Below are 115,343 nucleotides of genomic sequence, written 5' to 3' on the forward strand. Positions count from 1 at the left end.
TCGTCAATTTGGAAACCTTCGCAGGCACTTATTCGATTAATGATACGAAAGGCAATCCGAACCTGCAGGCTGATCTATTCGGAGACTGGCGCGAAGAGGTGGTGCTGCGGACAGAAGACAGCAGCGCGCTGCGCATTTATACAACGACAGCTGTCACCGAGCATCGGATTCATACGCTCATGCATGATCCTGTCTACAGACTTGGCATCGCATGGCAAAATACGGGCTACAATCAGCCGCCGCATACGAGCTTCTATTTAGGCACAGATATGGAGATGCCGGATCGGCCAAATATTCGTACCAATGCCATTGCAGCGACAAGCCTTAGCATTTCCGCTCCTTCGCAAGAGGTGACGGCAGGAAAACAGTTGCAGCTGAACCCGGTATTTTTGCCAGCTGCGGCAACCAACAAAGCCGTAACTTGGACCGTTGCAGCTGAAGATGGCTCGGCAACAACGCTTGCAACGATTCATGCAAATGGTATGCTGTCAGCAGTAGCGGCAGGCAAAGTAAAAGTAGTAGCGAGAGCAAATGATGGCTCAGGTGTGAGCGGCGAGCTTGTCGTGACGATTTCTGCTGTTGGAACCGTGAATCCAGGAACAGGCTCGGGCTCAAGCGGAACGGATACGACGACTCCCCCGACGCAAGCTACCGCTCCCGCCAATGCAGTGCTTAAGCCGGCCGTTACAGTAGACGGTGGCGGCAAAGCATCGGCAGAGGTGACTCCGGCTGAGCTCTCGAAGGGACTCGACGATGCAGCTGGCAACAAGCTTGCGATCAATGCGGTGCCAACGGGTGCAGCAAGCTCCGTTCAAGTAACGCTTCCAGCGCAGGCGCTGAAAGCGGCGTCCGGCAAGCAGATAAGCCAAGTAGAAGTGAATTTGGGGCTGGCGAGCATAACGCTAGATACGGCCTGGCTTTCGAAGCAAATAGAGGCAGGAGCTGGTAAGCTGGAAATTTCCGCCGCTGAGGCTGATATAAGCAAGCTTTCCGCCGAGGCGAAAGCACAGCTAGGGAGCGCAAAAGCTTATGATTTGACATTGACGCTTGATGGCAAAGCAATTACTTCTTTTGCAGGCGGTGTTACCGTTGTATTGGATTACAATTTGCAAGCAGGAGAGAGCCCGAATAAAGTGGTCGTCTACTACATTGATGATCATGGCGAAACGCAAATTGTGAAAAATGGGAAGTATGCGGCGGCGGGGCACGTCACCTTTAAACCAGAGCATTTCAGCCAATATGCAGCAGCTCACGTCAACATTCAATTCAATGATATTGAGCGTGTAGCATGGGCAAGGGACAGCATTGAATCGCTCGCTGCCAGAGGCATTATTAATGGCATGGGCAATCAAGCCTTTAAGCCGGATCAGCAAGTTACGCGTGCTCAGTTTCTGAAAATGCTGCTGCAAGCGTTCGATTTGGAGCAGGCGGATGCGGCAAGCACGTTTAGCGATGTGCAGCCAGGCAGCTGGTATTACAGCTCCGTGGCAAGCGCGCAGGAGCTAGGCATTGTTGAAGGCAACGCAAATGGCACCTTTGGCTTCAATGATGAAATTACGCGTGAGGATATGGCCGTTATGGCCCATCGCGTTATTCAGAAGCTTGAGCTGAAGCTGAATGCTCAGGGACAGCCAGGTGATTTCAAAGACAGCTCGGCGATTTCCAGCTACGCGAAGCAGGCAGTAGATGCGATGCAAAGTGCAGGCATCATTAAGGGGACGGGCAATGGCAGCTTTGAGCCGAAGAGCCATGCAACGCGGGCACAAGCGGCCGTTGTCATTAACCAGCTGCTTGGGACGAATAATTAAGCAGGCTGAAATCAAGGAATATAGTAAAAAGGATATGGACTGTACAATAGTGGAGGAGGCTGCGCAGCGATGCGCAGCCTCTTTACTTTTTTTGAAAACTAGCCTAATTCGGTTGAAGGAGTGGGGATTGGGCGATGAACGCAGTCTGGGGAAGCGAGCTGATGCTGTTCCTCATGCTATAGTTCGTTGTGCTGACAAGAAGGCTAACGTTCGAGCTGCTCCGCCGTCATCGGCAGCTGCCAGTCAATGGCCTCGCTGCCGATGCTGTGAAGGAAGGCGTTGGCGCGGGAAAAGGGCTTGCTCCCGAAAAATCCGCGCTCCGCTGAATAAGGGCTTGGATGGGGAGAAGCGATCAGATGGTGCCGCGTGCGGTCTATGCGGGATGCCTTGTCTTGAGCGTGCTTGCCCCACAGTATAAATACGATGGGCTGCTCCCGTTCGTTCAGCGCCTCAATGATCCGGTCGGTAAACCGCTCCCAGCCGATGCCTTGATGCGAGCCCGCGCTGCCCGCTCTTACGGTAAGCACGGCATTGAGCAGCAGCACGCCCTGCTTGGCCCAAGAAGCAAGACAGCCGTGAGCGGGAGGCGTGCAGCCAAGATCATTGGCAAGCTCCTGATATATATTTTGCAGCGATGGAGGAATGCGCACGCCCGGCTGAACAGAGAAGCTAAGGCCATGAGCCTGGTTAGCGCCATGATAAGGGTCCTGTCCCAAAATGACGACCCGTGTATTTTTAAACGATGTATAATGAAGGGCGTTATAAATATGATGCATATTGGGATAAACGGTCGTCGTACGATATTGCTGGGCGAGATGAGAGCGCATTTCCCGGTAATAGGGCTCCGCAAGCTCGGCGTTCAACAGCTCCGCCCAATCATTATGAAAAATAGTCGCCAAGGTAAAATCCTCCTCATTTGCTTATAATTTTTATTTTAGCATAAATCAAAAGATGCATAAAAATAGCCCGGACTACGGAAGCTCAGCATGTGATTGTGGCTGCCTCTTGCTGGAGCGATGCTTGTTGTTGAAACGAAGTGTATATAGCTGCTAGTAAAATATTTGGGAAAGGGGCATTACCTTTTTGATGATTTAGATTACTATAGTTAATTCTTTGTTGCGGGTAAATCGTCTACAATAGGTTTTGTAAGCACTTACAAAAAAGAATGGTTACAGGAGGTCAAGCATGATTAAAAACAAAATTGGTATCGTAACGGTTCTTTCCCTGTCGCTTATCTTTGGGGGATGCTCGGCGCAAGGAAGCAATGATCAGCCCGCGGCTCAAGCTAGCACAGATAGCAGCGGCGGCAGCAACAAAAAGGTTGAACTAAGAATGACATGGTGGGGCTCGCAAACCCGTCATGATCTAACTATTAAAGCGCTTGAGCTGTTCCAGCAAAAACATCCTGATATTGTAATAAAGCCGGAATATTCCGGATGGGATGGTTATTTCGATAAGCTGTCCACACAGGTAGCTGGAGCAAACGCGCCTGACCTCATCCAAATGGATTACGCCTTCCTGACTGACTATGCAAACCGCGATGCGCTGCTTGATTTGGATACGTATACGCAAAGCGGCGACCTGAAAATTGATAAGCATGATCCAAGCATGATCAAAGCGGGCACCGTAAATGACAAGCTTTATGCGATCACGCTTGGGGTGAATGCACCTGGCATTGTATACAGCTCGAAGGTGTTCAAGGAGCTGAATATTGCTGACCCGGACACAAGCTGGACTTGGGAGGATTTCGCAAAAATCGCTAAACAGATTAGAGAAGCGAAGGGCGATGCCTTTGTCGGATCGGCAGATAATTCCGGAACGTTTAACATTTTTGAAATTATGGTTCGTCAAAGCGGCCGCAGCTTGTTCAAGGATGGGCAGCTAGGCGCGACGAAAGAGGACTTTACAAACTGGTTCACGCTGTGGCAGGAAATGCGCGACAGCGGCAGCATTACTTCGCCAGAAGCAACGGCTGCGATGACGAATGCACTTGAAACACGCCCGCTCGCTTTGGGAACAGCAGCGATGGACTTTATTTGGTCGAACCAAATTATTGCTTTCCAAAAAGCACTGAAGGATTCAACCGACCAGCTTAAAATTCAAGTGCTGCCGCATTTGCCGGGTGAAGTGAAAAGCGGAGAGTACCTCAAGCCAGGTCAATTTCTGTCCGGTTATTCCAAGACGGAGCATCCGAAGGAGGTCGCAATGGTTATCGACTTCCTCGTCAATGATCCAGAAGCGACAGCGATTCTCGGCTCGGAGCGCGGGGTGCCGGTTAACTCAGATATTCGGGAGAAAATGGCAACGACGCTATCCGATACTGACAAAATGATTTTCAACTTTGTAGACACGGTATCCAAAGACAAAAGCGACATTGATCCGCCGTATCCGCAAGGCTACTCGGAAGTGGACAAAAGCTTCAAAACGCTCAGTGAGCAAATCGCGTTCGCTCAAGGCGAGCTTGGCAGCAACATCGACCAGTTTATGACTAGCGCTAATGCGTCGCTCAGCAAAAGCAAGTAATAGAAAATAGGAATAAGAGCCAGCGGTGCTGCCTGCAATAAGCGGCGGCTCCGCTGGAATAATGGGAAGAGGGGAATCCGCGATGACAGCACCATCTATGACGAAGCCGCCAAAAAGCAGCAAACGGGCAAAACGATCGGCAGCCAGCCAGCATAACCGCGCTGCCTTGCTTTTTCTAGCGCCATGGCTCATCGGCCTGATTTGCCTGACGCTCGGCCCGGTGCTCGCGTCGCTCTATTTTTCACTTACGGATTACAGCATTCTGGCAAGCCCCAATTGGGTGGGACTCAGCAATTACACGGAAATGTTCACAACGGATAAGCTGTTCGGAACGTCGCTTAAGGTCACTTTCACTTATGTATTCGCATCGGTGCCGCTCAAGCTGATTTTCGCTCTTGGCGTTGCGCTGCTGCTTAACAAAGGAATCAAGGGTCTAGGCATTTATCGGACCATCTACTATATCCCCTCCTTGCTCGGGGGCAGCATTGCGATATCCATGTTATGGCGGAAAATGCTCGGCGGCGACGGCCTGCTCAATCAGGTGCTGCTGAAGGTAGGCATTCAAGCGCCAGATTGGGTAGCGAATCCTAAATATGCGCTGTATTCAATCGTATTGCTCTCAGTATGGCAATTCGGCTCATCCATGATTATTTTCCTATCGGGACTTAAGCAAATTCCGTCCGATTATTACGAGGCTTCATCCGTAGATGGAGCAGGGAAAATTCGCCAGTTTTTTAATATTACGCTGCCGATTTTGACGCCGGTCATTTTCTTTAATCTCGTCATGCAAATTATTACGTCGTTCCAATCGTTTACACAGGCCTTCGTCATCAGCAACGGAACTGGCGGCCCGCTGAATTCAACGCTTATGTATTCGCTTTATTTGTACAAAAAAGGCTTTGCTTTTTTCCAAATGGGCTACGCTTCGGCGATGGCTTGGGTGCTGCTGCTCATTATCGGCTGCTTTACCTTCATTATATTCCGCTCCAGCAGAGGCTGGGTGCATTACGAGGACGGGGGGAAATAGACGATGGTGGATACGCTTCGTAGAACAGCTTGGCTCAGACATTTGGCGATTTTGCTCATCGCCTTCGTCATGCTTTATCCGGTGCTGTGGTTGGTCGGAAGCTCCTTCAAGCCGAACAATGTTATTTTTTCAGAAATTGGCATTTGGCCGCAGGAATGGGTTTGGGGCAATTATTTTGCGGGGTGGAACGGGATTCAAGGTAATCCGTTCTCGCATTTTCTCGGTAATTCAATGATTGTGTCCATCGGAGCGGTAATCGGCAATGTACTGTCTTGCTCGATGGCGGCTTATGCCTTCGCTCGTCTCGGCTTTCGCTTCAAGGCGCTTGCCTTCGGACTGATGCTGCTGACGATTATGCTGCCGCATCATGTGACGCTCATTCCGCAATATATTTTGTTTAATCAGCTAGGCTGGGTCAACAGCTTCCTTCCGCTGATCGCGCCAAAGTGGCTCGCGACCGATGGCTTCTTTATTTTTCTAACGGTGCAGTTTATTCGCGGCTTGCCCAGAGAACTGGATGAAGCAGCGACGATTGACGGCTGCGGGCTCATTCAAATTTACTGGCGCATCATTTTGCCGCTCGCGGTGCCAGCACTCATTACGACGACGATTTTCACCTTCCTTTGGACGTGGGATGACTTTTTCAGCCAATTGATTTATTTGAGCGATGTATCGAAGTTTACGGTTCCGCTTGGGTTACGGCTATTCCTTGATTCCAGCTCGCAATCGGACTGGGGTCCAATGTTCGCGATGTCGGTGCTTTCGCTGCTGCCTTGTTTTATTATTTTCATCATCTGTCAAAAATACTTTGTAGAAGGTATTGCGACCTCCGGCATTAAAGGGTAAGCTTCACTTACTCCATACGGTAGGGTGATGACATACGATGCGTACGATTGATTTTTCTTTAAGGCAATCCATATTGCGTAGAAGCAAGCTGTCCACTTTGATGGTCGCTTGCTTCGTGCTGTTAAACCTGTTGTTTTTGCTGGTAATTATTTGGCTGTCCTATCGCTCCTTCTCGAATGTGACCTTTAGCGAAATTAGCAAGGCACGGCTGGCGCTGCTGAATGAAAGCACGAATCGCGGCTTTGATTTTATGACGAATATGACAAATACAGCGTATACGGTCGTCAGCAACAAAGAGGTAAAGGACAAGCTGGAGGCGGAAGCTAAATCCAAATATGACATGCTCATTAAACGGCGGGAAATTTCCGACTTGCTGCATCATACGCTCGTCGTTAATTCCGGCATCAGCTCGATTGAAATTTATAGCGATAAATTTAATGATGTGCCTTATAATTCTACAGATCTTGTATTTCCGGTGAGCAAGCTCGCTGATCAAAAATGGTTTTCCGCCTTGGAGAAGGCCGATGCCATTTGGATTCCGGAAGAAGAAAACGCTTCCTCGAAGTCGCTCATCGGATATGCCCAGCATATGTTCGACAGCAAGGGGCGGACGATGGGCTATTTGGTCATCAGCATGTCGCAGCAGGATGTATTGCGAAATTTTGCCGATGTGCCGATGGTGCTGGAGGGACAGGTGCTTGTCGTGGATACGGCGGGCAACATTATTGTGAAGGTGAATGACTCGCAGGTGCAGGGCGAGGAGGTCATCCTTGATGCGCAGTGGCTTGGTGAACGCTCGAAAACGCTTAGTGACGGATATGAGCTGCTGCGCAGGGACGATCAGTCGTATTTGGTCGTGTTCTCCAAGCCGAGCTCGGTGCAGTGGCGACTCGTACAGACGATTCCGACCAGAACGCTGCTAAAGGCCACCTATGAGGCGGGCTGGTATGTGCTGGGCATTGGTATATTAAGCCTGCTGCTTTCGGCTATATTGACCTATTGGTTTGTAAAAAGCATTATCAAGCCGCTGCGCCGATTGATGGCTGAGATGAAGCGGCTGGAGCGCGGCGACTTTCAGGCGAAAGCGACAAGCGCCTTCACCGAGGAATATGCGCAGCTTTCCTATAGCTTCAACCATATGGTATCGCGCCTGAAAGAGTCGATGGACGATGTGAAGAAGGAGAGCAAGGCGAAGCGCGATGCCCAGACGAGCTTGCTGGAGGCGCAGATTAAGCCGCATTTTCTGTATAATACGCTCGATATGATCCACTGGCGAGCGCTCGATTATAAAGCGGATGATATTAGCTTTATGATTACGCAGCTCGGCAAGCTGCTGCGTATTGGCCTGAGCGGGGGCAAGCTGTTCATCCACGTGCGCGATGAGCTGGAGCATGCCCGCTGTTATCTCAGCATCCAGCAGGAGCGGATGACGTTCCCGATCGCTTATACCGAGCGGGTATTGGACCCGCAAATTCGCGGCTATTATATCCCCAAAATTATTTTGCAGCCGCTTATTGAGAATGCAGTTATTCATGGCTGTCCTGCGGACAACGCGTCGGAGCTGGCGCTCTCTCTAGTTATTCGCGAGCAGCAGGTGCCAGGGCAAGCGCCTTATTTGGAAATGAGCCTGACTGATAATGGACGAGGCTTGCCCGATGATTGGCATATGGATAAGGCGACAGGCATCGGCATTCGCAATGTGCATACGCGCTTGCAGCTTTACTGCGGACCTTTATATGGCTTGCAGCTCGCAAATAGTGAGCAGGGGGGCGTGAAGGTGACAGTGAAGCTGCCGATCATTGAAACGGAAGATCAATTAAAACGGTTGCTGGACGGTGTATAAGGATGAAATCAGTGCTTCTTGTAGATGATGAGCCGCATATTATTGCGGCGCTGACGCGGCATGTAGGCTGGGAGAAGCTGGGGCTGCGAATCGCGGGCACGGCTGCGAATGGCTTGCAGGCGCTGGAGAGCTACCGCGAGCTGAAGCCGGATCTCGTTATTACGGATGTGAATATGCCGCAGATGAACGGGCTTGCGCTTGTTGAAGCGCTGCGGCAGGAGGATGCGGGCTTGCCGATTGTGATTTTGAGCGGCTTCGATGAGTTTGAAAATGCGCGGCAGGCGATGCGCTGGGGCGTGCATCATTTTTTGCTGAAGCCTGCTGCTGTTACGGAAATCGAAGGCGTACTCGCTGAAATTATGTGCGAGCTGGACTTGCAGGCGGAGAAGCTGCGGCTGGAGGAGCATTACAAGCTGGAGCTTGACCGGCTGCTGCCGTATTTGCGCGAGCGCTTGTTCACTGAGCTGCTGACGACTCGGTATCAGCCGCATGAGCTGCACGAGGAGCGGCTTGCTTATTTAAACATACCTTCGCCAAAGCAGGCGGCGGTCGTGAGCTTGCAGTTGACGCGCCCCGCGCTGCTTACAAAGCTGAAGGAGCGGGACTGGCAGCTGCTCAAATTCGGCGCGAACAACATCATTCGTGAAATGCTGGCAGGTAAAATGGCTGACACTCCAATTTACGGCTATGCGATTGATTACTCCGATCGGCTGTTCGTACTTATTCTGATGTCCGAGCAGGCGCAGGCGGAGGAGCTGTACCTGGTATGTGAGGAGCTCGCCTACAGCTTGACGGAGAAAATAACGGCGCTGCTTAAGCTGGAGGCTACCGCAGGCATTGGTTCGGTGCGAAGCAGCCTGCATGAGCTGATTGATTCGTATTTGGAAAGCCGCGTGGCACTGGAGGCGGCGGAATTTCAGGGTACAAGCCAGGTGTATCCTTATGCAGAATGGGCACAGCTGGATACGACGTATGACCAATATGCGCCTCTGCTTAAGCAGTGGAATGAGGCGCTGACAGGCAAGGATTTGGAGCGGGCAGCCCACCAGTGGGAAGCGATTTATAATCAGCTACAAAAGGAAGCGAGCGGCTCGCTTACGGATATTCAGACAATATGTGTCGGCTTGTTCAGCTCGCTGACTTTTTTCTGGAATGAGGCGTTCGCCCAGCATCAGCCGCCCCGCACGCTGTCGCAATTTTTGCAGGGCATCCAGCAGCATTTGACGCTTGGCAGCCTAGTGCGCTGGATGAATGAGCTGGTGGAGGAATGGCTGCAAAGCGCGGCGCAGGAAATTTCCGGCCGAAAAAGCAATCGGCTTGTCGATAGCGTGAAGCAGTATGTTGCGGCGAATTTCAGCCAGGAAATTAGCTTTGCAGCCATCGCCAAGGAGCTGTTCGTGCACCCGAAATATTTAAGCCAGCTGTTCAAGCGGGTAACAGGGCAAAACTTTGTGCATTATTTGAATGATTACCGTATTCATAAAGCGATCGACTATTTGCAGTCGGGCCATCATATGGTGTACGAGGTCAGCGAAATGGTCGGCTTCAATAATCCAACCTATTTCAGCCAAGTGTTCAAAATGAGCACGGGGAAAAGCCCCTCGGATTATTTTAGAGTGTGAAATTATAGAATCACAGATATTCCTCAGCAATGGCATGGGTTAATCTATGAAGCAATTAAAATAAAGCGCCTTCGTCCTGACCGTTGTTATGATTCAAATGAAAAGCGATTAGCTGACTTAGTGGCATTGCTTCGTTATGTTCACCTAGAAGCTAATCGATCTTTTGATGATTCGCTTGATTTGTTGAACGAATAGATAGCGGTACAAGGCATAAAGAGAAGCTTGGCGGACACAGTAGCCGCTATTTCAACCGAATTATGGGTTAAGGGAGAGGTGGCGGATACAGTAGCCGCTAATACGCTGCCAAATGCTATTTTGACGGGATGAGGAGGACCATAACGGCTTTCCTGTCCACTTACGGTCCAAAATCGGGTTAAAAGCTGGAATAGCGGAATCTCAGTCCTCGAAAAATGGAGTGAACATCCCGAGCTCCGGCTTCCCGGCCGAAGTGGTCTGTCTCGACAAAAAGCACATGATGATAGAGAGTGGGCTTCTACTCATAACGATAAAAAGCCCTCTACAATGAACAGAAGTAGTCCGTAATGTTCCCCACGAGTGCATACCCCTTTTTTTATGAGGTTCCAAGCACTTTTCCCCCCGAAAAAAAGCTCATCATATTTCTTCTTTTCCCTGTTAATGCTAAACTAAGGTCTGATTAGCGGCAAGCAGGGCGCAGGTGTTGCAAAGGCCGCTCTCAACTTACTTACGACATAGCAAAGGCGGTCTACTCATGCGCAATATTTGGAATATTTATAAAACAGATTGGCTCCATATTTTACGGGTGCCTACCGGCATTTTTCTTATTTTAGCAATCATATTGCTCCCTGGCTTGTACGATTGGGTCAATATTAAGTCGGTGTGGGACCCTTACAGCAACACGCAAGGTATAAAAATTGCCGTCACGAGCCTCGATGCGGGAGCGGATGTTCAAGGCAAGACCGTTAATATCGGTCAGGAGCTAGTGGCAAGCTTGCAAAAAAACGAGAAGCTGGGCTGGACGTTCGTAGGTGAGGAGGAAGCGATGGCTGGTGTTGAAAAAGGCATCTATTATGCCAGCCTGCTTATACCAGCCGACTTCTCAGCCAAAATAACGGGCATTATCGAAGGTAAAATCGAGCGGCCGGAAGTCATTTATACGGTCAATGAAAAGGTGAACGCCATTGCGCCGAAAATTACCGGCTCCGGCGTTTCCGCAATTACGAAGCAAATTAACGAAGGCTTCACAGAAGCTGTCAGCGAAGCCGTACTGACGAAATTGAAAGAGGCGGGCGTAGAAATTGAAGCGGAGCTGCCGACCATTCGCAAAGTCGAGAACGGTATTTTCAGTCTGGAAAGCCATTTGCCTGAAATTGAAGCGGCTGGACAGAAGGTACTGGATATCGAGGGCAAGCTGCCAGAAATCAACGAGAAGGCGCAAAAAATAATTGAGCTTCAGCAGAAGCTGCCGGAAATAAATGCTGCTGCGCAATATGTGTTAAAGCTCCAGCAATATTGGCCGAAAATCAGCGATGCCGCATCAGAGGTGCTCGTCATTCAGGAGAAGCTTCCTGAAATTCAGAAGGCGGCACAGCGCATTCAGGAGGTCGATGCCCATTTCGACCGCGTGAGCGAGGTGGTCGACACGGCGCTGGATAAAACGAATACAGCGCTCGGCATTGTGACGACGGCTGAGGAGCAGCTGCCGAAGCTTGAAGCGCTGGGTGGAGACGCGATCGCTTTTGCAGATGGACTGAACGATTTTTTAGCGTCGAGCCAGGATGCCTTTCAAACCATTAGCCCGACCTTGAAGCAAAATTTGCTGCTGATCAAGCAAATTGCTGATGCTGCCGAGCTGCTGACAGCAAGGCTGCAGGAGGCGGATCTTAGCAAGCTGCCGACTTCGGCGGAGGTGCAGGCGCTCTCGGATCGGCTCAGTACGGCAGCAGGTGTAATCGGCAACATAACTAATGTGCTGTCGACGATTATCAGCCATTTGCCGGACGGGCAGCTAGGCGGAACTATTGGACGGCTGAGCAGTCTTGAAGATAAGCTGAATACGCAAGCTCAGCTGCTTGGCATCATTAAGGAAGCGATGGACCGGGGAACCGCGCCGCCAGAGGAAATTGTAGCGCGGCTCCACGCGGTAACGGAGCAGGTGAGCAGCGATCTTGGCTACGTGCTGGAGCATTACGACAGCGAAATCGTGCCCGCGATTACCGAAGGCTTGAGCAAATTGCAGCAGCTTGGAGCGGCAGCGTCCGATGTGCTGCAAACGGCGAAGAGCAAGCTGCCGGATATCGCGGAGCTGCTCAAGGCTGCGCGTGAAGGGCTGACGTTCGGGCAGCAGGAGCTGCTCCGCATTCAAGCAGAGCTGCCGGAAATCCGCACGAAGGTGCATGAAATAGCGACGACTTTGCAAAGCAAGACGGATGCCTTCGTAAATGCGATCAACACAGCAGCGCCGTTTATCCGCAATGATTTGCCTGCTATCGGCAAAAAAATCGACGCAGCCGCAGCTTTTGTTCAGAACGATTTGCCTGAGGCGGAAAAAGAGCTGGCTAAGCTCGCCGATTTTGTCAAATACCAGCTTCCGGAGCTTACGGCCAGCGTGAAGCGCGTTGCCGGACTTGTCCGCGACGATCTGCCGCAGCTGGAGGAAGCGATTCGTAAAGCGGCGGACAAACTGCGCGAAGTAAAGGCTGACAATAGCTTTGCTGAGCTTGCGAAGCTGCTGCGCGGAGATATTAAGAAGGAAAGCGAGTTTTTAGCAAGTCCTGTGCTGATTAAGGAAAATCAGCTGTATGCGATTCCTAACTACGGCTCGGCGATGTCGCCCTTTTACGGCGTGCTGTCGCTTTGGGTAGGAGCCACGCTGCTTATCTCGCTGCTCCGCTCGGAGGCAGACAATCCCAGTGGAAGCTATCGCGGCTACCAGCTGTATTTGGGGCGCCTTGGCACCTTTTTAACGATTGGACTATTGCAGGCATTATGCGTAACGCTGGGAGACTTTTTTATTTTAGGCGCATACGTTGCAGATAAGCTGTGGTTTGTATTATTCGCGATGCTCGTCAGCGTCGTATTTGTCACCATTACGTATACGCTGCTGTCAGTGTTCGGCAATGCGGGCAAGGGAATTGCGATTATTTTTATGGTGTTTCAATTTTCCAGCTCAGGCGGGACGTTTCCGATCAGCATGACGTCGCCTTTTTTCCAGGCGCTGAATCCGTTTATGCCATTTACGTATGCGATTAGCTTGCTGCGCGAAGCGGTGGGCGGCATTTTGCGGGAAACGGTGCTGAAGGATGTACTGTTCCTGCTCGGCTTTATCGCCATTAGCCTTTTCATTGCCCTCGTGCTCAAGCGCCCGCTTAGCAGCATCATTAAGCGCTCGTCCGACAATGCGAAGAAGACTAAAATTATAGCCTAGAGATTAAGGGGAAACGTATGAAAACGTATGAACAGTTTGTGGGAGAAATCCTTGCGGCGGCGCAGACTGCGGGACTGCAAATTTATCAAAATAAAAACCGGCTGGAAACAAGGTCGCTGGATCGCGAGTTTTCGTTTTTTTGCACGCCAAGGGCACACCAGCAACCGTATCAGACGAGCGCCTCTATGTCTTTTGAATGGAGCAGCGTGCTGACGGCGGAATCACTGCGTGAGCGGGAGGAGGAGGCAATGCAGCCTCCAATCCTCAGTGTGCTTCGCAGCGCCGCCGACGATGCTATGAAGGATGAGCCTTGTACACAGCTGCATATTCAATATGAGTTCGAGGTAGCGGAAAATTTTCAAACGATGACGGATGAAATCAATCAGCAGCTGCTGACGATTTTTCGCCAGTCTATGGGCCACACCAACGTTCCGGTTATAAAATGGGAGCTGATTATTCAAGCCAGCGGTGAAAATCATATTTCTAAAATATCAGCGCAGCAGCACTGGAGCATTCCTCTGCTGTCGGATTCAGGCCTTGGCCCGATTATGGCTGAGGTTAGCGATGTTTTAATCGCGATAAGCGAGCTGCCTTTTATCAAAAAAGGGATGCAATAGCCCCATTTAAATAGAGCGTAGAAACGAGACTTCAGTTGTTCAACTGACGATCTCGTTTTTTTATTCTTGACAGCAGCAACCACCTTACATACAATAAGAGCGTATCGAATGAAACCCCTTACATAAAGCGCGGGGTTGTTTTTATTCTTTTTATGAAACCCGTTACATGAAATGGATTTCATAATTGCTGGCGTGGGGGAGACATATTAGGATATGGAACGAGGGGAACTGAAGGACTGGCGTTTATTCCTAACAATGATGGGAGATGAAGGATTTGAAAAAGCCGAATAAAGTTATTCCACTGACACTTGCACTATGCTTAGCAGGTTCAATGGGCAGCTGGACGACAGGGAAGTCGAATGCCGCAACAACGGTTTCCGTAGATCCAAGTACGCAATATCAGACGTTGGACGGCTGGGGCACCTCGCTCGCTTGGTGGGGTAATGTTGTTGGGGGCTGGAACAATACGATGGAGGATGAAATTGTCGATAAAATATTTGATCCGGTCAATGGTCTAGGCTTTAATATTGTCAGATACAATATCGGCGGCGGGGAAAATCCTGCTCACAACCATATGGATGCCAGACCAGGCGCAGAGATGCCGGGGTTCAAGGAAACGGAAGCGAGTGCCTACAACTGGCTGGCGGATGAAAATCAGATCAGCGTATTGAGAGCAGCGAAGGCGAATGGCGCCAATACGTTCGAGGCATTTGCCAATGCTGCTCCCTACTGGATGACGATTAACCTTTGTGCTTCAGGCAGCGCGGATGGCGGCAATAATTTGAAGACGGATTATTATGATGATTTTGCTGCGTATTTAACCGATGTCGTCAAGCATTTCAGAACGTCTGAAAATATTACCTTTAACACGGTTACTCCGCTCAATGAGCCGAGCTCGACTTGGTGGAAGGGCGTTCAGGCGAATGGGGCTGGCGGAAACAATCAGGAGGGCCTGCATTTTGATGTGGCGAACCAGCAGCAGATCATTAGTGAGCTGTACAATAAGCTGTCCACAGAAGGAGAGCTGAACTACACGAAGATCAGCGGGCCAGAGGAATACAATATCGACAGCACCTTCAGCACTTATAATCAATACGATGCCGCAACGAAAGAAAAAATTTCCCGCATTAATACGCATAGCTACGGAACGAGAGCGCAGGAGCTGGGCCTGAAAAATCTCGCTGCGCAGCAGGGGAAAAAGGTGTGGATTTCCGAGCTTGGCAATAACGGTACTGGGGATCGCTACAATATTGATGCCAGCATGGTTCTTTCCAATACGATTTTGAAGGATTTAAAGGATTTGAAGGCGACGGGCTGGAACTACTGGCAAGCGATTGAGGATTCTGCGGGCGACAACAACTACGGCCTAATTAAGGCCAATTTCGTTGGAGAGAACGGCTATATTGTAACGAAAAAGTATTATGCGATGGGCAACTACAGCAAATATATTAAACAAGGCTACAAAATGATCGGCATTAATAATGGGAAGTCGCTTGCCGCTTATGATGAGGCATCTCAGAAGCTAGTCATCGTCACAACGAACGATACGACAACGGCGCAGGACTTTACGTATGATTTGTCGGGCTTTACTGCTGTAGGAAGCGGAGAAGCGGTACGGACATCGCAAACGGAAAATCTTGCTCCACTCAGCATCTCGGTTGCGAATAAACAATTTACGCATACGGCAGCGCCGAGGTCGGTCACGACCTATGTCATTTCTGGCGCCGTATATACAACGCCTGCACAGCTCACCTTTGATCCAAACGCTGATTACAAAATTGTAAACCGCAATAGTGGAAAAGTGTTGTCGATAGCCGGTACGGATAAAAACGCGGATGGAGCAAATATTCAGCAGTTCACGGATACGGGAGCAGCGTATCAAAGATGGCAAATCGTCAACGTAGGTGGTGGCTCCTTCATAATCGTTAATCGTCAAAGCGGTGATTTTATGGATATTAATGGTTCCTCAGTCGCTGACGGAGCTTTAAATATTCAGTGGCCGAACAATGGCGGAGTTAATCAGCAATGGAAAATTACGAGCACTGGCAATGGATATTATAAAATAAGCAATCAAAACAGCGGCAAATTTTTAGATATTAATAGCAGCTCGCTGCTTGATGGTGCGCAAAGCATCCAATGGCCGTCCAATAATGGAAACAACCAGCAATGGCAAATCATTTCATAGTTTAGGCTTAAACCTTGTTCATAAACCGCTTTTATGTAATCCGTTTCATAAAGGCTGTTCATCTGTTATTATGGATTTAATAACAGCTGAGACAAGGAAGGAAGCCCATGAAGGACATAACCATATACGATATAGCAAGGGAGACGAATGTGTCTGTTGCAACCGTTTCGCGCGTCATTAATGATACAGCTCCAGTTAAAGCGAGCACGAGAGAGAAAATTATGAAGGTCATTGAAAAATATCAGTTTCAACCCAATGCTTTAGCCCGCAGTTTGCTAAAAAAAGAAACGGGCACGATAGCTATGATTTTGCCGGACATTACTAATCCCTTTTTTCCTGAAGTTTTCTGGGGGGCGGAAAATGCAGCGAGGGAAAAAGGGTACACTTTTTTTCTCTGCAATACAGCCGGAGAATACAGCCGGGAATCCGAATATTTGAGCATTCTTAGGGAGAAGCGTGTGGATGGCATTATTTTTCTGGGCGGCCGGATTAATTTGACCCATTGTCCCCCTGCTTTATATCAGGAAGTGATTGAGCTGGCAAAGCTTGTGCCTATCGTACTGGTGAATGGCCATTTGCCGAAAAGCGGTCTGCACCGCATATATACCGATGAAGAGGCGGGAGCGGCATTAGCCACGCAGCATCTGATTGATCTCGGGCACCGAGATATCGGTTTTATTGGTGGAATGGCAAATACGTCAACGGCACAATCCAAAATTAAAGCGGTCAAAAAGAAGCTGAGGGAGCATGAGCTGACGCTGAACAAGGATTGGATGAAAACCGGAGAGTTTTCCTTGCAGGGCGGCCGGAAATTAATGAGCGAAATGCTGGATCAGTCGCAGCGGCCGACTGCTGTTTTGTGCGTGAACGATTTCGCAGCGATCGGTGCGATTAAGGCAGCTTTAGAGTATGGCCTGCGTATTCCTGAGGATATATCCATCGTCGGCTTCGATGATTCTCCGTTGTCCACGGCGGTTATACCGGAATTGACGACGGTTTCGCAAAATGCGAAAGAGCTTGGGGAGCTTGCAGTAGAGACGCTGAATTTAATATTGAATCATAAAAATCCGAAAAAACAAACGATTTTACAGCCAAGGCTGGTCGTGCGAAGCAGTACAGGGAAGTGGCAGGGCTAGGAGAAGGTGTGACAATAGGAAACGCTCGATAAGCTATCGAGCCTTTTATTTTCATTAAAATGAAACCCATTACATGAAACGCATTTCATTATTATAAGGAGGCGGCAGCAATGAGACAAAGATTAGTGATGGCGTTTGTATTTATTTTTGTAGTTGCATGCATTTTATCAGGGTGCAGCGGTGGCAATGAAGGTGCGTCCGGGAAGAGGAGCGGCGAAGGCAGCAGCGGTCATTCAGATCAGAAGGTAGATTTGACATTAACGATGTGGGGCTCCGAAAGCGACAAGCAGGTGATGGAGAAACGACTTGCGATTATGAATAAAACGTATCCAAACTATAATGTCAATGTGCTGCTTGTAGCAGGCGAGTATGACCAGAAGGTACAGACGATGATAGCGGGCGGCACGCCTCCCGACATTATGATGATTGCGGAAAACTATCAGGTGTATGCAAGCAAAAATCAAATTATTCCGCTCGATGATTTAATGACAGCGAATCAATTTCATCTAAATGAAACATACAGCGAAGATGTTGCCAGCCTCATGAGCTACGATGGCAAGCATTACGGCATGGTGGATCGTGCAGGCGCGATGGTCGTTTTTTATAATAAGGACTTGTTCGACAAAGCGGGTGTCGCGTACCCGTCGAAGGATTGGACGCAGAAGGAGATGCTGGAGGCTGCTAAGAAGCTGACTGTAAAAGAAGCAGGCAAGACGGTGCAATGGGGCTACTACCCGGGCTCGTGGTGGCCGCAGTGGATGCAGCTGGTTTATCAGAACGGCGGGTCATTGTTTGACGATAATAATAAGCCGACCTTTGATACGCCGCAGGTTCGGGAGGCGCTCCAGCTGCTGAATGATATGAATTACAAATATGGCACGTCGCCAACTCCGGTTGAAATTGCAGATATGGGCAATATTGGCGCAGATCCATTGTTCGCTCAAGGCAAAATCGCGATGGAAACGACGGGCTTCTGGAATATGGGCTCCTTGTCCAAGGTTGAAGGCATTAATTGGGATATTTCACCGGTTTGGGGCGAAACGAATGCCTTCTTCAACGGCTTGACGATTACGAAGGATTCCGCGCATCAGGAGGAAGCGTTCAAGGTCATCGCTGCCTTGACGACTCTGGAGGCGCAAATGCCAATTATTGAGAGCGGGCAAGATGCTCCTGCTACGAAAGCAGCGCTGGCTAGCGACGCTTTTCTGAATGCCGAATATGGCGGTCAGAAAATAAATATGAACGCCTTTGGCGAATCCAAGCTGTATAAGCAGCCTTTGAATCCAAAATGGAATGAAATGATGAAAATTATTGACGATAAGCTGGCACCATTTTTCTTCAATAAAACGAGCCTCGACGATACCGTGCAGCAAATCCAGCAGGGACTAGATAAGCTTTATAAATAAGCGGGCTGAATAGCCAGCAGCGGACTAGGTTTCCAGACGGCAGGCTTGACGGCAGCGGATGGGCTGTTATTAGGTCAGTCCCTGCCTCATAAAAGCGCGGTGTAAACGTGGAGGTGTATGTAATGAGGAAAAAGGACGGGCAATGGTTTTATATTTTTATTTCACCTTGGTTAATTGGTTTTCTCGGCCTGACATTTGGCCCGATTTTATTCTCGATCTATATGAGCTTTACGGACTGGGACCTGTTTCAGTCCCCGCATTTTATTGGACTGGAAAATTATGTGACGTTATTGACGGATGATCCGATTTTCTGGAAAGCCGTAGGCAACACCTTTTTTTATGCCTGTATCGCCGTACCGGCGGGGTTGATCCTTTCACTTTGGATCGCTTATTATTTGAACAAAAAGCTGAGGGGCATTACTTTTTTTCGGGTGCTTTATTATTTGCCTTCAGTTGTGCCGGTTGTAGCAGCTTCCTTGCTGTTTAAGCAGTTGTTTGCCCCGACAGAAGGATTGATTAATCGCTTTCTGGCTTGGTTTGGCTTAGAGGGGCCGCAGTGGCTGCTAGATGCGAGCTGGGTAAAGCCGGCGCTTGTCGTGATGTCGCTCTGGGGAGTGGGCGGCGGAATCGTACTGCTGCTGGCGGGCATGAAGGGCATACCGCAGGAGCTGTATGAGGCGTCGTCGATTGACGGAGCGAGCAGCGGACAAAGCTTTTTCGCGATTACGTTTCCGATGCTTACGCCGATTATTTTCTTCAATCTGGTCACGGGCATTATTGGTGCTCTGCAAACCTTTGCGCAGGTTTTCATTGTGACGCAAGGCGGGCCGGATAATGCAAGCCAGATGATCGTGCCTTATTTGTTCCAGAACGCCTTCAAATTTTACAAAATGGGCTATGCCTCCTCAATCGCCTGGATGCTGTTCCTCATTATTTTAGTGCTGACATTGTTTGTTTTCCGATCATCCGCGCTGTGGGTGCATTATGAGGAGGGGAAAGGAAATGGATAAACGCTCCAGGCTGGAAAAAAGTATTTCTTACTTGATCTTAGCGGTTTTCGGCTTTCTGCTGTTTGCTCCGTTCGTCTATATGCTGTCTGCCGCTTTTGCCAGTGACGCAACGACGGTAAAGGGAGCGTTCACCTTCCTTCCACAGGAGCTTGAGCTCAGCAATTTTGAGAAGGTTTTTACAGATTATCATTTGGGCACTTATTTGAAAAATAGTACGATTTTAGTGCTGTGGACTGTCATCGGCTCCGTCTTTTCCGCTTCTTTCGTATCGTACGGCTTTGCTCGTATTCGAGCGAAGGGCAGCACGCTATTGTTTATTGTGCTTCTTAGTACGATGATGCTTCCAAGTGAGGTAACGATGGTGCCTCAGTTTATTATTTTCAAGGAGCTGGGCTGGGTGAATACCTTTTTACCGCTCATCGTACCGAGCTTTTTCGCAGGTGCTTACAATGTGTTTCTCATTCGTCAGTTTGTAATGGCGCTTCCGAAGTCGCTCGATGAAGCGGCGATGATTGATGGTTTAGGTCATTTCGGTATATATTCGAAAATCATTTTGCCGATGACGACGCCCATATTAGCAGCAATCGCGATTTTCTCTTTTACGTACAACTGGGGAAGCTTTATGGGGCCGCTCATTTATATTAATGATCCTGAGAAGACGCCGCTAGCGCTAGGTGTGCAGCTTATCAGTACAGCAACGGGCGGACAAATGCCGCCTTGGAATATGGTGATGGTTGCTTCGCTGTTTTTAACGATTCCGATGATCCTTGTGTATATGCTCGGCCAACGGTTTGTTTATGAAGCGAATATTAGCGGCGGCAGCAGCGCGATTAAATAAAGAAGCAAGAAGAAATGGGGGAATATAAATGAACAGAGTGCAAGATAAGTGGGGGACAGCTCCAATCGGCATTGATCCACAGCAAGGATATGACGGCTTTGAAGGCTGGGGTACTTCGCTCGTTTGGTGGGGGCATATACTCGGTCAGTGGTCTGACCGTGCCAAGCTGGATGAAGTGCTGGATTTAATATTTCATGCGAAGCGGGGACTTGGGCTGAATATTGTCCGCTATAATATCGGCGGCGGGGAAAATCCGCATATTAAGCCGAATTCGCTGCGCCCGGGCGGAGATGTTCCCGGGTTTCAGCCCGAAGAGGGTGTGTGGGATTGGGAGGCGGATGAGGGACAGCGAACCGTACTGTTAGGCGCCTTGCAGCGCGGAGTGACGATTGCGGAAGCATTTTCCAACTCGCCGCCTTATTGGATGACGCAGAGCGGTTCGGTAACAGGAGCCGCCGATGGGAAAAATAATTTGAAAGACGATTATTATGAGGCGTTTGCCCATTATTTGACGGAGGTTGTAAAGCAATATAAGGAGCGCTGGGGTGTGACGTTCCGGACGCTGAATCCGCTGAATGAACCGATCTCCGCCTGGTGGAAAACGGGCAATATACAGGAGGGCTGCCATTTTAGCATAGACAAGCAGATTGAGATCATAAAGAAGGTACGTGACGCCTTGCAGGCGAAAGGGATGACGGATACGGGAATCAGCGGGCCCGATGAGAACAGTCTGGATGAGATGATGGAGGTGCTCGAAGGGTATGACGAGGAGACGCTCGGCTGCCTTGTCCAAATCAATGCCCATACGTATAACGGAAACCAGATGGAGCAGCTGCGCGAGCTGGCGCAGAAGGCGGGAAAGCGGCTATGGATGTCCGAATATGGCACAGGCGGTGATGGCTCGCACAACCATCAGGATATGAGCAGTGTTATGGAGCTAGCTGAGCGGGTAATCCATGATTTGTCGATTTTGCAGCCAGCAGCATGGGTGTATTGGCAGGCGGTTGAGGATGAAGGAGCGAACAATAATTGGGGTTTTATCCATGCCGATTTCCGAGGGGATGAGAGCTATGAGCTGACGAAGCAATATTATGCGATGGCGAACTTCAGCCGGTTTATTTTGCCCGGCTCGCGGATTATTCCGACTGCTGACGCGCGCACGGTTGCTGCTTATCATGCTGAGCACGGGCAGCTTGCGATTGTTGTCTGCAATGAACAGTCGGAGCAGCAGCTGGTATATGATTTGTCGGCCTTCGAGCTGAGGGATGCTTCTGTTAAAGTGTACCGAACGTCAGCCGAGCATAATTTGGAGGAGTCGAAAGCCGAGCTAGGTGCAAGCCACATCGAGCTGAAAGTCAGGGAGCAGTCGGTGACGACGATTGTCATTACAGGAGCAGGTATCAAATCGTGGGCTTAAGCTTGATTTTGGGCTGGCAGTATAGCTATAAATGGCTGTTTATTCATTGCGTTTCATAAAAAAGGACTAAAGTGGCTAGGGCGTGTCTGAGAACGCTGAGGGCAGCCAATTTTGCCGAATTTTCGTTCCATGCAAGGCGCGTTTGTGAAGGCGTACCGGGGGTACGGCAAGCAAACGGAACGAAGCAGGGGGCGGAAAGGCGGTGAAAAGGGCCACTGAACGGGTTTTCAGACATGCCCTACGTTTCGGCCTAGTCACTTGCTTCTTATATTGGAAATATCTCGGGTCAAGTTCAAAAAGGCTTCAATCGCTGGCGAAATCCACTTTTCTTCATGCCAAAACATTTGGATTGCAAACGATGTGGCGGTCAAATCCCAAGGTAATGGAACCAGTTCTCCACGATTCACTTCTGCGATCACGGCCATTGCAGGCAATATGGCGATACCCATTCCTATTTTCGCACATTGTTTAATGGCTTCCGCGCTGTTGAACTCCAATTCGGTAATGCCTCCCATGCCCTTCTGTGAAAGGCTTCGCTCAAAAAAAGTACGATAGGAGCAGCCCTTCTCCGTCAACAAAAAGGTTTCGCCATGAAAATCTTCAATGGCTAGTGCTGTATGTGCAGCCAAAGGGTGGTCAGGTGCTGCCAGTAAATAAAAGGGCTCGTCCAGCATTTTTTCTCCGCAAAACCCGGTCGCTTCCTTGCTCTCATCCAGCATGAAAATAATGTCAGCGTCCCCTTCCCGCAAGCTCTGTTTGAGGTTTGAATTAGCCAGCGGTCTGAAAATCAGCCGAACTCCTGGATAACTCAAGCGAAATCGGCGAAGTATGGCCGGCAGCCAATATGTACACAACGTTTCATCGGCACTTATGACCACCGTACCCGTCACCTCTCCAGATTGCTTAAGGGCATGCTGCGCTTCTTCAAGTGTGCTCAATATGTTATCTACATAACGCAAAAAATTTCTCCCCGAATCGGTCAGAGTCACTCTTTTATTCAAGCGATCGACGAGCTTGACACCCAGCTCATCCTCCAAGGACTTAATCTGCATCGTGACCGTTGAAGGAACATAGTTTTGTACTTCTGCAGTGCGGCTAAAGTTGAGCGTGGAAGCCAGCATATGAAAGGTTTTCAGTTGGCGCAATTCCATCGTTTCACCCCTTGATTCAAAAAAAATGAACGTTCTATTCGGAAACGTTTCTTTGACTTAACAATAGCATCGTCGTAGAGTGATGACAAGAAAGATAGACAATCTTAGCTAACAAAAGGAGATTTTGAAATGAGAGATTATGAAATTTATGAACTGGGGGATGTTCTGCTGCAAGCTGGCGACACTTTGCCAGATGCCATTCTCGCCTACAAAACCTATGGCACGCTAAATGCGGAAAAAAATAATGTAATTGTATATCCCACCTGGTTTGCAGGTCTACATACCGATAATGAATGGCTAATAGGACATGGCAAGGCACTGGACCCAGAAAAGTATTTTATCATCGTTCCGAATATGTTAGGTAATGGACTATCCTCCTCGCCAAGCAATACGCCAGCGCCTTATCATCAGGCTCATTTTCCACTGATTTCGATTTATGATAATGTGCGGCTGCAGCATCAGCTGGTTACTCAACATTTTGGCATTACAAAAATTGCCCTTGTTGTAGGCTGGTCACTAGGAGCGGTACAGACGTTTCAGTGGGGAGCAAGCTATCCCGATATGGTGGAACGAATCGCTCCCTTCGGAGGCACTGCCATGACTCGGCCGCATGCAAAGGTTGTATTTGAAGGAATGATTGCTGGCCTTCAGGCTGATTCTGCTTGGAGCAATGGTTTTTATATGCAGAAGCCTACAGCGGGATTGGCAGCCATGGGTCGAATCTATGCAGCCTGGGGCTTCTCTCAGGCTTATTATCGAGAACAGCTCTATAAGCAGGAGGGATACGATACACTGGAGGAATATCTTGTCGATTATTGGGATCAGGTGTTTTTGGACTTTGATGCAAATGATCTAATCACCATGTTACGTACGGGCATCGCCGGTGACATTAGTGCTAATCCGACGTATAACGGCGATTTTAAACGTGCATTAAGCGGGATTACAGCGCGGGCTCTGGTTATGCCGGGAAGTACGGACCTTTTCTTCCCTCCCCAGGATAACGAATATGAAGCACGGCATATGCCGAATGCGCTTTTCTTGCCAATCGAGTCAAAGTGGGGGCATTGCGCAGGCATTGGACAGCATAAACCAGATTCCGAATTTATAGATAAAAGTCTAAAAGATTTTTTGCTTCAATAAAGCCTTTCAATTTTCGTCCCCTTGACCTTCCCCTGCACGGGAAACTGTATACTCCTATTATGCAATTGATTGGAGGTGATATTTTGTTTAAGATCAGCGAGTTTTCTAGGCTAAGCAAGGTATCCTTAAAAACTTTGCGCTATTACGATCAGATAGGCATATTAAAGCCAAGACAAGTGGATCACGGCACGGGCTACCGTTATTATTCGGCAGAGCAGCTTCTGGAGCTCAACCGGATTTTTATTTATAAGGAGCTGGGGTTCACATTGCCACAAATTATGCAGCTGCTCCACGAAGATATTACGTTGGAAAATATTCAAGGGATGTTTAAGCTGAAAAAAGGTGAAATCCAGCATATTATCGTTAGGGAGCAAGCGAAGCTTGCCCGGATTGAAGAGCGTATGCAGCTTATCGAAAGAGAGGGGCAAGTCGAAACAGGACAAGAAGTCAGAATTAAAGAGGAAGGGGCCCGGCTGTTTCTTTTTCTGAAAGCGTGCGGGAGAGAAGAGGACATACCAGAGCTGCATCGTAATAGCGATCTATTATTAACGAAGGAAATTCGCCGATTGGCTCAAGGCCCTCAGGTTGTTTTGTGGAAGGAAATAGACGGAAAAGAGGAAGAGTTTGAATTTGAAGCCGGTTATTATTTAACCTGTGAGCCTCTATTATTGCCAGAGCCCTTTCAACTAAGGCATCTTCCTCCTGAGCCGATGATGGCCACAATGGCCTTTCATTCGAATTCCAGCTTTGCTAGTAGAGCCTGTGTTGTTTTAGCCAAATGGATTGAGGAAAATAACTATCGGATCAAGGAGAACGAGCCTGGCAGCGTGGAGTATTTCCCCTGCCCAGCAGCTATATTTAGTTACTTTAGCGCCTCGAAATCCGGACATTGCCCTAAGCGTAAATACGTCGTTCATCCAATTTGGTTTTGCGCTGGGATCTGGTTTAGGCGGGCTTGTCATCAGCTGCACTTCCGTTCAATATTTACATTGGCTGGGCCTTGCAGCTGTATGCATAGCTATATTTCTTGCGATCTTGTTATTTAAAAAAAGGAACGCGGGGATTGGAACCTCTATGGCTAATAAATAAAAAAGGCAGCGGGCTGAAGCTCACAAATGCTGCAATGGCGCGCTTTCTGGCATTTCTAGAAACCGCGTCATTGCTTTTAAGTGGCGTTCGGCGTTACCTCTTCACTTTATAAAACTCATGATACAGCTTCATCAGCGCCCGTTTCTCAATTCTCGACACATAGCTGCGGCTAATTCCAAGCTCCTTTGCAATCTCCCTTTGCGTCCGTTCTTCCCCGCCATGCTCTAAGCCGAATCGGCCCATAATGACTTCCTTTTCACGTTCATCAAGTATGATTAAATTTTTATAAATTTTACTTTTTTCCATTTTAAGCTGGACAGTTTCGACGATTTCATTTGGGTCGCTCCCAAGTATATCTACGAGCGTGATTTCGTTTCCTTCTTTGTCCGTGCCGATTGGATCATGCAGCGACACGTCCTTGCGCGTTTTTTTCAAGGAGCGAAGATGCATGAGAATTTCGTTCTCAATACAACGGGCAGCAAAGGTTGCCAGCTTCGTACCTTTGCCGGTCTGAAAGCTTTCAATGGCTTTAATTAGACCAATGGTGCCGATGGAAATCAAATCCTCCAGGTCTTCTCCCGTGTTATCAAATTTTTTGACGATATGGGCGACCAAGCGCAAATTATGCTCGATAAGTAGATTGCGGGAATGCGTATTGCCTTGTGCCATTAGCGCAAGATGCTTTGCTTCCTCTTCTTCACGCAGCGGCTGCGGAAAAGCGTTATTTTTTACGTACGACACGAGCAGCGTTAGCTGTTTAATAAATAAAGCAATAGCAGCAAATAATCCCATCGTCAAGACACCCCCATGAAGTATTGCCGGGCCTCTTAATCAGCCTCAGCGTGCACGAACATCAATTTTACATTGTATGTAGGCAGGGGCCTATACGTGCATGTACATTCGAAAAGACGTCAGCGGACAAAAATGAGTATGCCTATCGTACGCTTAATATGAATATATTCGGTCGGCGATCAAGTGTGGAAAAATTACTTCGGCATTTACACCTCCGCAGGCTCGTTCCAGCCTTGGTAAATGCGCCGCACCAAGCGCTTCCGCAGGCTCTTGGAGCTTCCGAAGCATTTGCCGAAAGCAGCAAAAAGGATTGCCCCCTGTTAACGAATACGTTACAATTATAGGATAATTATTGCAAAATAGTATGCTTGAAGGGCGTTCTGTTGCAATTTTATTATCATCATGCGTCAATTTCATCTAGAGTTTCTCAGGAAATAATTGTGACAAGCACTCAATTATAATGAGAAAGGAAGGATCGTTTGACAAAAAAGATGCTGCCGGTAACGATACCAATAGTTGTGGGGTACAAAAGATATTCTCATTTTTTGGCTGTTATGAGTAATGATGAGAAGTCTCAGGCCTGGATATTGAACCATTTTATACAGCTGTATTCGGATAAGGCCTTTGATCAGGATATTCATTGGCTAAGCTTTTATTTAGGCGATCTCCTCATGTGGAGGCATAACAATAACCCGTGGCTCTATAACCAAGAAATGGAATTTAGTTTAATTAATCAATGGACGGACTTAGATAAATTTATTATAAGCTGCATTGACAAAAATCAATATGTTTACATAAATTGCGATTATTATTATGTGCCTTATTCAAATTTTTATGGGAAGGTTAATCGAAGAAGCCAATTACTCATTACCGGCTATGATTTGGAGAAAAATGAATTTACGCTAATGGATTATTTCAACGCGCAGTACAGGGCTGTCACAGTCTCTATTCCGGCGCTTGTCAATGCTGCGAAGCAAGGGAATTCTGGACGGGCGCTGAATCGCTCCAAAATCGTTCTTATTGAGCTGAATCAAGTCGAGCATTATGAATTTAATTTATCCTTAGCGAGCAAGCTGCTGAAGGACTATTTGTACGCTGGAAATACGTATGAGCGAATGCCGTTATTTAAAAAGCCAAGAGAACATGCAGCATTCGGCATGGCTATTTATGCGGATTTGCAGCAGTTTCTTGATCGAATCCAGCAGCAGAGCACCGTGCATTCGAGCCTACCTTTTCATATTTTGTATGAGCATAAGAAATGTATGCGCTTACTTTACGACCGTTTGATTCAGTCGGGCAGCATAGAGCCTTCAGCTGCTTTAGCGGATGAATTATCACTATTGATCGAGAAATCGCTTGTACTGCGCAATCTTTATTTCAAATTAGAAATAAGCGAGGATCTGCACCTCATCGGCAAGATGAAGCAAAGTGTGGAAACGATTAAAGCTTTGGAAATTTCAGCGCTTGAGAAGCTGATTGCGCTCATTGATGGAAGGGGCAGCAATGATTTGCAGCAGGATGTACGAGATGAAGCACCCTCGATGAATAGCTCTTAGTTAAGACTCTATACCGTCCCTTGATTTTCCTTATAAACCTGCATATTGTTGATGTGAAAAACGAAAGGCTGACGATGGACATCACGCCATCGCCAGTCTTTTATTTTCTATAAAAAATAGAGGGGATTTCTTGCTGCTGTAGAATGAACGCTTACTGCGCCCTATTGTTAACCTTGTTCATAAATAAGGGCTCGCCCATCCGCGGAAGTGCGGACTTTCGCCTTTTCGGCGGACTCCTCGCCCGATGCTGCGCGCGGTACTGCTTCCATCTGTTTTTTCACTTTATGAATGACATCATAGCTGTAGTAGCTGATATTTGTTTCTTCTATGTCGTAATCCGTCGTGTTTTTTTGAGCGTAAGTATAGGCTTTAATGAGCGCGACGTTGGAATCGAGCCACTGAACGACTTCTATCGCTGAACGGTCGCCCGATGCGGCTTGCAAGGAAGCAATAGGCAGTCCATCACGGTCATAAAAATAAATTTGCTCTGGGGCCAGTTTTAAGTAGTCAATGTCGATGCCTGTGATGCGATGCTGCTGCTCTGGGGCAGTGTCCATCCAAGCCACGGTACTTGCCGGGTTCCATTTCATCAACTCTGAGGGGACATAGCGTTTTTCCGGCAGCTTAACGCTTGATAGCCGTTGTCCGTCAGCTGTAAAAAAAGTAACCTCCCCGCTTTCATCGTTATGGACGAAACGCTCAAAGTCAGGTGACAGGAACAAGGAAGGCGCCCCGGTCGTCGAATGAGGAATGACGCGAAACGTATTTTCCGGCAGCCGATCTTGCTTGTCCTCGCCCAACAGGTCGAAAAACCACACATTGCCCAAATAGCTCTGCATAAACAGCTGCTGCTTGTCCTCGTTCCATTGATATTGATAAATATAGTCGTAGTCTTCAGTCAACGGCCAAAAATCCTCTCGAATCCTTGTCCTTTCGCCTGTCTTGGCATTTAAAACGGATAGGTGGTAGCGGCCTCCGTTATTAATTATTTCCGGCTCAAGAAAAACGAGCCGTTCTTCGTCGAGCTTTAACAGCTGCCGCTCCTTTCCCGAATGAAAAGAATTGTACCAGCGATTGTTGGAGTCGGTAATCGTCTCGCTCCATTCCACCTTTACCTCGTCCTGTCCCAGGCGATGCGAAAGAAGCGCATTTGTAACGATATCGTCGCCACGATACAGAGTGACCATGTGATATATGGCTCCTTGAAGCTCGACAGGAGAGCTGCTGCCCACTGTATAATGGCCGAAAGCATCGGATATTTCTGCGCGGATGCTGCCGTCGGGGTTGCGGCTCGTTGTGAAGCTTAGGCTGGTTAGCTTAACATCGGAATTGGAAGCCGCAGGCTGAGCAGTTGAAAGAGGCGTCTCATTTGCTGTCGCCGTCTCTACTTTGCTATCGTTAGAGCATCCTGCTATTAAGAGGCTGAATAAAATACAGCCTTGAACGGTTATATGCTTTGCTTTCATGCTTGCCCTCCTCTTAGTGAAATGAACGATTAATTTTTATCTGCATGCTCATTTCAGACGAATATGCGCGGAAATTGTTGCAGGCGGGGTCACGTTTAGAGCACCATAGCCTCCTTCAAAAAAGATTGCAAAGAGACCCATCAAATTATATGATGTGAATAAGTTAATTTACATATTTTCTAATTAACAAATGTATAAATTCATTGATGAATACGATTAAATTTAATGCAAGGGGCGTTTGTAATGGGCAAAAAGCAGCTGGGGCATATTCATTTTCGTGATCCGTTTATACTAGTGGACCAAGGCAGCAAAAAATATTATTTGTACGGCTCCATCGGGCAAAATGTGTGGAGCGGCAAAGCGATTGGCTTTGATGTTTATGAGAGCGAGGATCTTGCTGAGTGGAGCGGTCCGATTCCCTGCTTCCGCCCTGAGCCAGACTTCTGGTCGGATCATCATTACTGGGCGCCAGAGGTGTATGAGTGGGACGGCCGCTATTATATGTTCGCAAGCTTTAAAGCGGACGGCATTCCGCGGGTAACGGGCGTTCTGGCGGCAGACCAGCCGCAAGGGCCGTTCGAGCCATGGAGCAGGGCGCTGACTCCGCTGGCTTGGGAATGCCTCGATGGCACGCTGTTCGTCGACAACGCTGGCGAGCCGTGGATGGTGTTCTGCAAGGAGTGGGTGCAGGTGCAGGACGGCGAAATGTATGCGGTTCGGATTACGCGTGATATGAAGGAAGCGGTGGGCGAGCCGATTTTATTGTTCAAGGCGTCAGATGCTGTATGGTCTGTCGGCGGCGGCGATAATCAGCAAAACTATGTCACGGACGGCCCTTTCCTGCATCGGATGGCAAATGGCGAGCTGGTCATGATGTGGTCCACGAGCGGTCAGGAAGGTTATACGATGGGCATTGCCCGTTCAGCCTCCGGTACGATTACGGGACCGTGGATTCAGGATGCTGAGCCTTTGTTCGCAAAGGATGGGGGGCATGGCATGCTGTTTAAAACGTTTGAAGGCCAGCTGTGCCTGACCATTCATGCGCCTAACAAGCATCCGCAGGAGCGGCCGGTTATTTTCCGCTTGGAAGAAGCGGATGGCCAATTTATTTTGCTGGATCAAATGGATTAAGTGATGCTTCGACCCTCGAGACCTAAGCCGGGCAGGTAATCTTTTCTTTTACCCGCCAGCTTAGGTCTATTTTCATTGACTGATGGCACCGTAAATAAGAGCAGGACTGAGAGTTGTACAAAAGTAGTAGAAATACTAGAATAAGAAAAGGTTTAAAGCTGCTATTTTGCAGCTTATGAACGCGTCATGAGATGGAAGGAGCTTTATATAAAAGTCATGCTGAACACCAAAAATATATCAAGCGGGCTCGCAACCGCGATTATGGCCTGTACAGGAGGCGCGGTGCTCATTATTCAAGCAGCGGATGCGCTTGGACTCAGCCGGGCGGAGGCTTTATCGTGGCTGTTTGCGGTTTATGTCATTGGCGGTGCGCTAAATTTGTGGCTTATTGTTCGCTATAAAATGCCGTTTGCTGGTGCTCATTCGCTTACCGCTGTCGCTTTTCTCAGTGCGTCAGCGCTGCATTATCCGATCAAGGAGCTCGCGGGCAGCTTTATTATGGCTGGCGTGCTTATTGCTCTGCTTGGCGTTACCGGCTTATTCGGCAAGCTTCTGGGACTCATTCCAAAGCCGATGCTGGACGCGATGCTGGCGGGAATTGTGCTGCATTACGTCGTGGCGATTATTCCGGCTATTAAAGAGCTTCCGATTATCGGCTTATTATCCTTTCTGGGCTTTCTTATCGTACCTAAGCTGAATAAATCAATTCCGCCCTTGCTTGGAATGCTGGCATTTGGCGTCATCGGCCTGCTCATTTGGCATGAATTTCCTGCGGCTGAGGCAGCTGAATTTAGTATGCCGCACTGGATTAGTCCGTCCTTTACAACAGGCAGCTTCATCTCGATATCCATTCCAATTGCTATATTGATTTTGAGCAATGATATTGCAGTATCGCTGGCTGCCTTAAAGAAAAATGGCTATCATCCGCCTGTGAACAAGACGGTTGTTTTTTCAGGCCTCGGTACACTGCTCGTTGGTTTTTTCGGCGGACATGCGGTCAACGTTGGGGGGATGATGACTGCCTTATGCAGCAGCGACGAAGCTGGGGAAAGAAAGAGCCGCATCTGGGCGGGTATCGTTTGCAGCGTGCTGGTTATTATTTTCGGCGTATTTGCCGGAGCGATGCTTGTGCTGATTAATAGGCTGCCATCGGCGTTTATTGTGCTGCTGTCCGGCTTCTCGCTGGCTGGGGTGCTGATTGGCAATCTGCAAGCGGTCTTTTCAGAAACGTCCTACCGTTTTTCGACGTTGTTTGCTTTCATTATTGCGATTGCCAATGTTTCTTTTTTTGGCATTTCATCGCCTGTGTGGTCATTGCTCATAGGCTGTCTGATCGCCAAAGTGCTCAAGGAGGGCAAGCCGAAACCAGTGGAAGTGTCTGGTGTATAAAAGGAATGAGCATGCCGAGCATGGTTGCTGCTCTATAACAGCCGTACGTTAACTGGCCTCAATCTAAATAAACAGGTGATGGATGCAGTCAAGGTGTCGAAGGACGCTGGACGGTCCATCATTTTTTAATTTTCAATAAAGATGGATTTACATAATATGGGGTTTGTGCTATGTTTGCTGTGGAAGCGCATCCAATAGTTGATATTTTGATCTTGTATTTACCATTTTTAATGTGGGAGGAAAGGCAAGGATGAAAAATTTACTCAGTAAGGCAAGCGCAATGATGCTGGCATTAGCTCTGCTGCTTGGATTAATGACAGCACCGTCCGTTTATGCAGACAACGCACTTTTCACAATTGAAAGCGAAAACGCTCAGCTCACCTCCGATCTTCAAGTGACGACCCAAATTTATGGACAACAGAAGCCCGGATACTCTGGAAGTGGATTTGTTTGGATGCAAAATTCCGGCACTATTACCTTTACTGTGGCTGTCCCTGAAACCGGAATGTATACGATCTCTACCCGCTATATGCAGGAGCTCAGTCCTGACGGCAGGCAGCAAGCTTTAGTCGTTAATGGTGTTGCGAAGGGCTCGTATATGCTTCCCTACACGACCAATTGGTCGAATTTCGATTTTGGCTATCACAAGCTGAATCAAGGAAGCAATACCATTCAATTGAAGGCTGGCTGGGGCTTCGCTTATTTTGATACCTTTACTGTGGATTATGCCGCACTTGATCCTCTGAATGTGCAGCCTGTCCTCGTCGACTCTGAGGCCACACCGGAAACGCAGCTTCTGATGAATTATTTAACGGACGTTTACGGCAAACATATGCTCTCCGGCCAGCAGGAAATATACGGAGGCGGAAATGACGGCAATTACGAGCTGGAATTTGATTGGATTCATAACTTAACCGGAAAGTATCCAGCCATTCGCGGGTTTGACTTTCTGAACTATAATCCGCTTTACGGCTGGGAGGATGGGACAACCGCCAGGATGATCGACTGGGTGAATAATCGGGGCGGGATTGCAACAAGCAGCTGGCATATTACGGTTCCCCGAAATTTCACGGCCTATCAGCTCGGAGAGTTTGTGGATTGGAAAGAAGCGACCTACAAACCGACGGAAACTAATTTTAATACAGCGAATGCGGTCATTCCAGGCACGAAAGAATATCAATACGTAATGATGGCCATTGAGCATTTGGCAGAGCAGTTGGAGATTTTGCAAAATAACAATGTGCCTGTCATTTTCAGACCCTATCATGAGGCGGAGGGCAACGGCGGATTGAATGGGGAGGGTGCATGGTTCTGGTGGGCCTCAGCTGGCGCGGAGGTGTATAAGCAGCTATGGGATATGATTTATACCGAGCTTACAGAGACCTACGACCTGCACAACTTGATCTGGACCTACAACAGCTATGTGTACAGCACTTCTCCCGCATGGTATCCCGGCGGCGATCAGGTGGATATAATCGGCTACGATAAATACAATACCATTTACAACCGCTATGACGGCCTGTCCGGCGTCCCAAATGAAGATGCGATTACCTCCATTTTTTATCAGCTTGTTGATTTGACGGGCGGTACGAAAATGGTGGCCATGACGGAGAATGACACCGTCCCAAGCGTCACAAATCTGACAGAGGAGAAAGCAGGATGGCTCTACTTCTTGCCTTGGTATGGCGAGCATCTCATGAGCTCTGCCTTCAATTACCCTGCCACCTTAACAACACTGTACCAAAGCCAGTACGTCATTACGCTCGATGAGCTGCCAGATTTAAAGGTTGAAAATCCAATACCAAACGCGTCCATTACACCAGCAGCCATCGTATTTGACAAGTATGCAGCCAATCAAGCCGACCCTGCCGTAACGGTGGATTCAAAGGGCAATACGTTAATCGCCCTCCGGCTCGGCGCTAACGCCTTGTCAGCGGTTCAGGATTATACGTTGAGCGGAAATACGCTGCTGCTGAAAAAAGCATTTCTGTCAACGCTGCCGATTGGCGAGCATTCGATTGTTTTCGATTACAATCAAGGCCAAGATCCCGTATTAAAAGTCAAAATTGTAGATACGGCGCCGAGCGCATCCATTGCACCCGTAAGCGCTGTATTTGATAAAGCGGCAGCTCTAGCGCAAAATATTGCCGTGGCTCTTACCTTAAACGGACACCAGCTTGTAAGCATCTCGAATGGAAATGCTCCACTTTTATCGGGCCAAGATTATACGGCAACAAGTACGGGTATCGTTCTGAGCAAAGCTTATCTTTCCACGCTGCCGCTAGGTCAGAATGTAATAACCTTTCAATTTAGCGGAGGAAATAAAGCTGTATTAACGCTTAATGTTGTGGACAGCAGTGTTCCCGCACCGACGGGAAATCTGACGGTTCAGGCCTTTAACGGCAATACGAGTGCCGCAACCAACGGCATTTCACCCAAATTCAAAATTGTGAACACGGGTAATACAGCCATTCAGCTCAGTGATGTGCTGCTCCGTTATTATTATACGATTGACGGGGAGAGTAATCAGAGCTTCTGGATCGACTGGGCCAGCATCGGAGGTGCGAATGTAACCGGTAAATTCGTTAAGCTGGCGACTCCTGCTGAGGGTGCCGATTATGCTTTGGAATTAGGCTTCACGGCTTCCGCTGGAACGCTGAATCCCGGTCAGAGCGCAGAAATTCAAGCGCGCTTCTCCAAAGCCGACTGGTCCAATTATAACCAAACGGGAGATTACTCCTTCAAGGCATCCAGCAGTCAGTTCGTAAACAATGAGCAGGTTACCGGCTACATGAAAGGTCAGCTTGTATGGGGGATTGAGCCGTAAGCAGGCAACAAAAGGGTTGGAGCGGGGAAATTCCTGCTCCAGCCCTTTTTGCTGTGTTAGGGAAGGTGCTGCGCGCTACAACTACAACCCATTTATCGGATTGAAACGAGCTGCGCCGCCAAACGATGGCGACAACGGTTTCAGCTTATGAAAAATGGTTTTTCTTTATTTTGAACAGCTAATATTTAATTTATCTGCTTATGGAAAGGGCTTACATCGGTTATGGTTACATTGTAAATCGAATTGTGCGAGGAGAGATGGAACGATGCAAATAACAGGAGGAAAAAAAGCGGCTATTCGTAAATGGACAGCCGTTGCTTTAACCGCTTCTATGCTCGTCACCATGATGCCGCTTACAGCCTATGCCGGCGACACATGGCCATTCAAGGGGGAAAGCGCACACGGCAGCAATCAGCCAAGCGTCCACGGCTACACGAGTGGTCAAATTGCGAATTGGAGCCCGGCAACAGATCCGTATGCCGAGAAGCTGCGGTCGAAGGTGCCGCTGCAAAACCGGATTTTGCCATTTGCCGGCACACAAGCAAAGCCCACGCTGAATGCCAATGTCAAGATGATGAACGTTGCAGGCGATTATGGCAATGCTTTTATCGAAAATGCACCCTATACAAACAAGTTTGCCCAGAATCATTTCAACTTCTGGCAATACATCGACTATTATTCTTATTGGCACGGAACGGCGAGCGCTTACACGCCGCCCGAATATTATGATGATTTGGCCCAAGCGAACTGGCAGCAAAAATGGTTTGAATTCGGCATGCTGAATATTCCTAATCCAACGTACACCGATGCCGCGCACAAAAACGGCGTCCTCTCCCTCGCTGGCGTTTTTTTCTCCAACAATGACCGCGGCCAGCAAACCTACAAGCAAATGCTTGTCAAAGACAGCAACGGAAATTTCCCAGTCGCCCAAAAAATGATTGAAATGGCCGATTATTTTGGCTACGACGGCTATTTTATGAATCAGGAGGAGTTGTCTCCTAACGTAGCGACAGCGGACATTCCAGCGTATATCGCATTTCTGAAGGTGCTGCAAAGCGGCGGCCTTTATGTGCAATGGTATGACTCGCTAAATACCGCGACAGGGGCAAATACGTTTGCCCGGACGTTCAACAATAACAATATTTCAATGCTGCATGACAAGGTGAATCATAGAGCGGTCACCAATTCCTTTTTCTTTGACTACGGGGTTGGCAATACGCAAATTAACAGCGCGAACTCTTATTTGACCAGCTACAATGCTGCAAATGGTACAGCCTATTCGATTTTTGATATCGGCTTCGCCGGCTTGGAGGCAGGAAGGGACCGATTTGGGTCTGTTCAAGGAACGGCCCTTACGAGCAAGCTGAGCAGCGGCCTGCCGCGCCTAAGCCTTGCTACGCTTGGTGCGGACTTCGTCCATGCGGGTCTGGATGAGGATATGGGGCAAAGCTGGCCGGTTAGCCGCAGGTCGGAAAACAACTACCAATGGATGACGAATGTGCGTGATCAGCTATGGTGGTCAGGCCCCAATCTGAATCCGAAAAACACGACGGTATCCGCTGCGAACACGGCAGCCGACGTCTATGCCGACAACCGCTATTGGCCGGGAATCGCCTCGGTCATTGCAGAGCGCTCCGTTATTGGCAGCACAAACTTTTACACAAATTTCAACACGGGTCATGGCCTTTCCTATTACAAGGACGGTGCTATTTCCAATAACAGCGAGTGGTCCAATATGAGTTTGCAGGATGTGCCAGTCACTTGGCAGTGGTGGCAGGATACGGCGGGCAATCGTCTGACGGTGGACTATGACTACGGCGCAAAATATGATATCTCGGCTACGCCGCGTTATCAATATGCCCAGCTTGGCGGCTATAATGGCGGCAGCTCGCTCGTGCTGAACGGCAATCTCAACGCTGAAAATTTCTTGCGCCTGTTCAAAACCGATTTGAGCGTAAACGCAAGCTCCAAGCTGTCGATCACGTATAACAAGCCTTCGGCTAATGATGCATCGGCTGCTTATATCGGCCTTATTTTTAAAGATAATCCGAGTCAGGTCGTCAAGGTCGCCATTCCAAATGCCGGCAATAAGACGAATGGCTGGGTTACGCAGCAGCTTGGGCTGGGCGCCTATGCGGGTAAATCGCTCGCCGCTTTCGGGCTTGTCGTTGCTCCAGGGCCAAGCGCAATTGCGGATTACCAGCTCAATGTGGGGCAAATTCGCATTTTCGACGGCACTGCGCTTAAGCCTGCTGCGCCTTCCGGCCTTGCCATTACGGAAGCCTTTGTCGATACGGGCGAAATGAACATTAAGTGGAATATGGATACCGACTATTCGAAGGTAAAGCAATACGATATTTATATTAATGACGTTTATGTAGGCGGCAAATATGATGAGGTGTTCTATATCAAGTCTCTTCCGTCTACAGCAGGCACGCTGAAGGTCGTTCCTATTGGTGCGGACGGCTTGGAGGGCTTTGCAGCAACGCTTCCTTTTAATCTGAATGAGTCGGTAGCTGGCATTCATGTAGACTCTCAGCAGAATGGGCAGCTTTCAGTAAGCTGGGTGAATCCGCCGAATGCAGCGGGGAATACGACGGTAAGCGTGCGTTCGCTGAACTGGATTACGACGGCGCAGCCTATCCTTGAGCAGCAGACGGCGGCGGCAGGCGCAACTAGCGTGACCTTCAGCAATATGCCGATTAACGGCGATGATTTTATCGTAACGGTTACGACGGCGGCAGGAGGCTCCGTGAGCAAAAGCGGCCATTTTATCGACAAAATAGTGGAGCCTTATGGCGAGCAATGGTTATGGAGCGGCAATACGCTGAATTTGCCGATGCCAAATACGAGGGACTGGCGCTATATGTATGTGTATGAAAATGGCGTAGCCAAGTCATTTCCGGTCACTTATATTTCCGGCAGCGCGGGCAGCTTTGCGAAAATCATTCGCGGCAGAACGACGAAGGCAAGTCTGAGCCTCACGTCGACCGCCTCCACCGTCTACATTGTGATGGAGGACTACGCTGGAAATCAGTCGCAGCCGCTTTATGTACGCAGCTAAAAATAGATTCATTTGTCAAACTTTTCATCTTATACTAGTAAAAGCAGGAGGACAGGGCGATACCCTGTCTTCCTTTTCCTATTCATGTGGATGAAGAAATAAGCGACTAGGGGGAAGGGATGAAGAAGCTGTATATAGATGCGATTAAAAATAATTTATTTGTCAAAATCATGCTTGTTTTTGCTTTCATTATTGTATGCGCCACGGCGATTCTCGCTTATTTTACAGTCGATTATATGTCGCAGTCCGTAGCTGACAATGAGCTGGAGAAGCAGAAAATGTCCATGGAGCGTGTCCATCAGCAGCTCACTGGCAAGGCTCACATCGTCCAGCAGCAGGTGCAGGACATTTATCGTGATCCGTCCTTTTCCTATTCCTTATCCTATTTGCTGAAGCATTCCTTTTCCGAATATATGAATTTCAAAATGGACAGCTATTACAATAACTTGGGCAGCGGTGTAGATGATTTGGATTTTTTTAAAAAAATGCTTGAAAATGATGCAGATATTGCGAATATGCTGCTGTTTAGCTCCGAGAAGCAGTTTCTTTATATGTTCGGGCAAAGCAATTTGACAAAGCTGTATCAGACGCAGGCGTCAAAATCCTATGTTCCGGATGCGATGGCGCTGGAAAGCAGCGTCATAGCTACGCCAAACCTATGGGTTCGCAAAACGATTGGCCAATGGGATGACAAGCTTTTTTCCGTCAGAGTACATATCAATGAGGTTGGCACGCTGGGCAATGTCGGGCAACTGCTCGTTTTTTTTCAAGCGGATGCACTCAAAACGGCGCTGGCGAGTGAGAGTCATGACAGGCAGGGCTACATTTTGATTTTATCAGGAGATGAACAGGTCATTTTTGACTCCTCGGACCGTTATTACGGCAAGCTCTATCCGTATGCGGACAAAATAAAATCGGCGGACAGCCTAGCCTTTTTGGAGGAGGAATCCTATATTTCGATGCTCCCGTCCAGCAGTCTCGGCTACACCGTATTTGGCATTATGCCGAAGCGGGAGGTGGAAGCGATCTACGAGCCGATGAAAAATGTCGTATTCGCAGCGAGCCTTGCTTTTATTTTGATAACGATTTCGATTCCGTCGTTCGTCGTCTTTAATTTTTCACGCCGGACGAACCGAATGATCCGCTCGATGCGGCGGGTAGAAACGGGCGATATGACGATTCGAATTGTCGACGAGAAGGAGGATGAAATCGGGCAGCTCTCGCAAGGGTTCAACAAAATGCTCGATGAGCTTTCGCGCTATATCGACCGGGTGTATGTGGCTGAGCTGAAGCAAAAGCATACGGAGTTTGCTGCGTTGCAGGCGAGGATTAATCCGCATTTTCTCTACAATACGCTTGAGGTCATTCGGATGAGGGCTCTTTCCCATGGCGCCGCCGATGTCAGCGAGATGATCTATAGCCTAGCTCTGCTGTTCAAGAGCTTTGTCCAGCAGCAGACCGTCGTGACGATGAAGGAGGAGCTGGAAAATTGCCGCCTTTATTTGGAGCTGTTTCGCATTCGCTACAAGGATCGTTTTGCCTACGTCATTAGTTGTGACCCTGAGCTTGCGGATCGCATGATGATCAAAATGTCGCTGCAGCCGATAGTGGAAAATTATATTGTCCATGGCCTGCGCTCGGAGGAGGAAGACAACCTCATTAAAGTGAGCGCCGCGTTGGAAAACGAAAGGGTGACGATTGTAGCGGAGGATAACGGAGTTGGCATCAGCAAGGAGCGGCTGGAGCACATTAAACGCTCCCTTGGCAAGTATGCCGTTCAGGAGCCGAAGAATTCGCTTGGCCTGCGGAGTGTGAAAGAAAGGCTTGAATTGATTTATGGCAAAGACGGGAAATTCGACATCGAGAGCGTCCAAGGAAAAGGGACGAGGGTTACGTTCAGCTTCCCGGCTTTAAGGAAAGGAGAGCTTGCAAATGTACCGCGTATTTCTGGTAGATGATGAGCCCTTTATATTAGAGGGGCTATGCGATGCCGTAGATTGGGCGGCTCATGGTCTGGAGCTGACGGGGAAGGCGGAAAATGGGCGCAAGGCGCTGGAGCTGCTGCAGCAGGTTCCCGCTGATTTGCTCATTACCGATATTTCCATGCCTATTATGAATGGGCTGGAGCTGATTCGGGCTGCGCGAGCGATCAGGCCGGAGCTGAAGGTTATTATTTTGAGCGGCTTCAATGATTTTGAATATTTAAAAGAAGGCATGCAGCTGGGCATTGAAAACTATTTGCTGAAGCCGCTTAATTTCGCCGAGCTGACCGCGACGCTTGACCATACGGTGAAGAAGCTGGATGAGACGAGAAGGAGCAGCGCGCTTGAGGCTGAGAAGGTAGATATTTTGAAGGACACGATTCTTTATCGCTGGCTGACCGCTGCGATTGATGACGTTCAATTGCAGGAGCGGGCAGCGCTGCTGGATATTTCCTTCAGCGGCCGATATATTTCCACGATGCTGCTTAGAGGAGGCAGCGAGCCGGAGGATGGACTTCTGCAAGAGCTGCGGCAAACGGCAAATGCCAGCGGAGACAGGCTGTTTCTGCAAAATGTAGAGGGCGATGCGGTGCTTGTGTTTATGGCGGAGGAGGAGGAGGCTTGTGCGGCTAAAGCTATGCAATTTGCCTTGCAGCTTAGGCAGAGGGAGGAGGCGCGCCCTTATCGGATTTCAATCGGCTCCCCGCAGGCTAGAGGAGTGCAGGAGGCGCTCAGCTATGAGCATGCGCTGCGGGCTCAGGAATATTTTTTGCTGCTGCATAAGGAAGAAATTGCTTTGTATGAGGATTATGCAGCAAGAAGAGATGAGCTGCTTTCTGATGCACAATTAAACTGGGCCAGCTATAGGAAGAAGGTTTCCGACGGGGATACGGAGGCGCTTGTCGCTGAGCTGACAGACGATTTCCAGGCGATTCAAGCGTCTGGCGCAGCGACGCCTAGCGGACTTCGCATGTTGGTGATGCAAACGCTGCTCTGGCTGCATCAGGAGATGGGAGGAGCTAATGCGGTGAATGCCATTATTGCGGAGCATATGAATGCTTCCTTTAGCAAGGCGGCGAAGGCGTCCGAATGGGAGGAGCTGCTTGCCATTATGACTGGCACGATTTATAACATGTCCACGATGCTTATTAAAGAGGAGACGAATCCCACGGTCAAGCTGGTGCTGAACGACGTAGAGCAATTTTTTGCTACCGATCTGTCCCTCAAGCAGCTGGCACATAAATACCATATTCATCCAGTCTACTTGGGTAAGCTATTCCAGAAGGAACTGGGAGAAAGCTTTACCGAATACGTCAACAAGCACCGAATTGAGCAATCGAAGCTGCTGCTTCGCACAACCGCGCTGAAGGTTCATGAAATTTCCCGAAACGTCGGCTATTGGGACAGCGGTTATTTTCATAAACAGTTTAAAAAATATGTTGGCGTAACGCCATCCGAATATAAAAGCATGTTGTTTGCAGCAAACGGTGACGCGCATAGCCTGAATGACACGGAATGAATGGAATGACTCGCACGCATAAAGAACGGCTGGGCAGATGTTTATTTTGAACAGCGTTTGTTTAGTTTCTTCTCTTTTTGAAAGTGCTTACATCCAGTAATCTACAAGTAAGCGTTAAGCGATGGTCAAGGGGATGTAAAAAAAAGGGAGGTAACGATTGATGAGACAAAACAAAAGCTTGCTGCTGCTCGCGGTGCTGCTTTCATTCTCGCTGCTGCTTGGGGCATGCAGCTCAAACGGCGGGGCAAAAGAAACGAGTGCCACGGCGGGCAGCGGCAGCAGCGGAGGCAATACGGCAAAAGATGAAACGGTGGAGCTGAGCTGGTATACAATCGGAACCCCGCAAAAGGATGTCAACCGCGTTATGGAGGAGGTCAGCAAATATACAGCCGAGAAAATTGGCGTAACGATTAAAATGACCCAAATTGATTGGGGCGATTATACGCAAAAAATGCAAATCGCTACCTCCTCAGGAACGCCTATGGACATCATGTTTACTTCTTCATGGGCATTCGATTACGTGCAAAATGCCCGTAAAGGAGCCTTTTACGTAATGGATGATTTACTGAAGGAGCAGGGCAAAGGCATTATGGATACGCTTGATCCGGCCTTTCTTGAAGGCTCCAAGGTAGATGGCCACAACTACGGTATTCCAGCGAAAAAAGAGCTTCCGGCGCTTGAAGTTTGGCGCTTTAACAAAACCCTGCTGGATAAACACCATTTGAGCATGGAGGGCATCTATACGCTGGAAAGCATAGAGCCGCTGCTGAAAACGATTAAAGACAGCGAGCCGGATATTACGCCATTCGCCATCACGAAGGATTATATGCCCGTGCTGCCGTACGACTATTTGATCTCCAACCTGCCCATGGTCGTAAGCTTGGATAAAGGCGACTATAAAGTGGTAAACGTGCTGGAGACGCCGGAGCTTAAGGCAGCGCTGGATACGATGCACAGCTATTACAAGAAGGGCTACGTTTCGCCAGAGGCGGCAACGACCAATGGGCTGGACGATACGCAAAAATCCGGCAAATGGTTTCTTGACCGCGCAGCGACGACGCCTTTTGCCGACAATTTGTGGAGTGCAAGCTATGGATATCCTGTGGTGTCAACACCAGCCAGCGAATCAATGATTTTCAACTGGTCGGTTATGGGCTCGTTGCAGGCGATTTCGGCTAATTCAGAGCATCCAGAAAAGGCGATGGAGTTTCTGAACCTGTTGAATACCGATCCGGTATTGCGCAATATGATTGATTCCGGCATCGAAAACGTCCATTACAAGAAAACGGCTGACAATGCGATGGAAAACCTGGAAGAGTCGAAAAATTATGATATGCCGACCTTCTCGCTTGGCAATGTAACGCTGACGTATCTCAATACGGGCGATCCTGAGAACAAATGGGATGAATACAAGGTGTTCAATGAAGCGGGGAAAGTAGCTCCAACGCTTGGCTTCAACTTTGACTCCACAAGCGTCACGACCGAGCTTGCATCAATCCAGAACGTCAAAGGCGAGTTCTGGTCGGCGCTAATGACGGGCACGGTTGATCCGAATGAATATTTGCCGAAGGCGATTGAGAAGTTTAAAGCAGCAGGCTTGGATAAAGTTATTGCGGAGGCACAAGCTCAGCTTGATGCGTGGAGAGCGGCGAATCCTAAATAATCCGTGAACAAGGAGAGGCGAATTTTCGGATTTGCCTCTCTTTTTTATAACGAGAATGGTCATTGAGAAGTGGTCCGCTTAAGGAGATGAACGACATGAACGTCAAGAGCTTCAAGAACGTCAAGCTGAAAATGTTTTTACGGGATATCCTGCGCAATCGGGCGATGCTCCTCATGGTGCTGCCGGGCGCCCTCTGGTTTTTCATTTTTTCCTACCTGCCGATGGCGGGAACGATCATTTCCTTTAAGCAGTACAGATACAGCAAGGATGGCTTTTTTGCCAGCATTATGGACAGCAAGTGGGTGGGCCTGGACAACTTTAAATTTCTGTTTAGCACCTCGGATGCTTATATTATTACGCGCAATACGGTGCTGTATAATGCGGCATTTATTATTTTAGGACTTATCTTGGCTGTTGCGATGGCGATTATTTTGGTCGAGTTGAAAAATAGGCGGCTGAGCAAGCTTTTTCAAACCGCGATGTTTATGCCTTATTTTTTATCCTGGGTCATTGTCGGCTATTTTGTATTCAGCTTCCTCAGCTTTGATAAAGGGCTGATGAATAAAACGCTCGAATGGATGGGCATGGAGCGAATCAATTGGTATTCGGAGCCTTCCAAGTGGCCATTTATTCTCGTATTGGTCAACCTGTGGAAAGGCGTTGGCTATAGCAGCGTCGTGTATTTGGCGGCTATTATGGGAATTGACCGCTCGCTTTATGAGGCCGCGATGATTGACGGTGCAGGCAAATGGAAGCAGATTACGAATATTACGATTCCGCTGCTCGCTCCGGTCATTTCCATTATGACGCTGCTGGCTGTCGGAAAAATCTTTTATGCAGACTTTGGACTCTTTTATCAGGTGCCAAGGGATTCGGGGCTGCTGTATTCGATGACCAACGTCATTGATACGTATGTATTCCGGGGCTTGAAGGTGAACGGCGAAATCGGCATGAGCACGGCTGCCGGGCTTTATCAGTCCTTTGTCGGCTTTCTGCTTGTCATACTGTCGAACTACATCGTCAGAAGAAAAAATAAGGATAATGCCTTGTTTTAAACGAAGGAGGAGCTTGTCGTGCCCGTAAAAAAACCAAGGCGATTCGATCAAATTTCACCTGCTGCCAACTTTCTCCTGAGTCTGCTGACAGGTGTTATTGCGATGGCTTGTATCTTTCCCTTTCTATTCGTGGTCATCATTTCATTCACGAATGAAAAATCACTCGCCTCGAACGGCTACCGCATTATTCCGAAGGAATGGAGTTTGGAGGCGTACCATTATATATTTCGGACAGGCGAGGCGCTGCTGCGCTCGTATGGCGTTACGATTTTTGTAACGGTCGTCGGTACGCTATTGAGCCTTGTCATCATTACGCTTTATGCATACGCTATTTCCCAGAGAAGCTTTAAATATCGTCGTTTATTCAGCTTTTTTGCGATTTTTACGATGCTGTTCAACGGTGGCATGGTGCCTACCTTCATCGTCGTTACGCAGCTGCTGAATATGAAGGATACGATATGGGCGCTCATTATGCCGATGCTCGTCAATGCGTTTTATATTCTCATTATGCGAACGTTTTTCAGTACGATGGTGCCAACCGCCATTATTGAATCGGGAAAAATAGACGGGGCAAGCGAGCTGCAAACGTTTATTCGGCTTGTGCTGCCGCTGTCGCTTCCCGGCATTGCTACAATCGGCCTGTTTAATACGCTGGGCTATTGGAATGACTGGTTTAATGCCCTTTTGTATATTGATTCGCCCAATCTGGTGCCGCTGCAATCCATGCTGATGCGAATTGAAACGAGTATGCAGTTTATTATGCAAAATTCGACCAATGCGGCGATCAGCACCAGCATATTACAGAATATGCCGCAGGATACGTCGCGAATGGCAATGGTCGTGTTGGCGACGGGACCGATCGTGCTGGCTTATCCTTTTTTCCAGCGTTATTTCGTTCAAGGGCTGACGATTGGAGCAGTGAAGGAATAAAAGGCGGTGAAAAAAACGCAGCAATATGAAAAGGTTGAGCTGTAGAAGCGTCAGCATTCGCTTTTACTTAGGCTTGCAATGATTTTCACGTTCCGCTATACTGTCTATAATCTAATACATGTTATACGTTGATAGAGCGCAGTAGCAGCTTTGTCCCTGTTGCAGAAAGTCAGGGGTTGATGAGACCTGACACATACAAGGGCTGTGAATTACACTCTGGAGTATCTTGGGTAATGCCAAGCGGCAGGGCGAACGTTATTTCGCTTAAAAGCGGTATGATCAGTTGTTTGCAGACTGTTCGTGCAAGTTGGGTGGTACCACGGTTATTCAATCGTCCCTATGTCTCTAGTAGACAAGGGGCGATTTTTTGTTGCCCAAGGTGAAACGACCGACAGTCCTCTTGCGGCGCGGCGCGTTTCAGTCCGAGCTCATTAACGTACAACATGACCACTATTATTGAATGGAAAAGGGGTTGTTTGCTTTGAATATTATGGATGAGCTTGAATGGCGCGATGCCATTAACCAGCAGACGGATGCGGAGGGACTTCGCGAGCTGACGAATACGAAGGCTGTGTCGCTGTACTGCGGCGTTGACCCGACTGGCGACAGCATGCATATCGGCCACTTGATTCCGTTTATGATGCTGAAACGTTTTCAACTCGCGGGCCATCGTCCCGTTATTCTCATTGGCGGAGCGACCGGAACGATCGGCGATCCAAGCGGACGCCAGACCGAGCGCTCGCTGCAAACGCTGGAGCAGGTGCAGGCCAATGTTGATGCATTAAGTGCCCAGCTGAGAAAGCTTTTTATGACCGACGGCGACAATGAGGTGCGCATGGTCAACAACTACGACTGGACGCACAAAATCAATGTCATTGAATTTTTGCGCGACTTCGGTAAAAACTTCAGCATCAATACGATGCTGGCGAAGGACGTCGTATCGAGCAGACTCGATAGCGGCATTTCGTTCACCGAGTTTTCGTACCAAATTTTGCAGTCGCTCGACTACCTGCACCTGTTCCAGAACGAGGATGTGCAGCTGCAAATCGGCGGCTCCGATCAATGGGGCAACATTACGAGCGGCCTTGATCTGATTCGGAAAAAGGAAGGCGCGGAGGCGAAAGCGTTCGGCCTGACGATTCCGCTCATGCTGAAAGCCGACGGCACGAAATTCGGCAAAACGGCGGGCGGCGCGATTTGGCTTGATCCAAGCAAAACGACGCCATTCGAGTTTTACCAGTTCTGGGCGAATACCGATGACCGCGATGTCGTGAAATACTTGAAATTTTTCACATTCCTGAGCAAAGCGGAAATTGAAGCGCTTGAGGAGAAGGTGCAGACCGAGCCTCATAAACGTGAAGCGCAGAAGGCTCTGGCAGAGGAAATGACGAAATTTGTGCATAGCGAAGAGCTGCTGGAGCAGGCGAAGCGCATTACAGCGGCATTGTTCAGCGGCGACATTCGCTCGCTGACAGCGGACGAAATTGAGCAGGGCTTTAAAGAAATGCCGACCTTCACAGCGGACAGAGAGCCGAAAAACATCGTCGACTGGCTCGTCGAGCTCGGCATTGAGCCTTCCAAGCGTCAGGCGCGCGAGGATATTACGAAGGGTGCCATCTCCATGAACGGCGAGAAGGTGACGGAGCTCGAATTTACCGTTACAGCGGAGCATGCCATTGGCGGACGGTTCATCATTATCCGTAAAGGCAAAAAAAACTACAGCCTGGTAAAATTGGGCTAGAGCATTTAGCGTGAAGCAAGCAGCAAGCAGCATGACTTCTTTTGCGGACTGACGATCCGCTATTTTAAGCATATTGTTGATTTCGACGGTTGAGCGGACAGGAAAGCCGCTATCCATGCGATTTTTGTGCAAAAATGGGGCATTCGCAGCCAATAGCTGCTTCTGAGTCCGCGAAACTTTCCATCGAGCGTTGATTGCAGAGAATAGCGGCGTTTCAGTCCGCGAAAAGTTCGAATAGAGGCCGTTGCCCAGCTAAACAGAGTCGGTGTAAAAATAGCCAAACAGCATAAGGAAGCTGTTTGGCTATTTTTTTAACTATTTAATAGGAGTTCCATGCTGGAAGGCATTGGCCGCCAAGCTGGGCCTGCGATTATCCTCTTTACCCAAAAAGCTGCGCAAATCCTTGCCTGCCAGCGGCTCGTCGGCAAATCTCGGTATGATATGCAAATGAGAATGAAACAGATGCTGTCCTGCTGCGCCTTGCGTATTCCACTGCAAATTATAGCCATCTGGCTGATGCAGCTCATCTAAATGCGCCTTCACCTTATGTACAAGCTGATAAGTATCGGCCCACTCCTGCTCCGTCAGCTCAAAAACATTTTCACGGTGCTGCCGCGGTACAATCAAACCGGAGCCAATTAAAATGTCCTGAGGCATTTGGTAAAAGATGCAGCTTTCATTGCTTAATATAGCTCGCTGCCGCGCCTCTAGCTCTGGCCTGCAAAATACGCATGAATCGTGATTCATCAATGGAATCGCTCCTTTGGAGGATAGAATGATAAGGCGATGGCTGATCGTGCGAACAGCTCTATTTTACCAAAAGCTAGCCTATCTAGGTAATGAAATTGAAAGCTATAGGAGTTGTGATAGGCGGTAATAGATTTCAATATCTTGCTCTTTCATTCTCTTAGCCTCACAACTTTGGCCACTTGAGGTATAGTAAGGATAAGACGAGATGAATGGAATAGCGGGGGATAGAAATGGCACAAACGATACGGGAAGAGCTGTTATTGCGGGCAGAGGCAGACTATCAAAAGTTTGCTGCGTCATTGATACCGAATATTAGCAATGTAATGGGTGTTCGGCTGCCGGCGCTGCGTAAGCTTGCGGCAGAAATTGCGAAGGGGGACTGGCGCTCCTATTTGGCGGAGGCGGACGATGAATTTTTCGAGGAAGTCATGCTGCAAGGCATGGTTATTGGCCTCGTGAAGACGGATATGGAGGAGCTTCAGCGCTATATCGCCGATTTTGTGCCGAAAATTGATAATTGGTCGGTCTGCGATAGCTTTTGTGCGGGGCTGAAGGTGACCAAAAAACATTCGCAGGAAATATGGGATTTTATTCAGCCGTATTTTGCATCGGAGCAGGAATATGATTTGCGTTTTGCCGCGGTTATGCTGCTTCATTTTTATGTGAATGAGGAATATATTGAGCGGGTGCTTCAGCGGCTTGATCAGATTGATCATCCTGCCTATTATGTGAAAATGGCGGTGGCATGGGCGGTATCCATCTGCTACATCAAGCAACCGGAACCGACGATGGTCTATTTGAAAAATAATGCGCTCGATACGTTCACGTATAACAAAGCGCTGCAAAAAATAACCGAATCGTACCGCATCGATCCGGATACGAAAGCGATGATCCGCAGCATGAAGCGGAAAGTTGTGAAAAGCTAATCAGGCAAGGCTGATTGAAGCAGAATAAGTATAGCAGATGGCAAACAGCGCATGCCTATGTTGTGGAAAGCTGGAGGGGGCACGATGAAAAATGAGCTTTTATACAAGCAGCCGAAGACGCTGCTTAATAAAGGGACCGGCTTTCTGTCAGGCTACAGTCATTCGCTGAATCCTTATACGGGCTGCGCTTTTGCTTGCTCCTATTGCTATGTGCGCGGCATGCCGGTGTCCATCTTTCGTGGACAGGAGTGGGGAAGCTGGGTTGATGTCAAGCTTGGCGCCGCCGAGCTGCTTAAGAAGGAGCTGCGGAAAGCGAAGGCGAAGGGGCCTGTGACGATTTTTATGTCCTCCAGCACGGACCCGTATCAGCCAGCCGAATATAAGGAGCAGGTGACGCGCTCCTTGCTGGAGGCAATGGCGGAGGAGCCGCCGGATTTTTTGCTTGTTCAGACGAGAAGCCCCTTGGTTACTCGCGATATCGACTTGCTGCTGCGGCTGGGAAGCCGGGTGCGGGTCAGTATGACGGTGGAGACGGATTTGGAGGCAATCCGCAAGCATTTTTCACCGATGGCTCCGCCCATTCAAGCTCGATTGAAAGCTTTGCGGTTACTGAAAGTAGCGGGAGTGCCGACGCAGGCGGCGGTTGCGCCATTGCTGCCGAGCAGCGAGACGTTTGCGGGCAAGCTTGCCATGCTCGTGAATCGGGTGTGCATAGACGATTATTTTATGGGGGATGGAAGCGGCGGTAAACGGACTAAGCGACTTGGGCTGGAGGCACTATATGCGCAGCTAGGAGCTGAGAAATGGTATGAGCCTTCGGCTTACGAGATGGTTTATCGGCAGTTCCGTGAGGTTTTTGCGGAGGAGCAGCTGTTTATAAGTCAGGCGGGGTTTGAGCCTTGAGCGGACGACTAGATTTTTATAGGAAATGATTGTAAGTGGTGGGTTTGGATGCTAGGATAATAGAGAAGTGTCGCGCGAACGTTAAGCTCCCATGAAAACCTTGGGAGTTTCGCACATTGCGCCAGATAAGGGGAAACTCGGATTTTCATTTTCTTGAGTGCTAGGAAACGCAGTTGAATGTAGAGGTTCGCGGAAATGTTCCATTTCCCCCTTGCTGCGCAAGGCTTCACGAGATGGGATATGTCGCTGTCGCTCGCCGTGAGAGAGCGTGGATTGAAACACGAGATATGCTGTCGCTCTCCGTGCGAGAGTGTGAATTTTGATCAAAAGCTTTAGAGATATGGCGTTATTTAGATCCCTGTAATCAAAAACGGTTGTCGAGCACCCTCGACAGCCGTTTTCACATTTAGGCTTCAATATAGGAAGGAGTCGTTTCTCTGGTTTCGCCGTCGCTGATTCCGGCTATCAGGCGATGAAAGGGGCTCGGCTGTCGGAGCTGCGCAAGCTTGCAGCGGAAATGGCGAGGAGCGACTGGTTCGCTAATTTGGCAGCTGCAGACGATGTATTTTTCGAGGAGGTCATGCTGTAAGGCATTGTCTTTGGCCTCGTGAAGGCGGATATGGAGGAGCTTCAGCGCTGCATTGCCGATTTTGTGCCGAAAATCACCATATAGCCCATTCATAAGCCTACTGCTATAATGAAAATGCATTTGAGTGTACAACGAGATTTTATGAGCGGCGGTGGACAAGTGAAACGGTATCGAATGATTCCAATTAAGATGAAGATGATTGTATTTTTCCTGCTTCTCATTCTCGTTCCACTATCTACAATGTTCATCAATTCCTACTTATCCTCGCAGCAGCTGCTTGAACGAAAGTATACGGATCTTCTCATGGATGTCTCGCGCCAGTCGAATATTCGCATCGAGGAGTTTTTGAAGGATACGCAGCAAATTTCGCTTATTTCAAGCTATGGAATCAACAGCTATGTGTCGGCTATTTCGCAAGAAAACTATCCGATGCAGAACTATCTGCACAACCCTTCCAAAACAAATGAAGATCAGGCAACGCAGCTGTTAATGAACTATATCACGATGAAAGATAAGGCCTTCTCGATTTATATTTACAATTTGAACGGCGGAAAAGATTTATATGTCAGTTCCAATAAGCCGATTGATTATACGTATTATCCTGGCAATGAGAAATGGTTCAAGGAGTTTCTGGAATCGGATATTATAACTTTAGACGTTCCAACGCTGCTAGATCGGCAGACGAAAGGCGAGTACAATTGGTCCATATACAATGCCCGTAAAATTTTTGATATGGATGATGGCAAGCTGCTGGGTATTATAGTTATCAGCATAGACATTAATTTCATCAATAAGCTGAATAAGCGCCTGCAGGAAAGCAGCCGGTCGGCCTTTACGGTCGTGGACGCAAACGACAACGTTATTTTTAACAGCAAGTATGAGCTGCTCGGCAAGCCATTTAATAAAGTGTTCCCTATCGAAGCGGAGAAGCTACGACAGCTGGCGGATAGGCAGATCGTTCGTGTAGAGGGTAAGAATTATATTGTTATCCGTTCCGCCTTCGAGAAGCATGATTGGGCAACTTATCTTTATATGCCAGTCGATGAGCTCGCCGTCGAAGGCAATATTTTGAAACGTAATTTAATGATCATTGTTATTGTGCTTGTTATTTTCGCCATCATCAGTTCATTTTACTTTTCTAATCTCATAACGAGGCCGATTAAGCGGCTTATGAGCAATATGACGCTGGTCGAGCAAGGGAAATTCGAGAACCTGCCTGCGGTCAAGTCGAACGACGAAATCGGATTGCTGGCCATTCGCTTCGAGCATATGTCCACTGAGCTGAAACAGCTCGTCGAGCGGATTTATCAGGAGCAGCAGGAAAAAACAGATGCGGAAATTCGAGCGCTGCAAGCGCAAATTAATCCTCACTTCCTGTATAACACGCTGAACTCCGTTAAATGGATCGCATCCATGCAGCGCTCCGAGAAGATTGTTGAGATGACGGAAGCTCTCATTTCCTTGCTGCGCTATTCGGCGAAGACGGAGCACCGGCTTGTGACCATTCGGGAGGAACTGGATAATATCCACCATTACATAACGATTCAGAAGGTGCGTTATTTCAATCGAATCTCGGTTCAATATGATTTGGATGACACGCTGCTGGATTGCCAAATTTTGAAACTCAGCATTCAGCCTCTTGTCGAGAATGCTATTTTCCATGGTATTGCCGATACGGCGGGAGAGGGACTCATTACCATTTCCGTTCATGCAACCGGAATAAACGACATCGCGATAAAGGTTGAGGATAACGGGGAAGGAATGGATGATGAGACCGCTCAAAGGCTGCGTCAAAAAATGATCGGGCAAGAGCCTGTATCCGAAAACATAGGCGTTCGCAATGTACACAGTCGACTTGAGCGGGTATTTGGCTATAAATACGGCCTGCAATTTACGAGCAAGTCTGGCAGCGGCACTATATTTACGATTACGATTCCGAAAAAGTCTGGAGGCGAGCGAATATGCTGAATGTCATTATCGTCGATGACGAGCTGCTCATGCGCATCGGCTTGAAGTCGATGATCAACTGGGAAGAGTATGGATTTTATATCGCAGGCGAGGCGGCAAATGGAAAGGAAGCGCTGGAGCTGGCAGCGCAGCTTTCACCGGACCTAATCATTACCGATATCAAAATGCCGGTGATGGACGGCCTAGAGCTGATCAGGCAAGTATCGCAGCTTTTGCCAAGCTGTCAATTCGTAATTCTCAGCTGCTTGGACGAGTTTCAATATGCGAAGGAAGCGGTTCGACTTGGTGCAGTCGATTATTTAATTAAGAGCGATATGAAGCAGCAGCAGCTGCTCGATGTGCTGAGCGTAGCTAAGAAAAAAAGCGAGTGGCTGCTGCATAACAGCGGCGGCGCTGTTTTCAAGCAACATTATAAAGAGGGCATTGGATATATGAAGGAATCGGTGTTTAAAGAGCTGTTCAGCGGCTTTCGCAACGAAGAGGAAATTGTTAGCCGCAGCGAGGCGCTTGGCATATCTCTTGTTCAGGGCAGCATGGTGCTGATTAAGCTGAGAATTGACCGATTCGAGAGCATTAGGCAAAAATATGTCGAGCAGGATGAGAAGCTGCTGCGCTATGCGGTCGTCAATATGATGGAGGAGCTCATTCCTCGTAAGTGGCGCAAAGAAGTGATCGTGGAAAGCTCTTCCGAATATTTGCTGATTATGAACATGCCGGAGAAGGAGGGCATGCCTGAGAATCAATCTTTGCTTAGCCATGAAGAAGTTTTGCCGATAGAGCGGTTGAACAAGCTTTTTGCCAGCATTTCCGGTGCGATGAAGGACTATTTAAACATTTCACTGTCAATCGGCATTAGCGGTATCGCTGCTGGCTTTAACGGCTTGAGAAAAGCCTATCAGGAGGCGGATAAGGCCCTTCGTCTTCTTTTTTTCGAGAGCACAGGGAATGTCAGCTACTTTGAAGGCGGAAGCATACGTCAACGCAATAACGACAGCTTTGTTCTAGGTCGCGAGGAGGAAAGCCGTTTTCGCCGATTGATTGAGGAGGATGAAGCTGGAGCGCAAGCTTATTTGGAGCAGCTTAGGAAGAAGGTCGATGCGGAAGGCGTGACGGAGAATGCCATTCGCAAGCTGAATATCCGGCTGCTGACGCTGATTAACTCCTGTTTTCCTAGCATACCGGAAACGGGAATAAGAGGTTATACGCCTTATGAGTTATTATTTCAAGAGGAACGGCTTAATGGCCTGCATGAGCTGGTGCTTCATTATTTGCAGCAATGCTTGGCCCATAATCAGTCAACGGACAATAGGAATCAAAGCTATGCGGAGCAGGCCAGCGAGATCATTATGAATCATTATGCAGAGGAGTTGTCGCTGCAATCGGTGGCCAGTCAGATTAATGTGAATCCGTCTTATCTGAGCCGGATATTCAAGCAAGAGACCGGTTCGAACTTTGTCAGTTTTTTGACTCGGGTAAGAATGGATAGGGCGCTATATTTTTTAAGGGGGAAAAATATGAAGGTGTACGAGGTGGCGGGATTGGTCGGTTATCCGAATACCGCTTATTTCAGCAAGCTATTCAAAAAAGTTATCGGAGTTACCCCCGAAGAGTACCGGGCACAGTCGACAAAAAGCGAAAGTCAAAAATAGAATCAATTTAGTAAAAAAAGTGCATAGTCCGCTGTGCGCTTTTTTTTGTGTTTTTAAAAAGGGGTAAAAAAACGACGGAGTGCAGTAAAGAACGTTGATTTATTGAGGCGAAGGGGGCCTATATACTTAAAAAGTAAGCAGGGTGGCAATTTACAAACTTAATCTGGGGGTTAATGGAAATGAAAAGAAGATTACCGATTCTTCTCATCGTGATGATCATTATGGCTGTGCTTTCCGCTTGCGGACAGAGCAATAATTCGCCGACAAGCACGGGGGAAGCAACTAAAGCACCTGAAGCAACCGCGGAAGCGACCAAAGTGCCTGAAACGAGCACGGAACCCGTTACGTTGACGTATGCAATGTGGGATGCCAACCAAGCTAAGGGAATTCGTACGCTGGCAGACGAATTTGAAAAAGCAAACACTGGCATTAAAATCAATATCGAAGTAACAGGATGGTCGGAATATTGGACCATGCTTGAGGCAGGCGCCACAGGCGGGTCACTGCCGGACGTATTCTGGATGCATTCTAATGAAATTTATCGCTATGCATCGAACAACATGCTGCTCGATTTGACTGACCGTTTAAAAAACAGTACAAAAGCTGATTTGAGCAAATTTCCAGAAGGCCTAAACCAAATCTATAACTTCCAAGGCAAGCAATACGCTGTGCCGAAAGATTTTGACACCATCGGCCTTTGGTACAATAAAACGATGTTCGATGAGGCGAAGGTTGAATATCCGAACGAGAATTGGACTTGGGACGATTTGTACAAGGCAGCGAAAGCGCTAACGAAGGATGGCAAATATGGCATTCTGACTCCGTTCCATAACCAAGAGGGCTACTACAACTTCGTATACCAAAACGGAGGAACGATCATTACGGCAGACAAAAAGTCCGGCTATGACGATCCGAAAACGATTGAAGCACTGGAGTATTATGTTAAGTTCATTCGCGATGGCTTGTCACCGGAAATTTACGACGATGCCGCTCGCGCAGAAGCGTTGCAAAACGGCGTTGCCGCAATGGGCTTCTTCGGTTCATGGAATCTGTCAGGCTTTACAGCAAACGAGTATATGGCTAAAAATTTCGACGTGGCTCCGCTTCCGAAGGGAGAGAAGCAAGCTACAATTTTTAACGGTTTGGGCAACGCGATCGCATTTAATACAAAACATCCGGAAGAAGCTTGGAAGTTCGTTGAGTATTTAAGCTCCAAAGAGGGACAAGATCGTCAAGCTGAGCTTGGCATCGCGATTTCCGCATATGAAGGCGCAGCAGACCTGTGGATTTCGTCGAATACAACGTTTAATGTAAAAGCATTTGTAGATATGGTGAAATATGCAGTCATCCGTCCATACTCGAATACGACGGCTGTATGGGAGGACAAAGCATATGAAGCCTTGGGGCCTGCATTTTCCGGAAAGCAATCCGTTGAGGAGGCGGCTAAAAATGCAGCTGAAATTATGAATGACAGCCTTGCAACTGAAAAGTAAGCAATGACAGGGCATGCTTGAACCGATAGAAAAAATAGTAGCATACCTATCGCGGCAGTCAAGGCTGCCGCGATTCACCTTTGTGCGAGGGTAGGAGTGAATAGAGATGAGCAAAATGATTGCGCGCAAATTTTCCAAACGAACGCTGAATGAATGGTATTGGGGATGGTTTTTGATTGCGCCTACCGTGGTAGGTCTCATTATTTTGAATATTATACCGATTATTCAAACGATATATTTAAGCTTTTTTACGAGCGGAGATTTCGGAAAAGGCCATATTTTTGTCGGCTTCGATAATTATATAAAGCTGATTCACGACCCCCAAGTTTGGCATGCAACGGCGAATACGCTGATCTACACCGTATTGGTAGTGCCTTTAAGCGTTATTTTCGGCTTGGTGGCTGCTGTATTGCTGAATGGAAAGCTAAAGGGCAAATCGTTGTACCGAACGATCTATTTTATTCCGATGATAGCCGCTCCGGCGGCCGTAACGATGGTATGGAAATGGCTTTACAACAATCAATTTGGTTTGTTCAATTATGTGCTTTCCAAAGCTGGTCTGGCACCAGTCAATTGGACATCTGATCCGAATATCGCGCTCATCTCTATAGCGATTATCGGCATTTGGAGCGTCTTCGGCTATAATATGGTGCTTTTGCTTGCCGGATTGCAGGAAATCCCGAAGGATTATTACGAGGCTTCCGATATTGATGGAGCAAGCAAACTGAGGCAGTTTTTCGTTGTGACGCTGCCGCTTGTAACGCCGACGTTGTTTTTCGTACTCGTTACAGCCATTATACAAGGCATGCAGGTGTTCGACGTTATATACATGATGATTGACATTCAAAATCCGGCGTATGAAAAAACGGTATCGCTCGTTTATTTGTTTTACAACAACTCGTTTAAGTATTCGAATAAAGGGTACGGCTCGGCAATCGTCATGCTGCTGCTAGCCATCATTATGGTAATTACGTACGTTCAAATGAAAGCTCAGAAAAAATGGGTTAATTACTTGTAAGAATAGGAGCGTCAGAAACATGAAGACTAACAACCGAATGTCAGCCCTTGCAGTCCAAACCGTCTTAATCGCGGGCGCATGCCTTATGATTCTCCCTTTTATATGGATGCTTCTTACTTCGTTCAAAACGGTTGCGGAATCGACTTCTCTTAATCCGTTCGTACTGCTGCCTTCCGAGTGGAAATGGGGCAATTATGCCGAAGTAATTCGCCAGAACGACTTCGTCAATCTTTACTTCAATACGTTTGCCATGATGGCGCTGCGAATCCTTTGCTCCATTCTGTTCAGCGCGATGGCTGCCTATGCATTCGCGCGTCTTCATTTCCCCGGCAGAAATGTATTATTTGGTCTTGTTCTTTTTCAGATGATGGTGCCGACGCAAATTTTTATAATCCCGCAGTATTTGATGGTGGATGCGCTTGGCATGAGGAATACGATTTTTGCTTTGCTGTTTCCGGGGTTGGTCAGCGCATTCGGAACGTTTTTGCTTAGGCAGTTTTTCATGGGATTGCCCAAGGAACTGGAAGAGGCGGCGAGACTAGACGGCTGCAACATCGGACAAACGTTCATCAAGGTCATGCTGCCGCTTGCCAAGTCGGGCCTCATTGCGCTTGGTATCTTTACCGCATTGTTTGCGTTCAAGGATTTGATGTGGCCGATGATTGTAAATACAAGCTCGGATGCCGCTACACTGTCGTCTGCTTTGGCTAAAATCCAAAGCGCATATTCGGTTAACTACCCGGAATTGATGGCGGCGTCTGTCATTGCTATTTTCCCGATGCTGTTCATTTATATGGTTTTCCAAAAGCAGTTTATTCAAGGGATCGCCACTTCAGGCGGAAAACTGTAATCAATGGGCTGAAGGAGGTTTAAAGGTTTCCCAATGTACTGATTGTGCGGTGGCTTGCTTTCTCGTATCATTATGAAAGCGAGAACCATTCAAGGTCGGGAGGAAATCCAGTTATGATAGCGAAGGCGTCCTCAATATTAGCTATGGCTGTTTTACTGGTCATGGTCTTATCTGTATTATCTTGCAGTGATATGGAGCAATCGAAAATGGAAGGCGGAAATTCCGAGAAACAAGTGGAGCAAGTGACGCTTATCTATTCGAGCTATTTGCTGGATAAGGCTCAGGCAAGCAAAGTGTATTATGATGCCATCGCAGAATTCGAAGCGCAAAATCCGAACATTAAAATAGAAGCGGATTTTATTCAAAATGCAGGCTATATGGCCGGGGTGAAAATTCGATTATTAGGCGGCGTGCAGATGGATGTATTTGATACTTGGTCGCCAAGTCTTTTTGAAGAGTTTCGCAAGCTAAATAATAATATTTATTTGGATTTGTCTGGCTTGACCATATCAAATGATTTCGTGCCGAATTCGCTTAAACCAGTAACAATTGATGGAAAAGTGTACGGAGTGCCAGAGGTCATGCATAGCGACGGTCTATTGTACAATAAAACAATGTTTAAGGAGCTAGGCTTATCGGTTCCGCAAACTTGGGACGAGTTTCTTGAACTGTGTGATAAGGTAAAGCGAGCTGGTATTATACCGATTGCGATGGATTCGGATTGGTCGACCCCTCAATTTTTTTGGGGTTCCATCATGTCCAATAATGGAGCGGATGAAGAGTGGACTAGGAAGCTGGAACAGGGAGAAATTCAAATCAGCGATCCCATATTTGTCGATGCGATCCAAAAGCATAAAGAAATCATTGACCGCGGATTCGTTCCGACCGGATGGATGAGCATGAAGCATGAGCAGTCTAAGGATTTGCTAGGACAAGGCAAGGCGGCAATGATGATTACGGGAACGTGGGATATTCCAAGCATTATGGAACGCAATCCGAATATAGAAGTCGAGTTTATGATGGTGCCAGGAGAAAAACAGACCGTTCCAAACATTAATGTAGGCACATACCGCGTCATTAATGCGAAAACAGAGCATCCAGAGGAAGCGAAGAAGTTCGTCTCCTTCATGAATAGCAAAGCGACGCAACAAAAGCTTGCGGACGGCGCGTTAGCGGTGCCGTCTGTTATTTCTGCTGATAGTACCAATCCAGTCGTCGCCAATATCGCAGCACTTGTAACTCGTGAGGACGCTAAACTATATTGGCCGCATACGGTATCCACAGAATCATTGCAGGTGAAAATTCAAGAAGGCGTTAATAAATATTTGGCAGGTGAAAGCTTGGAATTGACGCTAGAGGAAATTCAACAGGCGATTGACAGCGTCAGGGAGTAACGTAGACTAGAAATCTGGAAGATTGTAAAGAAAGGAATAAATAAAGTAAAGAAACTTGATTTCATAACTCTATTCATTGTTTTAACATTTGATTAGCAAGGCAGAGCTTAGTTATAAGGGAGGTAGTAGAAGGGTATAGGCAAGATCCAGGCTAATAATTAAATAAAAGAGGTGAGCTGTTATGAGACGCAATCTTAAGCATTTAATTGTAGCTATGCTTGCATTGTTGATGATGTTGCCGCAGTCATTCGTAAGCGCTTCCACGAGCGAGGAGCCTGTTCAAGAGGCCATTCGGCAAGTATCGTCAGAGGTAACACCTATATTCAACTGGGCATTTGATCAGGGGCTGGTGGAGGAACGATCTGTTGTGAACAGTGTTTATTCGGAATCGGTTGAAGATTATGCTGAGCTTCAAGGAACGGCGGCTATTGTCAATGATGCGCAGCGAGGGAATGTGCTTTCCCTGTCAGGCGGGGCAAATGGTACCGGCTGGTTAAAGCTGCCGGATCATCTATATCGCGATATTGAAGATGAGCTGTCCATTTCTTTTTGGGCTAATGTTGATCCATCATCGAATGCTTATACCCGGCTATTATCCTCTACTATTGCCAAAAAAGGGCTAACATCAAGGGGGGTGGGTTGGTGGCAAGACTCGGAGTTTATAATCGTTGCTGGAGGAGGAACATTTAATAATCGGATTTATACCGGTACTAATCCCAATGCGATTGCCGACTACAGAGGGGACATGGATTGGAATGTAAATCCCGCGAGGGGCAAATGGCAGCATATTGTTATTACGATGAAAAATGATGGTGCTTATGAAGTGTATGTAGATGGCAAAGCGAGTGGAGCAAGCAGTTTGGTTCCAGGAAACAGTACGTCCAATGCGACAATGCTAACGGTTATGCAGCATTTCTTCACTCGTTCCTATCTGGATGCTTTGAAGTTCAATGACTTTGGCAGATCCCTTTATACATCTGATGGAGATATGAATGGCAGGTTTGATGATATTCGGCTGTATAAGGATGTTTTGAATGCAGAGCAAGTAAACGACTTGTATGAGAAGACAAGGCATGATGGAGCCGATGTGGTAAAGCCTGCAAAAATATCGGTTGATTTGGCAGATCGCTCATTAGGAGAAGTGTTCCATGGTGCCGCTGGTGCTCTATATGCGGTCAGTGAGCCAAACGTTCCGGATATCAATACGTTAATTTCTATTAAACCCTCTCATATTTCGCAAAAGCCTCCCAATGGCATTCAGCACCCGACAGGAGATGCTCTGAGAGTTGCAGACTATTTCTTTGACGCTGGGGGAGAAGCGGTTAACATCGTTATGCAGGACTATTATCAGCATTGGTACTATCCATCTAGAACAGCCGACGAGTATATTAACGAAGCTGTCATCCCGATTGCTACGGCAGTCAAAGCATATAAGAATAACTGGGCTTCCAAAAATCCAGGCGAGGATCCAGATCAGAAATTCATCTATATTCCATTTAATGAGCCTGAACAGAATGGAAATCGCTATCCACAGTTATTAGCTGACAATCCAACAGGCGTAAATTCAAGAGCTGTGTTTAATAGAGACTGGTTAGCGGTCACACAGAAAATTAAGGAAATTGACCCCGGCGCGGTCATTTCAGGGGTGAATTTAACGCAGTATGGAGCAAAAGTATTTGAAGCTTTCATTCCCTATTGTGTTGAAAATGATTGTTTGCCCGATATTATCAGTTGGCATATGCTGTGGGACAAAGCTTATAATGCTGCGGCATCAAATGTCGCTACCTTCAGAGGTGTGGAATCAAGGCACGAGCAAAGGTACAGAGAGCTGTATCCAGATCGTGAAGTGCCGTTCCCGATTAAAGTCGATATTAATGAATATGCCGCAACATCTGAAATTGCAGTAGGCGGGTCGCTTATTCATTACATCGCGCGTTATGACGAATTGAAGATGAATAGTATGCTGCCTTACTGGAACACGGCCAATTCATATGGTTCCTTACTTGCTGGGCAAAATGAACCGAATGGCGCATGGTGGTTATATAAATGGTATGCAGATATGATGGGTGGAGACATGGCTAAGGTCAGCGTCATTCATGCTCGAAATGATCAAGACCTGTTTGGGCCTGGATTGTATGGTCTATCGTCCATTCAAGATGATAAGGAACAAGTGAGTATAGCATTTGGCGGTACACAAGGGGATAGCACAATCGAGTTCAATCATGTGTCCGGCGATGCAAATAGTCCATCATTCCTTGAAGGGGCAGAGCAAGCTCGTGTCACGGTTTGGCATGCAGGATATACGGGTTTAACGGGCTTCCTTGTAGAGCCGACGCAAATTATTGATCGCAATTACCCGGTTGAAAATGGCACGATAACGTTGGATGTGAAATTGGATGATTATACTTCAGCCTATTTTGCTGTCATTACACCGGCAGTAAATAATAATTCGCACGAAATTTGGTTCGACCGTTTCGAGGCAGAGGATGCTGAGGTTCAGACAAATGTTATCACTACGGACCATTATCCGCGTAAAAGTACTGGCCGCTCGGCATCCAACGGGCGGTACATTGAAGGCATCAAATATTTAAACAGTGTGGTAAAGTGGACCAACATTACAGTTCCGGCAGACGGAAACTACCGATTAGATATGATTGGTGGAAGCGGCGCTGCTGCAAGCATGCGTAATCAAGCAAATACAGGGAACGCAAATCAACGTATCAATTCGGAATGGTTTGTCAAGATTGATGATCAGCCCTCCTTCAAGATTGTGCTTCGTGCGGATTATAGCATGCAGTTATTAGGAGGAAATACAAGTTTTGTTGATTTGGAGCAAGGGACGCATTCGCTTAGTATTAGTAAATACAATTTGGATACGGGAGAAGAAGGCCAAGGGGAATCCACGCTTGATGCAATTGAATTGACTTATAACGGCCAGCCTGAGGAGCTCCCAAATTATCGTGTACAGGCAGAATTTGCCGAGTATGATACTGCAAAGGGATTGTCGAGAGAAAGCAGTCTCGAAGGTTTTGAAGGCGCAGGGTATTTGACTGGTTATGGCCATGATTCCGACGCAAATACTCGTTTCGTCACGAGTGTGCTTCACGACGGCATGTATGATTTGAAGATTCGATATTCCTCATCCAATAATGGAGTCATTCATGTGGATCATGACCGCAAACCTGTTGTAAATATTTCTGTTGTAAAAACTAATGATCAATGGAAAGAAGCAACGTTGCGTATATTTTTACGCAAGGGTATAAATCTGATAGATATCCAATCAAATGCGGAGCTTAGTCTGGATTATATCGATGCAGCTTTTGTTGACAAAACGCCAGTCTTCTCAATTGAAGCTGAAAATGCTGTGATTAATGGAACACCGGCCGGCTCTGAATTGCCGTTCATTCGGAATGATGCCTTTGCGAAATATGCTTCAGGCGGGAAGTATGTAAACGGGATTACCTCTTACGACGGTGTGGTCCGAAATCTTGAAATTAAAGATATCGTTGTGCCGACAGCTGGGAAATATAAGCTGGTTGTCACATATGCGAATGGTGAAAGCGCGGGTACACATGCCTATAACAATGATGTTGTTGAGAGATATGCACAAATCAGCGTAAATGGTGCTGAGCCGCAAACGGTATACTTTAAAAATACGATTTCGTGGCAGCAATTCAACACACAAACGATAGATGTTGAACTGAAAGCAGGCAGTAATACAATACGATTCTCAAATAATAATACGTATGACGGTGGTTCTAATCCATATGGGGGAATTGGCGCTCAGGGCTTTACTCCCTACACCTCCGTACCGCATCAGTATACGCCAGCGTTCGATCGATTCGATATTTATCCGTGAATACCTGTCGATAACGATAACGGCGGCGGTCATAACGGCTGACAGTGACACGGACTGGCATCGGCTTGCAATCCTGTGACGCTCATCGCATTGTCGTATATGGCACGAAGTCGTCAATAAATGGCAGCGAGGCGGAGGTGCTTCAAGGCGAGAGAGGCAAGTATATCTCGTTAACGTTGAGTAAGGGGGCGGACGTTGCGATTGCATTTATTTTGGCCGATGTTTAGCCTGCATTAGCAAGGAGGAGAGGACTTCTGAGATCAATCAGGCGTCCTCTATTTTTTTATTACTGACCATCGTCATTTTCAGAGGACTATGAGGGCAATAGCGAATCTGCTGTCCGGTTAAGGCCTGAAATGGGAGCAAAAACCACAATAGCGGAACCACGATCCGCTATCCTCCGCAATTGTATTCTCGGTATCTGCGTTCCTAGCAACAAACGCATACCGTCATTCCTTCAGCCTAGTTTATTTTAATCGCTCGACATGTGAAAAATATCACATACCCGTCGTTTGTTGTTGTTTATACTAATGGTAAGAACATTGAAGGCTGTTCAGGGAGGCGTTTACAATGGGAGCAATACGGCAAAAGCTTGTACTGATTGGCAATGGGATGGCGGGTGTAAACACGCTGGAGCATATCCTCAAGCTGTCACCGGATCATTACGACATCACGGTATTCGGCAGCGAGCCGCATCCAAACTATAACCGGATTATGCTTTCTTATGTATTGGAGGGCAGCAAGACGATAGACGATATTATTTTGAACAGCTGGGCTTGGTACGAGGAGCATCATATTACGCTGCATACGGGAACGACGATAACGGCCATAGATACGCAGCAAAAAATCGTGCTTGCGGACAATGGGCTGACCGCAGCCTATGACCGTCTAATTATTGCTACAGGCTCGAATCCCATTATACTGCCCGTTCCCGGGCATGAGAAGCAGGGCGTCGTAGGCTTCCGCGACATTGCAGATTGCAGCGTCATGCTGGAGACAGCCAAGCAATATCGCAATGCAGCCGTTATAGGCGGCGGGCTGCTCGGTCTGGAAGCGGCCAAGGGCTTGCTCAATTTGGGCATGAATGTGACGGTCATCCATTTGATGGCGGATTTAATGGAGCGCCAGCTTGACCCAAGCGCTTCGGCGATGCTGAAGGCGGAGCTGGAGCGGCAGGGGCTGCATTTTCTCATGGAAAAGCAGACAGCGGGCATTTACGGCGGTGAGCGCGTAGAGGGGCTGACCTTCAGCGATGGAACGAAGCTGGAATCAGACTTTATCGTTATGGCAGCGGGCATACGGCCTAATACAGCATTGGCCAGCGCAAGCGGCATTGAAGTAAAGCGCGGCATCGTCGTCGATGATTATATGCAAACGTCGGCGGAAGGTGTGTACGCCGTTGGCGAATGCGCCGAGCACCGCGGCGTGTGCTATGGTCTTGTTGCTCCGCTGTTTGAGCAGGGAGCCGTGCTTGCGAAGCAGCTATGCGGCGTGCAAACGAAGCCTTACGAGGGAACGCAGCTGTCGACCAAGCTGAAGATTTCGGGCGTAGACGTTTTTTCGACGGGCGCCTTCCTGGATCAGCCAGAGCTGACGGTCATTCGCAAGCAGGACGACTGGAAGCAGCAGTACAAAAAGCTGCTGCTTAAGGGGGATACCATTGTTGGCGGCGTGCTTTATGGCGATGTCAGCGATTCGAGCCGGATTCAGCAATGGGTGCGCGAAGGGGCTGCCATGACAGAGGCTATATATGCGGAGCTGATGGGAGCGGCTGGCACCACGCTATCGGCTGCTGACCGCGTAGCGCAAATGGCTGATGATGAAATCGTATGCGGCTGCAATGGCGTATCGAAGGGGCATATCGTAAAGGCGATCAAGGACAATGCGCTTACTTCGGTTGATGAGGTGAAGGCGTGCACAGGGGCAGGTCGTTCGTGCGGTGGCTGTATACCGACCGTTAGCCACCTGCTGCAATATGTGCTGGGTGACGAATATGCCGGGCAGAAAACAAAGACGGGCATGTGCGGCTGTACAGATCTCAGCCGCGATGAAATCGTAGCTGCGATTAAAGAAAAGCATTTGACGACGGTGAAAGAGGTTATGCATGTACTGAATTGGCATAACCCGGAGGGCTGCTCGAAATGCCGTCCAGCAGTCAATTATTACTTGGGCATGCTATGGCCGCAGGAGCATGAGGACGAGAAGGATTCGCGCTTCGTTAATGAACGGATGAACGCCAACATTCAGAAGGATGGCACCTACACGGTCGTGCCGCGGATGTATGGCGGCGTGACGACGCCGGAGGATTTGAAGAAAATTGCCGATGTTGCCGTGAAATATGATGTGAAAATGGTCAAGGTGACCGGAGGCCAGCGGCTTGATTTGATCGGAGTTGCGAAGGAGGATTTGCCGCTCGTATGGGAAGAGCTGGATATGCCGTCGGGCTATGCCTATGCAAAGGCGCTGCGTACAGTGAAAACTTGCGTCGGCCAGCAATTTTGCCGCTTCGGTACACAGGATTCGATCGGTATGGGCATTCGACTGGAAAAAACATTTGAGCGGATCGATATGCCCGCCAAGTACAAAATGGCCGTGAATGGCTGTCCGCGCAACTGCGCCGAGTCGTGTACGAAGGATGTTGGTATCGTCGGCAATGACGGCGGCTGGGAGATGTTCGTTGGCGGCAATGGCGGAATCAAGCCGCGCATCGCCGACCTGCTGTGCAAAGTGAAGACGGATGAAGAGCTTGTGCAGATCGTGGGTGCTTTTACCCAATATTATCGTTTGACGGCGAATTATTTGGAGCGCACTTCGGAGTGGGTGGAGCGCATGGGGATAGAAGCGATCAAAGCGGAAGTTGTTGACAATATGGATCGACGCTGCGAGCTTTATCAGGATATTTTAGCCGTGCTAGCCGAGCTGAAGGAGCCTTGGAGCACAACGCTTGAGGAGGAGCGGAAAAGCCGCTATTTGTTCGATGCGATTCAAATGAAATAGGCGCGTGATTATAGCGTAAACAGGGCAATGACTAAAATTGAAAGGACAAAAAGGAGAGGAGCATCCAAATGACCACTCACATCAATCAAGATTTGACCTATATTAAAATCGGTACACTCGAGGATTTTCGCGAACGGATGGGGCGGGTCATTCGTTTGAAGCAGAAGGAGATTGTTGTGTTTCGTACCACTGACGGCAATTTGTATGCACTGGACAATCGCAGTCCCCATCGCAAGGGAGGGCCGCTGGCGGAAGGCATCGTATCGGGACATTTTGTACTGGACCCCTTATATGATTGGAAGATTGCGCTGGATAGCGGGCAGGTGCAGGCGCCTGATTCTGGTTTGGTGCAAACCTATCCACTGAAGGTGGAGGGCGAGAGCGTACAGATGGGACTGTCGCCTCAGCAAGCAAGGCAGCTCGGACTGGCACATTAAAGAAACGTATCTGATATGAACGAAGGAGGTTTATCTATTGAATACAGCGACGCTTAACAGAGAAGGTGGCCAAGGCAAGAAGGGCTTCGGAGAGTGCGCATGCTGCAGCGGCAACCACCTGCTGCATGCGCTTTTGGAGCAGAAGGAGCGGCAGGACATTGGCATTCAGCCGGAGAAGCTGAAAGTGGCAGATTGGAGCAAGCAGTCGATTGCCGGGATGGTGCGGCAGCTCATGTTTGGCTATCATCTGTTTCTCAGAGCCGAGCTGCCGTTGCTGCATGAATTGACGGTGCTCATTACGAGCGTGCATGGCAGCCGGCACCGCCAATTGATTGAGCTTCAGCAGCGCTTCCATGCTTTAAAGGCTTTGCTGGAGCAGCATTTGATTGACGAGGAAGAATGCTTTTTCCCGCTTATTCTGAAATATGAGCGGCATAATTCTGCTAATGCCTTCAGGCAGGCGAAGCAAATGGTCGAGAAGCTTGAAGGCGACCATAGGCGAATCGGTAATATGCTGCTGCATCTTAGACTGGCTTCGGCGCATTATATGCTGCCAGATGATGCGTGTGAAGCTTTCGCTTATACGTACAGCAGGCTAAGGCAGCTGGAAGCAAAGCTGCTGGAGCATATTCGGCTGGAAAATCATTATTTATTTTATAGATTGTGATAATTTTCACATTATAAAAAGGGATCTGGTTTTATACTGTAGCTATATAGGATATAGGAGGCGGAAAAGATGGCTGTCAATCATACCGATCGTATTAAAGTGGCAGAAACTGCAGGCGCTTGGCGGGGCTTTGCGGCAGGCAAATGGCAGGAACGCATTGATGTAAAGGATTTTCTGGATCATAATTTGCAGCCTTATACAGGCAATGAGTCCTTTTTGGCTGGAGCTACTGAGGCAACGGTCGAGCTTTGGCAAAAAATCCAGCAGCTCGTCAAGCAGGAGCGGGCAAACGGAGGTGTGCTGGATATTGACTTAAATACAGTTTCCAGCATTACCGCACATGCTCCCGGTTACATTGACCAGAAGAAGGAGCAGATTGTCGGGCTGCAAACCGACGCGCCGCTAAAGCGTTCGATTCAGCCATTCGGCGGCATCAAAATGGTCGTTGATGCCTGTGAGGCTTACGGCTTCGAGCTGCCCGCCGAAATGGTCAAAATGTTTACCGAGATTCGCAAAACCCATAACCAAGGCGTGTTTGATGCCTACACCACTGAAATGCGGGCAGCACGCAAAGCAGGCATCATTACGGGGCTGCCAGATGCTTATGGACGCGGCCGAATTATTGGCGATTACCGCCGAGTAGCCTTGTATGGGGTTGATCGTCTTATCGCGGGTAAAAAGCAGGAGCTGCTGCTGCTGGAAACAGGCACGATGACGGAGGAGACGATTCGCGACCGAGAGGAAATATCCGAGCAAATTCGTTCGCTGCAAGAGCTTAAGCAGATGAGCCTTACCTACGGCTGCAACATATCCAGGCCGGCAGCTACGGCGAAGGAAGCGTTCCAATGGCTGTATTTTGCTTATCTCGGGGCGATTAAGGAGCAGAACGGTGCGGCGATGAGCCTTGGGCGTGTTTCCAGCTTTCTCGATATTTATATCGAGCGCGATCGGCTGGAAGGAAGGCTGACGGAGGAGCAGGCGCAGGAGCTGATGGATCATTTTGTTATGAAGCTGCGGATTGTAAAGTTTTTGCGGACACCAGACTATAATGAGCTATTCAGCGGTGATCCGACTTGGGTGACAGAGTCGATTGGCGGCATGGCGGTCAATGGTCAGACGCGGGTAACGCGCAGCTCTTTCCGTATTCTTCATACGCTATACAATTTAGGTCCGGCGCCGGAGCCGAATTTGACCGTACTTTGGTCAGCGAGCCTGCCGGAAGCCTTCAAAAAATATTGCGCCAAGGTGTCGATTGAAACGAGCTCGATTCAATATGAAAATGATGACATTATGCGCCCGCAGTTCGGCGATGATTACGGCATTGCCTGCTGCGTCTCCGCGATGCGAATCGGCAAGCAAATGCAATTTTTTGGAGCTAGGGCGAATCTGGCTAAGGCGCTGCTCTATGCCATTAATGGTGGAGTAGATGAGGTATCCGGTGCGCAGGTTGGGCCGGCATTTGCTCCGATCACGAGCGATTTGCGCCTCGATTATAAAGAGGTGATGGGCAAATATGACGCTATGCTGGAATGGCTCGCCGGTCTATACATGAATACGCTGAACATCATCCATTACATGCATGATAAATACGCCTATGAGCGTCTGGAAATGGCGCTGCATGACCGCGAGATTTTGCGTACGATGGCATGCGGCATTGCGGGCTTGTCCGTTGTGGCAGACAGCTTGAGTGCCATCAAGCATGCGGTTGTTATTCCGATTCGCAATGAAAATGGCATCGTTGTCGATTTTGACATTCAGGGCGAATATCCGATGTACGGCAACAATGACGAGCGGGTAGACCGGATCGCTGTGCAGCTCACAGAAACGTTTATGAATAAGCTGCGCAAGCATCGCACCTACCGCGGCGCATTGCCAACGATGTCGGTGCTGACGATCACATCGAACGTCGTGTATGGCAAAAAAACGGGCAGCACGCCGGATGGCAGAAAAGCGGGAGAGCCTTTTGCACCGGGCGCTAATCCGATGCATGGCAGAGACCGCAAGGGTGCGCTTGCCTCGCTCGCATCCGTTGCCAAAATCCCGTACGAGGATTGTCTCGACGGTATTTCCAATACGTTCTCGATTATTCCGAAGGCGCTAGGCAAGGAGCCGCTGACGCGCATTAACAATCTCGTTTCGCTGCTTGACGGTTATGCGGATAGCTCCGGTCATCATTTAAACGTTAACGTGTTTGAACGGGAGCAGCTGCTGGATGCGATGGAGCATCCGGAAAACTACCCGCAGCTGACGATTCGCGTATCGGGCTATGCTGTTAATTTTATTAAGCTGACTCGCGAGCAGCAGCTTGATGTCATTAACCGCACGTTCCACGGCGCGGTATAGAAAGGAGGCCCTTCAGCATGTTAGGCAGAATCCATTCCTTTGATACGTTTGGAACCGTCGATGGGCCCGGCATTCGCTTCGTGCTTTTCATGCAGGGCTGCGCTTTGCAATGCCAGTTTTGCCACAACCCGGATACGTGGGATACTGGAGCTGGCAAGCAGGTAACAGTCGACGATATTTTGCGGGAAATCGAGCCCTATGTGCCGTATTACCGCCGCTCCGGCGGCGGCATTACGGTTACGGGAGGAGAGCCAACGCTGCAAGCGCCATTCGTAACCGAGCTGTTCAAAGCGTGCAAGCAGCGCTGGGGACTGCATACGACGCTTGATTCGTCGGGGTTTTGCGAACCGAATCATGCGGAGCCGCTTATGGCGGTTACTGATCTGGTGCTTCTTGATTTGAAAATAATTGATTCCGTTAAGCATGAGCTGCTAACCAGTCGTCCGAACGAGCGGATATTGCGTTTCGCAGCCGCTTTGAGCTCGTGGAAGCAGCCAATGTGGATTCGACATGTGCTCATTCCGCAGGTGACGGATGGCAGCGATGATTTGCGCGCGCTTGGCGCTTATATCAGCGAGCTTCAATCGGTGGAGAAGTTCGAGATTTTACCTTATCACCGCATGGGCGTTTACAAGTGGCAGCAGCTTGGCCGCGAATATCCGCTGGAAGGCATTCCGAGCCCAACGCAGCAGGAGGTTGCGCGGGCTTACCGGCTCGTGCAGGAGGGCGGAGTTCATGCGGTCTCACAAATGCAAGCGGCGGCCCATATAGAAAAGAAGCAGCCTATCAGCCGGGTAATCGGCTAGATAGGCTGTTTTTTTCATAATCGTTTTGTGTATTCAGCTAATAGATTTAATAGCAGCCAGCTCCTGTAAAAGCAGCTCGCTGCTTTTCTCCAGCTGCATAGGATATAAATGTACGTTGTTGCCAGGCGTAATTTGCTTCAAATGCTCGTACACGGCTGCTGAAGCGTACACGCGCTCAGTCTCGGTCAGCACTTTGCTTAGCAGCAGGGAATCCTCCGTTCCGGCTGCCGTGCAATGGGAGAGCTTAACGCCAGCCTCAAGCACGCGCTCAGCCATCCATTCACCACCGACTTTGCCCAAACAAACGAAAGCAAGTGATGTAGCGGTAGGCAGCTTTGCTATTTCCAAGAGGGAGGCCTGCTCTATGATCGCCCCGATAACGGTCAATTTTTTTCCGAATGGCTGAAGCATTTGCTTTACTTCCTCTGCATGATTGAGAGTAGTGACGACAGCATCCGCACGGCTGACCGCTTCATTAAGCGAGCCGCTCTCCGAACGTATATCCTCTAAAAAACAGCGTTCCACGTCCGCGCCTGTAAGGCGGCTAATCTCACGGCTATAAAATAAATGGTCATGGCCTTTGCACTCCACGAATAGAAGCCGCTGCGGTCTGGTCGAATCGGTTTCCAGCATGAGGGTATAAGCAAGGCCAGCCTGAAAATATTGTTTCAAGGAAACTTGATTTCGGACCGCTTCCTTTTGCGCATGAGTAAGCATTTTTTTCATAGGAATACGTTCTTGTTGCAGTCTGTCAACCTCTGGACCGGCAATAACCTGCGTTCCCCGACCCTTTTGAACAGAAACAAGCCCTTCTTCTTTTAACTGGCTGTACACCCAATTGATCGTATTGCGATTGAGTCCTAAAAATTCAGCTAACTCGCCGGCAGGCGGAAGCATGTCGCCCGCTTGCATGTCGCCGGTTCCAATGAGCCATTTAAACTGCTCTTTAATTTGAGTGTTCACATTAAAGGTGAGTGTCGGGTCGACGCGCAGAACGAGCCGTCTATGCTGCATAGCGTTTACCTCATTTCATAGTCAACTAGTTATATTATAGCGTGATCATAGAAGAGAACACAACTTTAAGTCGAGCTTAATACGAAAGAAACGTTGACAAGGTGGGAGAAATCATTTATATATAACTATATAACTAGTTAACTATTCATTTGGAGGAGTGGAACAATGGACACATTCTATGTACGATTCATAGCTAAGCTTAAGGATGCGGGAGGAAGCAGCGTGCGGAGTCCCTTAAAGGTTTCCTTGCCTAAAGCAGCATGGGGGGCTGGGGGAGGATTTATTGTCATTTTTCTGCTGACGATGCTGACTGAGAAGTCTGATCTTGTATGGATTATGGCTCCGTTCGGAGCTACCTGTGTACTGGTGTTCGGCATATGGGATTCCCCGTTATCGCAGCCGCGCAATGTGATCGGCGGGCATTTCATATCAACGGCTGTCGGCTTGCTGCTTTATCATTGGTTTGGACAAGGGAGCCTTGTGATGGCGGCTGGAGTAGGACTTGCTATTGGGCTAATGATGCTAACGAAGACGACTCATCCTCCTGCGGGAGCCGATCCGCTAGTTGTCATTATGGCTGGCAGCAGCTGGTCCTTTTTAATCAACCCCGTACTGCTTGGCGCGATTGTTATTGTGGGAATGGCTCTCGTCATCAACAATTTGGATAAGACCAAAAAATACCCAACCTTTTGGAGATGAGCTTAGGGACACGTTATGGCTAAACGGTTTAGTAGATTTTTATTTTCTGCTTGCAACATAGGACAGCCCGTAAGACGAGCACGAATGGCCAGTGCCTGTCTTACGGGCTGTCTTATGTGCTTTCATACGGTTATGCATCGCTATATTAATCTGCTTTATCCGCGTCTTGCTCCTCATTAAACCAAAGAGGATCCTCGCAATCGACTTCTCCGTTATAGTTAATCAGCAGCTCTTCGCCTGCCTTAATATCGGTAAAGGCAAAAAAGTCTACCGTCAAATTGTCAAAATTAAGCTCATAGAATGTGTTCGGCGTATACGAGTGATTAAACAACATCCCGTAGCCTAGCAAAAGAGCGGAATGGTTTGCTCCATATTCAAAAGCGTAGTCGGCAAAAATCGTTTTTTCAAGATGGACATGCTCCTCGTTCTCGTAAGGAAGGACCGGCGCTTCGTGAATAAGCGCGCCCTCGGCGATGTCCTGGGTGGCGAATACGCCTCGGTTCAGCTCACCATTGCTGAGCTGGGAAGTTCGAATTTCAATCATATTCATATCCTCTGTCCACTAAAGCATATAATGGCATTCTTTTTTCTAAACATTATAGCCTGCATTCGCCAAAAATAGCAATGCTGCTGCATTCAGCCACCTTAATGATGCTTTTTACGAAGGTACTATAAAAACATGGTACTATTGCAGTTCATTCTCCTCTTGTATAGTTGAGCTAGTGATATATGGCATACATACGATAAGGAACATTCGCCAGAGGCAGAAAGGTGACTTGACGCCATGAACAGAGCTTTCACAAGGCATGAGGAGCTGCAGTACAAAGCCGCTGTACTCAAACAATATGAAGTCTATGGTTATCAGGTCGCCTATTATGTGCTGGAGAATGAAGCGCTGGCGGCACAGGCAGTCATGCAGGCTCTTAAGCAATTATTTCAAGATGAGCAATTTTTCAAGCAGCCTCAGTCTGAACAAAAGCAGCAAACAAAACGTGCCGTCATGAAGCATTCCTTGCTTAGTAAACTCCCTGCTCGGCCATCCTCGCTCGGAATCATCTAAACTAGAAGCAGCTGTGCTATAACAGCTCGCTCCCCGCTTTTTTATTAACAACAGCGGCTTTGAACGCATAGCGCCACCCATGCCAGATTGCAATAAAATACCGTCCGAATTTTCCAAACAGGCGAATTTCGGACGGTATTTTGGTTCATTCGGCTTAAAGCGCTTAGCTAGCTGGAAGCGACTTTCAAGCGGATCATATTCCACGAAGCTTTGCCGAGTACGGCGCTAACTTGTCCGCCATCCACTTTGGCTGTGCCATTGTTATGCGGCAGCACCTGATTAGGATGAGCTTTCGTATTACTAGCCTTAAGATCGTCATGCTCCAGAACAACATGCTCGATGAGGCTAACGTTGCCGAAGCTGCGAATATCAACATCAAGGTCCAGCGATTCTTTCAAATGACGGTTGACAGCGAAAATCGTAATTTCTCCATGCTCCTCATTATGAACGCTAATGGCCTCCAGATAAGGAACATCTGTAAAATCCTTCGAATCGTATTTTGGCGATGAAGTAATCGGTTGAAGCACAGTGCCTCGTCCATAAAGCGATGCGTGCTTGTAAGGGAAATAAGTCGTTTGCAGCCACAGCGGTCCGCCATTTTCCGTCATAATCGGAGCGATAACGTTTATAAGCTGAGCCAGGCAAGCGATTTTCACCCGATCCGCGTGCTTAAGCAGTGTAATGACGAAGCAGCCGACAGCAAGCGCATCCTCAAGCGTATAGACATCCTCAAATTCTGGCGGCGCAATATGCCAGCGTTCCTCGGCCCGGCTTGTGCCAATGGAATTCCATACATTCCACTCATCGAGCGACAGCATGAGCTTCTTCTTGCTGCGCTTCTTCGCCTTCATGTAATCCGCAATCGCCGTTACGCTGTAGATGAATTGATCCATATCGAGCGATTTTGCAAGGAAATTTTCCGAGTTGTTCTCATTATTGTTGTAATACGTATGCAGCGACAGGTAGTCAACCTGATCATACGTCAAATCCAGAACGGTCGCTTCCCAATCGGCAAAGGTGCTCATGCCGCTCGATGAGCTGCCGCAAGCAACAAGCTCGATGGATGGATCAACCCAGCGCATCACTTTAGCCGTTTCATTTGCAAGCCTGCCGTATTCAACGGCTGTTTTGGCACCGATTTGCCAAGGACCGTCCATTTCATTGCCCAAACACCACGTTTTGAACTTATGAGGTTCTTTATAGCCGTGTGAAATGCGCAGATCGCTATAATAGGAGCCGGATGGATGATTGCAATATTCAACGAGATTGCGTGCCGCATCGACGCCGCGCGTGCCAAGATTGACCGCCATCATGACTTCGGAGCCTACGAGCTTAGCCCAATCGGCAAATTCGTTTGTGCCCACCTCATTCGTTTCGGTTGTCCACCAAGCCAGCTCAAGCAGACGCTTGCGTTCTTCCTTCGGGCCAACGCCATCCTCCCAATTGTAGCCAGAGACGAAATTTCCGCCTGGATAGCGTATAATAGGAACGTTGAGTGCTTTAATCGCTTCGAGCGCATCGCGGCGGAAGCCGTTCTCATCAGCCGTCGGATGGCCCGGCTCATAAATGCCTCCGTATACAGCGCGTCCCAGATGCTCAATGAATGATCCATATAGACGCGGGTCAACCTCGGCAATTTTAAAATGTTTATCAATGAGCATCGTTGATTTCAATGACATAATGGTAAACCTCCTATTGATTGAATTAGCCAAAAACTGAATTCATGTACTTGCTAACTACTTATATTTTTAACATAATGAATAAATACAAGCAATGATTAAGCGCTGTAATGAAGAAGGATAAGCTAAATTGCTAATCCTATAATTAGGATGTGACAGAATGTACTTAACGACGAATGCGGAGTCGCTTCGAGTTTACGAAGCGCTGGCAAGCGAGGTTCGCCTGCAAATTATTGATTTGCTGGATGAGCGTGAACGTCATATTAAAGAGCTGGCAGCGGAGCTTTATTTGAGCAGCGCGATTGTCAGCACCCATGTGAGCAAGCTTCAGCAGGCGGGTATTGTGACGAGCAAAATGAAGCGCGTAGGTGGCGGGACGTATAAATATTGCTCACTTTCGGCCGAATATTTGCAAATCAGGCTGTCAAAGCCTAATGACCAGAAGCGAAAAAATATGGAAACGATGCTGCCAGTCGGCCATTATACCGATGTAGCGGCCTTCCCAACCTGCGGCATTGCAACCGTGGAGAAGCTGATTGGCCAATATGATAATCCTAAATATTTTTTGGACCCGGAGCGGATGAATGCCGGCATTTTATGGTTTGCCAGAGGCTATGTCGAATATAAGGTGCCCAATCATCTATTTGTTGATCAGCGGGTGCAGGAATTGGAAATTTCACTGGAGATAGGATCTGAAGCGCCGCAAATTAATGAAAATTGGCCCTCGGATATTCGCTTTTTTATTAATGGCTTGTATTTGGGCGAATGGACGAGTCCGGGCGACTTTGGACGTGTGCGTGGACGGCTGTCACCGGATTGGTGGCAGGGCGATGTGAATCAGTATGGCTTGCTTAAGGTGCTGCGTCTCAATGCGAATGGAACCTTCATTGATGGCTTGCAAATATCCGAGCTGACGATTCATGATTTGGATTGGGAAACCCCGTTTCTGACGCTTCGCATCAGCGCCGAGGAAAGCGTTCCGGGCAGGGGAGGATTAACCTTGTACGGCAAAGGGTTTGGCAATTACAATCAAGATATAAGAATTCGTACCTATTATGATTAAACCCCAAACACTTCAATGGAAATAGCTGGATGAAAATGGAGGGATCGTAGTGGCGCCTTATTGTCGTGTGCTCATTGTAGATGATGAAATATTAGTCAGACAAGGCATTAAGCACTTATTGAATTGGGAAAAGGAAGGCTTTCAAATCGTCGGCGAAGCGGCGAGTGGAACGGAGGCGCTGGAGAAAATTCAGCAGCTGGAGCCGCATATCGTCATAACGGATATTGTAATGCCTGTCATGGATGGTGCCGAGCTGACCCGAATGGTCAAAGCGAGATACCCGGAAATTGAAGTGATTGTGCTTAGCAGCTTTGGGGAATTTGATTATGTAAGATCGACCTTTCAAAGCGGCGTTGCCGATTATATATTGAAGCCTAAGCTAGAGGCGACGCATCTGCTTGAGGTTTTAAAGCGTACTGCTCAGCGAATTCCTTCCTTGAAGCTGGAGCATGCACCAGCCGATAGAGACACAACGGTGCAGCTATTGCTGGATATGCTGATGGATGGCTTTGGCGTAGAGCTTGACGAGGAAGTGGGGGCGGAAGCATTTCCTTACAGCAGCTTTCGAATGCTTGGTGCAGAATACAAGTCGGCAGGAGACATAAAGGCTGTGGAAGCGGTGGCGGAGCTGCTGAAAAAAAGGATGGAGGCAGAGCTTGTCGTTTCCCTGGAGGAGTCGGTTTATTTTCCGCTAAGGGTGGAAAAGGGACGTGTCGTGCTGCTTATTAATTTGAATGAGCGGGAAAGCCAGCAGCTTGCTGCCGCCGCGCGCAGATTGGATGAGTGGACGGGCGAGCAGCAGCTTGAGGCAAGATGGACGCTGGGAGAGCCGTTTAGCGATTACACCGAGGTAGGCGATCATTTTAAGCTCAGCTTTCTGAAAATGAGTGAATACCGCTTTTTTCTGACGGAGCCGAACCGTCTGCTTGTTGCAGGGGAGCTGCCCTATATGCCGCCTGATGAAGAGAAATTTGATTTGCCAAGGTTTTCAGAGCAGCTGAGCAAGCAGCAGTTTGAGAGCGCTTTTAGCGATCTGCTCGCTCATGTGCAGGGCGCTCCGCATTTTTATAAGAAGGACGTATTCGAGTTTAAGTCCTTCCTTAGCAATATTATTTTTAATATAACGATTGTAGTGGGCCGTCTGGAGGTGGATGCCAAGCATTTGGAAGAGGCGAAATACCGCTATTTTAAGGACATAGGCGATGCCTTGCATATAAGTGAAGCGATTCAATTAATGGAGTCTTTCGTGAGCGAGGCGGAGACTGTACTGGCAACCCGCAAGCAGGCAGCAGGCAATCCGAATATGGCCATGCTGCTTGCCTATATAGGCGAGCATTTTGCGGAGCCTCTAAGCCTGACGGAGCTGGCGAAGCATTTTCATTTTAACCCGTCGTATTTGTCTACGTATTTCAGCTCGCATAATAATGAAGGCTTTAGTGAATATTTGAACAAAATTCGAGTGGAAAAGGCGGCAGAACTGCTGTTGGCGGATACGGCATCCATTTCGGAAATAAGCGGCATGGTGGGGTACTCGGATCATAGTTATTTTACAAAGGTGTTCAAAAAAATAACGGGTCTGTCGCCAAGTCATTATCGGAAACAATATGTCAACCAGAAAAGGGACTAGTGCATGAAGGCATTTTTGGCAAAATTTAAATACCACGGCTTGTTTATTAAAATGTTTACCGTCACCTTAGTCAGCATCATTTCGGTTTCGCTGCTTACTACGCTTGTAATGCTGCAAATGTCGCAGCGATTATTTATGGATACCTTCAGCATTACGAATGGAAAAATCATGAACCAGGTGCAGACGAATTTTGAATCGTTCAGCTATTCCATCGTGACGGCTACCAATACCGTTCAGCAGAGCGGAACGCTCAAATCGTTTCTGACTGATCCGGATGAGCGAACCATTCCGACGTTGCGAAGATATTATGAAGCAAACACACAAGTAAAACGGATTCAATCAGGAGTCGCTGCATATCCAGTGACAATTACGATTACAGGCATAAATGGTCGAAGTCATTCGACGGATGGCGCCTATTGGCCACGCTCTGCGGCGAAGCTTCGCAGCAGCGAGCTGACGGAGAATGCGCTGAAGGAGCCTCGCCGAATTTTATATGAGCTCGATCGAGACAGTCTGACAGACAAGGGTGCCCCAGATCCGGTTATTGTAGCTACCAAAGCGCTGCTGGAGCGGACAAGCGGCCAACTGTACGGCCAGCTTTATTTTGCAATTAGGGAGAAGGAGTTTCAAAAGTTTTACACAAGCTTCACCAGCAGTGGGAATAACGTAGTCATATTAAATCGAGCAGGCATGATCGTTTCAAGCAACAGCGAGCAGTTAATCGGCACAACAGCACCAGAGCTGCTCGCTGTTGCCAAGCAAATTGAGGAGCAGCAGCTAGATGTAATGGATACAAAGGCTATGGGAAAAAGCAGCCTTGTATTGTCCAAATATTTGCCGACCTATGATTTTTATTTGGTGAATTTAATTGATAAGCAGCAGGTTATGAGTCAAATGGTTGATTTCAAGAGGGTTGCCCTCATCTCCCTTGCCATCGTACTGCTGGCTCTCATTATCGTCTTTGTCATTTCAAGGCGCCTGACGAAATCGCTGACGCTGCTGGCGCGGCAAATTTCACGCGTGACGAAAAATGATTTCAATAATTACACTTCGGTAACGGGAAGCTACGAGATCAAGCAGCTCGGCAATGCCTACAACTATATGCTGGATGAGCTGAACGATTATGTTAAGCGGCTTATCCAGACACAGAAGGATCAGCGTAATGCGGAGCTGTCTGCGCTGCAAATGCAGATCAATCCACATTTTTTATATAATACGCTGGCGTCGATTAAAATTTTGGTTCAGCAGGGCAATAAGGATAAGGCCGCGGAAACGATAAACGCGCTGATCTCTTTGCTGCAAAATACCGTAAGCAATATAAGCGAGACGATTACGGTTTCACAGGAGCTCGTCAACCTCAAAAACTATGTATTTATTAACCATGTGCGGTATGGCGAGCAGATTCGGGTCAACTACTTTGCTGACAAGGATTGTATGGGTGCTCATTTACCGAAGCTCGTTATCCAGCCGTTTATGGAGAATGCTTTTTTCCATGCCTTCCATGAGCGCAGCGAGGGATATATATATGTACTTATTTCCCGTGAGGGCGAATCGCTCATTTGTGAGGTCGTGGACAATGGGGTCGGCATTAGCGGTCTGAGTAACGGTGAAGCTGGAGCCGAGACTAACGAAGCAGCTCAAAATAACGATGAGCGCGGGGTGCATTCGGCAAGTCATTTCTTCTCGGGCATTGGCATACGCAATGTGCATGACCGCTTGACCTTGCTTTATGGTGAAGGCTACGGGGTGACGATTGTCAGTGACCCAGGTCAAGGGACACGGGTGAAAATCAAGCTGCCTTTGTTATTTGAGTAATGATTTTTTAAAGTAGCGGCTCGCAGGATCAATCCTGCATGAGCCGCTGTTTTTTTACAATAGCGCCACTAAATTGATGAGGTCAGTATAATAGTAGCCGAACAAGCACAAAATTCAAATACATCTTTTACATGCGCAAGGAGGTTGATTATTGATAAAAATTGGAAATTGGCACTTGGCAATGAAAAAAGAGAAATGAGCCACATTGGAGCGCTCAATCCAGTACTTAGAAGATGAAGCCTGATCTTTCCAACTGCCGTCTAAATATATTACCAATAAGCAAATTAATTACTATTGGAAAAAAATAACTGCTGTTTATGTAATAAAAGAATGACAAATCCCTATAAAGATATTGCTATCGAACACAATAAACAGATTGTTATAATGAATGATGTTAGCCGGCAAACGCTTTCAGTTATGCAGACAATGATAAAGGGGTTGGGTTTCGTGAAAAAAATGCTTGCCATCCTTTTGGCCAGCTTCGTGCTGCTCACAGCATGTTCAGCTAAAACAGACAATGCTACAAATACAGGCAGCGGAAACGCAGCAGGAACAGGTACTAAAGAAATTACAGTTTGGGCATGGGACAAGACGTTTAACATCGGCGCTATGGAGCGTGCGGGTGCGGCTTATGCTGCTAAGCATCCTGATTCCGGCGTAAAACTTAACATTGTTGAAAATGCACAAGCTGACATTATTCAGAAGCTGAATGCAGGTCTTAACTCTGGTACTACAAAAGGTCTTCCAACGATCATTCTGATTGAAGACTACCGTGCGCAAAGCTTCCTGCAAGCTTACCCGGATGCTTTCTTTGATCTGTCTGACTACATCAAGCCAGCAGACTTTGCTGAATACAAAATTGGACCAACAAGCCTTGATGGTAAACAGTATGGCGTACCGTTTGACTCCGGCGTAGCGGGACTTTATGTAAGAACAGACTACTTGGAGCAAGCTGGCTACAAAGTAGCTGATTTGCAAAACCTGAACTGGGATCAAGTTATTGAGATCGGTAAAGCTGTAAAAGCAAAAACAGGCAAGCAATTGCTTTCCCTAGATCCTAATGACCTGGGTATTATCCGGATGATGATTCAGTCCGCTGGATCATGGTACCTGAAGGCTGATGGCGTAACACCTGATATTGCAGGCAACGTAGCACTGAAAGAAGCTTTCGAAACGTACAAAAAAATGATGGAAGCTGACATTGTAAAAGTGCATTCCGACTGGAGCCAGTTTGTTGCAGGCTTTAACAGCGGCGATGTAGCAAGCATTCCAACAGGAAACTGGATTACAGCTTCCGTGAAAGCAGAAGCTTCGCAATCCGGCAAATGGGCTGTAGTGCCATTCCCTAAACTGACGAACAACGCGGCTTCCGTTAACGCTTCGAACCTTGGCGGCAGCTCGTGGTATGTGATGAACGTTGATGGCAAAGAAGCGGCAGCAGAGTTTTTGAAAGAAACGTTTGGTTCTGACGTGGATCTGTATCAAACGCTCGCTAAAGATATCGGCGCTATCGGCACACTGAAAGCGGCAGCTGACGGCGAAGCTTATAAAGCGGCTGATGATTTCTTCGGCGGACAAAAAACAGTAGCTGATTTCGCAAAATGGACTGCAGAAATTCCAAGAGTTAACTACGGTATGCATACGTATGCAATCGAGGACATCCTTGTTGTAGAAATGCAAAACTACATGGGCGGCAAAGCAATCGACCAAGTATTGGCTGATGCTCAAGCTCAAGCTGAAACACAAGTTAAATAAATTCGACCATACGGCAGATGAATAAAATCTTGGGCAATCAAAGCCTCGTCAGTATCGTTCGCACTGTTACTGGCGAGAGCGGCGGATTGCCCCGAGATTTTATTTCCGTGAAGAAAGGGGTTAGGCTATCGTGAAAGCAGCGCAGCCTGGCATAAAAATTCGTAATCGAGCAAACTTGACAGGATGGCTGTTCGTCATCATTGCTGTCGTTCTAATAGCAGCATTTTATTTCTACCCAATGGTTCAGGCGCTCCTTCTATCGTTCAAATCCGGCAAAGGGATGAACCTCCACTATGTAGGCTTTGACAATTACATTCGTCTATTCAGTGATCAGACGTTCCGTGTCGCAGTAAAAAATACATTCGTTTATCTCATCATTCAAGTTCCGGTTATGATCGTGCTCGCGATGTTTATTTCCGTGCTGCTGAATGATAGCAAGCTGAAGTTTAAGGGCTTTTTCCGTACAGCGATTTTCCTGCCGGCGGTTACATCTCTTGTAGCTTATTCGGTTATTTTCAAATACTTATTTGCAGGCGACGGTCTTGTGAACGCATTGCTGCTCAAGCTGCATCTGATTGGCACGCCTATTCAATGGATTACAGATCCTTTCTGGGCTAAAATTACGGTTATTATTGCCATTACGTGGCGTTGGACAGGCTATAACATGATTTTCTACTTATCTGCTTTGCAAAATATTGACCATTCGATTTATGAGGCTGCCAAGATCGATGGCGCGTCCTCGACTAGACAATTTTTCGGCATTACAATGCCTTTGCTCAAGCCTATTATTTTATTTACATCCATTACATCGACAATCGGTACACTGCAGCTGTTCGACGAGGTTGTGAACATTACGAAGGGCGGACCAGGCAATGCGTCTATGTCTATCTCCCAGTACATTTACAATCTGTCCTTCAAATATTCCGCAGACTTCGGATATGCAGCAACGGTGTCTTATTCTATTGTAATTATGATTATTATTTTGGCATTTGTTCAGTTTAAAGCGGCAGGTGATAAAAATGGATAAGCTAAAACGGGTATCAATTTATATTTTTCTCAGCGTTGCAGCGTTCGTTTCCATTTTCCCGTTTCTGTGGATGGTCGTCAGCGCGACGAACAGCTCCTCGGATGTAACACAAGGCAGACTGCTTCCAGGCAGCAAGCTTATTGAAAATATTAATAACTTGTTTAGCTCGGTTGACATTGTGCCGGCGCTCACAAATTCTGCTAAAATTTCGATTTCGACGACGGTGCTGGCGATGCTGATTGCTTCGCTTGCAGGGTACGGCTTTGAAATTTATAAAAGCAAGGCAAAGGACATCGTCTTCACGATTTTGCTGCTGTCGATGATGATTCCGTTCGCGGCGATTATGGTTCCGCTGTATCAAATGTTTGCAGGAATTTCGAGCAGCATTCCATTTCTAGGCCTTGATACGCTTTCGGGCGTCGTGCTGCCAACGATGACGACAGCGTTTCTCATCTTCTTTTTCCGTCAAAACACAAAAATGTTTCCGAAAGAGCTGCTCGAGGCAGGTCGGATTGACGGCTTGAACGAGCTGGCCCTGTTCTTCCGCATTTATGTGCCGACGATGAAGACGACGTATGCCGCAGCGGGAATTATTACGTTCATGTCTAGCTGGAACAACTACTTGTGGCCGCTTATCGTGCTGCAATCGCCGGACAAACGTACCATTCCAATGCTCATCTCCAATCTCGGCTCCAGCTACACGCCGGATTACGGCATGATTATGATGGCAATCGTTATTTCAACCATTCCGACGGCGCTTGTGTTCTTCCTGATGCAAAGACACTTTGTAGCAGGTATGACGGGTTCGGTCAAATAATATTTATAGCAAGGGATAGGCGGCTGCATGCCGAGCATGCAGCCGCCTGACTTATCATCTACTTATCATCTACGTAATGGAGGATTTACTTTATGAATACTGCAAAGCCGAGCCTTGACTGGCTAACTGATGTAAGTGTATTTGCTGTTAACCGGGTTCCCGCTCATTCCGATCACCGTTATTATGAAACAGCAGCAGAGGCGGAAGTTGATGGCAGCATGAAGCTGCGTCACAGTCTGAATGGCAGCTGGAAGTTCAACTATGCCGTTAGACCTGCTGATCGTCCGGCCTCTTTTTATGAGCAAACTTTTAATAGCGATAGCTGGGAAGCGATTGAGGTGCCAGGCCATATTCAACTTCAAGGCTTCGGCAAGCCGCAATATGTGAATACGATGTATCCTTGGGATGGACATCATGACCTGCGTCCGCCAGCCATTCCTGAAAATGATAATCCGGTTGGAAGCTATGTAAAGCATTTTTCCGTGCCGCAAAACATGGTTGGCAAGCCGGTATATATTTCTTTCCAAGGCGTAGAATCAGCTTTTTATGTATGGCTGAATGGGGAGTTTGTCGGTTACAGCGAGGACAGCTTTACACCAGCTGAATTTGACTTGACCCCATATTTACAAGATGGAGACAATAGGCTGGCAGTTGAGGTTTATCAGCGCAGCACGGGCAGCTGGCTTGAGGATCAGGATTTCTGGCGTTTTTCCGGTATATTCCGCGATGTCTACTTGTACACGGTTCCGGCTATCCATGTTAACGATTTGTTTGTAAAAACGGAGCTTGATGCAGCTTATGAGCAAGGTACGCTGCAAGTAGATTTGAAGCTTAGCGGTGCGGCTGAAGGCGCAAGCTTGAAGCTGGCTTTGAAGGATGCAGACGGCCAGACCATTGCAGCTGGAGCCGCAGCGGCTAATGCTGCTGGAGTATGGACAGCTTCGCTTGACGCAGGTGCGGTGTCGCTATGGAATGCTGAAAATCCATATTTATACAAACTATATGTAGAGGTCTATAATGCCGCAGGCGAGCTTATTGAAGTCGTTCCGCAGCGCGTAGGCTTCCGAAAATTCGAAATGATTGATAAAGTTATGCATATCAATGGCAAAAGAATTGTTTTCAAAGGCGTTAATCGTCATGAATTTAACCCTCGCAGAGGACGGGCGATTACGGCAGACGATATGCTGTGGGACGTTAAGACGATGAAACAAAACAATCTAAATGCTGTTCGAACTTCCCATTACCCGAACCAATCGTTATGGTATGAGCTGTGTGATATTTACGGATTGTATGTCATTGATGAGATGAATTTGGAAACGCATGGCTCGTGGCAAAAAATGGGCGCGGTAGAGCCATCGTGGAACGTTCCTGCTAATAAGCCGGAGTGGGAGGCCATCGTCATGGATCGGGCGATCTCGATGGTTGAGCGCGACAAAAACCATCCGTCGATTCTTATCTGGTCTGTCGGTAATGAAGCTTACGCAGGTGAGGTATTGCTGAACGTGTCGAACTATTTCCGCAGCACGGACCCTAGCCGTCTCGTTCATTACGAAGGGGTATTCCATAACCGCGACTATGACGCAACGAGCGACATGGAAAGCCGTATGTATGCAAAGCCGGCTGATATCGAGCTTTATTTGAATGATAATCCGCAAAAGCCGTACATTAGCTGTGAGTATATGCATGCAATGGGCAACTCGGTTGGCGGCATGCACAAATATACAGAGCTTGAGCAAAAATATGCGTTGTACCAAGGCGGCTTTATTTGGGATTACATTGATCAGGTCATTGTGAAAAAAGATCGCTACGGCAAGGAGTTCCTCGCTTATGGCGGCGATTTTGACGACCGTGCAACCGATTATAATTTCTGTACGAACGGTATCGTGTATGCCGATCGCAAGGTTTCGCCCAAAATGCAGGAGGTGAAGTTCCTTTATCAGAATATCAAGCTGCTTCCTGACCGTGAAGGCGTGAAAATCGTCAATGAAAATCTGTTCGAAGGAACAGATGCTTATGAGCTTGTTATCAAGCTGCATCTGGAAGGGGCTGAGGTTTTCCGCAGCGTAAGCGAGGTTCAAGTCGCTGCGCAAAGCGAAGCCTACATTCCAGTTGTCCTTCCAGCAGCCGAGCAAGCGGGTGAGTATGTCATTCACGCAGCCTTGCAGCTTAAGGAAGCGACGCTGTGGGCAGAAGCAGGACATGAGCTATCGTTCGGCCAATTCGTATTTTTAGTGGAGCCAAAAGCAGCAGCGGCGCTTCCAGCAGGTGAGCTGCGCGTCGTAGAAGGTGATGTCAACATCGGTGTGCATGGCCGTGATTTTAGCATCATGTTCTCCAAGCAAGCCGGCACATTGACTTCGGTCAGCTATTCGGGTAAAGAGATGATTGCCCTGCCTCCGGCTCCGCTGTTCTGGCGGGCGACGACGGATAATGACAAAGGATTTTCCCTTGGCTTTGATTCCGGCATATGGTTTGCTGCGAGCTTGACACGCAAATGTATTAGCGTTGTTTTGACGCAAGAGACGGGAACCGCAACGGTAACGTTCCAATATCGTCTTAGCATCAGCGCTGATGTATTGGTGACAGTGGCCTATACTGTTCTGGGTGACGGAAGCGTGCAGGTGAAATCGCGTTATGAGGGAGCGGCGAATTTGCCGAAGCTGCCGATTTTCGCACTTTCGTTCAAGGTGCCTGCGGACTATCATAACCTGAACTGGTATGCGATGGGTCCAGATGAGAACTACATTGACCGTGCATTCGGAGCGCGTCTTGGCGAGTTCCAAAACGTTGCCGCAGATAATGTATCCGGTTATGTTGTACCGCAAGAATCGGGCAATCGTACTGGCGTCCGCCGCGTAAGCATTACGAATGATCTCGGACGAGGCCTGCGCATTACGGCACCAGCGACTCAGCCTGTGGAATGCAATATTGCGCCTTATACCGCATTTGAGCTGGAGAGCGCTCAGCATCACCATGAGCTTCCAAACGTTCATTATACGGTCGTAACGGTAGCTGGCAGACAAATGGGTGTTGGCGGTGACGACAGCTGGGGTGCGCCTGTCCATGATGAATATTTAATCCAAGCGGATCAGGAGCTGGCTTTTGAGTTTTTAATCAGTCGAGTATAAAAGTTGAAGCTAAGAGCAATTTGTGCATGAATTGCTGTATTACGACAATGAGAAGAAGAGGAGGGCATTTGCTCTCCTCTTCTTCTCATTATATTAAAAATTTTTAATTTTAATTTTAACGCTTCAGCTGCTCGAAATCCGCCCGTGTCATTCCGTAAAAAACCAAGTCCTCAAATTCGCCCCATTTGAAAATATGCTGCTTAAATTCACCTTCATATTTCATCCCGATTTTTTTCATGACGTTGGAGGAGGCGGGGTTTTTAGCCATAGCTGCTGCCATAATTTTATTCAACTCCAATTGCTCGAAGCCGAACTGGATAACACGCTTAGCGGCTTCCGTCGCATAGCCATGCCCCCAATAAGGCTTTCCAGACCAGTAGGACAACTCGCCGCGCTGATCCGGCTTGCTAAGGTTCAAGCTCATACAGCCAATTAAGGCATCATCTTTTTTGCGGGTCACTGCAAAAGGAAAGCCCTCTCCATTGCTTGCTCTCACTGTATTGTTGCTAATCCACTCTTCCGCTGCCCCATCCGGATAAGGATAAGGAATCGACAAGGTTGTGCTTGCTACTTCAATATTGCCAGCCAGCTTCTGGACTCTGCTTGCGTCGGCTAAGTTAAACGCTCTCAGGATCAACCGATCTGTTTCAAGTGTTGGCTGCATAAGGAAACACCTCGCAATCATTGATTTTTTTGAAATACAGGAAGGGATATATAACTCTTATCCTGCCTCTCTATTTCTCGGAATGAGACGGGCAGCATCGCCCAAGGATTGAGGGCAGCCGTTTCACCTTTCCCTTGTCTTATTTTATAGGCTGTCCCTTGAAAATAGCAATGAGCGAATCGTCACGGGCATAAGTTAAGCATGGTCTTGACAACGTTCACGAAATGACTGAGTTTGACCGTTTGTGAAAATAATAGATAAAGAAACCAATTGACATCGCATCAATGACTGAATATAATCGTTTTATAAACAAAACGTTCATAAACATTCATTTAGACGACTGGTCGATTTCATAAACGATCAAATAGGCGGTGAGGAACATTTTTGGCGAGGAACGCAAAAATTTAATTTTAGCTTTAGTGGAAGAACAGAGGCGTGTTGACCTACAGGCTCTATGTGAGAAATTTCAAGTGTCGGAGTCGACGATTCGCCGGGATTTGCGGGAGATGGAGGAAGCGGGACTGCTAAAGCGCACGCATGGCGGAGCAATCTCGGTTCGCAGCGTAAATTTTGAACCGAGCTTTTCTGAAAAGGAGATTACATCGACGCAGCAAAAGAAAGCGATTGCAGCGAAAGCGGTTCAATGGATTAGCAATGGAGATACGATTTTGCTTGACTCTGGCACGACCACTTTTTATTTAATGCAGCAATTGACAGCGTTTTCGAAGCTGACGGTTGTTACGAATTCGCTTATGCTGCCGCAGGATTTGGAGCTGCCGCCTGGCATTGATGTCATTGTACTGGGCGGGGCTTATCGGCCTGGCGTATTGTCATTGGTGGGCCCGATAACGGAGCGCAGTCTTGATTTCATTAAGGTGGATAAGGCGTTTATGGCAACGAACGGTATGGACTTAGAGGAAGGGCTAAGCACGCCGAACGTCGTGGAGGGAGACATCAAGCGCAAAATGATCAAGCGTGCTGACCTCATTATTTTACTCAGCGACAGCAGCAAGGTCAATCAGGTCAGCTTCTCGCGCTTTGCTGATTGGAGCGATATTGATATATGCATTACCGATTCGGAGATGCCGGAGGATTTTGCTCGGAAGCTGGAGGAGCGAGGCGTAGAGGTGTATCGCACTTCGGCAGGAAAGGAGGCGTAACAGAATGTCCAAGCAGCAAGTCATTACACTTACGTTGAATCCTTCTATGGACAAGACGATTATGCTTCAGGAGCTGAAGGTAGGAGGGCTCAATCGTGCCGAGGACATAAGGCTTGATCCTGGCGGCAAGGGCATCAATGTGGCGCGAATCGTTCACACCTTTGGCGCGAGCGTCACCGCCGCTGGCTTCATCGCCGGTGGCATCGGCAAACGAATTATAGGGGAGCTGGACCGTTCGGGTATTCAAACTGCGTTCGTAGAAGTACCTGGCGAGACGCGGACGAATTTGAAGCTTGTCGACCAGAAGCAACGAACGACGACCGAGGTCAATGAGCTAGGCTTTACGGTAAGTGAGAGTCAGCTTGACGAGCTTAACCAATTGCTGGATGAGCTGCTGCCCAAGGCGTCTGTCCTTGTACTTGGAGGCAGCTTGCCGAAGGGAGCACCGCCTGAGCTGTATCATCATTTTATTATAAAAGCGCGCAAGCTGGGCGTACGAACGATTCTGGATGCGGATGGCGAGGCGATGGTCACCGGCATTAAAGCGATTCCATTTGCTGTCAAGCCTAATCAGTATGAGCTGGAGCAGCTTGTTCAGCGCAAGCTGGACACGACGGAAGAAATCATTCGGGCTGGAAAACAGCTGCTTGCTCAGGGGATTACGCTCGTCATTATTTCGATGGGCGCAGATGGAGCCATCGTCATGAGCGGTGATGAAGCCTATATGGCCAAGCCGTTCCCGATTGAGGCGCTGAGCACAGTTGGTGCCGGCGATTCGATGGTAGCCGTGCTTGCGCAGGCGCTTTTGCAAAATAGCAGCCTTGAGGATGTAGCAAGGTGGAGTACAGCCGCAGGAACAATAACGGCTTCCAAAGCAGGCACCCAAGTATGCGAGTTCGAGGAAATTCGCAGCCGGGCAGGAGATATTGATATTCAAGCATTGTGATTATATTAAAGTGATTAGCGACATCATAAGGGAGGAATTGACATGAAGAAATTGCTGGCGGTAACTTCTTGCCCCACTGGCATTGCCCATACGTATATGGCCGCGGAATCATTGCTAAAGATGGCGGAGGAGAAGGGCGTTCCACTGAAGGTGGAGAAGCGCGGCGCGCTTGGGGTAGAGGATGAGCTTACATCGGAGGAAATTGCCGAGGCGCATGCGATTATTTTGGCAGCAGACACCGATGTTTTGGAATCCCGCTTTGCAGGCAAGCCAATTATTAAGGTTGGCGTCGCCGAAGGCATCCGTAATCCGGCAGGGCTGATCGAGCAGGCGCTTGCGAAGGAAGCGGCTCAAGCTGGGGCGGCTGCGCCAATGCAGGAGCAGACGAAGAAAGAGGGCGGCTCCGTTCGTACAGGTGCCTACAAGCACTTGATGACAGGCGTATCCAACATGCTGCCGCTCGTGGTGGCAGGCGGTATCATTATTGCGATTTCGTTTATTTTTGGCATTACAGCGTTTCAGGAGGAAGGTACGCTTCCGGCAGCACTTATGAGCATTGGCGGCGGGGCGGCATTTGCCTTAATGATTCCGATTTTGTCCGGCTTTATTGCTTTCTCTATCGCAGACCGGATTGGTCTAGCGCCCGGGCTTGTAGGGGGCATGCTCGCAAGCCAGCTGGGAGCCGGCTTCCTTGGCGGTATTATTTCAGGCTTTCTTGCAGGCTATTTGGCAAAATGGCTACGGCATGTAATTAAGCTGCCGAAATCGCTGGAAGGCATCAAGCCAATCTTGATTATTCCCGTGCTGTCGACACTCATCGTCGGGCTCATGATGGTTTATGTGGTCGGAACGCCAGTGAAGACGCTAATGGATATTTTGACCACATGGCTGACAGGGCTAAATTCAACGAATGCAATATTGCTTGGCTTGCTGCTTGGGGCAATGATGGCTTTTGATATGGGCGGTCCGCTAAATAAGGCAGCGTATACATTTGCGGTTGGCCTGCTCGCAAGTCAAGTCTATGGCCCAATGGCAGCGGTCATGGCAGCGGGAATGACGCCGCCGCTCGGCCTTTGGCTAGCTACAGTCATTCGCAGAAACAAATTTTCAAAAGAAGAGCGCGACGCAGGAAAGGTAGCTGGAGTCATGGGGCTGGCCTTCATTACTGAAGGTGCGATTCCATTCGCGGCTGCTGATCCGCTTCGTGTCATTCCAGGCACGGTGCTCGGTTCAGCTGTAGCAGGAGCGCTATCCATGGTGTTTGGCGCGACGCTTCAAGCACCGCATGGAGGGGCATTCGTACTCGCCATTCCTAATGCTGTGACTCATCTCGGCGCTTATGCGGCAGCTATTGTTATCGGTTCTGTTGTTACAGCTGTAACGGTATCCTTGCTCAAAAAAAATAAGCCGGCAGCGGCTTAAATCCCATCACATGGAGGTTATGACAATGTCATCCCAAACCTTATTAAACATAGAAACCATTATTCTTGATTCTACGGCTGGTAATCGTCAGGCTGTTATTAAAGAGCTCGCAGAGCGTCTGCAATCGGCTGGTTATTTGAACGATGAGGCTGCTTTTCTAGCCTCAGTTGAAGCGCGTGAGCAGCATGCCTCAACAGGCATCGGCTTTGGCGTAGCGATTCCGCATGGCAAATCGGCTGGAGTCATCAAGCCTGGCCTGGCATTTGCCCGTATGGCGCAGCCGATTGAGTGGGGTTCTCTTGACGGCAAGCCGGTCACTTCGATTATTTTGCTGGCGATTCCGGAATCGGATGCGGGCAAGGAGCATTTGCGGATTTTGGCCTCGGTATCGCGCAAGCTGATACACGAAAGCTTCCGTCAAGAGCTGCTGGATGGCCAAAGCGCCGCGGATATTTTGAGAACGTTGGAAAGCGCCCTGTAAGTACAGCGAGAATGAAGGAGGAGACAAAAGCGATGCAAACACGTATATTGACGATTATAAATGAAGAAGGGCTGCATTTGCGTCCGGCCCAGGTGCTGGCTAATGCAGCAGGACAATTCGCTGCCGATATTTACGTAGAGGTGGCTGGCGGCGAAGAGGCTAATGCGAAAAGCGTGCTCGGCATCATTGCGCTTGGATTGGAAAAAGGCGCTGAGGTTAAGCTGTCAGCGGATGGCGAGGACGAGGAGCAGGCTGTCGCCAAGCTTGCTGAGCTATTCGAGCAAGGTTTCGGCGAGCAATGAGCGAGCAGCGCATTAAAGGAATCGGCGTTTCGGAAGGGATCCGCTTCGGGAAAGCCTTTATCTATGGCGCACCTGCTATAGAGGCGGCTTATCCCGAGCGAATTGAGCCGGAGCAGGTGGAGGCCGAGCTTGAACGTCTGGAGCAGGCGAAGCGCCAGTCGGCAGCAGAGCTGAAAGCCATTATTGTCAAATCCGAGGCGACGCTAGGGAAGGACAAGGCAGCCATTATCGAGGGGCAGCTGAGCTTTCTGGATGATCCCGCCTTTTACGGCGATATTCGCGGTCAAATTAAGCGCAAGCAGGCGTCCGCCGAACAAGCGGTTCAAACCGTGCTGGCCCAGCTTTCCGCGTTATTTGAGAAGATGAATAATGCCTACGTAAAGGAACGCATTCATGATGTGAAGGATGTTGCAGATCGGCTCATGAGTCATTTGCAGCAAGTATTTTATCCAGATTTGGCGAGTATTACAGAGCCCGTTATACTAGTAGCGGAGGATTTAACGCCTTCCGTCACCGTACAGCTTGACCGCAGCATTGTGCTCGGCTTTGTGACACGGGTCGGCGGAGAAACGACGCATACGGCCATTTTATCCCGTTCGCTCGGCATTCCTGCCGTTGTTGGCACTGGCGCTGGCTTTGACCAGCTGAGCCACGGTGATGAGCTCATTTTGGATGGTACCGACGGCGTTATTGTGTTAAATGCCGATGCTGCTACCCGCTCAGATTATGAAGCAAGGCAGCAGGAGGAGCAATCAGAAGCAGGGAAGCTTGACCAATACAAGCTGCTTCCAGCAAAGACGGAGGATGGCAAGCTGATCGAGCTCGCGGTAAACGTTGGCATGCCGGAGGAAATGCGTGAAGGGCTTGTGGACGAGGCGCATGGAGTTGGCTTGTTCCGAACGGAATTTCTGTTCATGAATGCGGATCGCTTCCCGGATGAAGAAAAGCAATTTGCCGTGTATAAGCAGCTAGCCGAAGCATGGCAGGGCAAGCCTATCGTCATCCGAACGCTTGATATAGGCGGGGACAAGGAGCTTTCCTATTGGGATTTGCCGCATGAGGACAATCCATTTCTCGGAAATCGCGCCATACGCCTTTGCCTGAATGAGGAGGAGCTGTTTCGCACCCAACTGCGGGCGATTGTTCGCGCCAGTGCCTTCGGTACCGTGAAAATCATGTTCCCGATGATCTCCTCGATGCAGGAGCTCCGCGCTTCCAAGCAGCTGACGATTGAAGTCATGAACGAGCTGAAGGAGCAGGGTATCGCCTTTGATGAAAAGCTGGAAATCGGTATAATGGCCGAGGTTCCGTCTGTCATTCAACTGGCGGACCGTTTCGCCAAGGAGGTCGACTTTTTCAGCATTGGCACAAACGATCTCGTACAGTATACGCTTGCTGTTGACCGCATGAACGAGAAGGTCGCTCACTTATATGATTATTTCCATCCAGCGGTTATCCGTTCGATTCGCAGCCTTATACAAGCCGCGCACAAGGAAGGCAAATGGGTCGGCATGTGTGGTAAAATGGCAGGCGATCCACTCGCAGCGCCGCTGCTGCTCGGCATGGAGCTTGATGAATGGAGCATGGACGGAGCTTCCGTGTCGAAGCAAAAATTTACGCTCTCTAGGCTGAATGTGCAGGATAGCTCCAAGCTGCTCGATGATGTGCTTGACCTCGACACGGCTGAGGAAGTTCGGCAGCAGCTGACTGATTTTCATGCTGCTAGATTTAGCAAGCAGCACAAGTAGGAGTCCGTTCAGAAGGCAAGCAGACGGGCAACAAATGCAGCATTTCTTATTAATATGTCGCCTTTACATACCTTTGTGTATGAAGGCGGCTTATTTTTGCTCTTTAGGTTCCTGCTGCAGCAATCTAATGAGCGGAGACGCTTTCTATTTTTCAAAAGGGTTATTTACATTTGTTCAATATTTAATGAGTGAAAGACAGCTTAAATGGGTATAATCTTAGAAGCGTTGGCGAATTAAGGCGAAAAAGACAAAAAGGTAATCTGAAAAGTGAACATAAGTCCGAGTTGATATTTACATATGATCATTCCCGTGCTAAACTAAGCTTGTATTTGAGGAATTCGTATATGGGGAAGGGGAACAGGTCATGATAAATTTGTCTGGAATGATTGATCATACGCTGCTGCGTGCCGACGCGACGAAGGCAGAGATCGCTAAGCTGACGGAGGAAGCGAAACAATATGAATTTGCTTCGGTTTGTGTAAATCCGACTTGGGTCGCTTTTGCCGCTGAGCAGCTAGCCGGAAGCAAGTCCAAAGTTTGCACGGTTATCGGCTTTCCATTAGGAGCTTCGACGAGCGCTGTTAAAGCTTTTGAAACGAGCAATGCGATTGCAAATGGTGCAGATGAAATTGATATGGTCATTAACGTTGGCGCCTTGAAAGACGGCAACGTTGACTATGTAGAGCAGGATATTAAAGCGGTTGTTGATGCGGCTGCAGGCAAGGCGATTGTGAAGGTCATTATTGAGACAAGCCTGCTCACCGATGAAGAAAAGGTTCGTGCTTGCGAGCGTGCAATGAACGCCGGAGCTGACTTTGTAAAAACCTCGACAGGCTTCTCTACTGGCGGAGCGACAGCTGAAGATGTAGCGCTTATGAGCAAAACAGTCCAAGGCAAGCTCGGAGTGAAAGCATCGGGCGGCGTACGTGGACTTGAGGATATGAAAAAAATGATCGAAGCAGGCGCGACTCGCATTGGCGCTAGCTCTGGTGTGAAAATCATGCAGGGCGAGCAATCCAGCGCCGCTTATTAAATGAAGCAACGATAGAACACGGTGCTGCTCCTTTCCGAAGGGGCGGCCCGCTTTTCATGATAAATGCAAGAGCGTAGCCATCAACATAGCTTTGTAAGCGCTCTATTCAGATAATCAACTTCCATAATCATGAAAAAATAGGAGGCGGCAACTATGAAATACATCATCGCTTTATTAGGTCTGCTGGTTGTGCTAGGATTGTCCTATATCGTCAGCAATAATAAGAATAAAATTCGTTACAAGCCGATTGCCATCATGATCATTTTGCAGGTGCTGCTTGCCTTTGTCCTATTAAATACGATTGCGGGCGCGACCTTGATTAAAGGTTTTTCCGGCGTGTTTGAACAGCTGCTCTCTTATGCGCAGGAAGGGATCAACTTTGTATTTGGCGGCATTTTAAATGAAGGTCAATTTTCCTTCTTCCTGTCGGTACTGCTGCCCATCGTCTTCATATCCGCACTAATTGGCATTTTGCAATATTTGAAGATCCTTCCTTTTATCGTAAAGGGCATCGGATATGCGTTAAGCAAAGTGAATGGCATGGGCAAGCTGGAGTCCTATAATGCAGTTGCGTCAGCTATTTTAGGCCAATCGGAAGTATTCATTTCGGTTAAAAAGCAAATTGGCCTGCTGCCGAAGCATCGCCTCTATACGCTGTGCGCCTCGGCGATGTCCACCGTATCCATGTCGATCGTCGGCTCGTATATGCAAATTTTGGACCCGAAATATGTCGTGACCGCGCTCGTGCTCAACCTGTTCGGCGGCTTTATTATTGCTTCGATTCTTAATCCGTATACGGTAGAGGAAGGCGAAGACGTGCTGCAAGTGCAGGAGGAGGGGGAGAAGCAGACCTTCTTCGAAATGCTGGGTGAATATATTATGGACGGCTTCAAGGTTGCGATTATCGTCGCCGCGATGCTGATCGGTTTTATAGCCCTCATTGGTATGGTCAATGGCTTGTTTTTGGGTATTTTCGGCATTTCCTTTCAGCAAATCCTTGGATTTATTTTCGCTCCTTTCGCTTTTATTATGGGTGTGCCGTGGAAGGATGCCGTTGATGCGGGAAGCATTATGGCGACGAAAATGGTATCGAATGAATTTGTAGCGATGCTCGAAATTAGCAAATATCCTGAGCTTTCGGCCAAAGCAGTCGGCGTCGTATCGGTGTTTCTCGTTTCTTTTGCGAATTTCTCCTCCATTGGCATTATTGCAGGTGCGGTGAAAGGCTTGCATGAGAAGCAGGGCAATGTCGTTGCGCGCTTCGGCATGAAGCTGCTTTATGGGGCAACGCTTGTCAGCGTGCTGTCGGCGACAATTGCAGGGATTTTCATTTAAAATGTAGGATGGGATAAGCAGCGAAGTAACTATCTAATTAACAGAGCAGAGGAGATATTTCAATGAGTGTTCATATTAATGCACAGCAGGGCGACATCGCCGAAACGATTCTATTGCCGGGTGACCCGCTAAGAGCGAAATATATTGCGGATACGTATTTGGAAAATGTAACTTGCTATAACGAAGTGCGGGGTATGCTGGGCTTTACAGGAACTTACCAAGGCAAGCGTATTTCTGTGCAAGGAACAGGCATGGGCGTACCATCCATCAGCATTTATGTCAATGAGCTCATTCGTGAATATGGCGTGAAAAATCTCGTTCGTGTCGGCACATGCGGCGCTATGCAAAAAAGCGTAAATGTGCGCGAGGTAATTTTGGCGCAAGCGGCTTGCACAGATTCCAGCATGAATCGCCACGTATTCGGCGGCTATGACTTCTCGCCAATTGCCAGCTTCGAGCTGCTAAAGGCGGCTTACGAGCGCGGCGTAGCCAAAGGCCTCAAGCTGCATGTCGGCAATATATTTTGCTCGGACAGCTTCTATCGGGATGATAAGTCGATTGTCGAGAAGTTGATGGAGCACAATGTGCTTGGCGTGGAGATGGAGACGACGGCGCTTTATACGCTCGCTGCTAAATATGGCGTAAATGCACTGACGATTTTGACCGTAAGCGATCATCTGCTGACGGGCGAGGAAACGACTTCTGCTGAAAGACAAAGCACATTTAATGACATGATGGAAGTAGCGCTGGAAACGGTAACCTCCCTGTAATAGGCAAGGCAGCCTGGCTTATAGCTATTATTTAAAATCGTGAGGAGAATGCAGCATGAGAATGGTAGACTTAATTGAGAAAAAACGCGATGGTGAAGCGCTGAGCGCGGAAGAAATTAACTTTTTTATTCAAGGATATACGAAAGGCGAAATTCCTGATTATCAGGCCAGCGCAATGGCAATGGCGATTTTCTTCAAGGATATGACGGAGCAGGAGCGCGCTGATTTGACTATGGCGATGGTGAATTCCGGCGATACGATTGATCTGTCTGCGATTGAAGGCATCAAGGTAGACAAGCATTCGACTGGCGGTGTTGGCGATACGACGACGCTTGTACTGGCTCCACTCGTAGCGGCACTGGATATTCCGGTGGCGAAAATGTCGGGACGTGGCCTTGGCCACACGGGCGGAACGACGGACAAGCTTGAAGCGATTGCTGGCTTTCACGTGGAGCTTGAGAAGGAAGAATTCGTTCGCCTCGTGAATAAGGATAAAATCGCGGTCGTCGGCCAATCCGGCAACCTGACGCCAGCTGACAAAAAGCTGTATGCGCTGCGCGATGTTACAGCTACCGTCAACTCCATTCCGCTAATCGCAAGCTCGATCATGAGCAAAAAAATCGCTGCCGGCTCCGACGCTATCGTGCTTGACGTGAAAACAGGCGCAGGCGCCTTCATGAAGACGGTAGATGATGCGAAGGAGCTTGCTCACGCGATGGTAAGCATCGGCAACAACGTCGGACGCAAAACGATGGCGGTCATTTCCGACATGAGCCAGCCGCTGGGCTTTGCCATCGGCAACGCTTTGGAAGTAAAGGAAGCGATTGATACGCTGCAAGGCAAAGGTCCGAAGGATTTGGAGGAGCTTTGTCTGGCGTTAGGGCGTCAAATGGTCTATTTGGCAAACAAAGCAAGCTCGCTGGAAGAGGCGGAGGAAATGCTGAAGGAAGTTATCAGGAACGGCAAGGCACTGGAGAAATTCAAAGTGTTTATTGCCAATCAGGGCGGCGACCCTTCGGTTGTTGACCATCCGGAGAAGCTGCCGCAAGCGGCATATTTAATCGAGGTTCCAGCGAAGCAGGATGGTGTCGTAGCAGAAATTGTTGCGGACGAAATCGGCACGGCAGCGATGCTGCTGGGCGCAGGGCGCGCGACGAAGGAATCGGAAATCGACCTGGCAGTAGGTCTGATGCTGAATAAAAAAGTCGGCGACACCGTCAAAGCCGGTGAATCGCTCGTAACGATTCATGCCAATCGTGAAAAGGTGGACGATGTACTCGCGAAAATTTATGACAATATCCGTATTGGCGATAAAGTCGAAGCTCCTGTCTTGATCTACGGAACGGTAACCGAGTAGAAATAAAGGGTTTTAACTATAAAATGGAAGCCGCCATCCGGGTGCAAGTGCTGCCGGGATGGCGGTTTTTGTGCTGGAAGGAAACGGTGGGGCAGCCGTTCGGGAACGGTTTATATGGTCAAGAAGGTCAAGAATTTGAACTGCTTAACCTACAAATACTTAACAACTAAAATATTTGACAATAAGGTAAAATCCCCTTATTATATGTGAGGGACAGATGTCCATTGGGAAATGGGCATGTAAGTCATCTTGTGTTGATAGGCTGGAGGGGGAGAATAAAAATGTCGCAAACAGCATCGAAGGGCGGTGCAGAGCCTGAATTCCGCTTGGCAAGCATCCTCGTACCGATGATTGCTATTATTTCAGGCATATTTATGGTTATTTTGGATTCAACGGCGATGAATGTCGCGTTGTCCAGGCTCGTCATTGATTTTAATACTGATTTGCCAACGATTCAATGGACGGTAACGGGGTACATGCTGGCGACGGCGGCAGTCATACCGCTTTCGGGCTGGCTTTCGGATCGTTTTGGGGCCAAAAATATATTTTTAGGCTCGGTCATAGCGTTCACCCTGGCATCCTTGCTATGCGCATTGCCTAGCAGTGCCGAGTGGCTCATTGTATTTCGGATTATTCAAGGCCTCGGCGGCGGCTTCGTCATGCCGGTCGCTATGGCCTATGTCTTTCGTTTAAGCCCGCCGAATAAGGTGGGGCAAGTGATGGGGATGATGGGCGTGCCGATTTTGCTCGCGCCTGCGGTTGGTCCGATTTTGGCCGGCTGGCTCGTGGAATATCATTCCTGGCATTGGATTTTTCTAATTAACATCCCGGTCGGTATTTTTAGCTTCATATTTGGTTTTTGGAAGCTGCCGAAGACGGAGCGCAAGCAGGTCGCTGGCATTGATATTCCGGGCATGATTCTAGGACCGCTTGCTTTTGCTGCATTATCTTACGGAGTTACACAGGGCGCGGAAAGCTGGTCATCGGATAAAACGATTGGCGGGCTCGTTATCGGCTGCATCGCGCTTATCGCTTTCATTATTGTGGAGCTGCGGTCAAAAACGCCCTTGCTGGAGCTTCGCGTATTCCGCTCCGTGGACTTCTCGTTCAGCATTTTTGTGCAATGGCTGCTGCAATTTTCGCTATTCGGCGCGATTTTCCTGCTTCCGCAGTTTTTACAGCAGGCGCGCGGCTATGGCGCATTCGATACGGGACTGACCTTGTTCCCGCAGGCGCTCGCTTCCGCATTTATGATGCCGATTGGCGGCTATTTGTTTGATAAAATCGGAGTAAGATGGCTGGTCGTTATTGGCCTCAGCCTCGTATCTGGTGCGATTTTTCAATATACGCAGGTTGATTTGACGACTGAGGGCAGAGATTTATTGCTTCCGCTCATTATGGCGGGCATGGGCTCCGGCCTTATGATGATGCCGCTCAACTCGCATTTGCTGCAAAAAGCGCCGCGTGACCTCGTCAGCCGCGTGACCTCGCTGACAAGCGCCTTGCAGCAGGTTATTAGCTCCTTCGCGGTAGCTACGTTAGTTACGGTGCTCTCGTCGAGAGTGAAGACGCTAATTGTGGATCAGCAGCTTCCGATGTCCACATCTGCCGACGTGCAGAAGGCGACGCTTGCCGTTGCGCCAGAAGCATTTGGCTATACGTTTGGTATTATGCTAGTTATCGCAATCGTCGGTATTTTCCTCGGCCTGTTTCTACGCAGAGGGAAAGCGCAGGCGGGGGCCGAGGAGCAGAAGGGCAAGCAGGAATTGGGGCTTGAGGGACTGCATTAATTGAATTGAATTCAATCGAGCTTACGTCAGACGCCTGGCTTGCCAGCGGCGGTCTGGCGTATTTTTTTTAATATAAGAATGTATAAGCTTCACACTTATAAATGGGCTTATATTTCTAAGGCAAAGCGCTTCATCGCCATGGAAGGACGACGAAGTCGTTTTTGCTTGGTTCATATGAACCGCCTGTGACAATAGTAAGCGTTGCATTCGCGGGTCAAAATGGGATACGTTTTGTACTAATTACGTAGTCATGTTCCGCTGCCCACCTCACAAGGCCATTCCAGAAGTTTTCACAAGCAGAAATGATTTTTGAAGGTTCCGCTAACTCGCCACACATAACCATTCGCACAACATTGTCAAATCCTTCTGGACGACTAGGAAGCTCCAAGGCCTCTGGTAAAACCATTGAGCCAGTCGAGAAAAGCTTTTGGTTGTGCAACCCGACTAACATAGCTCCGTATTGGGCAAACTCCATTGCCAAGTATGGCAAGTAGGTGTAGAGGCCACTTATACTGGCATTTCTAAGCTTTCCAACAAATTCGTACATTTCTCCCACAAGGACTTCATTGATTGAACACCGGAAATCTTCCTTTGTTGGTAATTTGGCAGCTTCCTTCAATCTTGAGAAAAATCCTTTGGGATCATATAGGCTACGCTGAGAAAAGAATGGTCCATGCGTGAGTGGCCAACTTCCTTCAACGGTAGAGGCGGTTTTAAGGAGAACGTTCTCCGTACAAACGTTGACTTCTGCCTTCCAAGGCCCCGCCGACCATTCATAGCTAAAATCTACAGGTTCGCATAATTCACTTAGAACGCAAAACATCTCAATGTCTGAGAAAGGGCCGTCTGTGCCTCTGGAAACAGAACCGTAGACTCCAATGGCAACGATTTTTTCTCCGTATACCTCGTGCAATCTCGAAGCAATTTCGTGGCAGGTTTCAAGTCTTTCGTTTCGAGAAATATTTACAGGTCCATTCATGTGCATTAGCGTAGCTCTCCCTTTGATGTATTTGGGTGAATATTCACTAGCACATGGATGGTGGACCTCGGGCTTAGCGGGGGACTTTGTTTGGATGCATTTGAGTTCCTCCCACAATTTTTATGGTAATTGTACCCAATAAAATCTGTTTTCGCAAGGTGTGAAGGGGCTCTTGAGGTCATCAGCACCTTGTCGATCTCTACTATAGCTGCCTGGCAGGATATTGAATATGCTTCTAGAATTATAGCTGAGTAGGAAGGTAGCCCATTTTTTAGACTGAAAGGGTAGGTGGAGGATGGTTGAATACAGAATGGCAGCTCCGCAGGAGCGCGATGAATACATAGATTTAGCCAACTATGCTTTTAGCATGGATTTTGAAACTCTCATGCCCAAAGCGTATGAAAAGAGCGTAGATTCTTCTGCGATGCATATGGTTGCCGCCGATGAGAAGGGCAGGCTGCGCGCACAGGTGGCCGTTTTTCCAGAGCCTATGACGGTATGCGACTATACGCTGCGAGCCTGCTATTTGGGTACCGTATCGGTTCATCCTCGTGCACGTGGCGAGGGGCATATGAAGGTGCTCATGAGCATGTGGCTGGAAAAGCTGCGCGATACGTATGATTTGGTCGTATTATATGGCCAACGACAACGATATGAGTATTTTGGCTTCACTCTTGGCGGCGTAAAGTTCAAGTATTTCGTGGGAGAAGCCAACGTGCGCCATGCCTTAAGACAGGTCAGCGACACAGGAATATCCTTCTGCCCGTTATTCGACATTGAAGGAGCAGAAGCCTTTGCGCATAGCATGAACACCTCGCGGCTTGCATATGTTGAACGCAGCGTACAGCAATTACCACTTATTTTCAATACTCTTCATCAAAATGCGCTGGGCGTTCTGGATAATAGTAAGCTGATCGGGTATGTGATCGTAAACGAAGCAGGCGATGAAATATGTGAATTCGCGATGGAAAATAAGGACGATATTTCGCGGACTATCAAGGCTTACATGCAATATAGCGGAGCAGAGCGGATTTCTATTTTTGCGCCAGAATATGATATTTCTCTAAACACAACGCTTGGCAGCATGGCTGAGGACTATGTTATCGAGACATCGGATATGTATCATATTTTGGATTTTGCCAATGTGTTGAAGGCCTATCTGACTCTTAAGCTCAAGACCACCGGGCTTGCCGAGGGGGAATTCTCCGCAGTCATGGACGGTCAACCGATTACTGCGCGAGTGGATGCGAGCGGCTTGACTGTTGAGCGTTTTGCTAAGCAAGATGCAGCTGTCCTTACTAAGCAGCAGGCTCAGGCGCTTCTGCTTACACAACACAGTCGTTATATGGCAGTTACGGCTCCCGCAGGCTGGTTTCCACTACCGATATTCTGGTACAAGATTGATAAATACTGAGACCATTTGAATGGAAATCGGTTTGCTTTTGGTGGGGAATGTAAAAGGGAGCATTAAAAATATGTTAAATATCGAAAATCCAGAGTCTGGAATGAATTTTCAAAATTATAAAAAGGAATACCAAAAGCGCCTAGCCTGCATAACGCAGGGCAAGGCGCTTTTCCCGCTGGTGTCTCCCATTCAGCCTAACGGTTTTGCCCTCATTTCTGACATTACCTCATTGTTACTCAATTGGATGCTTGCGGAAAGCAAAGCAGCGACATGTGCACGCCATAGCTCCCGGATAAGCTCCATAAATGCAATCCCCCTTCTGCTTCGGATTATACATTCTATTAAAATGGCACGGAGATGTGCTAGTCTCTTAATCTATCAAGTGAAAGTTGATGAATATATCGGTTATGGTCAATGGACTATAGCGAGCTAGCCTTTCAGCTGCCTGCGGTAATCCGTAGGCGATACGCCGATAATTTTCTTAAACAGCCGGGAAAAATAATACGGGTCCTTAAAGCCGAGCGACAGGCTGACCGCCTTCACGCTTTGATCGGTAAGGTCAAAAAGCTGGCCGGCTCGTTGCATCTTCAGCCGCAAATAATAGTCGATGGGAGCATAGCCGGTGGATTGCTTAAATAAATGATTTAGATGCTGCTTGGAAATACGCGTTCTCGTAACCAAGTCCTCCAAGGTTAAGTGGCCTTCTAGTTGTTCCTTCATATATTGTATAGCCTGTTCAATATAGGCGAGCATTTTCTCATCCTGCTTGCGCCTTGGAATTAGCGAAATGAAGCTCAGCAAATAACGCACGGTTTGCGATATATGCAGCTGATGAATGACCGAATAGGATTTGGCCGACAGCAGCTCGTAGCATTGGTTAAATAGCTCGACGATTTTCTCCGCCTCCGGAAGCGACACGTGGAGCAGCGCGGACTCAAGGCTAAGGCTTTCCAGCAGCTGCACCAGCTCCTCGCCGCGAAAGTGAAACCAGTAGATGCTCCATGGGTTCGCCGTGTCGGCTCCGTAGCTATGAGGGATGAAGGCGGGAATGATGGAGACGGTTTTTTCCGTTACTTGAATCGTCTCCTCGCTGCCGAGCTTAATCCAGCCCTCCCCGTTCGTGCAATAGATGAAAATATAACAATCGCAGCCCTTGGGCCGCTCTCGATAATGATGCTTGGCACGGTGGAAGTAGCCGATATCCGTTACGTAAGCTTGGCGGATAATCGGGTGGCTGGTCATCTCCTCCAGCTGGTAGGAGGGCAAAACAATCAGCTTCTCTGTATCGAAGCCTTGTGTTTTTTTGTTGAGCATGGTGAAGCAAGCCTCCTCGTTCCTTATGGCTATATTGTAAGCGGTTGGAGCTTCCAGCCGCAAGCGCTGCATTCGCGCAAAATCAGAATATGCTCCATTAGGAACAGATAATTGTCAATGGAAAGACGGTCATAGGCGCGGTACATTGGAGGAAGATAAAGGAGGTAATAGCGTAATGAATCAACATCATATAGCTTTAAAACAAAATGAGTGCAATAAGGAAATGACGATGGGCATCTTGTCGAGCAATAAAGGAAGCAATCCGAAAGGGGAAAGCTTCGGTTTTACGAATTTTTACATGACGCGCAATGGTGAGCCGTTTATTCCGATTGTCGGCGAGTTTCATTTCTCCAGATTCTCTTATTTATATTGGGAGGAAGAGCTGCTCAAGATGAAGGCGGGCGGTGTGCACGTAATCGCAACCTATATATTTTGGAATTACCATGAGGAGAAGGAAGGGCGCTTCAATTGGAACGGCAACCGCAACCTCCGCCATTTTATTGATCTTTGCGCCAAGCTGGAGCTGCCGCTCGTGCTTCGAATCGGCCCTTTTTGCCACGGCGAGGTGCGCAATGGCGGCATTCCGGATTGGGTGTTCGACAAGCCGCTCGTCATTCGCTCGAATGATGAGCTGTATTTGAAATATGCAGCGCGGCTGTACCGCGAAATTGCAAGGCAGATGAAAGGCTCGCTGTTTCAAGAAGGCGGCCCCGTTATTGCGATTCAGCTTGAAAATGAATTTATGCACTGCGGCGCTCCGCTGGACTCCTGGGGCTATAAAAACGGTGTATTCATGTCTTCAGGCACGGGTGGCAATGAACATTTGGACAGGCTAAAAGCCATTGCGGCAGAAGCGGGCATTCGACCGCTGTTCTTTACGGCTACTGCATGGGGAGGAGCAGCGGTGCCACAGACGGATACGCTCCCGATGCTTGCAGGCTACGCGTATACGCCATGGATTCCTAATCAGCCGCCGAGCGGCGAATATATTTTCCGCGATCTGCATGAAGTGCCAATGGAGCAGGTCAATTATCCTTCTGCACAATATCCCGTGGCTTATTGCGAGATGGCAGGGGGGATGCAGGTCAGCTATACGGCCCGTCCGCATGTGAGCCCGGACAGTGTGGAGGCGATGACGCTTGTAAAGCTGGCTAGCGGCAGCAATCTGCTCGGTTATTACATGTATCATGGCGGCTCAAACCCACGCGGGGAAAATGGTTTTCTCAATGAATACGGCTTGCCGAAAATAACGTATGATTACCAGGCTCCGCTTGGCGAGTTTGGACGTATTGGTAAGTCCTATGATCGTATCCGCACGCTCAGCCTGTTCATGGAAGCTTACGGCGCAAGCTTGGCGCCAATGGGGACGGTGCTGCCTGAAGGTCAAGCGGAGCTGAAGCCTGAAAATACGGAGGTGCTGCGTTATTGCCTGCGGCAAAAGGATGGCTCAGGCTTCTTGTTTCTGAACAATTTTCAGGATCATGTGGACATGCCTGACCGAGAAGACGTAAGTGTGACGCTGGATACGTCCAAAGGGCAGGCGAGATTTCCTCATACGGGCAGCCTGCGATTGAAGCGAGGAATTAGCGTGGTGCTGCCGTTCCACTTGGAGGCCGCAGGCATTCATATCGTTTCCGCTACCGTTCAACCATTGACGAAGCTTACGAATACAGAGCACCCGCTGCTTGTTTTTTATGCGCATGAGGGCCTTAGCCCCGAGCTAGTTATTTCCGAGGAAATGGTCGCAGGCGTAACGAGCGATGGTGGCGGTATAGTGGAGCAGCAAATTGGGGTTTATATTGTACATCCGGCAGCAGGCAAGCAGCATTTAACGGAAGTAAGGTGCAAAGACGGAAATATCGTCCGTATCCTCGTCCTCACTAGAGAAGAGGCGCTGGGCACCTATCGCTTTCGCTTGTGGGGAGAGGAACGACTGCTGATTAGCGACAGCCACCTCTATGTATCGGGCGAGCAGCTCATTTGCACCTCGCCAGGCAAGGCGGAATGGCATGTTGCCATGTATCCGGCAGCAGCAGCGGATCTTCAATCAAGCCAAGGCAGTCTTTCTCCAGCAGCTGGAGGCTTGCTCCAAATTTATACGGTGAAGGTAGCGGCTTATGAGCCGCAGCTTATTATCAACAAGATGTCAAATCGTCATGCTACTGTGCAAATAGATGCGGCATGGCCAGACGAGGTAGCCGATCTGTTTCTTCATATTGCATATGATGGAGATGTAGCCGCTGCGTATTTGAATAATGAGCTGCTGACGGACCATATCCATTATGGCGAGGCTTGGCCAATCGGGCTGAAGGGCTTTCAAAATGAACTGCTGGAAAATGAGCTGCAGCTTGCTATTACTCCTATTCGAAAAGGTACGACGCATACGTTTGTAAATCAGGCGTTTGTGGAGCGTTTCGAAGGGGTGGAGATTGCAGCGTTTCATGAGATTAAGGCGGTGCCGCATTATGTGACGGCGTTGTCTCAAGTGTTCAAATAAGTACATATTCGAGGGCGATAAGCAGGCACGCCAGTCCCCCAGCAGGCAGCAAGCACGGGGAAACAGGCGTGTTTGCTGTCGTTTTTAAGCGTTTTTTGATGGGAAAGGTACTAATTTATACATGACTTTGTCCTTAATATTGAGGGTACTGCAAAGAAAGAGGTCTGGCTTATGATGAATATAGAAGCTTGGCGACGGAGTTGAAGCGCGGCGCTGCAAGAGCGGCGAGCAGGGTGTACATCTGAGATGTTGCCTTCTATAATAGAGGCGGGGCTTTCGAGAACGCCTTCTTAAATGTCCATTGCGATTTTATGCTGGAAATATATGAAGTAATTGAAGAAGGGGTATTTGCCAACGTGAGGAAACAACCCTTAATCGTTAGGAAAATGAATGATGTTCGAATTAAGCATAAGCTGATGATTTCATTTTTGCTCGTTGTCTGCATTCCAGTGCTGCTAGTCGGTATTATTTTAACGGCGGCCTTTCGCCAAAATGTGCTGAATCAGGCGACGCAGCAGACGCTGAACAACGTTGAGAAAATCAAGAAGCAGACGGATGACATCATTCGCATGCCGATTACGATTTCGGATAAAATGCTGTTTGATACCGCTCTGCGCAGCACAGTAAACACCAATTACGAATCTACGTTTGAGGCTGTAAGCGCCTTGTGGGAGTTTCGAGCGTTTAAAGATTATATGCAGCTGTATTCGGAAATTAATAATATTCGTTTTTATACGACAAACCAATCCATACTCGATAACTGGGAATTTATTAAAACAAGCAAAGCCACGGAAGAAGCACAATGGTACAAAAATGCTTTAGAAGAAGACGGCATTCACTGGATGTACATGAAGGATGAGACGAAGAAAAATAACAATTATCTCAGCCTCGTGCGAAAAATACCATTTCCTACCTATCGTACAAGCGGCGTGCTGGTCATTGGCATCAATCAAGGGAAGCTCAATGCGCTGCTTAGTCAGGAGCCCTTCGATACGATGATTTTTGATGATTCCGGCTACATTGTGGCGGCTAGCAATCCGAAGCAGGTGGGGCTGAATTTGTCCAAGCTCGATTTCTCCAGCCAATTGTCTGGGAAAGGGGCCGGCACATTTGAAATTTTGTATGAAGGCAAGCGTTCACGACTCGTCATGGAGGAGCTCACACCACAATCAAGCCGCAATGGTTTGCGTATCGTATCGGTCTTCTCGATTGATAGCATCGTCAGCGAAGCGAATCACATTAGTATGTTGGGGCTGACGATTATGGCTATTAGTCTGCTTATTGCGTTTGTGCTTATTTATTTTTTCTCGGGATTGCTTTCTGCGCGTATGCTGCTGCTGCACAAAAACCTTAACAAAGTAGCAATGGGCGACTTGACGACGGTATCTACAGTAGACGGCAATGATGAGATTGGGCTGCTCTCACGGCAGTTCAACAATATGGTCGTCAGCATCAGGGGACTGATGGACGAGGTTTCCGAGTCACAGCGGCAGCAGGATCAGCTGGAGCTTGCGCAGAAGGATATTAAGCTGAAAATGATGGCCAGCCAAATTAATCCCCATTTTTTATTTAATGCGTTGGAGTCTATTCGTATGAAAGCCCACGTAAACGGCGAGTCGGAAATTTCTTCGATTGTGCACATGCTGGGCAAGCTGATTCGCCGCAATTTGGAAATTGGCGCGGGTAAAATACGACTGAAGGATGAGCTGGAAATTGTTCGCTGCTATTTGGAAATTCAGAAGTTCCGCTACGGCAATGACCGCCTTACCTTTAATTTGGAGCTGGACCCGGGTGCGCAATCATTCGAAATTCCGCCCCTGATTATTCAGCCTTTGATTGAAAATGCGGTCATTCATGGCTTGGAAAACATTGATGAGGGCGGCTGTGTGACCGTGACGACGCTGCTTTTGAATCGGGTGCTGCATGTGCAAGTATCGGACAATGGCATCGGCATAGAAGAGAAGCGATTGGATGAAATTATGCTGGCGCTCGGGGATATGGATGAGGAGCAGGAATATCGCATAGGCCTGCGCAATGTTCATCAACGGTTGGTGCTGCTCTATGGACATGCTTCCGGTTTGCAGATTAAGAGCGGCGGGGAAGACGGCGGAACGACCATCTCGTTTGAAATCCCGCAAGCGCAAGGAGGGCAAGAGGATGTATAAGCTGCTTATCGTTGATGATGAGCCGATGATTCGGGCAGGGCTGCGCACTATTATTAATTGGGAAAGCCTTGGATTTATATGGGTGGGGGAAGCTGCTAGCGGCCCAGAGGCGCTGATAAAGCACGGCCAGCTGGCCCCCGATTTAATTTTAATGGATATACGCATGCCAAGGATGGATGGTCTGCAGGTGATTGAGGAAATTCGCAAAATCGACAGCTCCTGCCATTTTCTCGTTTTAAGCGGGTATGCTGATTTCAGCTATGCGCAGCGGGCTATTCAGTTCGGCATTGCTGCTTATATTTTGAAGCCGGTTGATGATGCAGAGCTGCACGAGAACGTTGTACGCATCGCGGGAGTACTCGATAAACGCTCTGAGCAGGCGGCAAGTCTCGAACACCGGGAGACGCTGCGCCGGGAGGAACTGCTGCAGCTCGCTGTTTCAGGCGATGCGGCCAGCTATCCGGAAATATGGAAGGAGCTGAAGCAGCTTACGGGCGATGCGGCCAAGAGCTATCAGCTGCTGCTGATTGAGTGGTCGCGAACGGAGGAGCATACGTCGGCGGCAAGCATTGCGGGGAGGCGCAGATTGACAAGTGTTGTCCAGAGCAATCGGATAGGCTGGACATTTAGTTCTGGTTCGTATACCGCTGTGCTGCTGAAAGATTACGTCGTGCAGGAAGGCACGGGCGAACTGCTGCGGCAGTGGATTCAACAGGCGGCACAGGAGCAGCGTTATATCGCCGTTGTGGGTGAGGCAGTGCCTGCGCTTGTACAGCTGCCAAGCAGCTATGAAGCCATGCTTGCGGTGATCAAGCATAGCTTTAGGCTGTCAAGCGGCGAGCTTCATCTTGTTAGTGGCGATGAGCAGGCTATGCTCGAAGAGGCGGATGAGGAGCAGCTCCAATTACGGCTGCAGGAGCTGGCCCAGAAGCTGTATTATATGCTCGACATCGGCAGCCAGGATGGCGTGCGGCTGATGCTGCGGGAAGCCGGGGAGCTGGCGAGCACGAGCAGGCTTTCCGAGCAGCGTATTAAAACCAGCTTCGCGCAAATGCTAACGATTGTGCTGAACAAGCTGACGGCGGTTCATGTGCAGCTGGCCATTCAGGACGAGCTCCGAATTGTAACGGATTTATACAAGCAGACCAACTATGACGAAATGATGCTGCTGCTGGAGGAGCGCCTGTCGCAGCTTGCGTTCCGTCTGGGAAATTCCAGCAATGTATCGGTCATTAAGCAAATTACTAGTTTTATTGAGCGCCATTATGCGGAAAATTTAAAGCTGGAAACGCTAGCCGAGCTGTTTAACTACAATAGCGGCTATTTGGGCAAAATGTTTAAAAATTTCACCGGAGAGCATTTCAACACCTATCTCGACCAGATTCGGCTGCGCCATGCGGTAGAGCTGCTTCAGCAGGGGCTCAAGGTCCATCAGGTATCCGAGCTGGTCGGCTATGCGAACGTCGATTATTTTCACGCTAAATTTAAAAAATATAAAGGGCTGTCGCCTTCCTCGTTCAAAGGCATAGTAAAATCAGATGCCCAGCGGCAGGAAGTGCTAGATGGTAAGCAAAGGGGGGAAACGGAATGAAAGTGATTGATTTGACGCATACCATTTTTGAACAGACGCCCGTTTATCCCGGCACACCGCAGCCAGCACTTGAAACGCTGAGCACGTATGAGAAGGATGGGTTTAGAGAAACGCTGCTGACGCTTGCTTCTCATACCGGTACCCATATGGATGCGCCTGCTCATATATTCGCGGATGGAATGACGCTGGAGCATATTCCTGCCCAGCAATTTGTCGGGACAGCGCTTGTCCTTTCATGCAGCGATTTACAGGCGGGCGAGCAAATTACGATGCGTTACATTGAACAGGCGCGTCCGCTGGCCGATAAGGTTGATTTTCTGCTTTTTAATACAGGCTGGTCCAAGCATTGGGGAACGGATGCGTATTTTGGCGATTATCCCTATATGACGGAGGAAGTAGCCGATTATTTAATCAACAGCGGTAAAAAAGGCGTTGGTCTCGACGTTATTGGCGTTGACCCGATTTCGGATGCAAATTTGACGATCCATAACAAAATTTTTTCCCAATCACAAATGGTTATCGTCGAAAATTTAATTCATCTGGATCAAATAGGAGAAGGGGTATTTACTTTTTGTGCGCTGCCGCTTAAATTTCGGAATGCTGATGGCGCGCCGGTGCGTGCGATTGCCATTGTAGAGTCATAACAAAGCAGGTGAATAAACTTCTAATTACCTATTATATTTTCCGAAAATGCCCTCTACTTGTTTCCAAGCGGAGGGTGTTTTTTTACGGAATCCCTCCTTTTTTACACAAAAATCATATCAAAATCACATAAAAAGCAGCCTGTACGTATTTTTATATGATTTTAGATGGAATTTGTCGGGTGCCAAGCCGAAATTGCTATCGGTTATGATGAATGCATATTAAAAAGAGAAATTCACGGATATGTGGTGTGAGAGTGAAGTTTATAGGAGGGGCAGAGATGAAGTCGTTACCAACCGTAGAACACCCGCTTCATGTGAACAAAAGCAAAGGAAATCGTTTCTGGGACCGAATGAAGCAGCAGAAATATTTGTATTTTATGTCCGTTCCGTTCGTCATCTGGGTTTTCGTATTCAGCTATGTACCGCTTTGGGGCTGGCTGATGGCTTTCCAGAACTATAAACCGGCCAAAGGATTTTTTGCACAAAAATGGGTCGGCCTCGACAACTTTATGATGTTGTTTGGAGATGAACGCTTTTATCTCGTCCTGCGCAATACGCTGGGCATGAGTATGATGGGACTAATCGTCTCCTTTACCGTTCCCGTTATTTTTGCCCTATTGCTTAATGAAATTCGCGGTCAATTTTTCAAGCGCTCGATCCAGACGATTTCATATTTGCCCCACTTTGTATCCTGGGTTGTCGTCGCTGGGCTAGTTAGCAAAATGCTGTCCACAGATAGCGGAGGTGTCAACGACCTGCTCATGTGGCTGAATGTAATAGACGAGCCGATTCAATTTATGGCAAAAGGCAGCTGGTTCTGGGGGATTGTAACGATGTCCGATATGTGGAAGGAAACCGGCTGGAACTCGATTATATTCCTAGCGGCTATGGCGGGCATTGATCCAGAGCAATACGAAGCGGCGACCGTTGATGGAGCAGGAAGATTTCGTAAAATGTGGAATATTACACTGCCCGGCATTCGCACCACCTTCATGGTATTGTTTATTTTGTCCATCGGTCATTTAATCAGCATTGGTTTTGAAAAGCAATTTCTCCTCGGCAACCCGCTCGTTGTCGATTATTCCGAGGTACTCGATTTATATGCGCTGAAGTATGGCATTCAAATGAGCCGCTTCTCTTACGGTACGGCGATCGGTATATTCAACTCCGTCGTCAGCATTATACTCGTGTTTAGCGCTAACGCCATCTACAAACGCATTACGAAAGAATCGGTTATTTAGGAGGAGACAAGCATGCAGGGAACGATTAGACCCAAGTCCGAAATGATCACAGACGTCATCATTTACATCGTAATGGGGCTTGCTGGATTAATAACGATTTACCCGTTTTTGAACGTACTTGCTATTTCATTCAATGAATCAATGGATACGGTGAAGGGCGGTATTACGGTGTTGCCTAGAAAATTCACCTTGCAAAACTATGTGACGATTTTTCAATATAAAACCTTGCTGACTGGCTTCCAAAATTCAGTGCTGCGTACCGTTATCGGTACAATCGTCGGCGTGTTGTCGGCTTCGATGATGGCGTTTGTGCTTAGCCGCCGCGAATTTCAGGCGCGCAAGCTGTTTTCACCGTTATTCGCGATGACGATGTATTTCTCCGGCGGGATGATTCCGATCTACATGCTGATTAAAAATCTTAATTTAATGAGCAGCTTCTGGGTATACATCATTCCGCTTATATTGAGCGTTTGGAACATTTTCGTCGTCCGCTCCTACATTGATGGGCTGCCATACGCCCTGCAAGAGTCGGCGAAAATCGATGGCGCCAATGACTTTACGATTTTCTGGCGGGTTATATTGCCGCTGTGCCAGCCTGTTCTGGCGACAATCGCTCTATTCATTGCCGTGCAGCACTGGAATTCCTGGTTTGATACTTATTTATACAACCAGCAGGCCGCCCAGTTTACAACGCTGCAATATGAACTGATGAAGGTGCTGCAATCGACCCAGTCGGGCGCTAATTATCGTGATGCCGGTGTGCAGCAGAACTTGGCTGCCGTATCGCCGGAGTCGATTCGGATGGCCATTACGATGGTCGTTACGCTCCCGATTTTAGCCGTTTATCCTTTTCTGCAAAAATATTTTGTCAAAGGGATGACACTCGGCTCCGTAAAGAGCTAGTGCGCGGGCCTTAGGTTAGGGCTTCCATGTGGTAATAGCAGGTTTCCTGTTAGATACAAATTATTGCTTTATAAATTTAATGCCGATTAAAAGGGAGGAAACACGAAGATGAAGATTAAGAAAACCGCACTAATAAGCTTGCTGCTTGCAATGGCTCTGACTTTCACAGCATGCGGCTCTGGCAGCAATAATGAAGCAGGTACAGGCAATACGGGTAATGCAGGCCATGCAGAACAAGGGGATTCCACAGAGCCTATTACAGTAAGACTGGTAGCTGGCGACCTTAACCCGGACTGGGATAACATGGAAAGCGACGTCGGCAAGTTCCTGAAGGAAAAAACAGGTATTACGCTCCAGCAGGAGTTTCCGGTTGGCGGATCAGATACCGACATGTTCGCTCTGATGGCAGCAAGCGGCGAATATCCGGATATGGTTATGGCGAAGGGCAGCGTGAAAAGCTTGGTTGACGCGGGCGCGCTTCTCGACCTGACGGATCTGATTGAACAGCACGCCCCTAATCTTAAAAAAGTATACGGCGAATATTTGAACCGTCTTCGTTACAGCAAGGAAGATCCAGCTATTTATGAGCTGCCGTCTTTTGGTGTAGGCCAAACTTATTTTGATGCCGAGGGCGGCTTCGAAATTCAGCATCAGGCGCTTGAGGCGCTGGGCTACCCTGAAATCAAAACCGTTAAAGATTACGAAAATGCCATTAAAGCGTATTTAGAGCAAAGCCCGACAACGGAGGATGGACAAAAAAGAATCGGCTTGTCGCTTAATGGCGGCGAATGGCAAATTCTGATTTCCGTAACAAACCCGGCATTTTATGCAACGGGCTTGCCAGATAATGGCGAATTTGCGATTGACGAGAAAACGTTTGAAACGAAGCTGCACTACCAACGCGAGGAGGAAAGAGAATACTTCCGCTGGCTGAACCATATGAACGATATCGGTCTTCTGGACAAAGAAAGCTTCGTTCAAAAATATGACCAGTACAAGGCTAAAATCGCAACAGGACGTGTAATCGGCATTATCGACCAGAAGTGGGACTATGCACAAGCGGAAAACTCGCTGAAATCAGAAGGCAAATTCGGCGCAACCTATGCCCGCTTCCCTGTAACCTTGGATGAAAGCTTTCAAGATCATTCTTACCAAGGCACAGGCTACATGGCAGGACACGGTATAGCGATAACCAAATCGGCTAAAGATCCTGTTCGTCTAATTAAGTTTCTGGATTACCTTGCTTCTGAAGAAGGTCAAATTCTCGTCAACTGGGGAATTGAAGGCAAGCATTATGAGGTTGTGGATGGCAAACGCGTATTCAAACCAGAAATTCAGAATCTCAAAGCAAATGACGGCAACCAATTCAAGAAAACGACAGGTATTGAAAATTACTTAATTTCAGCTCGTTACGGCGATGGCGTTAAGGATTCAACAGGCAACTACTATACAACGAAATTCCCTGAGCAGTTTAAAGCGGAATATTCGGAAGCGGACAAAAAGACGCTTGCTGCCTATAAAGTGGAAATGTACAAGGAATTTTGGCCTGCAGACGATGCGTTCCCTGAGCGTCCTTACGGCGCAGCGTGGAACCTGAATTTTGAAACAGGCTCAGAGGCGGATGTTATTTTCCAAAAAACACAAGATATAATGAAGAAGCGTGTTCCAGAAGCGATTTTGGCGAAGCCGGAAAACTTCGATAAAGTATGGGATGACTTCATGGCAGATCTCGACAAAGCAGGCGCCAGCAAGCTGAACGAGCAGTTCACGCAAATGGTTAAAGACCGCGTTGATTTCTGGGCGCAAAAGTAAGAGGAACTGGGTGGAGGGGGCTGTTTGGCATTGATTAATGAAAAATTGCCGAAAATTTGGTACGGTGGCGACTATAACCCGGAGCAGTGGGATGAGTCTGTTATGGAAGAGGATATCCGCATGTTTAAGCTGGCGGGCATTGATGTTGCGACTGTCAATGTATTTTCATGGGCGCGCATTCAGCCTGATGAGAACACCTATAATCTCGATTGGCTGGACCGCATTATTGATCGTCTGTACAAGGACGACATATATGTCTGTCTGGCGACGAGCACAGGCGCACATCCGGCATGGCTGGCGAAAAAGCACCCCGATGTGCTGCGTGTCGATTACGACGGACGCAAGCGCAAATTCGGCGGGCGCCACAATTCCTGTCCGAACAGTCCGGCTTACCGCAAGCTGTCCGAGCGTCTGGCTGGCACGATTGCCGAGCGCTATAAAGCTCACCCCGCTGTACTCGTATGGCATGTATCGAATGAATATGGCGGCTATTGCTATTGCGATAACTGTGAGGCGTCATTCCGCGTTTGGCTGGAGCAGCGTTATGGCACGCTTGAGAAGCTGAATAAGGTGTGGAATACGGCGTTCTGGGGCCATACGTTCTATGACTGGGATGAGATTGTTGCTCCTAACTCCCTTAGTGAGGAATGGGGACATAACCGCACCAACTTCCAGGGTATCTCCATCGACTACCGTCGTTTTCAGTCGGCTAGCATGCTAGCTTGCTATAGGCTGGAATATGAAGCGATTAAGCAGCATTCGCCTAATCTGCAGGTGACGACGAATTTAATGGGTACGTATTCCGAGCTGGATTATTTTGAGTGGGCAAAATATATGGATGTCGTCTCATGGGACAACTATCCATCCATGGATACGCCGTTCAGCTTGACGGCGATGACGCATGATCTGATGCGCGGTCTCAAAAGCGGCCAGCCATTCATGCTAATGGAGCAAACGCCGAGCCAGCAAAACTGGCAGCCGTACAACTCGCTTAAGCGTCCCGGCGTGATGAAGCTGTGGAGCTATCAGGCGGTGGCACGCGGCGCGGATACGGTACTGTTCTTCCAGCTGCGCCGCTCGGTTGGCGCTTGCGAGAAATATCATGGCGCTGTCATTGAGCATGTCGGCCATGAAAATACCCGCGTATTCCGCGAATGTGCCGAGCTGGGTGCTGAGCTGTTGCAGCTGTCTGACCGCATTCTCGATTCGCGTGTGAAGGCCAAGGCAGCGATCGTCTACGATTGGGAAAATCGCTGGGCGGTTGAGCTGTCAAGCGGACCGACGGTTGCGCTTAAATATGTGGATGAGGTGCATAAGTATTATGACGCCTTATTCCAAATGAACGTTCAGACGGATATGATCAGCGTCGAGGAGCAGCTTGAGCGTTACGAGCTGGTCATCGCTCCCGTGATGTATATGGTGAAGCCGGGTTTTGCGGAGAAGGTGGAAGCTTTCGTTGCGCGCGGCGGCACCTTCGTCACGACGTTTTTCAGCGGCATCGTTAATGAAAATGACATTGTGACGCTCGGCGGCTATCCGGGCAAGCTGCGCAGCGTGCTGGGCATTTGGGCGGAGGAAATCGATGCTCTGCTGCCGGGCCGGCAAAATGACATTGTGCTTAATAAACCACTTGGCGCGCTTGCAAGCGGAACCTATTCCGGCAGCATTTTGTGCGACCTGATTCATACGGAAGGTGCAGAGGTCGTAGCTGAATATGGGACGGACTTCTACAAAGGCATGCCTGCCGTAACGGTTAATTCGTTTGGCGAAGGCAAAGCTTGGTACGTGGCGACAAGTCCGGACAAAGCGTTTTTACAGGGCTTCATGGCTCATTTGTGCGAGTCAGCGGGCATTGAACCGATGCTTGAGACTCCAGACGGCGTTGAAGTGTCGCAGCGTGCCATTAACGGCAGCACCTTCACATTCATTTTGAATCACAATGCGGAAGCAGTTCAGCTTTCGGAGCTACCAGGCACGTTCACGAAAGAGCTGCTGAGCGGAGAAGCTGTAAGTGGCTCGCTTATAATAGGGGCGAAGGGCGTAGCGATTTTGGAAAGCTAGGCAGAGGCCAACATGGCAGCAGCGGACAAGCTCCGCATTTGCCCCTGCCCGCATATGCTGAATGTATAGAAGCATAGCTACAGGGAGGGCCGCCTATGAAGAAAGCAAATGCATTAAGCAGTCGCAAGCAGTTGGAGCTGATTTTGCTCGTGCTGGCGCTGTATGTGCTGCTCGTTCTGCTGTTGATTGCGCTATTATTTTAAGCTGGTTACCCGTGGTAGGCTGGCGGGATAGAATGAAGCAGGAGCATTCGACTGTTTTAGCTAAGGCTAAGGCGGGCGAATGCTCCTTTTTTAAATATAAGAATTTAAAAGTTTTCATTTATAAATAGGCATATATTTCCAAGGCAAAGCTTTTCGCACGTCCTAGAAGGACGATGAAGTCGTTTTTGCTTGAAAAAAGGCAAAACATATGGTGCATACATAATAGCCCCTTAGGTGGCAAATAATGAACAAGAACTGATGCGTTCGCGCATCTCGGGTTTAGCCTTTTGCAGCAGGGCATAATGGAAAAGGGGGAAAGCTATGACAGCAAGCAGCTCAGGCAAAGGAAAATATAAGAAGATGGCGATGTCATCAAAGGAATACCAGAATTTTGCCAAAACGCGGGAGCCATCCCGTTCCATAGGAACGAACTGTTTGAAAGCCTTTATTATTGGTGGCGGAATTTGTGTGCTGGGGCAAGGGATTCAGGAGCTGTTCATGCATTTGCTCCATATGAAGGCGGAGGATGCGAGCAATCCAACGGTTGCTGTGCTCATTATCATTTCGGTTATTTTGACGAGCATTGGCGTGTACGATAAAATCGCCCAGTGGGCAGGAGCCGGCACGGCTGTTCCCGTCACAGGCTTCGCCAATTCGATGTGCTCGGCGGCGCTGGAGCATCGTGCTGAAGGGCTCGTTCTTGGCGTCGGCGCGAATATGTTCAAGCTGGCAGGGTCCGTTATCGTGTTTGGCGTTGTGGCTGCCTTCTTCGTCGGCATCGTCCATCTCATTCTCGGCACAGGAGGGCAATAATATGCTGCGCGGCAAACAGACCTGGTGGTTCGAGAAGCGGCCCGTCATTATCGGCGCGGCAACGGTAGTGGGACCAGACGAAGGCGACGGCCCGCTGGCTGAGGATTTTGACCTTGTGCATCCCGAGCTGGATATGCAGCAGAAAAGCTGGGAGAAGGCCGAGCGGCTGCTGCTGGAGCAGGCTGCGGACTTTGC

The 115,343-nt window shown here is 48.4% G+C and carries 84 protein-coding genes, 2 pseudogenes and 1 other annotated feature (2 of these 87 cut by a window edge); of the genes and pseudogenes, 75 read left to right on the forward strand and 11 right to left on the reverse strand.

Annotation, left to right across the window (positions count from 1 at the left end):
* Window positions 1-1,808, forward strand: partial view of an S-layer homology domain-containing protein gene (locus tag V5J77_RS08850; RefSeq protein ID WP_338555404.1) — the final stretch only. The gene continues 2,785 nt to the left of window position 1, outside the view; 1,808 of the gene's 4,593 nt are visible here — the last part of the coding sequence; the start codon falls outside the window, past its left edge; it ends in the stop codon at window positions 1,806-1,808.
* A 203-nt stretch (window positions 1,809-2,011) separates the two neighbouring features.
* On the opposite strand, the gene V5J77_RS08855 is transcribed toward V5J77_RS08850, so the two are convergent.
* A complete protein-coding gene (locus V5J77_RS08855) occupies window positions 2,012-2,707 on the reverse strand; it encodes a uracil-DNA glycosylase (protein WP_338555405.1) in 696 nt (231 codons plus the stop codon).
* 286 nt (window positions 2,708-2,993) lie between these two features.
* On the opposite strand from V5J77_RS08855, the gene V5J77_RS08860 reads away from it, so the two are divergent.
* From V5J77_RS08860 to V5J77_RS08920, 13 genes are all read left to right on the forward strand, one after another.
* Complete coding sequence (locus tag V5J77_RS08860) at window positions 2,994-4,331, forward strand: extracellular solute-binding protein (RefSeq protein WP_338555407.1); 1,338 nt, start codon at window positions 2,994-2,996, stop codon at window positions 4,329-4,331.
* A 97-nt stretch (window positions 4,332-4,428) separates the two neighbouring features.
* Window positions 4,429-5,358: a sugar ABC transporter permease gene (locus V5J77_RS08865; protein WP_338556659.1), complete on the forward strand. Its 930-nt coding sequence runs from the start codon at window positions 4,429-4,431 to the stop codon at window positions 5,356-5,358.
* A gap of 3 nt (window positions 5,359-5,361) precedes the next feature.
* Window positions 5,362-6,204 carry a carbohydrate ABC transporter permease gene (locus tag V5J77_RS08870; RefSeq protein WP_338555409.1) on the forward strand — a complete coding sequence of 281 codons (843 nt, stop codon included), beginning with the start codon at window positions 5,362-5,364 and terminating at the stop codon, window positions 6,202-6,204.
* 37 nt (window positions 6,205-6,241) lie between these two features.
* Entirely contained in the window at window positions 6,242-8,047 is a 1,806-nt protein-coding gene (locus V5J77_RS08875; RefSeq protein WP_338555410.1) for a histidine kinase, read from the forward strand.
* Window positions 8,048-8,049: 2 nt separating this feature from the next.
* Window positions 8,050-9,669 (forward strand): response regulator, encoded by a 1,620-nt coding sequence (locus V5J77_RS08880; protein WP_338555411.1) that lies wholly within the window; start codon window positions 8,050-8,052, stop codon window positions 9,667-9,669.
* Window positions 9,670-10,399: 730 nt separating this feature from the next.
* On the forward strand, window positions 10,400-13,075 hold the full coding sequence (locus V5J77_RS08885) for a YhgE/Pip domain-containing protein (protein WP_338555412.1): 2,676 nt from the start codon (window positions 10,400-10,402) through the stop codon (window positions 13,073-13,075).
* A gap of 17 nt (window positions 13,076-13,092) precedes the next feature.
* The gene (locus V5J77_RS08890) at window positions 13,093-13,692 is read left to right on the forward strand and encodes a hypothetical protein (protein WP_338555413.1); all 600 of its coding nucleotides are present in this window, start codon (window positions 13,093-13,095) and stop codon (window positions 13,690-13,692) included.
* 274 nt (window positions 13,693-13,966) lie between these two features.
* Window positions 13,967-15,877 (forward strand): RICIN domain-containing protein, encoded by a 1,911-nt coding sequence (locus V5J77_RS08895; protein ID WP_338555414.1) that lies wholly within the window; start codon window positions 13,967-13,969, stop codon window positions 15,875-15,877.
* A gap of 107 nt (window positions 15,878-15,984) precedes the next feature.
* Window positions 15,985-17,013, forward strand: a complete 1,029-nt coding sequence (locus V5J77_RS08900) for a LacI family DNA-binding transcriptional regulator (protein ID WP_338555415.1) — start codon at window positions 15,985-15,987, stop codon at window positions 17,011-17,013.
* 110 nt (window positions 17,014-17,123) lie between these two features.
* Window positions 17,124-18,419 carry a sugar ABC transporter substrate-binding protein gene (locus V5J77_RS08905; RefSeq protein ID WP_338555416.1) on the forward strand — a complete coding sequence of 432 codons (1,296 nt, stop codon included), beginning with the start codon at window positions 17,124-17,126 and terminating at the stop codon, window positions 18,417-18,419.
* A 122-nt stretch (window positions 18,420-18,541) separates the two neighbouring features.
* Window positions 18,542-19,429 (forward strand): sugar ABC transporter permease, encoded by an 888-nt coding sequence (locus tag V5J77_RS08910; protein ID WP_338555417.1) that lies wholly within the window; start codon window positions 18,542-18,544, stop codon window positions 19,427-19,429.
* Window positions 19,422-20,267 (forward strand): carbohydrate ABC transporter permease, encoded by an 846-nt coding sequence (locus tag V5J77_RS08915; RefSeq protein WP_338555418.1) that lies wholly within the window; start codon window positions 19,422-19,424, stop codon window positions 20,265-20,267. Before V5J77_RS08910 ends, V5J77_RS08915 begins: the two co-directional genes overlap by 8 nt.
* 28 nt (window positions 20,268-20,295) lie before the next feature.
* Window positions 20,296-21,684 (forward strand): glycoside hydrolase, encoded by a 1,389-nt coding sequence (locus V5J77_RS08920; RefSeq protein WP_338555419.1) that lies wholly within the window; start codon window positions 20,296-20,298, stop codon window positions 21,682-21,684.
* Between the two features lie 254 nt (window positions 21,685-21,938).
* Here the strand turns inward: V5J77_RS08920 and V5J77_RS08925 are convergent, their stop codons facing one another.
* A complete protein-coding gene (locus tag V5J77_RS08925) occupies window positions 21,939-22,835 on the reverse strand; it encodes a LysR family transcriptional regulator (RefSeq protein ID WP_338555420.1) in 897 nt (298 codons plus the stop codon).
* A gap of 129 nt (window positions 22,836-22,964) precedes the next feature.
* On the opposite strand from V5J77_RS08925, the gene V5J77_RS08930 reads away from it, so the two are divergent.
* The 3 genes and pseudogenes from V5J77_RS08930 to V5J77_RS08940 all read left to right on the forward strand — a co-directional run.
* Entirely contained in the window at window positions 22,965-23,975 is a 1,011-nt protein-coding gene (locus V5J77_RS08930) for an alpha/beta fold hydrolase (protein WP_338555421.1), read from the forward strand.
* An 83-nt stretch (window positions 23,976-24,058) separates the two neighbouring features.
* A pseudogene (locus tag V5J77_RS08935) lies at window positions 24,059-24,799 on the forward strand (helix-turn-helix domain-containing protein); the annotation flags it as partial.
* Window positions 24,795-25,064 (forward strand): annotated as a pseudogene (locus V5J77_RS08940) (MFS transporter); the annotation flags it as partial. The pseudogenes V5J77_RS08935 and V5J77_RS08940, both read left to right, overlap by 5 nt.
* A 93-nt stretch (window positions 25,065-25,157) precedes the next feature.
* Here the strand turns inward: V5J77_RS08940 and sigK are convergent.
* On the reverse strand, window positions 25,158-25,856 hold the full coding sequence (gene sigK, locus V5J77_RS08945) for an RNA polymerase sporulation sigma factor SigK (protein ID WP_338555422.1): 699 nt from the start codon (window positions 25,854-25,856) through the stop codon (window positions 25,158-25,160).
* A gap of 479 nt (window positions 25,857-26,335) precedes the next feature.
* Between sigK and V5J77_RS08950 the strand changes: the two genes are divergently transcribed.
* Window positions 26,336-27,412, forward strand: coding sequence for a hypothetical protein (locus V5J77_RS08950; RefSeq protein WP_338555423.1), 1,077 nt, complete (start codon window positions 26,336-26,338; stop codon window positions 27,410-27,412).
* A gap of 167 nt (window positions 27,413-27,579) precedes the next feature.
* Here V5J77_RS08950 and V5J77_RS08955 read toward each other — a convergent pair whose 3' ends face one another.
* A complete protein-coding gene (locus V5J77_RS08955; RefSeq protein ID WP_338555424.1) occupies window positions 27,580-28,878 on the reverse strand; it encodes a hypothetical protein in 1,299 nt (432 codons plus the stop codon).
* 243 nt (window positions 28,879-29,121) lie between these two features.
* Here V5J77_RS08955 and V5J77_RS08960 point away from each other — a divergent pair, with 243 nt between their 5' ends.
* The 10 genes from V5J77_RS08960 (at window position 29,122) to tyrS (ending at window position 46,179) form a co-directional block, all read left to right on the forward strand.
* On the forward strand, window positions 29,122-30,009 hold the full coding sequence (locus tag V5J77_RS08960; RefSeq protein ID WP_338555427.1) for a glycoside hydrolase family 43 protein: 888 nt from the start codon (window positions 29,122-29,124) through the stop codon (window positions 30,007-30,009).
* A 216-nt stretch (window positions 30,010-30,225) separates the two neighbouring features.
* Window positions 30,226-31,398, forward strand: coding sequence for a benzoate/H(+) symporter BenE family transporter (locus V5J77_RS08965; protein ID WP_338555428.1), 1,173 nt, complete (start codon window positions 30,226-30,228; stop codon window positions 31,396-31,398).
* Window positions 31,399-31,648: 250 nt separating this feature from the next.
* Window positions 31,649-34,225, forward strand: coding sequence for a glycosyl hydrolase (locus V5J77_RS08970; protein WP_338555429.1), 2,577 nt, complete (start codon window positions 31,649-31,651; stop codon window positions 34,223-34,225).
* A gap of 265 nt (window positions 34,226-34,490) precedes the next feature.
* The gene (locus V5J77_RS08975) at window positions 34,491-37,289 is read left to right on the forward strand and encodes a hypothetical protein (protein ID WP_338555431.1); all 2,799 of its coding nucleotides are present in this window, start codon (window positions 34,491-34,493) and stop codon (window positions 37,287-37,289) included.
* A gap of 119 nt (window positions 37,290-37,408) precedes the next feature.
* Window positions 37,409-39,247, forward strand: coding sequence for a sensor histidine kinase (locus tag V5J77_RS08980; RefSeq protein ID WP_338555432.1), 1,839 nt, complete (start codon window positions 37,409-37,411; stop codon window positions 39,245-39,247).
* The gene (locus tag V5J77_RS08985) at window positions 39,222-40,790 is read left to right on the forward strand and encodes a response regulator transcription factor (protein ID WP_338555433.1); all 1,569 of its coding nucleotides are present in this window, start codon (window positions 39,222-39,224) and stop codon (window positions 40,788-40,790) included. Before V5J77_RS08980 ends, V5J77_RS08985 begins: the two co-directional genes overlap by 26 nt.
* Window positions 40,791-40,950: 160 nt before the next feature.
* A complete protein-coding gene (locus V5J77_RS08990; protein ID WP_338555434.1) occupies window positions 40,951-42,453 on the forward strand; it encodes an ABC transporter substrate-binding protein in 1,503 nt (500 codons plus the stop codon).
* Window positions 42,454-42,578: 125 nt separating this feature from the next.
* Complete coding sequence (locus tag V5J77_RS08995; RefSeq protein WP_338556662.1) at window positions 42,579-43,508, forward strand: ABC transporter permease subunit; 930 nt, start codon at window positions 42,579-42,581, stop codon at window positions 43,506-43,508.
* 18 nt (window positions 43,509-43,526) lie between these two features.
* Window positions 43,527-44,438, forward strand: a complete 912-nt coding sequence (locus V5J77_RS09000; protein ID WP_338555435.1) for a carbohydrate ABC transporter permease — start codon at window positions 43,527-43,529, stop codon at window positions 44,436-44,438.
* A gap of 119 nt (window positions 44,439-44,557) precedes the next feature.
* Window positions 44,558-44,780 (forward strand) — a binding site (T-box leader).
* 139 nt (window positions 44,781-44,919) lie between these two features.
* Window positions 44,920-46,179 carry a tyrosine--tRNA ligase gene (gene tyrS, locus V5J77_RS09005; RefSeq protein WP_338555436.1) on the forward strand — a complete coding sequence of 420 codons (1,260 nt, stop codon included), beginning with the start codon at window positions 44,920-44,922 and terminating at the stop codon, window positions 46,177-46,179.
* Between the two features lie 315 nt (window positions 46,180-46,494).
* Here the strand turns inward: tyrS and V5J77_RS09010 are convergent, their stop codons facing one another.
* Window positions 46,495-46,926, reverse strand: a complete 432-nt coding sequence (locus V5J77_RS09010; protein WP_338555437.1) for an HIT domain-containing protein — start codon at window positions 46,924-46,926, stop codon at window positions 46,495-46,497.
* Between the two features lie 233 nt (window positions 46,927-47,159).
* On the opposite strand from V5J77_RS09010, the gene V5J77_RS09015 reads away from it, so the two are divergent.
* From V5J77_RS09015 to pflA, 15 genes are all read left to right on the forward strand, one after another.
* Window positions 47,160-47,855 carry a DNA alkylation repair protein gene (locus tag V5J77_RS09015; protein WP_338555438.1) on the forward strand — a complete coding sequence of 232 codons (696 nt, stop codon included), beginning with the start codon at window positions 47,160-47,162 and terminating at the stop codon, window positions 47,853-47,855.
* Between the two features lie 84 nt (window positions 47,856-47,939).
* Window positions 47,940-48,758 (forward strand): radical SAM protein, encoded by an 819-nt coding sequence (locus V5J77_RS09020; RefSeq protein WP_338555439.1) that lies wholly within the window; start codon window positions 47,940-47,942, stop codon window positions 48,756-48,758.
* A 709-nt stretch (window positions 48,759-49,467) separates the two neighbouring features.
* Complete coding sequence (locus tag V5J77_RS09025; protein ID WP_338555440.1) at window positions 49,468-51,315, forward strand: sensor histidine kinase; 1,848 nt, start codon at window positions 49,468-49,470, stop codon at window positions 51,313-51,315.
* The gene (locus V5J77_RS09030; RefSeq protein WP_338555441.1) at window positions 51,309-52,964 is read left to right on the forward strand and encodes a response regulator; all 1,656 of its coding nucleotides are present in this window, start codon (window positions 51,309-51,311) and stop codon (window positions 52,962-52,964) included. The genes V5J77_RS09025 and V5J77_RS09030 overlap by 7 nt, the downstream gene beginning before the upstream one ends.
* 179 nt (window positions 52,965-53,143) lie before the next feature.
* Window positions 53,144-54,457: a sugar ABC transporter substrate-binding protein gene (locus V5J77_RS09035; RefSeq protein ID WP_338555442.1), complete on the forward strand. Its 1,314-nt coding sequence runs from the start codon at window positions 53,144-53,146 to the stop codon at window positions 54,455-54,457.
* A gap of 106 nt (window positions 54,458-54,563) precedes the next feature.
* Window positions 54,564-55,475 carry a sugar ABC transporter permease gene (locus V5J77_RS09040; RefSeq protein ID WP_338555443.1) on the forward strand — a complete coding sequence of 304 codons (912 nt, stop codon included), beginning with the start codon at window positions 54,564-54,566 and terminating at the stop codon, window positions 55,473-55,475.
* Between the two features lie 19 nt (window positions 55,476-55,494).
* Window positions 55,495-56,325, forward strand: a complete 831-nt coding sequence (locus V5J77_RS09045) for a carbohydrate ABC transporter permease (protein WP_338555444.1) — start codon at window positions 55,495-55,497, stop codon at window positions 56,323-56,325.
* 113 nt (window positions 56,326-56,438) lie between these two features.
* On the forward strand, window positions 56,439-57,719 hold the full coding sequence (locus V5J77_RS09050; RefSeq protein ID WP_338555445.1) for a sugar ABC transporter substrate-binding protein: 1,281 nt from the start codon (window positions 56,439-56,441) through the stop codon (window positions 57,717-57,719).
* Between the two features lie 181 nt (window positions 57,720-57,900).
* Entirely contained in the window at window positions 57,901-61,578 is a 3,678-nt protein-coding gene (locus V5J77_RS09055) for a LamG-like jellyroll fold domain-containing protein (protein ID WP_338555446.1), read from the forward strand.
* A 44-nt stretch (window positions 61,579-61,622) separates the two neighbouring features.
* On the forward strand, window positions 61,623-61,805 hold the full coding sequence (locus tag V5J77_RS09060; protein ID WP_338555447.1) for a hypothetical protein: 183 nt from the start codon (window positions 61,623-61,625) through the stop codon (window positions 61,803-61,805).
* A gap of 343 nt (window positions 61,806-62,148) precedes the next feature.
* Window positions 62,149-64,575: a nitrite reductase large subunit NirB gene (gene nirB / locus V5J77_RS09065; protein WP_338555448.1), complete on the forward strand. Its 2,427-nt coding sequence runs from the start codon at window positions 62,149-62,151 to the stop codon at window positions 64,573-64,575.
* A 68-nt stretch (window positions 64,576-64,643) separates the two neighbouring features.
* A complete protein-coding gene (nirD, locus tag V5J77_RS09070; RefSeq protein ID WP_338555449.1) occupies window positions 64,644-65,012 on the forward strand; it encodes a nitrite reductase small subunit NirD in 369 nt (122 codons plus the stop codon).
* 37 nt (window positions 65,013-65,049) lie between these two features.
* A complete protein-coding gene (locus V5J77_RS09075) occupies window positions 65,050-65,679 on the forward strand; it encodes a hemerythrin domain-containing protein (RefSeq protein ID WP_338555450.1) in 630 nt (209 codons plus the stop codon).
* Window positions 65,680-65,748: 69 nt separating this feature from the next.
* Window positions 65,749-68,022 carry a formate C-acetyltransferase gene (gene pflB / locus V5J77_RS09080; protein ID WP_338555451.1) on the forward strand — a complete coding sequence of 758 codons (2,274 nt, stop codon included), beginning with the start codon at window positions 65,749-65,751 and terminating at the stop codon, window positions 68,020-68,022.
* A 17-nt stretch (window positions 68,023-68,039) separates the two neighbouring features.
* On the forward strand, window positions 68,040-68,828 hold the full coding sequence (pflA, locus tag V5J77_RS09085) for a pyruvate formate-lyase-activating protein (RefSeq protein ID WP_338555452.1): 789 nt from the start codon (window positions 68,040-68,042) through the stop codon (window positions 68,826-68,828).
* 33 nt (window positions 68,829-68,861) lie between these two features.
* Here pflA and V5J77_RS09090 read toward each other — a convergent pair whose 3' ends face one another.
* Window positions 68,862-69,842, reverse strand: a complete 981-nt coding sequence (locus tag V5J77_RS09090) for a GntR family transcriptional regulator (protein ID WP_338555453.1) — start codon at window positions 69,840-69,842, stop codon at window positions 68,862-68,864.
* Window positions 69,843-70,007: 165 nt separating this feature from the next.
* Between V5J77_RS09090 and V5J77_RS09095 the strand changes: the two genes are divergently transcribed.
* Window positions 70,008-70,541 (forward strand): HPP family protein, encoded by a 534-nt coding sequence (locus tag V5J77_RS09095; RefSeq protein WP_338555454.1) that lies wholly within the window; start codon window positions 70,008-70,010, stop codon window positions 70,539-70,541.
* Between the two features lie 145 nt (window positions 70,542-70,686).
* Here V5J77_RS09095 and V5J77_RS09100 read toward each other — a convergent pair whose 3' ends face one another.
* Window positions 70,687-71,085 carry an SET domain-containing protein gene (locus V5J77_RS09100; protein WP_338555455.1) on the reverse strand — a complete coding sequence of 133 codons (399 nt, stop codon included), beginning with the start codon at window positions 71,083-71,085 and terminating at the stop codon, window positions 70,687-70,689.
* 240 nt (window positions 71,086-71,325) lie between these two features.
* Here V5J77_RS09100 and V5J77_RS09105 point away from each other — a divergent pair, with 240 nt between their 5' ends.
* Window positions 71,326-71,601 carry a hypothetical protein gene (locus V5J77_RS09105; protein ID WP_338555456.1) on the forward strand — a complete coding sequence of 92 codons (276 nt, stop codon included), beginning with the start codon at window positions 71,326-71,328 and terminating at the stop codon, window positions 71,599-71,601.
* Between the two features lie 167 nt (window positions 71,602-71,768).
* On the opposite strand, the gene V5J77_RS09110 is transcribed toward V5J77_RS09105, so the two are convergent.
* Window positions 71,769-73,280 (reverse strand): alpha-N-arabinofuranosidase, encoded by a 1,512-nt coding sequence (locus tag V5J77_RS09110; RefSeq protein ID WP_338555457.1) that lies wholly within the window; start codon window positions 73,278-73,280, stop codon window positions 71,769-71,771.
* A 160-nt stretch (window positions 73,281-73,440) separates the two neighbouring features.
* On the opposite strand from V5J77_RS09110, the gene V5J77_RS09115 reads away from it, so the two are divergent.
* From V5J77_RS09115 to V5J77_RS09145, 7 genes are all read left to right on the forward strand, one after another.
* Window positions 73,441-74,343, forward strand: coding sequence for an ArsR family transcriptional regulator (locus tag V5J77_RS09115; protein WP_338555458.1), 903 nt, complete (start codon window positions 73,441-73,443; stop codon window positions 74,341-74,343).
* Window positions 74,344-74,392: 49 nt separating this feature from the next.
* Window positions 74,393-75,970, forward strand: a complete 1,578-nt coding sequence (locus V5J77_RS09120; RefSeq protein ID WP_338555459.1) for a response regulator transcription factor — start codon at window positions 74,393-74,395, stop codon at window positions 75,968-75,970.
* Between the two features lie 3 nt (window positions 75,971-75,973).
* A complete protein-coding gene (locus V5J77_RS09125) occupies window positions 75,974-77,785 on the forward strand; it encodes a sensor histidine kinase (protein WP_338555460.1) in 1,812 nt (603 codons plus the stop codon).
* Between the two features lie 447 nt (window positions 77,786-78,232).
* Entirely contained in the window at window positions 78,233-79,540 is a 1,308-nt protein-coding gene (locus tag V5J77_RS09130) for an extracellular solute-binding protein (RefSeq protein ID WP_338556664.1), read from the forward strand.
* Between the two features lie 130 nt (window positions 79,541-79,670).
* Entirely contained in the window at window positions 79,671-80,567 is an 897-nt protein-coding gene (locus V5J77_RS09135) for a sugar ABC transporter permease (protein ID WP_338555461.1), read from the forward strand.
* Window positions 80,560-81,384, forward strand: coding sequence for a carbohydrate ABC transporter permease (locus V5J77_RS09140; RefSeq protein WP_338555463.1), 825 nt, complete (start codon window positions 80,560-80,562; stop codon window positions 81,382-81,384). The genes V5J77_RS09135 and V5J77_RS09140 overlap by 8 nt, the downstream gene beginning before the upstream one ends.
* A 92-nt stretch (window positions 81,385-81,476) precedes the next feature.
* Window positions 81,477-84,512, forward strand: a complete 3,036-nt coding sequence (locus V5J77_RS09145; protein WP_338555465.1) for a glycoside hydrolase family 2 TIM barrel-domain containing protein — start codon at window positions 81,477-81,479, stop codon at window positions 84,510-84,512.
* A 115-nt stretch (window positions 84,513-84,627) separates the two neighbouring features.
* Here V5J77_RS09145 and V5J77_RS09150 read toward each other — a convergent pair whose 3' ends face one another.
* Entirely contained in the window at window positions 84,628-85,176 is a 549-nt protein-coding gene (locus V5J77_RS09150; protein WP_338555467.1) for a GNAT family N-acetyltransferase, read from the reverse strand.
* 371 nt (window positions 85,177-85,547) lie between these two features.
* Between V5J77_RS09150 and V5J77_RS09155 the strand changes: the two genes are divergently transcribed.
* The 11 genes from V5J77_RS09155 (at window position 85,548) to V5J77_RS09205 (ending at window position 97,520) form a co-directional block, all read left to right on the forward strand.
* Window positions 85,548-86,336, forward strand: coding sequence for a DeoR/GlpR family DNA-binding transcription regulator (locus V5J77_RS09155; protein WP_338555468.1), 789 nt, complete (start codon window positions 85,548-85,550; stop codon window positions 86,334-86,336).
* A gap of 4 nt (window positions 86,337-86,340) precedes the next feature.
* Complete coding sequence (pfkB, locus tag V5J77_RS09160; protein ID WP_338555469.1) at window positions 86,341-87,282, forward strand: 1-phosphofructokinase; 942 nt, start codon at window positions 86,341-86,343, stop codon at window positions 87,280-87,282.
* A gap of 42 nt (window positions 87,283-87,324) precedes the next feature.
* Window positions 87,325-88,704, forward strand: a complete 1,380-nt coding sequence (locus V5J77_RS09165; RefSeq protein ID WP_338555470.1) for a fructose-specific PTS transporter subunit EIIC — start codon at window positions 87,325-87,327, stop codon at window positions 88,702-88,704.
* Between the two features lie 25 nt (window positions 88,705-88,729).
* Window positions 88,730-89,185, forward strand: a complete 456-nt coding sequence (locus V5J77_RS09170; RefSeq protein ID WP_338555471.1) for a fructose PTS transporter subunit IIA — start codon at window positions 88,730-88,732, stop codon at window positions 89,183-89,185.
* Window positions 89,186-89,217: 32 nt separating this feature from the next.
* A complete protein-coding gene (locus V5J77_RS09175) occupies window positions 89,218-89,487 on the forward strand; it encodes an HPr family phosphocarrier protein (protein ID WP_338555472.1) in 270 nt (89 codons plus the stop codon).
* The gene (gene ptsP, locus V5J77_RS09180) at window positions 89,484-91,235 is read left to right on the forward strand and encodes a phosphoenolpyruvate--protein phosphotransferase (protein WP_338555473.1); all 1,752 of its coding nucleotides are present in this window, start codon (window positions 89,484-89,486) and stop codon (window positions 91,233-91,235) included. The genes V5J77_RS09175 and ptsP overlap by 4 nt, the downstream gene beginning before the upstream one ends.
* Window positions 91,236-91,602: 367 nt before the next feature.
* The gene (gene deoC, locus V5J77_RS09185; RefSeq protein ID WP_338556666.1) at window positions 91,603-92,268 is read left to right on the forward strand and encodes a deoxyribose-phosphate aldolase; all 666 of its coding nucleotides are present in this window, start codon (window positions 91,603-91,605) and stop codon (window positions 92,266-92,268) included.
* A 153-nt stretch (window positions 92,269-92,421) separates the two neighbouring features.
* Complete coding sequence (locus V5J77_RS09190; RefSeq protein WP_338555474.1) at window positions 92,422-93,603, forward strand: nucleoside transporter C-terminal domain-containing protein; 1,182 nt, start codon at window positions 92,422-92,424, stop codon at window positions 93,601-93,603.
* A 62-nt stretch (window positions 93,604-93,665) separates the two neighbouring features.
* Window positions 93,666-94,373, forward strand: a complete 708-nt coding sequence (gene deoD / locus V5J77_RS09195; RefSeq protein WP_338555475.1) for a purine-nucleoside phosphorylase — start codon at window positions 93,666-93,668, stop codon at window positions 94,371-94,373.
* A gap of 55 nt (window positions 94,374-94,428) precedes the next feature.
* The gene (locus V5J77_RS09200; protein WP_338555476.1) at window positions 94,429-95,730 is read left to right on the forward strand and encodes a pyrimidine-nucleoside phosphorylase; all 1,302 of its coding nucleotides are present in this window, start codon (window positions 94,429-94,431) and stop codon (window positions 95,728-95,730) included.
* A 281-nt stretch (window positions 95,731-96,011) separates the two neighbouring features.
* A complete protein-coding gene (locus V5J77_RS09205) occupies window positions 96,012-97,520 on the forward strand; it encodes a DHA2 family efflux MFS transporter permease subunit (RefSeq protein ID WP_338555477.1) in 1,509 nt (502 codons plus the stop codon).
* A gap of 214 nt (window positions 97,521-97,734) precedes the next feature.
* Here V5J77_RS09205 and V5J77_RS09210 read toward each other — a convergent pair whose 3' ends face one another.
* Window positions 97,735-98,505: an ANT(4')-I family aminoglycoside nucleotidyltransferase gene (locus V5J77_RS09210; RefSeq protein WP_338555478.1), complete on the reverse strand. Its 771-nt coding sequence runs from the start codon at window positions 98,503-98,505 to the stop codon at window positions 97,735-97,737.
* Between the two features lie 289 nt (window positions 98,506-98,794).
* Between V5J77_RS09210 and V5J77_RS09215 the strand changes: the two genes are divergently transcribed.
* Complete coding sequence (locus V5J77_RS09215) at window positions 98,795-99,913, forward strand: GNAT family N-acetyltransferase (RefSeq protein ID WP_338555479.1); 1,119 nt, start codon at window positions 98,795-98,797, stop codon at window positions 99,911-99,913.
* Window positions 99,914-99,923: 10 nt separating this feature from the next.
* Window positions 99,924-100,337, forward strand: a complete 414-nt coding sequence (locus tag V5J77_RS09220; protein WP_338555480.1) for a hypothetical protein — start codon at window positions 99,924-99,926, stop codon at window positions 100,335-100,337.
* On the opposite strand, the gene V5J77_RS09225 is transcribed toward V5J77_RS09220, so the two are convergent.
* Entirely contained in the window at window positions 100,334-101,218 is an 885-nt protein-coding gene (locus tag V5J77_RS09225; RefSeq protein ID WP_338555481.1) for an AraC family transcriptional regulator, read from the reverse strand. The genes V5J77_RS09220 and V5J77_RS09225 overlap by 4 nt on opposite strands.
* 175 nt (window positions 101,219-101,393) lie before the next feature.
* Between V5J77_RS09225 and V5J77_RS09230 the strand changes: the two genes are divergently transcribed.
* The 10 genes from V5J77_RS09230 to spoVAD all read left to right on the forward strand — a co-directional run.
* Window positions 101,394-103,715 (forward strand): beta-galactosidase, encoded by a 2,322-nt coding sequence (locus V5J77_RS09230; RefSeq protein WP_338555482.1) that lies wholly within the window; start codon window positions 101,394-101,396, stop codon window positions 103,713-103,715.
* Window positions 103,716-104,071: 356 nt separating this feature from the next.
* Window positions 104,072-105,880 carry a sensor histidine kinase gene (locus tag V5J77_RS09235; protein WP_338555483.1) on the forward strand — a complete coding sequence of 603 codons (1,809 nt, stop codon included), beginning with the start codon at window positions 104,072-104,074 and terminating at the stop codon, window positions 105,878-105,880.
* Window positions 105,873-107,471 (forward strand): response regulator transcription factor, encoded by a 1,599-nt coding sequence (locus V5J77_RS09240; RefSeq protein ID WP_338555484.1) that lies wholly within the window; start codon window positions 105,873-105,875, stop codon window positions 107,469-107,471. Before V5J77_RS09235 ends, V5J77_RS09240 begins: the two co-directional genes overlap by 8 nt.
* Window positions 107,468-108,115, forward strand: coding sequence for a cyclase family protein (locus V5J77_RS09245; protein WP_338555485.1), 648 nt, complete (start codon window positions 107,468-107,470; stop codon window positions 108,113-108,115). The genes V5J77_RS09240 and V5J77_RS09245 overlap by 4 nt, the downstream gene beginning before the upstream one ends.
* 278 nt (window positions 108,116-108,393) lie before the next feature.
* On the forward strand, window positions 108,394-109,356 hold the full coding sequence (locus V5J77_RS09250; RefSeq protein ID WP_338555486.1) for an ABC transporter permease subunit: 963 nt from the start codon (window positions 108,394-108,396) through the stop codon (window positions 109,354-109,356).
* A gap of 12 nt (window positions 109,357-109,368) precedes the next feature.
* On the forward strand, window positions 109,369-110,259 hold the full coding sequence (locus V5J77_RS09255; protein WP_338555487.1) for a carbohydrate ABC transporter permease: 891 nt from the start codon (window positions 109,369-109,371) through the stop codon (window positions 110,257-110,259).
* A 108-nt stretch (window positions 110,260-110,367) separates the two neighbouring features.
* Complete coding sequence (locus V5J77_RS09260) at window positions 110,368-112,071, forward strand: ABC transporter substrate-binding protein (RefSeq protein WP_338555488.1); 1,704 nt, start codon at window positions 110,368-110,370, stop codon at window positions 112,069-112,071.
* 30 nt (window positions 112,072-112,101) lie between these two features.
* The gene (locus tag V5J77_RS09265; protein WP_338555489.1) at window positions 112,102-114,132 is read left to right on the forward strand and encodes a beta-galactosidase; all 2,031 of its coding nucleotides are present in this window, start codon (window positions 112,102-112,104) and stop codon (window positions 114,130-114,132) included.
* Window positions 114,133-114,656: 524 nt separating this feature from the next.
* A complete protein-coding gene (gene spoVAC / locus V5J77_RS09270; protein WP_338555490.1) occupies window positions 114,657-115,148 on the forward strand; it encodes a stage V sporulation protein AC in 492 nt (163 codons plus the stop codon).
* 1 nt (window position 115,149) lies between these two features.
* On the forward strand, window positions 115,150-115,343 hold the beginning of the coding sequence (spoVAD, locus tag V5J77_RS09275; RefSeq protein WP_338555491.1) for a stage V sporulation protein AD. 820 nt of this gene lie beyond the right edge of the window; only the first 194 of its 1,014 coding nucleotides appear in the window; it begins with the start codon at window positions 115,150-115,152; the stop codon falls past the right edge of the window.

It is taken from the genome of Paenibacillus sp. KS-LC4, from assembly GCF_036894955.1.
Taxonomy (GTDB): Bacteria; Bacillota; Bacilli; order Paenibacillales; family Paenibacillaceae; genus Pristimantibacillus.

Coding starts and splice junctions, on each gene's coding strand:
- V5J77_RS08860 (WP_338555407.1), top strand. CDS start 2,994: ATGATTAAAAACAAAATTGGTATCGTAACGGTTCTTTCCCTGTCGCTT.
- V5J77_RS08865 (WP_338556659.1), top strand. CDS start 4,429: ATGACGAAGCCGCCAAAAAGCAGCAAACGGGCAAAACGATCGGCAGCC.
- V5J77_RS08870 (WP_338555409.1), top strand. CDS start 5,362: ATGGTGGATACGCTTCGTAGAACAGCTTGGCTCAGACATTTGGCGATT.
- V5J77_RS08875 (WP_338555410.1), top strand. CDS start 6,242: ATGCGTACGATTGATTTTTCTTTAAGGCAATCCATATTGCGTAGAAGC.
- V5J77_RS08880 (WP_338555411.1), top strand. CDS start 8,050: ATGAAATCAGTGCTTCTTGTAGATGATGAGCCGCATATTATTGCGGCG.
- V5J77_RS08885 (WP_338555412.1), top strand. CDS start 10,400: ATGCGCAATATTTGGAATATTTATAAAACAGATTGGCTCCATATTTTA.
- V5J77_RS08890 (WP_338555413.1), top strand. CDS start 13,093: ATGAAAACGTATGAACAGTTTGTGGGAGAAATCCTTGCGGCGGCGCAG.
- V5J77_RS08900 (WP_338555415.1), top strand. CDS start 15,985: ATGAAGGACATAACCATATACGATATAGCAAGGGAGACGAATGTGTCT.
- V5J77_RS08905 (WP_338555416.1), top strand. CDS start 17,124: ATGAGACAAAGATTAGTGATGGCGTTTGTATTTATTTTTGTAGTTGCA.
- V5J77_RS08910 (WP_338555417.1), top strand. CDS start 18,542: ATGAGGAAAAAGGACGGGCAATGGTTTTATATTTTTATTTCACCTTGG.
- V5J77_RS08915 (WP_338555418.1), top strand. CDS start 19,422: ATGGATAAACGCTCCAGGCTGGAAAAAAGTATTTCTTACTTGATCTTA.
- V5J77_RS08920 (WP_338555419.1), top strand. CDS start 20,296: ATGAACAGAGTGCAAGATAAGTGGGGGACAGCTCCAATCGGCATTGAT.
- V5J77_RS08925 (WP_338555420.1), bottom strand. CDS start 22,835: ATGGAATTGCGCCAACTGAAAACCTTTCATATGCTGGCTTCCACGCTC.
- V5J77_RS08930 (WP_338555421.1), top strand. CDS start 22,965: ATGAGAGATTATGAAATTTATGAACTGGGGGATGTTCTGCTGCAAGCT.
- sigK (WP_338555422.1), bottom strand. CDS start 25,856: ATGGGATTATTTGCTGCTATTGCTTTATTTATTAAACAGCTAACGCTG.
- V5J77_RS08955 (WP_338555424.1), bottom strand. CDS start 28,878: ATGAAAGCAAAGCATATAACCGTTCAAGGCTGTATTTTATTCAGCCTC.
- V5J77_RS08960 (WP_338555427.1), top strand. CDS start 29,122: ATGGGCAAAAAGCAGCTGGGGCATATTCATTTTCGTGATCCGTTTATA.
- V5J77_RS08965 (WP_338555428.1), top strand. CDS start 30,226: ATGCTGAACACCAAAAATATATCAAGCGGGCTCGCAACCGCGATTATG.
- V5J77_RS08970 (WP_338555429.1), top strand. CDS start 31,649: ATGAAAAATTTACTCAGTAAGGCAAGCGCAATGATGCTGGCATTAGCT.
- V5J77_RS08975 (WP_338555431.1), top strand. CDS start 34,491: ATGCAAATAACAGGAGGAAAAAAAGCGGCTATTCGTAAATGGACAGCC.
- V5J77_RS08980 (WP_338555432.1), top strand. CDS start 37,409: ATGAAGAAGCTGTATATAGATGCGATTAAAAATAATTTATTTGTCAAA.
- V5J77_RS08985 (WP_338555433.1), top strand. CDS start 39,222: ATGTACCGCGTATTTCTGGTAGATGATGAGCCCTTTATATTAGAGGGG.
- V5J77_RS08990 (WP_338555434.1), top strand. CDS start 40,951: ATGAGACAAAACAAAAGCTTGCTGCTGCTCGCGGTGCTGCTTTCATTC.
- V5J77_RS09010 (WP_338555437.1), bottom strand. CDS start 46,926: ATGAATCACGATTCATGCGTATTTTGCAGGCCAGAGCTAGAGGCGCGG.
- V5J77_RS09015 (WP_338555438.1), top strand. CDS start 47,160: ATGGCACAAACGATACGGGAAGAGCTGTTATTGCGGGCAGAGGCAGAC.
- V5J77_RS09020 (WP_338555439.1), top strand. CDS start 47,940: ATGAAAAATGAGCTTTTATACAAGCAGCCGAAGACGCTGCTTAATAAA.
- V5J77_RS09030 (WP_338555441.1), top strand. CDS start 51,309: ATGCTGAATGTCATTATCGTCGATGACGAGCTGCTCATGCGCATCGGC.
- V5J77_RS09035 (WP_338555442.1), top strand. CDS start 53,144: ATGAAAAGAAGATTACCGATTCTTCTCATCGTGATGATCATTATGGCT.
- V5J77_RS09040 (WP_338555443.1), top strand. CDS start 54,564: ATGAGCAAAATGATTGCGCGCAAATTTTCCAAACGAACGCTGAATGAA.
- V5J77_RS09045 (WP_338555444.1), top strand. CDS start 55,495: ATGAAGACTAACAACCGAATGTCAGCCCTTGCAGTCCAAACCGTCTTA.
- V5J77_RS09050 (WP_338555445.1), top strand. CDS start 56,439: ATGATAGCGAAGGCGTCCTCAATATTAGCTATGGCTGTTTTACTGGTC.
- V5J77_RS09055 (WP_338555446.1), top strand. CDS start 57,901: ATGAGACGCAATCTTAAGCATTTAATTGTAGCTATGCTTGCATTGTTG.
- nirB (WP_338555448.1), top strand. CDS start 62,149: ATGGGAGCAATACGGCAAAAGCTTGTACTGATTGGCAATGGGATGGCG.
- nirD (WP_338555449.1), top strand. CDS start 64,644: ATGACCACTCACATCAATCAAGATTTGACCTATATTAAAATCGGTACA.
- pflB (WP_338555451.1), top strand. CDS start 65,749: ATGGCTGTCAATCATACCGATCGTATTAAAGTGGCAGAAACTGCAGGC.
- pflA (WP_338555452.1), top strand. CDS start 68,040: ATGTTAGGCAGAATCCATTCCTTTGATACGTTTGGAACCGTCGATGGG.
- V5J77_RS09090 (WP_338555453.1), bottom strand. CDS start 69,842: ATGCAGCATAGACGGCTCGTTCTGCGCGTCGACCCGACACTCACCTTT.
- V5J77_RS09095 (WP_338555454.1), top strand. CDS start 70,008: ATGGACACATTCTATGTACGATTCATAGCTAAGCTTAAGGATGCGGGA.
- V5J77_RS09100 (WP_338555455.1), bottom strand. CDS start 71,085: ATGATTGAAATTCGAACTTCCCAGCTCAGCAATGGTGAGCTGAACCGA.
- V5J77_RS09105 (WP_338555456.1), top strand. CDS start 71,326: ATGAACAGAGCTTTCACAAGGCATGAGGAGCTGCAGTACAAAGCCGCT.
- V5J77_RS09110 (WP_338555457.1), bottom strand. CDS start 73,280: ATGTCATTGAAATCAACGATGCTCATTGATAAACATTTTAAAATTGCC.
- V5J77_RS09115 (WP_338555458.1), top strand. CDS start 73,441: ATGTACTTAACGACGAATGCGGAGTCGCTTCGAGTTTACGAAGCGCTG.
- V5J77_RS09125 (WP_338555460.1), top strand. CDS start 75,974: ATGAAGGCATTTTTGGCAAAATTTAAATACCACGGCTTGTTTATTAAA.
- V5J77_RS09140 (WP_338555463.1), top strand. CDS start 80,560: ATGGATAAGCTAAAACGGGTATCAATTTATATTTTTCTCAGCGTTGCA.
- V5J77_RS09145 (WP_338555465.1), top strand. CDS start 81,477: ATGAATACTGCAAAGCCGAGCCTTGACTGGCTAACTGATGTAAGTGTA.
- V5J77_RS09150 (WP_338555467.1), bottom strand. CDS start 85,176: ATGCAGCCAACACTTGAAACAGATCGGTTGATCCTGAGAGCGTTTAAC.
- pfkB (WP_338555469.1), top strand. CDS start 86,341: ATGTCCAAGCAGCAAGTCATTACACTTACGTTGAATCCTTCTATGGAC.
- V5J77_RS09165 (WP_338555470.1), top strand. CDS start 87,325: ATGAAGAAATTGCTGGCGGTAACTTCTTGCCCCACTGGCATTGCCCAT.
- V5J77_RS09170 (WP_338555471.1), top strand. CDS start 88,730: ATGTCATCCCAAACCTTATTAAACATAGAAACCATTATTCTTGATTCT.
- V5J77_RS09175 (WP_338555472.1), top strand. CDS start 89,218: ATGCAAACACGTATATTGACGATTATAAATGAAGAAGGGCTGCATTTG.
- ptsP (WP_338555473.1), top strand. CDS start 89,484: ATGAGCGAGCAGCGCATTAAAGGAATCGGCGTTTCGGAAGGGATCCGC.
- V5J77_RS09190 (WP_338555474.1), top strand. CDS start 92,422: ATGAAATACATCATCGCTTTATTAGGTCTGCTGGTTGTGCTAGGATTG.
- deoD (WP_338555475.1), top strand. CDS start 93,666: ATGAGTGTTCATATTAATGCACAGCAGGGCGACATCGCCGAAACGATT.
- V5J77_RS09200 (WP_338555476.1), top strand. CDS start 94,429: ATGAGAATGGTAGACTTAATTGAGAAAAAACGCGATGGTGAAGCGCTG.
- V5J77_RS09205 (WP_338555477.1), top strand. CDS start 96,012: ATGTCGCAAACAGCATCGAAGGGCGGTGCAGAGCCTGAATTCCGCTTG.
- V5J77_RS09210 (WP_338555478.1), bottom strand. CDS start 98,505: ATGCACATGAATGGACCTGTAAATATTTCTCGAAACGAAAGACTTGAA.
- V5J77_RS09215 (WP_338555479.1), top strand. CDS start 98,795: ATGGTTGAATACAGAATGGCAGCTCCGCAGGAGCGCGATGAATACATA.
- V5J77_RS09220 (WP_338555480.1), top strand. CDS start 99,924: ATGGAAATCGGTTTGCTTTTGGTGGGGAATGTAAAAGGGAGCATTAAA.
- V5J77_RS09225 (WP_338555481.1), bottom strand. CDS start 101,218: ATGCTCAACAAAAAAACACAAGGCTTCGATACAGAGAAGCTGATTGTT.
- V5J77_RS09230 (WP_338555482.1), top strand. CDS start 101,394: ATGAATCAACATCATATAGCTTTAAAACAAAATGAGTGCAATAAGGAA.
- V5J77_RS09240 (WP_338555484.1), top strand. CDS start 105,873: ATGTATAAGCTGCTTATCGTTGATGATGAGCCGATGATTCGGGCAGGG.
- V5J77_RS09245 (WP_338555485.1), top strand. CDS start 107,468: ATGAAAGTGATTGATTTGACGCATACCATTTTTGAACAGACGCCCGTT.
- V5J77_RS09250 (WP_338555486.1), top strand. CDS start 108,394: ATGAAGTCGTTACCAACCGTAGAACACCCGCTTCATGTGAACAAAAGC.
- V5J77_RS09255 (WP_338555487.1), top strand. CDS start 109,369: ATGCAGGGAACGATTAGACCCAAGTCCGAAATGATCACAGACGTCATC.
- V5J77_RS09260 (WP_338555488.1), top strand. CDS start 110,368: ATGAAGATTAAGAAAACCGCACTAATAAGCTTGCTGCTTGCAATGGCT.
- spoVAC (WP_338555490.1), top strand. CDS start 114,657: ATGACAGCAAGCAGCTCAGGCAAAGGAAAATATAAGAAGATGGCGATG.